Raw genomic sequence first — 112,124 nt, 5'->3', positions numbered from 1 at the left:
TGTTCGCCGGGATCTGGGCGTGCCCCTGCACCTGAGCGATCTGGGCTTGGCGAGCGGCAACGCCGTGCTGGTGTTTGCAGAGGTCGGTAGCGAGCCTGAGCCCGGTAGTGCCGACTATGTCTGGCATACAGCGGCCAACCCTGCAAAAGATCACTGCGCCGAATTGCGTCGCTAGCTCCGACACGGGCCGTCGAGGCAGGACGAGCGGGCAGGCCTAGGAGGCTTTCAATATGCCCGTGCTAACGGGCGTCTATATGCTTATGTAAATTTCGTATTTGTTTTTGAATTCTTATATCCATTATTTTCTCGTCACAGCTTGTTATGACAAGTAGAGATTAGAGACGAGAACATGGCCGAACTGCTTCCCCTGTCCCCCGTGCCGCTGTACAGCCAGCTCAAGGAGCTGCTGCGTGGGCGCATCCTCGACGGTACCTATCCGCCGCACAGCCGCATGCCTTCGGAGAGTGAGCTGGGCCAGGCGTTTGGCGTCAGCCGCATCACCGTGCGCCAGGCGCTGGGGGACCTGCAGAAGGAAGGGCTGATCTTCAAGATCCACGGCAAGGGCACCTTCGTCGCCAAGCCCAAGGCGTTCCAGAACGTCAGCACTCTGCAGGGCCTGGCCGAGTCCATGTCGCAGATGGGCTACGAGGTGATCAACCGCCTGCACAGCCTCAAGCATCTACCGGCCAGCGCTCGTGTCGCCGAGCGCCTGGGGCTGGAGGAGGGCGCGCCGGTGACCGAGATCAAGCGCGTACGCCTGGTCAATCGTGAGCCGGTATCGCTGGAAGTCACCTACGTGCCGCGCACCGTCGGCGAGAAGCTGGAGAAGGCCGATCTGGTGGCGCGCGACATCTTCCTGATCATCGAGAACGACTGCGGCATCGCCCTCGGCCATGCCGATCTGGCCATCGACGCGGTGCTGGCTGACGCCGACCTGACCCGCGCGCTGAACGTGGAGGAGGGCGCGCCGATCATGCGTATCGAGCGTCTGACCCACGCCGCCGACGGCACACCGTTGGACTTCGAATACCTCTATTACCGCGGTGACGCCTTCCAGTACCGCCTGCGCATCGACCGCCAGAAGGGCTCCCACGCATGAACACCATCGAACGCGAATACGACCTGGTGGTGATCGGCGGCGGCACCGCCGGCCCGATGGCGGCGATCAAGGCCAAGGAGGCCAACCGCGAGCTGCGCGTGCTGCTGCTGGACAAGGCCAACGTCAAGCGCAGCGGCGCCATCAGCATGGGCATGGACGGCCTGAACAACGCGGTGATCCCCGGCCACGCCACGCCGGAGCAGTACACCAAGGAAATCACCATCGCCAACGACGGCATCGTCAATCAGGCGGCGGTGTACGCCTACGCCACCAAGAGCTTCGAGACCATCGAGCAGCTCGACCGCTGGGGCGTGAAGTTCGAGAAGGACGAGACCGGCGACTACGCGGTGAAGAAGGTCCACCACATGGGCGCCTACGTGCTGCCGATGCCCGAGGGGCACGACATCAAGAAGGTGCTGTACCGCCAGCTCAAGCGCGCACGGGTGGAGATCACCAACCGGGTCATCGCTACCCGCCTGCTGACCGACGCCGAGGGCGCGGTGAACGGGGTGATGGGCTTCGATTGCCGCACGGCGGACTTCCACCTGATCCGCGCCAAGGCCGTGGTGCTCGCCTGCGGTGCCGCCGGGCGCCTGGGCCTGCCGGCCTCGGGCTACCTGATGGGCACCTACGAGAACCCGACCAATGCCGGCGACGGTTACGCCATGGCTTACCACGCTGGCGCCGAGCTGGCGAACCTGGAGTGCTTCCAGATCAACCCGCTGATCAAGGACTACAACGGCCCGGCCTGCGCCTACGTCACCGGCCCGCTGGGCGGCTACACCGCCAACAACAAGGGCGAGCGCTTCATCGAGTGCGACTACTGGTCCGGGCAGATGATGTGGGAGTTCCACCAGGAGCTGGAGGGCGGCAACGGCCCGGTGTTCCTCAAGCTCGACCACCTGGCCGAGGAAACCATCCAGAACATCGAGGAAATCCTGCACAGCAACGAGCGCCCCAGTCGCGGCCAGTTCCACGCCAACCGTGGCACCGACTACCGCACCGGCATGGTCGAGATGCACATCTCCGAGATCGGCTTCTGCTCTGGCCACAGTGCCTCGGGTGTGTGGGTCAACGAGAAGGCCGAGACCAGCGTGAAGGGCCTGTACTCGGCCGGCGACATGGCCGCCGTGCCGCACAACTACATGCTCGGCGCCTTCACCTATGGCTGGTTCGCCGGGGTCAACGCCGCCGAGTACATCGCCGGGCGTGACTTCACCGAGGTCGACGCGCAGCAGGTCGAGCGCGAGCAGGCGCGGGTCTATGCGCCGCTCAACCGTGAGCACGGCCTGCCGCCAGCCCAGGTCGAGTACAAGCTGCGGCGCATGGTCAACGACTACCTGCAGCCGCCCAAGGTGACCAAGAAAATGGAGATCGGCCTGACCCGTTTCGCCGATATCCAGCGCGACCTCGACCAACTCAAGGCCAACAACCCGCACGAGCTGATGCGCGCCCTGGAAGTCAGCGTGATCCGCGACTGCGCCGAGATGGCCGCACGCGCCTCGCTGTTCCGCGCCGAGAGCCGCTGGGGCCTGTACCACCACCGTGTCGACCACCCGCAGCGCAACGATGTCGAGTGGTTCGCCCACTGCCACCTGAAGAAGGGTGAGGTCGGCGAGATGACCAGTTTCAAGAAGCCGGTGGAGCCGTACCTGATCCCGCTGGATGACGAGGAGCAGCACGCCTATGAGCGCCTGCGGGTGCGTAGCGACGCCGCCTGACCACAACACCGCGTGCAAGGCCCCGAGCAGGGGCCACAGAAACGAGAGAGCCACAGGCTCCGAGGAACCGTGACATGGCCTACCAGCCCCAGGAAATCTTCTTTCGCAGCAATGCGCCGGTGACCATCGACGAGGACAAGTGCATCGCCCACAAGGGCTGCACCGTGTGCGTCGAGGTCTGCCCGATGGACCTGCTGGCGATCAACCCGGCGACGCAAAAGGCCTACATGGCCTTCGACGAGTGCTGGTATTGCATGCCCTGCGAGAAGGACTGTCCGACCGGCGCGGTTAAGGTGGAAATCCCTTATCTGCTGCGCTGAGTTCTTCCTTCTCCCCTCGGGAGAAGGTGCCCGAAGGGCGGATGAGGGAGGCCGAGTCGCCTGGAACACCCTCACCCCAACCCTCTCCCAAGGGGAGAGGGAGCGAAAACGCTACCCGGCCCACCGCCGGACGCCTGATGCACCAACCCCTCGTTTCCCACCAGCCGACCGACTGGCGGAGACGATTCCAATACTCATGATTCGAGGGGAAACACCCATGCGCTTGCGTACCACCCTGGCCGGCCTCGCCCTGGCCATCGCCACCGTTCACGCCCAGGCCGAGACCATCCGCGTCGCCATCGGCACCCAGGACACCACCATCAACTGCGCCACCGGCGGCCTGCTCATCCGCGAGCTAGGCCTGCTCGACAAGTACCTGCCGAAGGATGGCAAGTACCAGGACGTGAAGTACGAGATCGAGTGGAAGAACTTCACCAGCGGCGCGCCGCTGACCAACGAGATGGTCGCGGGCAAGCTGGACTTCGGCGCCATGGCCGACTTCCCCGGCTCGTTCAACGGCGTCGCCCACCTCGATGCCGGCAAGCGCAGCCTGTTCCTCAGTGTGCTGTCCGGCAGCACCCGTGGCAGCGGCAACGGCATCGTAGTGCCGGCGGCCTCCAGCGTGCAGTCGCTGGCCGAGCTGAAGGGCAAGACCATCTCCGTGCCATTCGCCTCCACCGCCCACGGCATGCTGCTGCGTGCCGTCGCCGCGCAAGGCTGGGACCCGCAGAAGGACGTGCGCATCATCGCCCAGGCCCCGGAAATCGCCGGCTCGGCCCTGCGCAGCAACCGCATCGAGGCGCATGCCGACTTCGTGCCGTTCGCCGAGCTGTTCCCCAACCGTGGCTTCGCCCGCAAGATCTACGACGGCTCGCAGGCCAACGCGCCGACCTTCCATGGCGCGCTGGTCGATGCCGAGTACGCCAAGAAGTACCCGGAAGTGGTCACCGCCTACCTGCGTGCCAGCATCGAGGCCGACCGCCTGTTCGCCGAACAGCCTGAGAAGTACAGCGAGCTGATCGAGAAGGTCACCGGCATCGAGGCCGAGGTGAACTACCTGTTCCACGGCCCGCTCGGCCTGCAGACCCGCGACCTGACCTGGAAGCCGGAGTACCGCAAGGCGCTGGCCACCTCCATCGACACCCTCAAGCTGCTGAAGAAGACCGACCGCGGCCTGGACGTGGACCAGTTCGTCGACGACCAGTACATCCGCGCCGCCTTCAAGCAGGCCGGTCGCGACTACGACAAGGCCCTGGCCGACTACCAGCCGTTGCCGCTCAAGGCCAACGACGCGCTGACCGGCAAGCCGATCACCGACGTCTCGCGCCTGGCGCAGATTTGGGTGCGTGGCGAGGACAAGGTGCGCCACTACAGCTCGCCGGAAGCCGCGCTCAAGGCCCTGGCCGCGCTGGAGCAGGAGGGCAAGGACATCCGCGCCATCTATGCCCAGGCCACCGACAGCGGCATCAAGCTGCTGGCCAACCAGGCCTGGTTCGTGCGCAACGGCAAGGGTGAGCTCTCCGCCTTCCTGCTCAAGGACCAGGCCGAGGCCTACGCCCAGCAGCACGGCGGCACCGCGCTGGACTTCGTCAGCGCCAACCAGCAGGCCGTCGCCAGTCTTTGATGGACGGACAGCTCCCTCTCCCTCCGGGAGAGGGTTGGGGTGAGGGCCGGTGTTGCCAGCTAAACCCTCACCCCCGGCCCCTCTCCCAAAGGGAGAGGGGAGGTCCATGACCTGGAGATTCTCATGAATCATTTATACCGCTGGCCCCTGCGTCTGGCCTCGCTGGCCTCCTGCCTGCTGTTCTGGCAGCTGGCTGCCACCACGCGCCTGGACCTGGGCCTGCTCACCTTCACTTATGTGCCCACGCCCAGCGCCGTGCTTGGCGCTGCCTGGCAGTTGCTGCACTCCAGCCAGCTGCTGGCGCACCTCGGCAGCAGCCTGGGCCGGGTATTCGCCGGCTACCTCAGCGCCGCCGTGATCGGCGTGCTGCTCGGCTTGGCCATCGGCCGCTCGAAATGGGCCGAGGACAGCCTGCTGCCGCCACTGGAAGTGCTGCGGCCGATTCCCGCGGTGGCCTGGATTCCCCTGGCCATCCTGATGTTCCCGTCGTCGGAACTGTCGATGGTGTTCATCACCTTCACCGGCGCGCTGTTCCCCATCCTGCTCAACACTATCCACGGCGTGGAGGGCGTCGATCCGCGCCTGATCGCCTCGGCGCGCAGCCTGGGGGCAGGGCGCCTGGCCATCCTGCGCGAGGTGATCCTGCCCGGCGCGGCGCCGAGCATTGTCACCGGCCTGGCCATCGGCATGGGCACCTCATGGTTCTGCCTGGTCACCGCCGAGATGATCTCCGGCCAGTTCGGCATCGGTTACTACACCTGGGAGTCCTACACCATCCAGAACTACCCGGACATCGTCGTCGGCATGCTGCTGATCGGCCTGCTCGGCATGGCCAGCAGCGGCCTGGTCAAGCGCCTCGGCGGCCTGGCCACGCCCTGGTACCGCAGCGGAGCACAGCGATGAGCGTCTACCAGAAAGCCCCCGAGCCCGGCCGCATCGACGGCCGCCAGCTGTCCATCCGCCTCGGCCAGGGCCGCGAGGCCTTCGAGGCGGTGCAGGCGTTGGACTTCGTCGTCGAGCCCGGCGAGTTCGTCTGCATCCTCGGCCCGTCCGGTTGCGGCAAGTCGACCCTGCTCGGCGCTCTGGCCGGCCACCTGCGGCCCGCCGGCGGCAGCCTGCTGGTGGACAACGCGCCGGTGGCCGGCCCCTCGCCGGAGCGCGGCATGGTGTTCCAGCACCACACCCTGCTGCCCTGGCGCAGCGTGCTGGACAACGTTGCCTTCGGCCTGAAGATGCAGGGCATAGGCCGCGCCGAGCGGCGTCGCCAGGCCGCCGAGATGCTGCGCCTGGTCGGCCTGCAGGACTTCGCTGCGCGCTGGCCCAACCAGCTCTCCGGCGGCATGCAGCAGCGCGCCGAGATCGCCCGCGTGCTGATCAACCGCCCACGCCTGCTGCTGATGGACGAGCCGTTCGGCGCACTGGATGCGCAGACCCGTGCGCGCATGCAGGAGCTGCTGCTGGATATCTGGACGCGCATCCGCACCACCGTGGTGTTCGTCACCCACGATATCGACGAGGCGCTGTTCCTCGCCGACCGCATCCTGGTGATGAGCCCGCGTCCGGGCCGCTTCATCGAGGACCTGCGTCTGGACTTCCCGCGCCCGCGCAACGCCAGCCTGCTGACCAGCCCCGGCTTCGTCCACCTCAAGCGCCACTGCCTGGACTTGCTGCGCCACGAGGACGGCCGCGAATTGCCGCGCCTCACGCCGCTGGGCCTGCCCACCACCGAACATCCGCCACTGCGAATCGCCCTATGACTGCTCTGATTACCGACAATCCGGACATCCTCGACCTGCAGCCGCGCCTGGCCGATGCCGACGCCGGCGTGCGCCGCATCGCCCTGATCGAGCTGGCCGACCTGGAAGACCCCGACGCCTTGCCCTGGCTGACCCAGGCCCTGGGCGATGACCCCGCCGCCGAGGTACGCGCAGAGGCCGCGCGTCTGCTGGAAGCCTGGGAGGAGCCCGAGGTAGTTGCAGCCCTGTGCGCCGCCCTGGCCGATGCCGCCGAGGAAGTGCGTGCCGCCTCTGCGCAGAGCCTCTCCGAGCTGAAGAGCGCCGAGGCGGGCAGGGTGATCCTGCCCTGGGCTGCCCATGGCGATGCCTTCGTCCGCGCCAGCGCTTTACGTGCTCTGCGCGAGCTGCGCCTGGCCGAGGCTGCGCCGCTGGCCCTGGGCGCGCTGCATGACAGCGATGCCTTCGTTCGTCGCGAGGCGGTCGGCATCCTCGGCTGGCTGAAGCAGACCGACGCGCTGCCGGCCCTGGCCAACCTGGCCAGCCGCGACCCGGACACCGAAGTGCGCCGCGCCGCCACCGGCGCCCTTGGCCTGGCCTGCGACACCAGCGTGCTGCCGGCCCTGCGCGCGGCCCTGCGTGATCGTGAATGGCAGGTGCGCGAGGAGGCCGCCACTACCCTGGGCAAGGTCGGCCAGACTGAGGCCGGCCCGGCGCTGGTCGAGGCCCTGGCCGATGGTTACTGGCAGGTGCGCCTGCGCGCCGCCCGAGCACTCGGCAAGCTGCGCTTCGCCAGTGCGCTGGAGGCGCTGGTGGAGCTGCTCGGCCACAGCATCAGCAACCTGCGCAAGGAAGCGGCCCTGGCCCTCGGCGAACTGGCCGATCCGGCCGCGCTGCCGGCCCTGCAGGCGGCGGAGAACGATGGCGACCCCGAAGTACGTAAGGCCGTGCGCATCGCCCTCGGCCAATTGCAGGGCGCCGCGCGATGAACGCGCCCAGCGCCTTGCGCAGCGCTGCCGGCCAGCTGCGCCTGGAGTGGCCGGACGGCCAGGTCAGCCAGCTCAGCCACGCCCGCCTGCGCGCCGCCTGCCCCTGCTCGCAGTGCCGCGCGGCGCGCCTGCACGGGCGTATCGATACGGCGCCGAGCGAGGTGCGCCTGCGCGCCATCAGCCAGCAGGGCTATGGCGTGCAGCTGGTGTTCAGCGATGGCCACGACAAGGGCATCTTTCCCTGGAGCTACCTGCGCGATATGGACTGAGCCATCGAGGGCAAGTGGCGAGAGCTGCGCGTGTTCACACGCGAGCCACTGGCCGAGGCTTGGAGGCAATCCCGAAATTCTGGAAGCTCATATATTCAATAAAGTTTGATAAATAAAATTATTTGTTATTTTTTAGTTATATGAGGCGAGCATAGAGTAGCCCTCAACGCGGCGATGCAGACCTTCTGCCAGCCCCGACTAGCCAACTAGAGGACTCGCTTATGCCGGCCGTTGAAATCACCCCAAACACCCGCCGCCCGCACGATCTGCGCAGCGTACTGGAAGTTTCCAGCGGCGAACTGCTGGCTCGCGCTCGGGCCCGAGGCGTGGAGCAGGGCAATGCCTATGCGGGCAGCCTCTATCCACCGGAGGCCTGGGCTTTGGCAGAGGCGGGTGCCGTGACCCTGGTGGACGTGCGTACTGCCGAGGAGCTGAAGTACGTCGGCCGCGTCGCCGGCAGCGCCCATGTGGCCTGGCAGACCGGCCCGGCGATGATCAAGAACCCGCGCTTCCTGCGCGAATTGGAAAATCGCGCCGCCCGCGACACCGTGCTGGTGTTGCTGTGCCGTAGCGGCAAGCGCTCCGCCGCTGCCGCCAAGGCTGCTACCGAGGCAGGCTTCACTCAGGTGTTCAATGTGCTGGAGGGCTTCGAGGGCGACCTGGATACCCAGCAGCAGCGCGGCGACTCTGGCGGCTGGCGCCACTGGGGCCTGCCGTGGCTGCAGGACTGACCCTGACCACCTCCCTCTGACCCTCGGGCAGGCCGCGATGGCGGTCGGCAAGGATTCCGTATGTCCAACAAGCTCTCCGCCGCTCCTTCCGATGGCCTCATCCAGACCCCGAGCGAGGTCGTATCGCGCCCGGTCAACTGGCAGCTCGATCAGATCGTCGAACAACTGCGCGCCGCCCGCGCCGAGTGGCGCAGCAGCACCGGCCGCGCCCGTGAGCTGGGCAGCCGCGAGCTGCCCTCGCGCCAGGCTCTGGAAGGCATCTTCGCCGACCTCTGCGGTGCGCTGTTCCCCATGCGCCTCGGCCCCAGCGACCTGCGCCAGGAGAGTGAGGACTTCTACGTCGGCCATACCCTGGATAGCGCGCTGAACAGCCTGCTCGGCCAGGTGCGCCTGGAGCTGCGCCACGCCGCCCGCCAACGCGGCGAACCGGAGGAGGGCAGCGATGCCGATGCGGTGCAGATCGTCCGCGACTTCGCCGCCGCGTTGCCCGGCCTGCGCCGCCTGCTCGACAGCGATGTGATCGCCGCCTATGCCGGCGACCCGGCCGCGCGCAGCGTCGACGAGGTGTTGCTGTGCTACCCCGGTATCCTCGCTGTGATCCACCACCGCCTGGCCCATCACCTGTACCGCGCCGGCCTCTCGCTGCTGGCGCGCATCGGCGCGGAGATCGCCCATTCTGCCACCGGCATCGACATTCACCCCGGTGCGCAGATCGGCCACAGCTTCTTCATCGACCACGGCACCGGCGTGGTGATCGGCGAGACGGCGGTGATCGGCAACCGGGTGCGCATCTACCAGGCCGTGACCCTCGGCGCCAAGCGCTTCACCGCCGACGAGAGCGGCCAGCTGCACAAGGGCCAGGCCCGCCATCCCCTGGTCGAAGACGATGTGGTGATCTACGCCGGGGCCACCATCCTCGGGCGCATCACCATCGGCAAAGGTTCCACCATCGGTGGGAACGTCTGGCTGACGCGCAGCGTGCCACCCGGCAGCAACGTCACCCAGGCGAGTTTGCAACACCAGGCAGGCAACGCCGGGTAAACCACGGCGGCCCTGCGGCCAACCCTACGCGTACGACTTCCACGGCTGCCGCCTCGGTGGCCGGCGGAGCCCTGCGCGGCATAAAACGACATTAGGAGTGAAGCATGTCTGACAATCAGGATGTACGGTTGGCGCTAGGCGACAATGCCGCCCGCCAACTGGCGAACGCGACCAAGACCGTACCGCAACTTTCCACCATCACCCCGCGCTGGCTGGTGCACCTGCTGCAATGGACGCCGGTGGAGGCGGGCATCTTCCGCCTGAACAAGGTGAAGAACCCGCTCAACGTGCAGGTCGCCTGTTCGCAGCGTGACGAGGCGGCGCTGCCGCAGACCTTCGTCGACTACGAAGACCAGCCGCGCGAGTACTTCCTCAACGCGGTGAGCACCATCCTCGACGTGCACACCCGCGTCTCCGACCTGTACAGCAGCCCGCATGATCAGATCCGCGAGCAGCTGCGCCTGACCATCGAGACGATCAAGGAGCGGCAGGAAAACGAGCTGATCAACAACCCGGAATACGGCCTGCTGGCCAGCGTCGATCCGACCCAGCGTATCTCCACTCTGACCGGTGCGCCGACCCCGGACGACCTCGACGAGCTGATCGCCAAGGTGTGGAAGGAGCCGGCCTTCTTCCTCGCCCACCCGCTGGCCATCACCGCCTTCGGCCGCGAGTGCACCCGCCGTGGCGTGCCGCCACCGACCATCAGCCTGTTCGGCTCGCAGTTCCTCACCTGGCGCGGCCTGCCGCTGATCCCGTCGGACAAGATTCCGTTCGACGAAAACGGCAAGACCAAGATTCTGCTGCTGCGCGTCGGTGACAAACGCCAGGGCGTGATCGGCCTGTACCAGCCGGGCGTGGCCGGCGAGCAGAGCCCGGGGCTGTCCGTGCGCTTCATGGGCATCAACCGCAACGCCATCGCCTCCTACCTGATCTCGCTGTACTGCTCGCTGGCGGTACTCACCGAAGATGCCCTGGCCGTGCTCGATGACGTGGAGGTCGGCAAGTACCATGACTATCCAGACACTTACAAATAACCCAGGGGCCAACAGCCCTGAAGCCGCGCCTGGCCTACCGGATATCGGCAGCCTGGCGCAACTGGCCAACGAGCTGTTCGCCAGCCTGCCTGGTGGCGGCACGCGCCCCGGTGCACCCAGCAGTGTGCCGAGCCTGAGCGCTCATGAGGCGCCGCTGCAGGCCACGCCGCCGGCCGGCACGGCGGACGGGCTCGATCTCGGTTCGCCCGAGGCCTATACCGCCGCCATTCCGCAGGTGTATCCGGGGGCGTCGATCCTGGCGCCGGCCGGTGGCGGCGCTCCGGCTTCGCCGTTCTACTTTGCCGGCGGTGGCAGCGCCTATCCGCAGGCTTCGCCGTCGGCGGCGTCCGCCACGGACAACCGCGTTGACGCGCAGCCGTTCGGCTTGCCCGGTGGCGATGAACTGGGGCGCATCGTGCAGTCGATCGTCGCGCGCCAGGAGCCGAGCCATGCTGCACCGGCCAGCTCGGCGGGGCAGTTCTACTTCCTCGACCAGGGTGGTGCGCCGCGTCTGGAGAAACAGCCGGAAGGCCGCGGCCAGCCGCAGCCGGCGGGCAGCTTCGACGTCAACGCGGTGCGTCGCGACTTCCCCATCCTGCAGGAACGGGTTAACGGCAAGCCGCTGGTGTGGTTCGACAACGCCGCCACTACGCAGAAGCCGCGCCAGGTGATCGAGCGCATCAGCTACTTCTACGAGCACGAGAACTCCAATATCCACCGCGCCGCGCATGAGCTGGCGGCGCGCGCCACCGATGCCTACGAGGGCGCGCGGAGCAAGGTACGGCGCTTTCTCGGCGCGCGTTCGGAGGAGGAGATCATCTTCGTGCGTGGTGCCACGGAAGGCATCAACCTGGTGGCCAACACCTTCGGTCGCAAGTTCATCGGCGCCGGCGACGAGATCATCGTCTCCCACCTGGAGCACCACGCCAACATCGTGCCCTGGCAACAGCTGGCCGCCGAAGTGGGCGCGAAGATCCGGGTGATTCCGGTGGACGACACGGGGCAGATCATTCTCGAGGAGTACGCCAAGCTGCTCTGCCCGCGCACCAAGCTGGTGTCCGTCACCCAGGTCTCCAACGCTTTGGGCACGGTAACGCCGGTGGCCGAGATCATCGGCCTGGCCCATGCGGTGGGCGCGCGGGTACTGGTGGACGGTGCCCAGTCGGTCTCGCACCTGCGGGTCAACGTGCAGGCGTTGGATGCCGATTTTCTGGTGTTCTCCGGGCACAAGATCTTCGGCCCTACCGGCATCGGCGTGGTCTACGGCAAGCGGGATCTGCTGGAGCAGCTACCGCCCTGGCAGGGCGGCGGCAACATGATCGCCGACGTGACCTTCGACAAGACGGTGTACCAGCCAGCCCCGGCGCGTTTCGAGGCCGGTACCGGCAACATCGCCGATGCCGTCGGCCTGGGGGCGGCGCTGGACTATGTCGAGCGCCTGGGGCTGGAGAACATCCAGCGCTACGAGCATGACCTGCTGCAGTACGCCACCCGTGGCCTGCAGGGTATTCCCGGCCTGCGCCTGATCGGCACCGCCGCACACAAGGCCAGCGTGCTGTCCTTCGTGCTCGACGGCTACCGCACCGAGGAAGTCGGTGCCGCCCTCAACCGCGAGGGCATCGCCGTACGCTCCGGCCACCACTGCGCGCAGCCGATCCTGCGCCGTTTCGGGGTCGAGGCCACGGTGCGACCGTCGCTGGCGTTCTACAACACGGTGGATGAAATCGATCTGCTGGTCAGCACGGTGCAGCGCCTGGCCAACCGGCGCTGAGGGAGGGAAAAGAAAAGCCCCGGTCGCAAGGCCGGGGCTTTCCATGATGCCGTTACGGCAGCCTGGCGATCACCTTGATCTCGAAGTCGAAACCGGACAGCCAGGTTACGCCGATAGCGGTGGCCGTCGGGTAGGGCGCTTCGCCCCAAAACTCGGCTGCCACCTCCCAGATGGTCTCGAATTTCGAATCGGGGTCGACCATGAAGATGGTGGTATCCACTACATCGGCGAAGCTACTGCCGGCTTCGGCCAGGATCGCATTGAGGTTGGCGAAGGCCAGGCGTACCTGTGCCGCCAGGTCCGGCTCGGCCGAGCCATCCTTGCGGCTGCCGACCTGGCCGGAGACGAACAGGAAGCCATTGGAACGAATCGCCGGCGAGTAGCGGTGCAGCTCGTAGAGGTCATGGCGGTCGGGCGGAAAGATCACGTCGCGGGTTGTCATCGGGGTCACCTCCATCGGTGGGTTAGCGATGGGAGCGACTCTAGGCGCGGGCGCCGGGGCGATAAACGAGCAACACTGTCCATCACTGTTTGTAGAATCCAAACAATCCCGCCCAATCCGGAGTCTCGATGGACCGTTTCGATGCGATGCAGGCATTCGCCCGCGTAGTGGAGACCGGCAGCTTTACCAAGGCCGCCGATACCCTGCATATGAGCAAGACCAGTGTTACCCAACTGGTGCAGCAGCTGGAGGCGCGCCTGCGCGTGCGGTTGCTCAACCGCACCACACGCAAGGTCAATGTCACCGCCGATGGCGCCGCTTACTACGAGCGGGTGATTCGCCTGCTGGCCGACATGGACGACGCCGAGACCAGCCTGTCCGACGCCTCCACCTCGCCGCGCGGGCGCCTGCGGGTGGACGTGCCCAGCCCCTTTGCCAGCACGATCCTGATCCCGGCGCTGCCGGCCTTCCATGCGCGCTACCCGGAGATCCAGCTCGACCTGGGCGTCAGCGACCGCTACGTCGACCTGATCGGCGACAACGTGGACTGCGTGGTGCGCGGCGGCGAGATCACCGACCAGTCGCTGGTGGCACGTCACGTAGGTGACCTGCGCATCGGAATCTACGCGGCGCCCGGTTACCTGGAGCGCGCCGGCGTGCCCGGGCATCCGAGCGAGCTGGCCGGGCACCAGATTGTCAGCTTCCTCGGCGCTCGTTCGCGCAAGGCCTTCACCGGGATGATGCAGCGCGGTGACGAGCGCATCGCCTTGCAGGGCCGCCCGGTGCTGGCGGTGGACGATGGCAACGCCTACCTCACGGCCGGCCTGGTCGGCCTAGGCATCCTCTGGCTACCGGAATACATGGCCAAGGCTCACCGCGCGAGCGGAGCGCTGCTGCCTCTGCTCGAGGATTGGCAGTTGGACAGTATGCCGCTCTACCTGGCGTACCCGCCCAACCGCCATGTGAGCGCCAAGCTGCGGGTGTTCATCGAGTGGGTGTTTGAGCTGATGCTGGAGCAGGCGCCGCCACGGCCCCGTGAAGGAACAGCCGCTCCAGCACGTTGACGGAGCTGGAGCTGGCTGCGCGGCCGCGCCGCTCGGCGTCGACCATGCCGTAGATGAGCGAGAGGAACAGTTCGGTGAATACTGCGGCGGTGATGTCGATGCGGAACACGCCCTGCTGCTGGCCACGCAGGAAGAAGGCATCCAGCGCATCGGTATAGGACTGCCAGCGAGCACCGGCCGCGGCCGGGTCGAGGGTGTCGGGGCGGTATTCGAACATCAGGAATACCAATAGCTCACGGTGCGTCAGGTGTTCGCCAATCAGGCGCCGCAATGCGTCGAGAGGCTCGGCATGCTGCAAATCGGCCTTTTCGATGGTCTGGTTGAGCACGGCCTCGCCATGGTTTATCAGCATCTCCACCAGGTTGTCGCGGGTACCGCAGAAGCGGTGCAGCGTGGCCTTGCTCACGCCGGCAGACTCGGCCAGCTCCTTCAATGTCGCGCGCGGACGATTGACGATGGCCACGGCCAGCGCCTTGAGGAGTCGTTCGTCGTTGTTCGTCAGGAGCATTGAAAGTCTCAGGCAGAAGTGATTTGGCGCATTTTGCAGAAAAAGCCATGCATCTCAAGTGGGGTTGGCAAATTTGCTCACAAAAGACTCTTGTGAGTCAATATTGACTCATTAAGGTTAAAAAAAGATCATTCGCGCCTTTCCAGAAAAGAGTGCGGGTGAGTCATGCGTGTATGGCGTGCAGTGGGAGTCATCGGTGCGGTGGCAGTGACCATCGTTCTTGCAGGGTGCGAGGGCGGCGAGCAGCAAGGCGCCCAGCAGGAAGTGGCGATGCCCGTCGAGGTCGTGGTGGTGGCTCCTGAGCCGCTGGTGCTGACCACCGAGCTGCCGGGGCGTATCGAGCCGATGCGGGTCGCCGAAGTGCGCGCACGCGTGGCGGGCATCGTGATGCAGAAGCGCTTTGAGGAAGGCGCCGATGTGAAGGTCGGCGACCTGCTTTTCCAGATCGATCCGGCTCCGCTCAAGGCTGCAGTGTCGCGTGCCGAGGGTGAGCTGGCGCGAGCGCAAGCCACGGCATACGAGACGCAGGCTCGACTGAAACGCTATGAGCCGCTGGTGAAGATCGAAGCGGTCAGCCAGCAGGACTTCGACACTGCCACGGCCGACATGCGCAGCGCCCAGGCGGCGGTACGCTCGGCACAGGCCGACCTGGAAACCGCGCGCCTGAACCTGGGTTATGCCTCGGTGAAGGCGCCGATCTCCGGCCGTATCGGCCGCGCACTGGTGACCGAAGGGGCGCTGGTGGGGCAGGGCGACACCACGCTCATGGCGCGCATCCAGCAGCTCGACCCGATCTATGCCGATTTCACCCAGCCGGTGGCGGAAGCATTGCGCCTGCGCGAGGCCCTCAAGGGCGGTCGACTTTCCGCGGGCGACAGCCAGGCGCTGAGCATCCGCATCGACGGTACCGATTACGAGCGTGGCGGCGAGCTGCTGTTCACCGATGTCTCGGTCGATCCGGGGACCGGCCAGGTTTCCCTGCGCGGCAAGTTCGACAACGCCGACGGCCTGCTGCTGCCGGGCATGTATGTGCGGGTGACCACGTCGCAGGGTAGCGACGCCCAGGCCATCCTGGTGCCGCAACGTGCGGTGCAGCGCTCTGCCGATGGCTCCGCCCAGGTGCTGGTGATCGGCGCCGAGGATCGCGTCGAGGCGCGCCCGATTCGTACCGGGGTCATGCAGGGTTCGCGCTGGCAGATCAGCCACGGGCTGGCCAGCGGTGATCGCGTCATCGTCGGCGGCATCACCGGCCTGCAGCCGGGCGCCAAGGTCGAGGTGCGATCCAACCAGGAGCAACAGGCGGCCCGCCAGTAAGGCCGGCAACGCCGCGAGGAATTTTCCATGTCTCTGTTCTTCATCAGGCGCCCCAACTTCGCGTGGGTGGTGGCGCTGTTCATTTCCCTGGCCGGCCTGCTGGTCATCCCGATGCTGCCGGTGGCGCAGTATCCCAATGTGGCGCCGCCGCAAATCACGGTCACCGCCACCTATCCCGGTGCCTCGGCACAGGTGCTGGTGGATTCGGTCACCAGCGTGATCGAGGAAGAACTCAACGGTGCCAAGGGGCTGCTCTACTTCGAGTCCGCCAGCAACTCCAACGGTATCGCCGAGGTGGTGGTCACCTTCCAGCCCGGCACCAACCCTGAGCTGGCCCAGGTGGACGTGCAGAACCGCCTGAAGAAGGCCGAGGCGCGCATGCCGCAGGCGGTGCTCAGCCAGGGCATCGAGGCGGAACAAACCAGTGCGGGCTTCCTGCTGATCTATGCCCTCAGCTACAAGGCGGGTGCCGAGCGCAGCGATACCACGGCCCTGGGCGACTACGCCGCGCGCAACATCAACAACGAGCTGCGGCGTGTGTCGGGTGTCGGCAAGCTGCAGTTCTTCTCCTCCGAAGCGGCCATGCGCGTATGGGTCGATCCGCAGAAGCTGGTCGGCTTCGGTCTCTCCATCGACGATGTGAGCAATGCCATTCGTGGCCAGAACGTGCAGGTGCCCGCAGGCAGCTTCGGCAGCGCACCGGGCAGCGTGCAGCAGGAACTGACCGCGACGCTGGCGGTGAAGGGCACCCTGGACGATCCGCAGGAGTTCGGCCGCATCGTGCTACGCGCCAATGCCGACGGTTCCACCGTGACGCTGGCCGACGTGTCACGCCTGGAGATCGGCAGCGAGAGCTACAACTTTGCCTCGCGCCTGGACGGCAAGCCGGCTGTGGCCGGGGCCATCCAGCTGTCACCGGGTGCCAACGCCATCCAGACCGCCGAGGCGGTCAAGCAGCGCCTGACCGAGCTGTCGGCAAACTTCCCGGACGACGTGGAGTTCTCGGTACCGTACGACACCTCGCGCTTCGTCGACGTGGCTATCGAGAAGGTCATCTACACCCTGGTCGAGGCCATGGTGCTGGTGTTCCTGGTGATGTTCCTGTTCCTGCAGAACGTGCGCTACACGCTGATCCCGGCCATCGTGGTGCCGGTGTGCCTGCTCGGCACGCTGACGGTGATGTACCAGCTGGGCTTCTCGGTGAACATGATGACCATGTTCGGCATGGTGCTGGCCATCGGCATTCTGGTGGACGACGCCATCGTGGTGGTGGAGAACGTCGAACGGATCATGGCCGAGGAGGGGCTGTCGCCAGCGGCGGCTACGGTCAAGGCGATGGGCCAGGTGTCCGGTGCCATCATTGGTATCACCCTGGTGCTGTCGGCGGTGTTCCTGCCGCTGGCCTTCATGGCCGGCTCGGTGGGCGTGATCTATCAGCAATTCTCCCTGTCGCTGGCGGTGTCGATCCTGTTCTCCGGCTTCCTGGCACTGACCTTCACCCCGGCGCTGTGCGCCACGTTGCTCAAGCCGATTCCCGAGGGGCACCACGAGAAGGGCGGCTTCTTCGGCGCCTTCAACCGCACCTTTGCCCGCCTGACCCAGCGCTACAGCCGGCTCAACGGCGCGCTGGTACGGCGTGCCGGTCGCTTCATGCTGGTGTATCTGGGCATCGTCGCGCTGCTCGCGTTCTGCTACCTGCGCCTGCCGGAGTCTTTCGTGCCGGTGGAGGATCAGGGCTATCTGATCGTCGATGTCCAGCTGCCGCCCGGTGCTACCCGTGCACGCACCGATGTCACCGGCGGTGAACTCGAGCGATTCCTTCAGTCCCGCGAGGCGGTGGCGTCGTCGTTCCTGGTGATGGGTTTCAGCTTCTCCGGCATGGGCGAGAACGCTGCGCTGGCATTCCCCACGCTCAAGGACTGGTCCGAGCGCAGTGCGGCGCAGTCGGCCGATGCCGAGACGGCGGCGGTCAACGAGCGCTTCGCCGGCAACAGCGATGGCAACATTATGGCGGTGACCCCGCCGCCCATCGACGGCCTGGGCAACTCCGGTGGTTTCTCGTTGCGCCTGCAGGACCGTGCCGGCCTCGGGCGTGAGGCGTTGCTGGCGGTCCGCGACCAGGTGCTGGGCCAGGCCAACGGCAACCCGAAGATTCTCTACGCCATGATGGAAGGGCTGGCCGAGGCGCCGCAGCTGCGTGTGGTGATCGACCGGGAGAAGGCCCGTACCCTCGGGGTGAGCTTCGAGAGCATCAGTAGCACGCTGTCGACCGCCTTCGGCTCCGCCGTGATCAACGACTTCGCCAATGCCGGCCGCCAGCAGCGTGTGGTGGTGCAGGCCGAGCAGGGCGCGCGTATGACTCCGGAGAGCGTGCTGCGCCTCTACGTGCCCAATACCGACGGCGCTCTGGTACCGCTCAGCTCGTTCGTCACCACCCGCTGGGAGGAGGGGCCGGTGCAGATCGCCCGTTACAACGGCTACCCGTCGATCAAGATCGCCGGTGATGCCATGCCCGGTGTCAGCACCGGGGATGCGATGGCCGAACTGGAGCGGATCGCCGGTGAGCTGCCGGAGGGCATCGGCTATGAATGGACTGGTCTTTCCTATCAGGAGAAGGTCGCCAGCGGCCAGGCTGTTGGGCTGTTCGCCCTGGCCATTCTGGTGGTGTTCCTGTTGTTGGTGGCGCTCTACGAGAGCTGGGCCATTCCGCTGACGGTGATGCTGATCGTGCCCATCGGTGCTCTGGGGGCGGTGCTGGCGGTGAGCGCTGTCGGCTTGCCCAACGATGTGTACTTCAAGGTCGGACTGATCACCATCATCGGCCTGGCCGCGAAGAACGCCATTCTGATCGTCGAGTTCGCCAAGGATCTGTGGGCTCAGGGCTATTCGTTGCGCGATGCGGCCATCGAGGCGGCGCGCCTGCGTTTCCGCCCGATCATCATGACCTCCATGGCCTTCATCCTCGGCGTGGTGCCATTGGTGGTCGCCACGGGAGCCGGGGCCGCGAGCCAACGCGCCATCGGCACCGGCGTGATCGGCGGCATGCTCAGCGCCACCCTGCTGGGGGTGATCTTCGTGCCCATCTTCTTCGTCTGGGTGCTGTCGCTGCTGAAGCGCCAGCCTGCGCCCACTCCACAACCCGTCGAGGCCGCGCAATGATCGCCATGCACAGACACGCCCTTGCCATCCCGTCGCTGCTGCTCGTGCTGAGCCTGGGCGGCTGTTCCCTGGCGCCGACCTATCAGCGTCCCGAGGCGCCGGTGGCCAAGCATTGGAGTGGCGGCGCCGGTGCTCGAGGGCAGGCCGTACGGGAACTTGACTGGCAGCATTTCATCGTCGATCCGGAGCTGAAGCGCCTGGTCGGTATAGCGCTGGCCAACAACCGGTCGCTGCGGCAGACCTTGCTCGATATCGAGCAGGCGCGTGCGCAGTACCGCATCCAGCGTGCTGACCGGCTACCAGAGCTCTCCGCGTCTGCCACCGGTAATCGTCAGAGACAGCCGGCGGATCTCTCCGGTACCGGCGCGTCGGCCGTCACCAGCAGCTACCAGGTGGGGCTCTCCCTGCCGGAGTACGAGCTGGACCTGTTCGGCCGCGTGAAGAGCCTGACCGACGCGGCGCTGGAGCAGTATCTGGCGACCGAGGCGGCGGCGCGTGGTGCGCAGATCGCACTGATCGCCGAGGTCAGCCAGGCCTACCTGACCTATGACGGCGCCCAGCGTCGTCTGGAGCTGACCCGTCAGACGCTGGCCAGTCGCGAAGATTCTCTCGGCCTGACCAGCCAGCGCCGCCGCGCCGGCACCGCCACGGCGCTGGACTATCAGGAGGCGCTGGGGCTGGTCGAGCAGTCGCGTGCCGAGCTGGAGGTCAATCAGCGGCAGCGGCAGCAGGCGCTCAACGCGCTGGTGCTGTTGCTCGGTACGCCGGATGCCGCAGAAGCGATACCCGCGACACCCGGGAGCGAGCTGCGGCTATTGCAGGACATCGCGGCCGGGGCGCCGTCGGAGTTGCTGGAGCGGCGCCCGGATATTCTCGCCGCCGAGCATCGTCTGAAGGCTCGTCATGCCGACATCGGCGCAGCCCGTGCGGCGTTCTTCCCACGCATCAGCCTGACCGGCAGCTACGGTAGCTCCAGTGCCGAGATGTCTGGCCTGTTCGAGGGCGGCTCGCGCTCCTGGAGCTTCATGCCGACCCTCTCGCTGCCGATCTTCGACGCCGGTCGTAACAGCGCCAACCTGGATCTGGCCGAGGTACGCCGCGACGCCGCCGTGGCCGAGTACGAGGGCAGCATCCAGACCGCCTTCCGCGAAGTGGCGGATGCGCTGGCCGCGACCGACACCCTGCGTCGTGAAGAAACGGCTCGACGCGCGCTGGCCGACACCAGCACCGAGACGCTGAAGCTGGCGCGGGCGCGCTACGAGGGTGGTGTGGATAGCCATCTGCGTTACCTGGACGCGCAACGCAGCAGCTTCGTCAACGAGTCGGCTCTGATCGAAACCGCTACCCAGCGACAGATCGCCCTGGTCGACCTGTTTCGCAGCCTGGGCGGTGGCTGGGACGTTGACGAGCGGGCCGAGCGCCGCTGAGACGAGGCCTGGGGGAAGTCCCGGGCCAGTTCTTGCTCCGAAGGTTCAGACCTTTGGTTTTGGGCGGCCCGATCCGCCCTTTTTTATGGCCCTGCGACTACCTCTCGGCCCTGGGCGGGTGCCGTCATGCACAGTGGGTGGTTCTCGGAGAACTGTCAGAATGGAGACGGCTTCTCATCTCGTTCGCCACTCATCTCTCAGGCGGTGTTTGAGTGCGCGGATTTCTTCATGTTTTTGCGGGAGGATGGCGAGCCTGAGCGGACGTATGTCCGATAGCCGAATGCCACTGGATGGAATCACCATGTCTCAAGCCCCGAATCTCGTTTCGCCTGCCATCGATCATGATCGCATCCAGGCATTGTTGAGCCTGGGATATGTCCAGGAGCACTTCCTGCGTTACGTCGAGGGCGGTGACAACTATGGTTGGATCAGTGTGGAGGATGAGCAGGGGTGCGAGGCGGAGCTGTACGTCGAATTCGAACCCGATCTGCTCCGCATCGCCATAGAGAACCTGACGGGACCTGCGCCTGACAACGGTTTTACCGACCACCGTCACTTCATCTTCAAGCTCGCGGCAGGCTCTGCTGGTGGTTGTGAGATCCTGTTCCAGCCCGTCGAGGTCGATGAACAGGGCCGCGACAAGCTGGACACCTTCCCCCTGGCGGACCAGCCTGTGGCGATTCAAGAAGCCGGCCTGGAGTGGCTGTCGGCCCTGGAGAGCTACCTGCGGACGCGTGACGAGGAGCTGACCCAGCTGAAGGCAGATTTGCCACCCGACATGATCCTGAACGTGCTCGGTAGCCTGGATTCCCTGAAGGAGCTGAAGGACGAGTTCGAGACCCTGGCCGCCTCGATGGGCTGCGACACCTATCGACTGGACGAGCAGTTCAGCGAACTGGAGCACGATGATCGCATGCCACGCTCCTACCGGATCTGCATGGATCGCACCGAGCCTTCCATGACCGAGCAGGACTGGGAGGGTATCGAGCAGCATACGGCTACGGCCTACTTCATCGTCCCACGCATCTACTCGGAGCGAACGCGCCTCTCGATCTCGATGGCCACCGCCAGTTGCCTGGCCCATCTGATCGACAAGCGCATGATCACGGCTGCCAAGATCGAAACCGCCGGCCTTGCCCATGGCCTCGAACGCTGGAGAACTCTTGTCGGTGAGATGGTGAATGCCATCGGGCAACAGGATCGGAAGACGATGCTGCTGGCGCTGTACAAGATGTTCGTGCGTAAGCCCATCTCCCACGAAAACAAGCTCTATACCTGCGGCATGCAGCACCTGGGGTTGCCTGACTTCGTCATCGTGCTGGATGAGGACGAAGGGGGTTCGGAGGGCGCGCAATGGGAGTCCGTCGCCCGCTTCGAGGCCGCCTTCCTGACGACTTTCGGCGTCGAGGGGGGAGGCGAGGTGCTGAAACCCTATCCAGGGCGCCCCGATTTCGGCTATGAGCTGGGCGACATCAAGCACAACCCTTTTGGCTACACGCAGGTCGGCTAGCCTTTCTGGTCTTCGATATGTTGTCGGTATCGATTGGGGGTAGTGCCTGCCCACTCACGGAACGCCTTCACGAAGTTCGATGCATCGTTGAAGCCCGCACGCTGAGCGATGATCGCGATGGGAAGGGCGGTACCTTGGAGCAACTGGGCTGCCGTTTCGAACCTGACTTCTCTGAGCAACTGGCGGTAGTTGCAGTCCAGCTCATCGAGCCGCCGGTTCAGCGTGCGCGTCGATAGATTGAGTCTCTGAGCTATTTCCTCGACCGAAGGCGGGGCATGCAATTCCTTGCGCAGAAGGATGCGTATCTGTTCTGGAAGCGAGATAGGTGCCCTGTTCTGGGCGGAGGCTTCTTCGCATCGTTGAATCGCAATCTTGAACTCCGTTGGGCAGGCGCCTGGCAGACGTTGGTCGAGAAGAGCACGAGGGATCAGGACTTGGCAGTATTCCTGGCCGAATCTAACTTTTTTTCCGAACAGTTGGTGGTACAGCTGAAGATCATCCGGGGCCGGGTAGTCGAACTCGACTTCCAGCTCCATCTCCGTAACCGAGCGTTCCATAGACAGGGAGGTTTGGTTCGCGATACCCATGAGCCAGGATTCCTGGTTGAAGTAGTAGCGCTCCTCCAGAGGAACCAGCTTGGACGCGATAATGGCGAGGTGCTTGGGGCGCTCCACCAGGCGCATATCAAGGGCACTACCCAAGAGCTTCTGGTGCTTGAGACCTACTTCGTACGCATGCCGTAGAGTCGGTGCAGAACCATACAGAGCACCGAGCTCAGCAAGATGCGATAGGCGAATTCTAGAACCGAAGACCAGCCCCAGTCGGGGGTTTCCGCTCAGGGCCAATCCCCGCGAGATGATCACCGCCAGCTGCCGATAGCTGAGTTTTGTGGCCGGGTGGCTGAAGTGCTCCAGCCGGAGCTCCGTGCCTTGCAGCAACTGATCCGCGCTTAGTCCCTGTTCAAGCAGAACCTCCATGAGTAGAGCCGGCAATGCGACTGGGACGAGCAGTTCGGTGACCGAGATGAATGAAGAACTGCCTGGTTCTTGCCGCATAGCACGCCTCTCTGTAATTGGCCGAATTCAACCATTAGATTGGCGGTTGGACAATATTGGGGGACTGCGAGCCCCCATAGCATCTGGCTCATAACAACAACATCGAGTCCAGATATGAGTCAGTTCGCCTACACGCGATCGGCGCTATGCCGTCTGCGTTCAGCTGGTCGCTCTATTCGACCAATCGATCCACCACTCGCCTGGAGGGATCGATAATGCCCATCGGCTACTCACTGAAGCCTACCGGCCCGGTAGACCGGCTCTACCGTTGGCTGTCAAAAGTATCTTCGAAGTACGCCGGTGGCGCAGATCAACTGCCCCCGCCTGAGGCGATGGAGGGATTCCTGAAGGCCCAGCGCCTGGCGTATGACGCCGTGCTTCACGTGGGCAAGCAGCTCAAGGTCGGCATGACCGAAAAGGAGGCTGCGGATCTTCTGGAAGGCTATCTGCGCGATCATGGTACAGAGCGCTATCTGCATCGAGCCTTCGCCTGGTTCGGTGACCACTCCCGCTTCGATGGTTACCAGGACTACGCCGACTACCACCCCAGCGACCGCCAGCTGGAGCCCGGCCATGTGGCGATCCTGGATGTCTCGCCGGTAGTCGACGGCTACATCGGTGACGTGGGCTACGCCATCTGCCTGACCCCCAATCCCAGCCTCGATAGCGCGAAGAAGTTCCTTCTCCAGCTGCGCGAGGATATCCCGAAGATGTTCGCCAGCCCGATGACGGCTGCCGAGATCTGGGCTGAGATCGACAAGCGCATTCATGCCTCCGGCTACGACAACGTTCACGCCAAATACCCGCACTGCGTGCTCGGTCACCGTGTTTTCCGGGTGAAGCAGAAGAAGGGCAAGCACTTGCGCATCGGTACCAAGTCGTTCGGCTGGTTCTCCCTGGAAACCAATCTCGCCTTCCTCAAGCTGGGCCTGTCAGCCGCACTCACCCCTGAGCACATCGGCAACAAGCTCGGGCTGTGGGCCATCGAGCCACATATTGGCTGGGATGGCGGGGGGGCGAAGTTCGAAGAGGTTCTGGTGGTAGAGCCGCACCGTTGCTACTGGCTCGATGATGAAGTGCCTCATGTGATTGAGGCTAGGGAGAAGTGCGTATGAAGTTGAAGACCACTCTAGGACTGCTGACGCTCGCAGTTGCCGGCGCAGCCTGGTGGCTTACCGCGCCGCCGGATTACATCAAGCCTGCTCCGGCCTATCAGATGGGTGAAGTTAGCGCGGATATGCAGGCTGCCAAGGTGGCTGATGACATCACCCCGACGGTCTCCGGGCTAGATGTACCAGGGCACGACGATGTTCTAGTTCAAGAGGGCACCGGCCAAGCCTTCATTACCGGTCGCGATGGTTGGTTCTGGCGTGTGGATATGAAAACCGGCCAGGCTGAGAGGTTTGCACAAACGCCGCTGGTACCGTCCGGCGCACGGTTCATGCCCAACGACAACAACCGCATCCTGTTCTGCAATTCGCACCTGTATGGCTTCACTCCCGAGCAGGAAGCCCCGGTCGGCATCTACGAGCTGAACATTGCAACTGAGGCCATCAAGCCGGTGGCGCTACGTGTTCCGCTTCCTCCGGAGCTTAATCCCGCGGCCGTCTTGGGGACAGTTCAGCCATTGGGTAAAGGTGTGCTCTCTGTTGCTGACATGAACGACAGCAACAGCCGTCCGGTGAAGTTCTGCAACGACATAGATATCAGCTTGGATGGTTCGCGCGTATACATGTCCGAGCCGTACGCATTCCCAGGCGCCGCCATGGGCGAAGCAGCTTTTGAGGAAGCGGTTAGCCTGGCCAACAACGGCCGTCTATGGATGTTCGACTTGGAGAAGCAGACATCGCAGTTGGTGGTGCAGGACCTGCATTTCGTTGACGGCATTCTGATTGATCGCGGCTCCGAAGATGCAAAGGGTATCGAGCGCTCTGTGGTGATCAGCGAGACAACCAAGTTTCGGATGCTGCGCCTGTTCGTTTCGGGCGAGAAAGCTGGAACTACAGAGACCCTGCAGGAAGCCATGCCCGGTATGCCTGACGGCTTAAGCCGAGATAAGCACGGAAGAATCTACGTCGCGCTCTATACGCCACGTACCAAGGTTGCAACCTGGCTGCACGCTAATCCTTGGATGAAGCCTCTCATCCTGCGTTTGCCTCACGGTCTTTTTACTCAGCAAAAGCAGACTGGGTTCGTGGTGCTCGACTCAAGCGGGAAGCGGGTTCTGTACTGGCTGATGCATGACGGAAGCAAGGTGCAATCCGTTTCAAAAGTGCTTCCTGAGCACGATGGCATCTACCTCGCCAGCTTCGCCAAGGACAACCACGGGGCTCACCGCATCGACTACCCACCGTCGCTTCGGGAGTGATCCCTAGGTGGTACCCAAAACAAGAACAAAAAGAGGAGACACTGCCATGCGCAGCAACATGAAACCGCTGGCGCTCGCCATCTGTGCGGCGACCGCCACCCCAGCTTTTGCAGTCACGTTCCAGTTCGGTGAGCTGGAGTGGCAATTCGACACCTCCCTCTCCGTTGGGGCCAGTTGGTCGACGCAGAGCGCCAAGTCCGAATTCATCGGTGCGAACAACGGAGGCGGGGCGGCCTCTGTGCTCAGCGATGACGGGCGCCTGAACTTCGAGAAAGGCAAAACCTTCTCGAAGATCTTCAAGGGCATCCATGACCTTGAGCTGAAGTACGGTGACACTGGTGCCTTCTTCCGCGGCAAGTACTGGTACGACTTCGAGCTGAAGGACGAGAGCCGTCCCTGGAAGGACATCAGCGACAGCAACCGCAAGGAAGGTGCCCAGTCCTCTGGGGCCCAACTGCTCGATGCGTTCGTGTACCACAACTACGAGATTGCCAATCAGCCTGGCTCGGCTCGCCTGGGTCGCCAGGTGATCAGCTGGGGGGAGAGTACCTTCATCGGTGGCGGCATCAACAGCGTCAACCCGGTCGACGTGGCGGCATTCCGCCGGCCAGGTGCTGAGATCAAAGAAGGCCTGATTCCGGTGAGCATGTTCTCCGTGTCGCAGAGCCTGACCGAGGATCTGTCTGTCGAGGCGTTCTATCAGCTCGACTGGGAGCAGACCGTAGTGGACAACTGCGGAACGTTCTTTGGTACCGACAACATTGCCGATGGCTGCAATGAGAACCCTGTGGGGCCGAATGTCACCGGCAACGCGCTGGCGGTGGCGGCCCTGGAGCCGTTCGGCATCAACCTCTCCAATGAAGGCATCGTCATTCCCCGGGCTGGTGATAACGATGCGCGCAACTCAGGCCAATGGGGCGCTGCGCTGCGTTGGTACGCAGTGCCGCTCGATACCGAGTTTGGCGCGTACTTCATGAACTACCACAGCCGTACGCCGTACTACAGCGTGATTGCCGGACCGAACATCGCGGACCTCGATTTCGCCCCGGGTGTCTGCTCCAGCCTGGGTATTCCGGCGGCGATGTGCAGCGGACTGATTGGCACTCCAACTGGCCAGTCGCTGGTCAGTGCGTATCGCTTGGGCACCAGCAAATACTACTTGGACTACCCGGAGGATATCCGCCTCTATGGCTTGAGCTTCTCGACCACCTTGCCGACGGGCACTGCCCTGTCAGGCGAGCTCAGTTACCGCCCTAACGCTCCCCTGCAGATCAACGGCGCCGATATGGTGACCGGCATGCTGGGCTCGACTGCACTGTCGCCCGTGAATGCTGCATTCACCCCCGGCAACAATGAGCGGGTACCGGGCTATCAGCGCAAGGAAGTCAGCCAGTTGCAGGTCACCGCAACGCACTTCTTTGATCGGGTGATGGGTGCCGAGCGCCTGACACTGGTTGGTGAGGCTGCCGTGGTGCACACGGGCGGTCTGGAGGGCGATGGCGGTCTGCGCTACGGCCGCGATGCCATCTATGGCACCGGTGCTCTGCCGGACAACAGCCTGTGCCGGACCAACACCAATACGACTCGTCCGGATGAGTGCAACAACAATGGCTACACCACCAGCACCGCCTGGGGTTACCGCGTTCGCGCCGTCTGGGACTACCGCAACGTGTTTGCCGGCGTGAGCCTGCGACCGAACCTGGCTTGGTCGCATGACGTGGAAGGCTACGGGCCGAGCACCAACCCCTTCAACGAGGGGGCCAAGGCTCTGAGCGTGGGTATCGACGCCGAGTACGACAAGACCTACAGCGCGAGCCTCTCGTACACCAACTTCTTCGACGGTGATTACAACACCCAGGTTGACCGCGACTTCCTCGCACTCAGCTTCGGCGTGAATTTCTAACGGTGATGACTATGCATACCTACAAGAATCTCATCAGTGGTTCGACCTTGCTGCTTTCCCTCTGGGCGACCGCAACCCTGGGCGCTGTGGGCGCCCAGGAGGCTGCTGTGCTCGGCCAGAGCCTGACTCCCGTCGGCGCCGAAAAATCGGGCAATGCTGATGGCTCCATTCCGGCCTGGACCGGTGGTCTCGCCAAAGATGCAGGTACTCTGGACGGCAGCGGTTTCATGACCGATCCGTACGCCAGCGACAAGCCGCTCTTCACCATCACTTCTGAGAACGCTGAGCAGTACCGCGACAAGCTGAGCGATGGGCAACTGGCTCTGCTCAAACGCTATCCGACCACCTTCCGCATGGCCGTCTACCCGACGCACCGCAGCGCGAAGTTCCCGGATAACTGGCTACAGAAGACTCGTGAGAACGCCACCACCACGACCGTTTCTGGCGGCGGTGCCACCCTGGCGAACTACCAGATGGGTGTGCCGTTCCCGATTGCACAGAACGGCCAGGAAGCGATCTGGAACCACATCGCTCGCTACATGGGCTCGACGCTGCAACGCAACATCGTCACCGCAGCTCCCCAGGCCAACGGCCAGTTCACGGCGAGCCTGCTGGACCAGTACGTGGCCATGCAGTGGGCCCTGAGCGATGCCGCGACTGCCAAGAACCCCAACATCATGTTCTATTACAAGTGGCGAACCCTCTCGCCGGCTCGCTTGGCCGGTGACGTACTGCTCGTCCACGAGACCCTCGACCAGGTTAAAGAGCCACGTATGGCTTGGGCCTATAACGCCGGTCAGCGCCGTGTTCGCCGTGCCCCGCAGATCTCCTACGACGGTCCCTCCACCACCGGTGACGGCCAGCACACCTCCGACAACTTCATGATGTACAACGGTGCCCCTGACCGCTACGACTGGAAGCTGGTCGGCAAGCAGGAGATGTACGTTCCGTACAACGCCTATCGTCTGGATGACCCCAAGCTGAAGTACGCGGACATCATCAAGCCCGGTCACCTCAACTCCGACTACACCCGCTACGAACTGCACCGTGTGTGGGTAGTCGAGGCCACCCTCAAGGAAGGCCAGCGCCATATCTACGCCAAGCGTCGCTTGTATCTCGATGAGGACACCTGGCAGGCACTCGTGGCCGATCACTACGACAGCCGCGGCCAGATCTGGCGTGTTGCTGAGGGCCACCTGCAGCAGGTCTATCAGCAGGAGCTGCCGCTGATCCTGGTAGAGACCTGCTATGACCTGCTGAACGGCCGTTACTTCGTGTCGGGCCTGCGCAACGAGATCACCAATGCGCCGAAGTACGGCATCGAGCTGTCCTCCGCTGATTTCACGCCTGCAGCGCTGCGTCGGTCAGGTGTTCGCTAATCCATGAACGCTACTGCCAACGGTTGATACCAGAGGCACTTTGGCCGTCGTTGACGGCCTTTTTTTCTGAGCCGAGAGCGTGTGGATGAAGAAAACAGTGGTTGCCCTGGGGGGGATATCGGCGAGCGTGGCCGTGTGGTGGGGACTGTCCTATTCCTCCAGCGACCACCGTGCGGTGCCGTCCCATACGGTTTTCAGCAATGTGACCATCGCAACGCCCGATGTGAGGCGCCTGGCTGATTTCTACAAGACCACCTTCGATGCCAGAGAGGTCGATGAGCGTTCCTGGTCGCCCGCCGGCGTTTCGGCGAGTTCCGTTGTGTTGCGAACGCCCGGTTATGGTGGTCGTGGGCCGACTCTGACGCTGATCCCGGCAGCGCAACTGGCTAACCCGCCGCCACGGGCGTCCGACAATGGCTATGCCCATCTCTGTTTCGAGAGTGATGACATGCGGGCCGTTGTCAGCCGCCTCGTGGCCGCAGGCGGATCGCTCAGCAGTGTGTTCGATGCCAACGATCGGGCTCCGGTGTTGTACGCGAAGGACCCGGACGGTAATGCGGTGGAAGTACACATTCCGCTTCCAAGTCCCATTACGCCGCGGACGATCTATCGAACCCTCGAGGCTCTGGTATACACGAGGCTCGAGTGGGGCGGGCCGGCGGAGGAACATCTGCGCTTCCTGCATGCGAACCACAACTCGCTGGACTGGGAGCAGGTGGTGGCTTTTTACCGCGAGGTGTTCGGCGTTGATGCCATTGGGGCGGAGCGTGATTACGATGGAGCGTTCATCGCCGAGCTCACGGGCATCCGCGGAGTAGCGGTGCGTGGGCGCCATATCGAAATGCCCGGCTACAGTGCCGGGGGGCCAACCGTAGAGGCATTTACCTATAACCTGCCCTCAGGGCGACGGGCACTGACATTCTCGGATGCTGGTGTGGTCGCCATTGGTTTCGTTACTGACGATCTGGACGCCATGCTTGCTCGAGTCTCGAGCGCAGGCGGAAAGCTTGTCTTCCGGGACGGAGGCGATGCTGTCACACAGGATCTCTATGGAAACCTGATCCAGTTCCGCAAGGCAGCCCAAGGGGAGCGGTAGTGAGCGTTAAAGTCCATCATCTCAATTGCGGGTCAATGTGCCCTGGTTGTCAGCGCCTGATCTCCGGTCGCGGTAGCTGGACAGTGCCAGGTGAACTGGTGAGTCACTGCCTGCTGATCGAGACGAGTGAATCTCTGATTCTTGTCGATACCGGCCTCGGACTGGCAGACATCCATGATCCTGTGCGGCGCTTGGGCAGAGGGTTCCTGTCACTCCTGCGCCCCCGCCTATCGATAGAGGAAGCGGCAATATCGCAGGTTCGAGGGTTGGGCTATGACCCCAGGGATGTTCGGCACATCGTGCCTACGCACCTGGATCTTGATCACGCGGGCGGGCTGAGTGATTTCCCCTGGGCCGATGTTCATGTCTTCGGTCCGGAGTTGCGCGCAGCAACCAATCCTTCACTTCTTGATCGGCAGCGCTACCGGCCTTTACAGTTCGGTCACCAGCCGCGCTGGGTCGAACATCAGGTACAGGGAGATCAATGGCTTGGATTCGAGAGCATCCGGGCCATTCCGGGGTTGAGTGCGGATGTTCTCATCGTGCCGTTGGTGGGGCATACGCGCGGACACAGCGGTGTAGCAGTGCAAGAAAACGGCAAATGGCTGCTGCATTGCGGAGATGCATATTTCCATCGCAGTCAGGTTGATCGCCCTGACGAGATGCCTGTTGGCCTAAGGGTCTTCGAGGCGATGGTTCAGACCAGGCGAAAGCCGAGGCTGGAGAACCAGCGACGCCTTCTGGAGCTGGCACATCAGCGCCGCGAGCAGGTCGAACTGTTCTGTGCCCACGACCCTGAAGAGTTTGCCCGGTATCGCCACGGATGACGTCTTGGGTCCCGTTTGCTAACGAGGATTTGTAGATTGAGGTCGTGGCCTCCAGCGGCCAGATGCAGCCGTTGGTGCTGCGACTGAGGGCCGAACCATCCGTCCGCGCCAACAAGCATCCAGCGGTACCTTGAGGTGCTCGCCTGGCGAGCGTGATGCAGAGCCTGCGGCCCCGCATTGCCGAGTTGCAGGGCCGCCTGGGCGGTAGCGGGCCATCCAGCTACCGTCGCCTCACATGCATCGAAGTCGCCGGCTACCAGTCACTCGCGTGCCATGCCAGTGACTGGATTCCTTGGATAACTCCATGGCGAGCGCGAGTACTTTTAGTCCGCTGTCTGTTCCGCGGCGCCATCGACGGCCGGGGCCTGTACGCGCTCTTTCGGCTTGGACTGAGCGCGTCGCGCTTCTCCGCGCTGCCGCCTAGCCTGTTGCTTCGCATGTAGCGCCTGAGCTGCCGTCACCACGCCAACTGCCTGACCGCTCAAGTCCAAGCGCGGCGCATTTTCCGTCATGCTTGACCAGTATCGGCTTCCCTTGCACCAGATAGCGATGCCCTGTTTGAGCTGTTCGCTGGTAATGCCAAGCAGCTCCAGATGCTGCTCGGCATCTTTGAGGATGCCCTCTTTGAGCGGAACCTTGGGGGCTGGATTGACCGGGAAGGCCAATGGAAAGTGCTTCTGGAGTCGCCAGATCGCTTCCACCGCCGGGTCTTGTTCACGAGGCTTTGTTTGCGGAGGGGACTTCCGCTTGCGCTGCTTCGTGCTATCAGTCTTTACCTGCTCTTTTTCAGCCCGCAGGCGGTCACGTAGCTCAGCTAGTTGCTCAAAACCCATCGTTCAGTTCGCAGCTTCATGGTTGATTCGGGATTGAAATGTTATCCCATGCAGCCTTTGGGAGCAGCCTAATCAGTCGTCGACACGACCCGCGGCCGTCGCCGCTCAATGGCAAGCCACGGATAGCCTCCGAATCGGCGGGTCTGGACTGATTGAAGTTCGGCCGAGAGCAGGTCCTCATCCTGCCTGGATAACAGGGCAACCCAGGCACAAGAGGTTCTTGCATAAATTCGATTGCCTCTCGACAATGCGATTAATTGCTATTTGCGACTCGGTAGTATGTATGTCGACGCTAGATCCTGTGGTTCTCCATCGCCTCTACAGCGAGCACAACAGTTGGCTGAAGGGTTGGTTGCGGGTTCGGCTGGGCAATGCGGCTGATGCGGCGGACCTCGCCCAGGATACGTTTGTTCGTGTGATGACGGCCCGCAACGATGTCCCCATTCGCGAACCGCGCGGGTACCTGAGCGCTATTGCGCGCTCCTTGCTGATCGACAAATCGCGCCGCCGAGCCATCGAGCAGGCGTATCTTTTTGCGTTGGCGCAGCGGCCCGAGCCGACTGAGGTCTCGCCGGAGATACGCCTGTCGATCATCGAAATGCTCGTTCAGGTCGATAGTCTTCTGGATGAGCTGGGAGGGAGAACGCGAGAGATCTTTCTCGCCGTGCAGCTTGAGGGCTTGACCTATGTAGCCGCTGCCGAGCGCTTCGAAGTATCAGTGACCACAATCAAGAACCATCTGATCCGCGCCATGACCCGCTGTCTGCTGTTGGTCGAAAGCGAATGAGCAGCCCGAACCTCCGCGTGCTGGAAGCCGCTGCCACCTGGTATGTACAGCTCAATGACGGTGTAGCGAACGAGGAGTGCCGCCAGGCCTGGACAGCGTGGCTGCACGCCAGCCCCGAGCATGCCGCTGCCTGGGAGCGGGTCGAGCGGTTGCAACAGCGATGGGCACGTATTCCTCAGCAGGCTGCAATTTCTGGTCTGGGGGCCGCGCAGGCTCAGCGTCGACAGGTACTGAAGATCCTCAGCTTGCTGCTCGTAGCAGGCAGCGGTACTTGGTTGGTCAGTGATCAGTTGCCTTATCGAGCGATGCTGGCCCGGCACCGCACCGGTGCGCGGGACCGCCGCTCGTTGCGCCTGGATGATGGGACGCAGCTGGAGTTGAACATCAGTACTGCTCTGGATGTTCGCTTTGATGCCTCCACGCGGCTGATTCAATTGCATCAGGGTGAGATTTTGCTTCAGACCGCCAAGGACCATGCTCAGCGCCCACTCATTGTGCAGACCAAAAACGGCAGTGTGCGTGCGCTGGGTACTCGCTTTACCGTCCGCCAACTGCCAGAGCAGACACATGTGAGTGTGTTGCAGTCGGCAGTCGAAGTGCGCTCGCAGCAGCTTCCGAAGCAGTCCCTGCGCATAGACGCGGGCCAGCAAGTGCGTTTCGACAGTGCGTCGATGAGTAGTGTCGAAGCGCTGCCCGCAAACTCCGATGCCTGGGTGCGAGGCATGCTGAGCGCCGATGACTGGCGGCTAGGCGACTTCCTCAATGAGCTCGGCCGCTATCGCCCCGGGGTGGTTCGGTGTGCGGCAGCGGTGCAACATCTGAAAATTTCTGGTGCGTTCCGTATCGATGACACCGATACGGTGCTGGAAAACCTGAGCAAGAGCCTTCCTGTGAGGGTGCGCTATCTGACTCGTTATTGGGTCAGCGTCGAGCCGGCCTAGGGCTTTTTCAAATTTCCTTCGGGCTGCCTTGCTGATTTGGATTCTCATCCGTCAATGACACAAGCCGCGATCACAGCGACTTCTGCCATCGCAACGGAAGGATCACCCAATGCTCCTGCGTCATCTCACACCTCCTCGTTCAATTGCTCAAGCTGTTCGCTTGGCACTTTTTGGTTTAGCCCTCGCCAGCGGGCCCGGCGTTGCACTGCTACCGGCCCAGGCCATGGCGCAAAGCCAGGTTTCATACCAGATACCGGCAGGGCCCCTGGGCCCCGCGCTGACTCAGTTCGGCGTGCAATCCGGTGTGACGATTTCATTCGATACCGAGCAGACTCGCCGACTCGCCACCGACGGTTTGAGAGGCTCTTACAGTATCGAAGAGGGGTTGCAACACCTGCTGGTGAATAGCGGTCTTCTGGCCCAGCGCCAGGCCAATGGTGGCTATGTGTTGATACCCGCCAGCAACGGCTCTGCACTGGAGCTTGGGGCGACGAATATTGATGATCGGGGGCTGGGCTCCCTGACCGAGGGCACAGGCTCCTATACCACCGCCAGTACCCGATCGGGGACCAAGCTCGTGCTATCACTGCGGGAGACACCGCAGTCGGTGACGGTGGTGACCCGCCAGCGCATGGACGACCAGAACCTGCAGAAACTCGAGGACGTCGCCACTTACCCCCCCGGTTTGACCCTGCGTAAAACCGGAGGCGAGCGGCCGGAGTTCTACTCGCGTGGCACCGCTATCGACACCATCATGATCGATGGCCTGCCAGTCGCGTACGACAGCGACACCCTGGGTACCTCGACACTGGCCATGTATGACCACGTGGAAGTGGTTCGCGGTGCGTCAGGGTTGATGGTTGGTGCTGGCAATCCTTCCGGAACGCTCAATCTGGTACGCAAGCGCCCGACATTGGAACCAAGGCTTTCCTTGTCCGGCAGTGTCGGCACATGGGACGACTATCGTGGCGAAGTCGATGTCAGCGGCAAGCTAAGCGGCAGCGGTGATCTGCGTGGCCGCGTAGTCGGCGCATACCAGGACCGAAACAGCTTCGTCGATGCGTACGAAAATAAGCGCCAGTTGTTCTACGGGGTCAGTGAATATGATCTGACTGACTCCACCACCCTTACGCTGGGCGCCTGGTACAACCGAGAAGACAACCCGGGGGCCGACTGGAACGGTTTGCCAGCTCGGCCCGATGGCAGTTTCTTCGACTTTTCGCGATCTGCTCGTACGGCCCCGGACTGGACCTATTGGGATAAAGAGAACCGCAGTGCTTTTGCCGAGATCGAACAGCGTTTCGACAACGACTGGAAGCTGCGCGTCAATGCGACATGGCTGCGGGGCGATATGGAGATGCTCGGTGGCAGCCTCTATACCGACGAGAACAGTGATTACCACCTGAACATTGGGCGCTACACCTACCAACATACCCAGAAAAGCGTCGATACCTACGCTTCCGGCCCTTTCAGCCTGTTCGGTGCGACGCACGAGCTCGTTGTCGGCGCCAGCTGGCGGAGGGACGAAACCAACGACGGACCTGGGGGCCCAGGCATCGATTCGGATGTAATTGTCGATCCGCAGCATTTCGACCCTAACGCCTACCCAAATCCCGAGATCGACAACAACTGGTCAAGGCATGGGCATGAGCAACAATCGAGCACATATGCCACCGTGCGCCTCAATCTGCGCGACGATCTGCGATTGATCCTCGGCTCGCGGCTGGACTGGTATGAGTATGAGCAGAGTACGCAGTCCGGTGCGTACAGCTTTGGTGACGACTACAAGGCTACCCGTGAATACACGCCATACGCCGGCGTTGTCTACGATCTGGACGATACATACTCGGTCTACACCAGCTGGACCCGAATCTTCAAACCCCAGGCCGCTCAGGATGCTGGTGGTAGCCTGCTGGAACCGGTGACCGGAACCAACTACGAAGCTGGAATCAAGGGCGAGTACTTTGGCGGCGCGCTCAATGCCAGTGCAGCCCTGTTCCAGTCAAGCAGCGGCTAACAGTTGGTAGATGGGGCTCCGTGGCTGAAAAGCTGGTCTCCCGCTATTCGACCTCGAAGGTATCGCTATACGGGTTGGCCGATGAGGTTCCCGGATGCAGCCGGGATTCGCTGGTGATCATCGACGTGACGTCATTCGAAGGTGTGCCGGAGAGTGATCTTTGCTTCGGGACGCGCCAGTTTAATTACGTCTGCTTTTTCCAAGCCGGACACATACTCAAACCACTTTCCCGCTTGGCAGCATGACTGCATTGTCAACGCTTGGATCAAAGCCAATGGCTGCGATCCGGCGAAGTCGATGACGCCCTGGAAATGGAAGAGAAAACTGAGGCTGCGGAGGTTGAGGCAAGACCGCTGCTAGCAGCCATCAAAACCGGGTACCTCCCTATGAGTAAGAAGAGCAGGAGATCAATGGTGAAGCCAATCTATCGTGGTGGCTGCCTTTGCGGAGCGGTTAGATTCGAGGCTGATGGCCCAGCGCTGAATCCGCATAATTGCTCATGCGAGTTCTGCCAGCGCCACACCGGATCGCTGACCGCTTCCTGGGTTGAGTTTTCAGCAACAGATGTCCGCTGGGTCGGATCAGGTGGGAGCCCTGCGGTATACCGTTCTTCAGACTTCTCAAGCCGTGCTTTCTGCCCTGAGTGCGGTAGCTCGCTCGGTGCGATAGATGATTCCCCCACAGTAGCTTTGCTGATCGGCACATTTGATGATCATCGCTTGCCAGAGCTGAAGCCGGATTACCACTCCTTCAAACCGGAGAAGCCTATATGGGGGTGACTCCTTAACGTTCAGCATGGCCCCATAGCCGATAGCTACATCTCGTAAAGGTCCGATACCAGGCTACAAGCGGGTGTTTTCGCCGGAGCGTTCTGCCGACGTCGAAAGTCAGCATCTCCGGACGAAGCCCTACCATTTTGAAACAATACCGCTCCTGAGGTTGATGCTCCACACTTGACCTGCTTTTGCTGTGGTGTTCGAATCCGCGCCGCTTCAGGTGTCCTGCGCCGCCGCGCGCAGGGTTAAACGGGAAGTCGGTGTAAGTCCGACGCTGCCCCCGCAACGGTAAACGAGCGATGCCCTCACGACGCCACTGTGCTTTCGAGCATGGGAAGGCGAGGCCATCATGACCCTCGTGAGCCCGGAGACCGGCCTGTCGCATCGTTTGGCAACCCGCGGTGGGCGGGCGTCGATGCCGGCCGCGGGTGCTCCGTGTGCCGTCGTATGCGCGTTTCCATCGGGATTGCCGTGCCTGTCTCTTGCGATGGAACTCCCAATGGCGCGCTTTCCCCTGTCTGTTCTCTCTCTGCGTCCGCTGCTGTGCGGCTCGCTCCTGGTCGCCGGCCCCGTGCTGGCCGAGACCTCTCCCGTAGCTTTACCCGCTCTGCAGGTACAGGCCGCCTCCGCAGAGGGCGAAATCACTCTGCGAACTCCCACCGAGGCCGGCTCGCGCCTGGACCTCCCAGCCCTGCTGACACCCGCCAGCACTACCAGTCTGAGCGGCACCGAGGTGCGGGAGCGCAACAACCGCAACATCCAGGACGCGGTGACCCGTACCCCAGGCATCAGCTTCATGGGTGAGCCGGGCAACGGCGGCACCGCGTTGTCGGCGCGTGGCTTCACCGGGCATGCCTCGACCATGCAGCTGTACGACGGCACCCGCCAGTACATCGGTGCCGGCACCGTGACCTTCCCGGTAGACACCTGGTCGGTGGAGCGCCTCGACGTGCTGCGCGGCCCGGCCTCGGTGCTGTACGGCGAAGGTGCCACCGGCGCGGTGATCAACGTGGTGCCGAAGAAGCCGTTCGCCGGCGAGGTGCGCAACCACCTGCGCCTGGGCTACGGCAGCGACGACCGTTCGCAGCTGGCGCTTGATAGTGGCGGAGGCCTGGTCGATGGTCTGAGCTACCGCTTTAACCTCAACCGCGAGGCCAGCAACGGTTGGGCCGACGATGGCGACTCCGACAGCCTGGCGCTGAGCGGCGCGCTGCGCTGGGATGCCAGTGACGCGCTGAGCTTCACCCTGTCCCACGACAACGCCACGCAGAACCCTTCGCGCTACTTCGGCACCCCGCTGGTCGACGGCCACTACCGCGAGAGCCTGCGCGACCACAACTACAACGTCGAAGATGCCGAGGTGCGCTACAACGACCAGATCACCCGCCTGGTGACCGACTGGCGTATCAGCGACGCGCTCAGCGCCAGCAACCAGATCTACTACATCAAGACCCAGCGCACCTGGCGCAACGCCGAGGCCTACCGCTGGCAGCCGGGCGACCTGGTGCAGCGCGGCGACTTCTGGCACATCAAGCACACCGAGGAGCAGATCGGCGACCGCCAGAGCTTCACCTTCGACCACCAGCTGTTCGGCCTCGACAGCCGCACTGTGGTCGGCGCCGACTACAACCTCATCCGCTTCGCCCGCCACCACGACTTCGACAATGTGTTCGGCGACGTGGTCCCGCTGGCCGGCTCGGGCGGCGGCAGTTACCAGAGCACCGACCAGTACCGCCCGCGCGAGCTGAACCAGGCGCGCCAGTTCTCCCTGTTCGCCGAGAACAACACCCAGCTCAGCGAGCGCTGGTCGCTGGTCACCGGCGTGCGCCGCGACCAGGTGCACCTCGACCGCACCGACCTCACCTCCGACAACCGCAGCGACCGCAGCCTGACCGGCGGCAACTGGCGCGCCGGCCTGGTGTTCGCGGTCACCCCGGAGCTTTCGCTGTACGGCCAGTACGCCACCAGCACCGAAGGCGTGAACAACCTGCTGACGCTCAACCCGAGCCAGCAGCAGTTCGACCTGACCGAAGCCAAGCAGACCGAGTTCGGCCTCAAGCAGGCGTTCTGGGATGGCCGTGGCGAATGGACTTTGGCCGCCTACCACATCGTCAAGGACAAGCTGCTCAGCCGCAGCTCGCCGACCGCGCCGACCCAGCAGATCGGCCAGCAGTCCTCAGACGGTATCGAGGCCTCGCTGGAGCTGGCGCTGCAGCAGGGCTGGCAGGTCTCGGCCAACGTCGCCTTCGTGCGCGCCGAGTACGATGATTTCTCCGAGGCGGTGGGCGGCGTGCTGGTCGACCGCAGCGGCAATCGCCCGACCAACGTGCCGCGGCGCACCGCCAACCTGTGGCTGAGCAAGGAACTCGGCAACGCCGTAGAGGCCGGCATCGGCGCGCGCTACGTCGACGCCCGTTACGCCGACAGTGCCAACAGCGCCGAGATACCTGGCTACACCGTGGTCGACGCCCATCTCAGCTGGCAGGTACTGGCGGACGTCAGCCTGGGCCTGGAGCTGAACAACCTGTTCGACCGCCAGTACGCCACCACCGCCAGCACCGATGGCGAGCAGTGGTACCTGGGCGCGCCGCGCTCGTTCTTCGTCAGCGCCGACTACCGCTTCTGAGGCCGCCGTCATGCTCGACCTGCGTGATCTCGACCTGCAGCTGGCCGATGCCGCCACGCGGCGCTGGCTGCTGCAGGACATCGCCCTGCGCGTGGCGCCTGGCGAGCGGGTCGGGCTGATCGGCCCCAACGGCAGCGGCAAGACCAGCCTGCTGCGCTGCGTGTATCGCTATCGTCGCCCCAGTCGGGGCGCCGTCGAACTGGAGGGCGAGTCGATCTGGGCGCGCTCGCCACGTTGGTGCGCGCAACGCATGGCCGTGCTGCTGCAGGAGTTTCCCGAAGACTTCGGCCTGCGCGTCGACGACCTGGTGGCCATGGGTCTGACCCCGCACAAGGGGCTGTTCCAGGCCGAGGACGCCAGCGACCGCGCGCTGATCGAGGCGACGCTGCAGCAGGTCGAACTGACCGGCTACGGCCAGCGTCGCTTCGCTGATCTGTCCGGTGGCGAGAAGCAGCGCGCGCTGCTGGCCCGTGCGCTGGTGCAGCGCCCGCGCCTGTTGATTCTCGACGAGCCGACCAACCACCTCGACCCGCGCCACCAGCACGCCCTGCTGCAACGCATCCGCGAGCTGGGCCTGGCGGTGCTGGCGAGCTTTCACGATCTCAACCTGGCGGCCGCCTTCTGCGACCGTCTCTATCTCCTGGATCACGGTCGCCTGCTGGCCAGCGGCACGCCCGATGAGGTGCTGTGCGCCGAGCATCTGCAGCGTGCCTTCGGCCTGGCCGCGCTGGTCGACCGTCATCCCGTCGCGGCCCACCCGCGCATCACCTGGATTGCCCCATGAAGACCCTGTTGCCCCTGTGCCTGGCGTTGCTCCTTCCCCTTACCAGCCATGCCGCCAGCGTGACCAGCTGCAACCGCGAACTGCACATTGAGCAGCCGCCGCAACGCGTGGTTAGCCACGACATCACGCTCACCGCGATGCTGCTGGAACTGGGCCTGCGCGACCGGCTGATCGGCTACAGCGGCATCAGCGGCTGGAAGACCCTGGAGCCCAGGTTCGCCGAGCAACTGGCCGGGCTGCCGGAACTGTCGCCGCGCTACGTGTCGCTGGAGAACCTGCTGCAGGCCCAGGCCGACTTCTTCTTCGCCGGCTGGAACTACGGCATGCGCGTCGGCGGTGAGGTGACTCCGGCCAGCCTCGCGCCGTTCGGCATCCCGGTGTACGAGCTGAGCGAGTCCTGCGGCTTCATCATGCCGGGACGCAGCGCGAGCCTGGATGACCTGTACGCCGACCTGCGCAACCTCGGCCGCATCTTCGCCGTCAAGGCGCGTGCCGAGGCGCTGGTGCAACGCACCCAGGCGCGGGTGGCGACGGTGCGTGCGCGCCTGCCGCAAGGTGAAGCGGCGCCGCGTATCTTCCTCTACGACAGCGGCGATGACCGCCCCTTCACCGCCGGCCGCCAGGCCATGCCGCAAGCGCTGATCGAGGCCGCCGGCGGCCGCAACGTGATGCAGGACGTCGACGCCAGCTGGACTGCGGTGAACTGGGAGGCAGTGGTGGAGCGCGATCCCGAGGTCATCGTGATCGTCGACTACGGCCCGCTGAGCGCCGCGCAAAAGCGCGACTTCCTGCTCGCCCACCCGGCGCTGCAGACGGTGACGGCGATCCGCGAGCGGCGCTTCGTGGTGCTGTCGTACCTCGAGGCCACGCCGAGCCTGGACAACGCCGGCGCCATCGAGAAGTTGGCCCGCGCTCTGCACCCGCAGGCTTTCTGATGCCCACGCTGGCCTACCGTCCGCTGCTGCTGTTGCTTGCCCTGGCGCTGCTGATTTCCTGCCTGCTGGCCCTGGGCTTCGGCGCCGCCACGCTGGAGCCGCGGCAGGTGCTCGGCATCCTCGCCGAGCGCCTGTTCGGCGTACGCCTGGACGGGGCCAGTTGGAGCGAGGGGCAGGCGCAGATCGTCTGGGTGATCCGCGCGCCGCGGGTGTTGCTCGGCGCTTTGGTCGGCGCCGGCCTGGCCCTGATCGGCTGCGCCCTGCAGGCGGCTACGCGCAACCCACTGGCCGACCCGCACCTGCTCGGGGTCAGCTCCGGCGCCGCCTTCGGTGCGGTGCTGGTGCTGCTCTACCTGGGCGAATTCGCTGGTGCCCTGAGCCTGCCGCTGGGCGCCTTCGTCGGCGCTCTGGCCAGCCTGTTGCTGGTGCTGGCCGTGGCGGGCCGGCTGCACAGCGAGCGCCTGCTGCTTGGCGGCGTGGCGGTGTCGTTCCTGCTGATGGCGCTGAGCAACCTGCTGCTGTTCATGAGCAACCCGCACGCGGCCAGCGCCGTGCTGTTCTGGATGCTCGGCGGACTGGGTTCGGCGCGCTGGGACAGCTTGTGGCTGCCGGCGCTGTGCCTGGGGCTGGCCATGCCGCTGCTGCTCGGTTTGGCGCGGGCGCTGAATGCGCTGCTGGCTGGCGAGCAGGCGGCGGTGTCGCTGGGCCTTGCGCCCAACCGCGTGCGCCTGCTGGTGTTCGTGGTCACTTCACTGCTCACCGGCGTGCTGGTAGCGCTGTCCGGCGCCATCGGTTTCGTCGGCCTGATGTTGCCGCACGTGGCACGGCGCCTGGTCGGCGCCGATCACCGTCGCCTGCTGCCGATCAGTGCGCTGCTCGGCGCGCTGTTCCTGGTCTGGGCGGACGTAGTCGCACGTTGCCTGATGGCGCCGCAGGACCTGCCCATCGGCATCGTGACCGCAGCCTGTGGCGGCCTATTCTTCATCCTGCTGCTGAGACGCAGACGGTAATGCCGCTACAGGGTGCTAATAGGGAGGCGAGCTGCCAGTCTGCTTGCTGAGTGACCGCGGGAGGGAGGCCGATATTGGCCAGGCGAATCTATTCAGAGGCCAACAGGCTCCGTTCCGATCTCGCGTTTCAGCGAATAGAGATTGATTTTCAGAGTGTGCGGCGCCATCTGCGTCAGTTTATCGCTTCACGCCGTGCCGACGGCCTCTTATGATAGCCATGGCAAGATAGTCAGGTAGAGCGTCTACCACCCCTCTCGTTACAAGGATGTTGCCGATGCAGTTTGCTCTCCCTCTATAGCCCTCTCTTGGTTAGCACGTTTGCCGGTCTTCTGGCATTAAGCTCTGTAAGCGTAGAGGTAATAAGTTTTACTGCTTGCAGAAGTTAGGGCTTCCACGAAATTTTAAATCGCTTAATGATGCATAAGCTGCGATGCACGGTAGATGTGGAAGTCAAGAGAATAAGCTCGACACTTACTGTCTGAAGGTGTCGCTATAAACGGTAATTTTAACTCCCGCTTGAGCGGTGCTTAAGTAAATATTGTGTGGGTGTGTATGTCCTCAAGCTGTCAAGCTCCTATTGTCTCCGAAAAAAGAATGCCAGGCCTCGATTTTCTCAGGGCTATCGCTGCTCTCTGGGTTTTTGTATTTCATTTTATGGAGCTTTCTCCTCAAGCCCTTAAGCCAGCTATAGATAGTTTCTATGTGATAGTTGGGTGGAATGGCGTTGATTTGTTCTTTGTTCTGAGTGGGTTCTTGATTGGATCTATTCTGAGTAGAGATAATGAAAACATTAAGTCTTTTGTTATTAGGCGTTTCTTTAGAATATATCCGGCGTATTTTGTGGTGTTGGTTCTTTGTATTCTTGTGAATAAGCCGTATTTTATTGAAAATAAGCTTCTTATTGCTAGCCATGTTTTCTTGTTCAATAATTTAATTCCAGCGTATGCTGGGGCTGTTAATGGGGTTTTATGGACTCTTGGCGCTGAATTTCAGTTTTATTTGCTGTCAGCTTTAATTTTGTTGGTGCCGAGGCGGAAGCTTTCTTGGCTTTCTCTTGTCTTTTTTATGGTTTTCGTAAGCTTGCTATATAGATACTTTGTTTTTGACTATGCAGCGCCCACGCAGCGATTTTTTCTCTCTACCCAGTTACCTGGGATGTTGGTTCTCTTTGGCCTGGGTTTTTTTGTTGTTCAGTTGAAAAAGTCTATAGGATTGTTTGTTTCTAGATACTTTGTGTTGTTTTTGGTGCTGGCGGTGGCTGCGTTGTTTTTATATTTTAATTGGTTGCGCCCTCATATTGGTGATTATTGGACTAACGAAAGCTCAATGATATATGGAAGATTGTTTTCCGGCGCGGCATTTTCAGTGATGGTTTTGGTTTTTTCGTGTACCCCTGATTGGTTCGGCAGTCTGCTGAAAAGAACAGGCATGGTTTTTGTGGGTGAGATTAGTTATGGGATATATCTCACTCATCTTTTTTGGTTTGATGTGGTGGCGCCCTATGGTGCTTTCTTTATGAAATTTGATTGGTTGATTTATGCGTCTGTTCTGCTGGGGTTGACAATTATATCTTCTTGTTTGATTTATTTTTTTATAGAGCGCCCGTTTATAAGATTTGGAGCGAGGCTCGCCAGCAAATATAGGGCGTCGCAGGGAAATGGTGCGATGTCTGAGGGTTTTGGTGCAGTGCAGTCGCTTAAGATGTAAGCGTGATTACCTATCTAAGAATAGTAAGCACCGTTTGGCACCTATGGATCGCCACCTGCAAGACCGTATAGCGCCGCAGTCCCGGCTCATCTGTCTATCATCTTTGATAGAGAAAATTCGGGAACGTTTGGAAGACGATAGTCTGGCTAGATGTTTGTCATCCAAGTCTTTCTTTTGTTAGCGGCGGGTCGGACCGATTGGCTGTACGGGTTATTTTCTTTTGGCTCTGTAATCCCTGTGGAGTGATGCACTTCTCTGGTTTGCGCTGAACATGCTCAGCGCTATTGAAGCATTCCTCATCGGGTCTCTTCATCAGGCCGTTTTTGATAAAGTCACCAATAGGCTTCATAACGCCAGTCTTACGGCTGCCACGGCGTCTCGACCCCATCCAGCTCGCGGTTGAGAAAAGTAGCCGCACTTATCAAGGCCAAATGGCTCAGCAGCGCTGGGCCGAGCGCAACTTCGTCGTGCTCAACCTGCGCACCGCCCATCTGCCCTATGCGCAAAACTACCGCCATGAACCGGCTCCGGCTCCCTGGCCGGATCAAGGGCCGGAAGGGCAGAGCAATGCCTACGAAACTCGATCCACTACCTTGACGGGATGCTGGCGGAGATCCTCGCCGACTTCGACCGCCTGGATGGCGAGCGCTACCTGATCATCACCGGCGATCATGGTCAGCGCCTGGGCGAGAACAGTTACTGGGGGCACAACGACCTGGTGCCGGAGGTCCATGACGTACCGGTGATCGTGGTTGCTCGAGACGCCCCGGTGGGCGCCCTGGCTGATTTTTTCCGCGGGCGCTGGATCAGCCACTACGAGGCGGGCAAGTGGTTGGCAGCCCGCCTGGGCACGAAGATCGACAATCCCAACCTGCGGCCGAACGAATACTTCGTGCACGACAAGCTGCTGTTCACCGACAACTTTATCCAACGTGTATGTGAGTCGCCTGCGGGGCTGATCCATCAACCGCCACAGCAGCTGAGCCTGTTGCTCGTAGACCCGGGCAAGGGGGCTTGCAACGGAAGTTGACTCGGCCGCCCTTGGCTTGACGTTCTTTTCACTTCCGCTTCACCAGTCATCGACGTTCGCACCCACACACTCCTGGGCGTTTTCCATTGCCTGGACACTCATATGCTCCTGCCCCGCAATGCGCCTATGCGCTATCTGTCTCTGCTACTTGTCTGCTGGCTTGCCGTCTTCACCGTTACCCGTGTTGCTTTGCTCGTCGCTCATGGCGCAGAGGCGGGAGGCTTCGCTCCCGACGTATTTGTTGGGGGCATGCTCTATGACCTGGGGTTCCTGGCCTATGCGGCGTTGCCGCTTGGCCTCTATCTGTTGCTGTGTCCTCCGGCATTGTGGCGCCATCCCGCTCACCGACTGTTTCTCGTCGGTCTGTTCGTCGCCAGTATCTTCCTGATGCTGTTTGTCGCCACAGCCGAGTGGCTGTTCTGGGACGAATTCGGCGTGCGCTTCAACTTCATCGCGGTGGACTATCTGGTGTATTCCGATGAGGTGCTCGACAACTTGCTTGAGTCCTATCCCATCGGGCTGTTGCTGAGCATTCTCGGAGTGTTTGCCGCGGTGCTGTGCCGGGCATTGCGCCGCCCTCTCCGAGTCGCTATCCGAGCACCCCTGCCCGGTTGGCCGCGCCGCGGGTTGATGTTGGCAGGGTTGGTCTTCGCCATCGTTCTGTCTGTCATCCTGCTCAACCAAGACAGTCCGCGCGGCCTGGGTGGCAACAGCTATCGCCACGAACTGGCGAGCAACGGCCCATATCAGTTCTTCGCTGCCTTCCGTAACAACGAGCTGGACTACCGACAGTTCTATGGCCAATTGCCGGATGCCACGTTGGCCCCGGTGCTGCGCCGAGAGCTCGGCGAGTCGACGGCGACCTTCGTTGGCAGCGATCCGCTGGATGTGCGCCGCTGGATCGACAATCCGGGTGTGCCGCGCAAGCTGAATGTGGTTCTGGTGACCATCGAGAGCCTGTCGGCCAAATACCTGGGAAGCTTCGGCGATTCGCGCGGGCTGACTCCTAATCTCGATGCGCTGCGGCGGCAGAGCCTGTTCTTCAATGACTTCTATGCCACCGGCACCCGCACAGACCGAGGTCTGGAGGCCATCACCCTGGCGATACCGCCGACTCCCGGCCGCTCCATCGTCAAGCGCATTGGCCGCGAGGGCGGCTATGCCAGCCTTGGTCAGCAGCTGTCGGCCAGAGGCTACGACAGCGTGTTCGTCTACGGCGGGCGCGGCTATTTCGACAACATGAATGCGTTCTTTTCAGGCAACGGCTATCGGGTGGTGGATCAAAGCAGCGTCGACGAGGCCGACATTCATTTCAAGAATGCCTGGGGCATGGCAGACGAGGACCTCTATACCCAGGCCATGAAAATCGCCGATGCAGATCATGCAACCGGCAAGCCGTTCTTCCTACAGCTGATGACAACCTCCAACCATCGTCCCTACACGTATCCACCCGGGCGCATCGACATAGCCTCCGGTGATGGCCGCGAGGGGGCGGTGAAGTACACCGACTGGGCCATCGGTCGCTTCCTGGAGGCGGCGCGGCAAAAGCCCTGGTTCGACGATACCCTGTTCGTCTTCGTCGCCGACCACTGTGCTGGCAGCGCCGGCATGGAGGACCTGCCGGTGGCCAACTACCACATCCCGCTTTTCCTCTACGCGCCGAAGTGGCTGGAGGCCCGGGAGGATTCTCAGCTCGCCAGCCAGATCGACCTGGCTCCGACCTTGCTCGGTCTGCTCAACCTGGACTATCAGTCGACCTTCTTCGGTCGCGATCTGCTCAAGCCCAGTGCCGCCCCGCCACGGGTCCTGATCGGCAACTACCAGCACCTGGGGTTGTTCGATGGTCAGAACCTGGCGATCCTCAGCCCTCGTGGTCACATGCGCCGACATGACGACGCGCTAGGTGCCAGCCACGAATATCGGGTGGATAACCGTGATCCTCTGTTGCAACGCGACATTGCCTATTATCAGGCGGCCAGCCATGACTTCCAGAAGCGCCTGCTGACCTGGAAGGGCGAGGAGCGGCCATGAGCGCGTCTCCCACCTTCGACAGGCGATTGTGGTATGGCCTGCCATTGGCGATGCTCGCCGCATTGCTGGTGTTCGAGCCGAGCAGGCTCGACTTCGCCATCTCCAATCTGTTCTACGTTCAGGGCCAGGGCTTCATCGGTCGGCACAACGACTTTCTTGAGGATGTGCTGCACGATCGTGCCAAGCAGCTGGTGATCGCTGTAGGCGTACTGGCCATCATCGGTTTCCTGCTGAGTCTTTTACCTACTCGATTGCGCCCGCTGCGGCGTACCTTGGGCTATCTGGTTCTGGCCATGGCGCTATCCACCAGCTTCGTCACGCCCCTGAAGAAAATCACTCAGATGCACTGCCCCTGGAGTCTGGAGGAGTACGGGGGCGTGGAGCATTTCTCGCCATTGCTCGGCCCGCGTGCCGTGTCGGTAGAAAAGCCCGGCAATTGCTGGCCAGGCGGTCATGCGGCGGCAGGCTTTGCACTGTTCGCGCTGTTCTTCGCACTGCGAGATCGTTGTCCGCGCAGTGCCAAGGTGGCACTGGTCACGGCGATGACCCTGGGAACGTTGTTTTCTCTGGTGCGCATGCTGCAGGGAGCACATTTCCTTTCCCACAACCTGTGGACGGCTGCTCTGTGCTGGCTGATTGGCCTGGGGTTATACGATCTCATGCTCTACCAGCCGGCCTCGTCGCCGGTCTCTGACCCCGTGGCGGATCCCAGCTGATCTTGATAGGCGCAGACGAGTGGGGGAGCGCGCCCTGGACGGGCGCAGCACCAGCACGGTTCTCAGGCAATTGAGCCTCCGCAGCGCAAGAACCTTTCATACCTCTGTTCCGTTAGCGCTTTGTCTGGCGGTGCGCCCAGGCTGCGAAGTGCGAATAGCTACGGACGGGCCTGCCGCGACTTCTGCTCGACACGCTGCACGAACTTCTGCAGGTCGACGATGGCGCGGCGATGAGTTCCGGCCCCGACAATTCCGCTTTCATCCCGGCTCTCGACCTTGAACACCAGCACCTTGCCGTCGATAGCGGTGAGTTCGACCGTCGCCGTCACCTTGATCCCGGCAGGTGTGGCCGCTACGTGGCTGATATCAACGTGGGTGCTTACCGTGCGCTGCCCGGCCGTAAGATACGGGCGCATGTCGACGAAGCCAGGCCAACTCGACTCCACCTGTGGAGCCGTGTGAGGTCATGCCACGACGAGCGTATCGGTATGGCTAAGGCCTATCGACGGCGAGGGCGGCGACACAGTACTCATAGACGTCCAACTCTCATGCTTACAGGCCAGGTGATTGGCCGGCGAGCCGTACGCTCGCCCCACAGGTTGGCAATATCTGCGGCGAAGCCTTGAAGCAGCTCGTCGCGCCCAGAGTCTCTGGCATTGCGTACTGACGACCAGGTTGAGATATAGCCGAGAAGGTCCTCGAGGCTCCACTCCAGGTGGATGGCAATCAGAGGGCTTCCAATCTCGTCGAAGGGAAACTCGATGGTTGCATAGCCGCTATCTACCAGTTGGCGCTCGGGAGGCCAGTACGGACCGATCTCATGCCAGTAGAAGCGTTCGAAGCGAGCCCCCAGATCACCTTCCAGGCGCAGCACCCCGTAACTGATCAGCGCCAGAATCGCATCCGGCGTGGCCACTCGGCGTACTTCACCATAGAACCTGGGCAGGTCGAACCAGTGTGCCGCCTGTGCTGCGGTAACGAGGCTCGCACTGTTATTCGGGAGCGGCAGTTCTTCGGCGGGGGCGCAGTGGTAGGTGACGTTCTGCTTTGGCGTCGCATGGTTGATCTGGTCTTCGCTGGGATCGATACCAGACACCCGGCGGAAATTCTCGGCAAGCTGGACGGTGAGCTGGCCGGTGCCGCATCCGACATCGAGGGCTTGAACTGTATCGGGTGCGATGGAGGCCAGGAACGCAGCGACTGCTGGAGGGTACTCCGGCCGGTATCGTGCGTACGCCGAGCCACCCTGATCGAACCAGTTCTTCGTTTCTGCGAGAGTGCTATGCATGGCTGACACTGCCCGCTTTCAGGCTTTGCTTGATGCTGGTCAGGCGCTGAGCGAAGCCCCGCTGTTCCAAGGCTTTGGCCGCGTTCTCCAGCACGTGACGCAGTGGATAGCCGATTTCTTGCTCCAGGTGCTCGATGGCCTCGAACGTCGCTGACCAGTGAGTGTTCAACTTGGTCACCAGCTTCTTGCCGGCTGGCGTCAGTTGAACCACTGTCTGCCGGCCATCCTCTCCACGTTGGCGGGATACGATTGCGTCAGTCTCCATTTGGCTGATGGTCTGGCTGATGGCTCCCTGGGTCAGGTGGGTTCGCGAGGTGATCTCGGTAACCGTCTGGGCGCCAGACCGAATCGCACGCAGCACCGGGGTGTACCGCGCTCGGTACTTCAGTCCCATCTGCTGATAGTGTTCCTCGGCTCCCGACTCCACCAGCTCCGACACGTAACGCAGTAGCTCGCCCAGTCCGGGCTCAATTTTTCTACTCATGGCAGGCATCTCCAACTCTCGGTTCCAAACTACATTAGCGCTAATGTAAATGGCAAGCCTGGCTACCAGGCAGGAAGCGGCTGCGTTGGTGGCTGGAACTCGTGTTCAGAGGGGCTCGGCATGGGAGACCGACCGATATGTAGCTTTGCCCTAGGCGGCCAGCAGCTCTCGTTGCTACCGGTAGGGGGACAGTTGCTGGCCGGTCGTAACGGCTGACGTCCTTGACATCGACGTGCTGGGACATCTGATTGGCGCAGTCGGACATGCCGGCACGCTTGCCTACGGGCACACTCGTGATCACGACCTTTTACCTCGGCTAATTCGCCGATGCACAGGAGATGTCCATGTCCCGAGGCGCCCCCATTCCCCGTCATTCCGACAACGATTACTCCCACGAGCAGGCCAGAGTGCGCCGCGACTTTGTCGAGGCACAAACCGGTGCCCTGCTGGATGCGGTTGGCAAATACGCCATCGATCCAGAGGTTACGCGCGGCAATATCGAGAACTTCATAGGCGCCGTGCAGATGCCACTGGGACTGGCCGGCCCTCTGCGGATAGAGGGCGAACATGCGCGTGGCGACTTCTATGTGCCGATGGCCACCACCGAAGGCACTCTATTGGCCAGTTACAGCCGAGGCATGCGTGCCATCAGCGCGTCGGGTGGAGTGAAGACCACCGTGGTCAAGCATTCCATGCAGCGTGCACCGGTCTTCATGTTTGATGATGCATTGCAGGCTCGGGAGTTCGGCGCCTGGCTGGTCCGCGAGTTCGAGACGATCAAGGCGGTGAGCGAAACCACTACCCGTAGCGGCAAGCTGTTCGAGATCGAGCAGTATCCGGTGGCCAACATGCTTTACACGCGCTTCTGCTACACCACGGGTGATGCCGCCGGGCAGAACATGACCAGCAAGGCGACGTATGCTGCGTGTGAGTGGATCAAAGCGAATCATCCATTACAGCCGCGTTACATCCTTTCCGGGGCCATCGATACCGACAAGAAGCATTCGGCGATGAACATGATCCAGACCCGCGGCAAGCGGGTAATCGCCGAATTCACTCTCAGGCGTGACATCGCTCACGATCTGCTTCGTGTGGACCCCGTCAACCTCTACCGCTACCGGCAGATAGCCGCGGTAGGCGCGTTTCAGGCCGGCTCGGCATACAGTGGTGCGCATTCGGCAAACGGCTTGGCCGCGGTGTATATCTCCACCGGGCAGGACGCGGCGAACGTGGCTGAATCTCACGGCGGCATCACCTATGGGCAGCTGCTGGATAACGGGGACTACTACTGGTCGGTGACCTTGCCCGCAGTGATCTGCGCAACCCATGGAGGTGGCACGAGTCTGCCGACCCAGCGCGAGTGCCTGGAGCTGCTGGGGTGCTATGGCGCAGGAAAGGCGGACAAGCTGGCGGAGATCATCGCGGCGGTGGTGCTGGCAGGTGACGTGTCCCTGACATCGGCAATACTTGCTGGGGACTGGGTCAGCAGCCACGAGGCTCTGGGGCGCAATCGCTGAGGTGCCGGCCATCAGATTGATGGCTAGCATAGAGGAACCCGTGAGCGTATTGCGCGCTCACGGGGGGCGGCTCCGTGGCTAGAAGTCCTGCGCGGTCGGGCGCAGCACGATTTCGTTGATGTCCACGTCCGCAGGTTGCTCGATGGCGTAGGCGATGGCCTTGGCGACCGAGGCAGCAGGAATGGCCTGCTTGTAGAAGTCGAGAACGACCTCCGCGCTGGCCTTGTGGCCGCTGCCGAACTTGAGTTCGGAGTCGACCGCACCCGGTTCGATGGTGGTGGTGCGGATCTTGCCGCCCACTTCATGGCGCAGGCCGTCGGAGATCGCCCGTACCGCGTACTTGGTGCCGCTGTACACCGAGCCACCCGGGCTGAAGACCTTGATGCCGGCAACCGACGAGACGTTGATGAAATGGCCGAAGCCCTGCTGCTCGAACAACGGCAGGGCGGCGGCGATGCCATAGAGCACGCCCTTGATGTTGATGTCGATCATGTTGTCCCACTCGTCGATGCGGCGTTCGGAGATGGGAGAGATGGCCATCAGGCCGGCGTTGTTGATCATGACGTCGACTCGCCCGAAGGCTTCGACGGCATGCGCGATCAATGCTTCCAGATCGTTGCGACGGGTGACATCGACGGCGAGGGCACTGGCCTGTCCGCCACTATTGCGAATGTCCTGCACGATGGCGTTCATGCGTTCCAGGCGACGTGCGCCGAGCACGACCGCGGCGCCGAGGCTGGCCAGGTGGCGGGCGGTGGCCTCGCCAAGGCCACTGCTGGCACCTGTGATAACGACGACTTTGCCTTCGATTCCGTTGCTCATCTCTCGAACCTCTCGGGTTGCGTGGTGGGGGGTGATGCGCAGTGTGTGCTTGCTCTTCGTCTCAGAAAATTGAAGAGTTAGGATTTAAGAATTCCAAATAGTGGAACCAAGACATGCTCAATCGCATGGAAATGACCCGGATCTTCCTGGCTGCAGCGGATGCGGCGACCTTTCGCGAGGCTGCGCACCAGCTCGGTACGTCCCCGCAAAAGGTGACCCGCGCGATCCAGGAGTTCGAGCGTGTGCTCGGCGAGCCGTTGTTCCATCGCAGCACCCGGCAGACCCACATCACGGCCTTCGGTGCCGAGGTGGCACGCCAGGCGCGCGATGCGCTGGAGAGCTTCGATCAACTGTTCATCGCGAACGGGCGGCAGCGCGCCGACACCGTGGCCGGGCGGGTAGGCGTCACGGCGCCGCGGGCCATCGGCAGACGCTATCTGGCGGGTTATGTGGCCACGCTGATGAGGCTGCATCCGGGGCTGAGCATCGAGCTCTGCCTGGATGACGAACTGACGGACGCGGTGGCTTCGCGTATCGATATCGGTATCCGGATTGGGGCCGTGCGAGACAGGCGCTACATCGCCAGAACGGCCGGTGGCGTGCCGGTGCGGGTCGTGGTGGCTCCGTCCCTTGTCGAGGCTGTCGGGGTGCCGACTGATCTTGATGAGTTGAAGCGCCTACCGCTGTCCACACTTATCGACCGCAACAGTGGTCGGCCGTGGCCGTGGATGTTCCGGGGCGAGACGAACTTCATTCCGGCCACATCCACCCTGACCTGCGATGACGCCGAGACCGAGCTGGAGATGACGCTGGCCGGGATGGTCTTTGCACAGGTTCCGCATTACCTGGCCGCGCCTTATCTGGCCAGCGGGCAACTGGTCGAGGTGCTGGTGGAACAGGCGCCATCGCCGTTCGAGCTGATCGTCTATCGCACCCAGTCCGGCCCGGTGCCCAGACGCGTGCGGGTGGTGTTCGATCATCTGCTGGCGAGCTTCTCCGCGCCGGAGTTCTTTCCCTTCGAACAGTGATCGTCTTTGCCCTGCGCCACAGGCTAATCTGCTGGCCACTGAAGGGCTCAACACTAGGTGGTACGGGTGGACAGGTTTCAGGAAATGAAGGTGCTGCTGGCGGTGACCGAAGCGGAGAGTTTCGCCGGTGGCGCCAGGCTGCTGGGCATGTCGCCGCCCAGCGTGACGCGGGCCATCGCCGCCCTGGAGGCACGCCTCGGTACCCTGTTGCTGGCGCGCAACACGCGCAGCCTGCGCCTCACCGAGGCCGGACGCCGTTACGTGGAGGACTGCCGGCGTATCCTGCTGGAGCTGGAGGAAGCGGAGGAGCTCGCCGCGGGTGGCGGCGTGCGCCCACGTGGCCGGCTGACGGTGACGGCGCCAGTCATGTTCGGTGAGCTGTTCCTGGTGCCGCTGATTGCCGAGTACCTTGATGCGCAACCTGACGTGGAGATCAACGCACTGCTGGTCGACCGTCTGGTGAACATGGTCGAGGAGGGCGTGGACGTGGCCGTGCGTATCGGCCGCCTGCCCGAGGGGGATCACCCGGCGCTACAGGTCGGGCAGATTCGCCCGGTGGTGTGTGCGTCTCCCGCGTTCCTCGACCGTGTTGGGCGCCCCACTCATCCTGAAGAGCTGCGTGAGATGCCGGTGGTGATGTCCTCCGCCAGCACGCTGCTCACCCAGTGGCAATTCGCCGGGGCGGAGGGCACCTTCGCGTTCACGCCGTCCCCACGCTTGCTGGTCAGCTCCAACCAGGCGGCGATCAACGCGGCACGCCTGGGCTGGGGCTTCACCCGGGTGCTGTCGTATCAGGTTGCCGAGGCAGTGGCGCGTGGGGAACTGGAGACAGTGCTCGATGCTTACGCCACGGAGGCGATACCGGTGCACATCGTCCACCAGGGTGGGCGGAGGGTCTCCGCCAAAGTGCGGACCTTCGTCGATCACTGCGCCGCGCGCTTTCAGGCCGATCCGGCATTGCGAGCGGCGGGGGCGCAGACAAGGGCATGAGCCGCCATCGCGAGATGCAGGTGTTCCAGGCGGTGGCGCAGGCCGGCAGCCTGGCTGCGGCGGCGCGAGATCTGACACTGTCACAAGCCACGGTGATGCGTACCGTCGCGTCATTGGAGGCGCGGCTGGACAACGCACTGTTATCGCGTGGGCCGCGTGGCGTGAGCTTGACCCCCGCGGGTGAGCGTTTTGCCGAGAGCTGCCAGCGCATCCTGGCGGGGCTGGAGACGGCGGAGCGATCCGTGGCAGGCCTGCATTCCTCTTCCGCCGGGCAACTGAACCTGGCCCTGCCGTTGTTGATGGAGCACCAGGTGCTGGTCCCCATCGCGCTCGACTACCTGGCAGCCTTCCCTGAGGTACATCTGGTCACCCAGGCCCGCGAGAGTGTGCCAAGGCTGCTGGAGGAGGGTATCGACGTGGCCCTGGTGGTCGGTCATCTGCCGGACTCTTCCGGCTTCGCCGTGCCGGTGGGGCAGGTGCAGCAGGTGGTTTGTGCGGCGCCGGCTTACCTGCAGCGTTGGGGACGGCCCGGCAGCCCTGCGGCATTGCATGCTGAGCGCACCATCGTCGTTTCGTCGACCGGTCATACCGGCGACTGGCTCTTCGCCAATGGCACGTTGCGGGTTGCGCCACGCCTGATCTGCAGCACGACACAGGCGGCCATCCGCGCTGCCTCCGCCGGACTGGGGCTGACCCGTTGCCTGGCTTACGAGGCCTACGAGGAGCTGCGCAGCGACCGGCTCGAGGTCGTGCTGGAGGATTTCGCACCCGCGCCGTTGCCGGTGCAGTTGCTTTACCGAGAGGGACGACGTGCTGCAGGGCGCGTGCGCAGCTTTCTCGACTTTGCCGTACCGCGGCTGCGTGCTCACCCGGCTTTCGCCAACTGATTCCGCGCGCCGCAGTCGTCGATAGGCCTGGCGTTATTGCAGAAACTGAAATGGTGGATTGTCAAACCTGGTGATTCTGCTCGTGGCTGCAAGGGCGCAGCATGGCTCCATCGTCGTGAAAGCCCAGTGGGTCGACTCGCGACGAACCCAATCGACCCTTGCCATGGAGCCACCGTCATGTCTCGCCCCGCCATCAAACTGTACCGTCACCCGCTGTCTGGCCACGCCCACCGCGTGGAGCTGTTGCTGTCGCTGCTCGATCTGCCTACCGAGCTGGTGTCCGTCGACCTGGCCAACGGTGCGCACAAGCACGCCGACTTTCTCGCCCTCAACCCTTTCGGTCAGGTGCCGGTGATCGACGATGCCGGCACCGTACTGAGTGACTCCAATGCCATCTTGGTTTACCTGGCCAAGCGCTATGGCAATGGCCGCTGGCTGCCGGAAGATCCGCTTGCCGCGGCCCGTGTGCAGCGCTGGCTGTCGGTGGCCGCCGGCCAGGTGGCCTACGGCCCAGCGGCGGCGCGCCTGATCACCGTGTTCGGTGCTTCGTTCAATGCCGAGGAGGTGATCAACCGTGCCCATGGGTTGTTCACGGTGATGGAGGGCGAGCTCAGTGCCGTACCGTTCCTGGCCGGCGCGGCGCCGACCATCGCCGATGTAGCCAACTACGCCTATATCGCCCATGCACCTGAAGGCAACGTGTCGCTGCAGGCATACCCTAACGTGCGTGCCTGGCTGGCCCGCATCGAGGCTTTGCCTGGCTTCGTGCCCATGCAGCGTACCGCCGCCGGCCTGCAGGCAGCCTGAGACATCGTTTCTCTTCACTGCCGGGCTTGCCCGGCAGCATCCTTTTCAGAGGACAGACCATGGACCAGCTTCCCAGCCACCGCCGCTCGCCCTGGCATGCCGGCGAAAGAATCATGCAGGAGAAGATCGGTGTGTCCGAGCGCATGGAAGTGCTCGGGCAGAAGGTCATTCGCGACTATATGCCTGACCAGCACCGCGAGTTCTACCACCAGTTGCCGTTCATGATCGCCGGTGCGGTGGATGCCGAGGGTCGGCCCTGGGCCACGCTGATCGAGGGTGAGGAGGGTTTCGTCACCTCGTCGGATCCGCGCCGCCTGGCATTCGATCTCGCCGCCATGCCCCTGGACTCGCTGGACCCGGCCACATCAGGGCTGCACGCTGGTGCAGCCGTTGGTCTGCTCGGCATCGAGCTGCATACGCGGAGGCGCAACCGCATCAACGGCGCGCTCGTCCAGGCTTCGGTCGAGCACCTGGAGGTGAGTGTCGAGCATTCGTTCGGAAACTGCCCTCAGTACATCCAGCTCCGTGGCTACCGCCGCGCGCCCGAGGGCCGGGGCACCCTGCGCCAGGATGCGACGATGCTGGACGAGCGCACGGTGACGATGATCCGCGATGCCGACACGTTCTTCGTCGCCAGCTATGTGGAGCACGAGGATGGCCAGCGCTCGGTGGACGTCTCCCACCGGGGCGGACGTGCCGGTTTCGTACGGGTGGAGGGCAATCGCCTGACCATCCCGGACTATGCCGGCAACCTGCACTTCAACACCTTGGGCAATTTCACCGTCAACCCGCGCGCCGGTCTGCTGTTCGTCGACTTCAACTCAGGCGGCGTGCTGCAGCTCTACGGCCGCCCGGAGGTGGTTCTGGACAGCCCGCTGATCACCGCCTTCGAGGGCGCCGAGCGGCTGTGGACCTTCGATGTGGAGCAGGTGGTGCTGCGCCCCGCAGCCCTGTCGTTGCGCTGGGCGTTTGACGAATACGCACCGACTAGCCTGATGACCGGTACCTGGGCCGAGGCGGATGAACGTCTGCGCGAGCGCGAACGGCGCCAGCAGTGGCAGCACTGGCGCGTGCTTGAGCAACGACAGGAGAGCCGCGACATCCGCTCGCTGCTGTTGGCGCCGGAGGATGGCGGGGCAGTGAGCTTCGCGCCGGGCCAGCACCTGCCCGTGCGCATCACCACCGCGCAGGGCGAAGTGCTTGTGCGCACTTACAGCTTGTCCAGTGCACCGTCTGACGGCTTCTTGCGGATCAGCGTCAAGGCGCAGGGCAAGGGGTCGCGCCATCTGCATGAACAGGTGCGGGTTGGCGATCTGCTGGAGGTGCGCCAGCCACTCGGTGGTTTCACCCTGAAGACCGACAGCTCTCGGCCGGTGGTGTTGATTGGGGCGGGTGTCGGCATCACGCCGTTGCTGTCCATGCTGCGTGAGCTGGTTGCCGCCAATGCAGGTCAGGCGCCAGGCCGACGCATCCATTTCTTCCAGGGCGCCAGGGCGCTGCATGATCTGCCGTTCCAGGCCGAGTTGCAGGCGCTGGTGCAGGGCGCTGCTGGCAGGCTGCACGTGCATCGTGCGCTCAGTGCGCCGGGTGAAGAGGCCATGCAGGGGCGCGACTACGAGTCCCAGGGGCGTCTTGAGCTGGCGCAGGTGCAGGCCGCTCTGCCGTTCGATGACTACGACTTCTATCTGTGCGGCCCGGCGGCGTTTACCCAGTCGCTGTACGACGGTCTGCGCGGGTTGAACATCGCCGATGGGCGCATCCATGCCGAAGCGTTCGGTCCTTCCACCCTGCGCCGTCAGGGTGATGGTCAGGCGGCAGTGCTGGTCCAGCCACCGGCCGCTACCGAACCGGTACCGGTGTACTTCTCGGGCTCGGCCAAGGAAGCTCGCTGGACACCGCAGAGTGGCAGCCTGCTGGAGCTTGCAGAGGCCCGAGGGTTGACCCCCGAGTTCAGTTGCCGGGGTGGTTCCTGCGGCACCTGCAAGACTCGGCTGGTCAGCGGCCAGGTGCATTACCCGAACCCGCCCGCGGAGCTACCGGAGGCGGACGCGGTGCTGATCTGCTGCGCCGTGCCGGCTGCCAGCGAGACAGGCATCCAGCCCCTGGTGCTCGATCTCTGAGGAGGTGTGACATGGCTGCCGAGCAGACGGTGGTCTGGGTAGACCAGAGCCCAGGTTTTGCCTCCGAGAGGGTGAGCGGGCTGGATTTCACATCACCTTGCGATGGAATCGAGCGGGAGGCCGGATACTTGTTGCCCCAACTGCTGTTTCCCGTGGAGCGCTCCGCTGGCAGCTCGGTTAGATGGGCATGGGCAGCTTCGCTGTGGTGGCGAGGTGATTGGTGAGTATCTGCGTCACAAGCCAGCGGGCAGGGTGATCGGCTGCGCGCGGACGGGGATTGAATAGGCAGTCCGGCTTTCGATCAGGCAACAAAAAACCCGCCGAAGCGGGTTTTTTCAAGACCATTCCAACACCCTGTCAGGAGCCTCCGAGGCCATGGTCGATCATCCTTGATCCTGAGTACATCCTGCACTCAGTTGATGGAGTGAGATTAAGGGCAGCAGAGAAGCGTTAATAGGAGATATCGTAGCCAGGGCGTGTAAGCCTTTCGCTATAAGTCGTCGGACTTGTGACGCGCTAGTTCCGATACTCGCTGAATCTGGCTGCGTTGGGCTCCAGGGAAAGCGCGAGTCCGTTGGCTAGGTAGGAGACCGTACGATAGAAGCCTGCGAGCATCATGATTTCCAGTATCTGGCTCGAATCGAAGTGCTTGCCGAGACTCGCGAACTCTTCCGCGTTCAGTGTCGCTCGATCATGGAGGGCGTCGATGGCCTCGAGTAGCGCGGCTTCGTCGTCTCTCCATTGCTCGGGGCGCAATGGCACTGCCAGAGTGCCTGCGATCTCGTCCCGATCAAGCCCGGCAGCCTGGCCGAATACCCGAACATGTACGCCCCACTCATATTCACATCCTGTTCGTGCGCAGACTCTATTGATTGCCAGCTCTCGCTGGCGAAGCGTCAGCGGGCTGCTCTCGTCGAGCAACGATCCTCCCCTGAACTTGCGCCATGCGCGATCACTGCTCGCGACGGTGGTGAACAGGAGTAGCGGCGGGACGCCCGGGCCCATGAGCTTGTCGAAGATCGCCTGTGTTTCGCCGGGGTAGGGTGGGGTGAGTGGATCGATTCTAGCCATGCTATTCTCCGCTATTAAATTAGTAGCAATTCATTCTTGCTACAAAATCAGTAGCGAAACAAGGCGAATTGGCATGGCTGATGACACGCAGCAACCCCCGTTGATGATGGATGGCCGCCGTCCCATCATGGTGCTCCTGGATCTGCTCGGTCAGAAGTGGGCCTTGCGGATCCTCTGGGAGCTCAGGAGTGGAGGGCTCAGCTCAAGAGCCCTGCGCGCGGCTGCGGGAGACATCTCGCCCACCGTGCTGCAGGCAAGGGTCAATGAGCTGCGCAATGCGGGTCTGATCTCGCTCGGCAGTGAGGGCTATTCGCTGACCGAACTGGGTATGGAACTTCAGGGCGCATTTCTTCCCCTGTACCAGTTCGCCGATCGATGGGCGGAAGCATCCAGGCAAGCTGCATCTTGAGCATGAACTCTGGTGGAGCAACGCGGATCGACCTGTGGCCTGGAAGGCTGCGCCAGCCATCGCGCTCGCCGCCGGAGGAGGGATTCAGGCCGACCCTGTCGCCTCTCCGACCATCCCCCGCTCCTCATCACGCAGAGTCAGTACTGAAACGCCGGAGGCGGTAACGGCGACGGTGTGCTCGAACTGGGCGGAAAGGGCTCCGTCCCGAGTGACGACCGTCCAGCCGTCATCCTCGGTTCTCACGCCTCCTGTCCCCTGATTGAGCATGGGCTCAATGGTGAACACCATGCCCTCGCGCAGCAGGAGCCCTGTTCCTGGCCTGCCGAAATGCAGTATCTGAGGCTCCTCGTGCATCTCGCGGCCGATACCATGGCCGCAGTACTCCCGCACTATCGAATAGCCATTTCGCTTGGCATGGCGTTCGATGGCCGAGCCGATGTCACCGAGCCGTGCGCCAGGGCGAACCATTCGAATGCCCTTCCACATCGCCTCGTAGGTGACCTGGACCAGTTGCCTGGCCGCCGCATCTACCTGGCCTATGAGATAGGTCTTGCTGGAGTCCGCGATATAGCCGTTCTTCTCCAGCGTGATGTCGAGGTTGACGATATCGCCGTTGCGAAGCACGGCTTCCGCCGATGGAACGCCGTGGCAGACCACCTGATTCACTGAGGCGTTGAGGGCAAATTTATATCCATACTGACCCTTGCTGGCGGGGCGTGCCTGAAGGTCATGGACGATGAAACGCTCGACCAGCGTGTCGACCTGAAGCGTCGACATCCCCTCGAGAGGGGTTCGATCCAGCAGCCGGAAGACGGAAGACAGCAGTCGTCCGGATTCGGCCATCAGCGCCAGTTCCTCGGGGCGCTTGATCATGCCTCTTCCACGCTTGCCGGCTGGACCGATACACCTGCGGCAGTGAGTTCACGCAGGATGATCTCATTGAAACTGAGTGTCGGGCTGGTCTCGCACAGCATACCGATCCTGATCCAGTAGGCGGCCTGAGCGTTGATCGAGCGGCAGGACACCTTGGTCGCCCTGCGCAGCTGATCGTGTAGTTCATCTTCTATGTTGAGAATGCCCATCGAGAATGCCTCATGTGTTCCATATATGAATTATATATAAATCATATTGTTTGTGCGTCAAGGCCTACAAACGACGGAGAGGGTGAGCGGCTTCCTGTGTCAGATAGCCAAAAAGGGGGGCAAGAGATCGCCGATGGTCAGATTGGCCGGCTCGTAAGGGGAGGGCTTGACAGCTCTGGGATACTGGAAGGAGTGCCGTCGACGATGCGGCATTTCCGCTATGACCGAGAGGAAGGTGTTCCATGCACAACGAAGAGCTCAAGGCGTTGTTCGACCAGCAGGCGGCCGGCTATGACAAGCAATGGGCTGGGATGGCGCCCATCCGGGACGGCTTGTATTTCATGCTGGGTTCACTTTTCGCCGATCTGCCGGCAACTGCCCGGATACTCTGCGTCGGCGCTGGTACCGGTGCGGAGATAGCTCACCTGGCCGAACGATTCCCAGGCTGGCATTTCACCGCGGTCGATCCTTCGGGCGCGATGCTCGATGTCTGTCGCCAGCGGGCGGAGCAAGGGGGCTTCCTGTCGCGCTGCCGTTTTCATAAGGGCTATCTCGAAACCCTTCCCTCCGGGCCCGGTTACGACGGAGCCACCTGCTTTCTGGTGTCTCAATTCCAGCTCGACCCCGATGCCCGAACGGCGTTCTTCCATGAGATTGGGCTCCGACTCAAGCCGCGTGGGATTCTGGCGAACGCCGATCTTGCGTCCGACACCGGTTCGCCAGCCTATGAAGCGCTGTTACGTAGCTGGATGACACTGATGTCCTCGGCTGGCGTAAAGCCGGAGATGCTGGGAAAAGCCAGAGCCGCCTATGCAAGGGATGTGGCCATCCTGCCACCGGTGCAGGTGGCCGGGCTCATCGAGGCTGCTGGTTTCGAGGCGCCGGTGCAGTTCTATCAGGCCGGGTTGATGCACGGCTGGTCGTGCGAGCGCAAAGAGTGAGGATCGTCTGGACGGTGGATGCCACCTCTATCTGAGGGTGCTTTCTCAGGAGTCCACACGACGGAAAACCACCAGCGTTGCGGTGTTTCGCTGGCAGATGGCGCCGTCTTGATTGATGGCAAGGTTCTCCACGATGACGATCCCCCGATCCGGCTTCGACTTCGATGGCGTTATGTTCTTGATCGTGCTGATGACGTGGAGAGTATCTCCAGGCCTGACGATGCTGAGCCACTCTACATTGCAACCTGCCCCGATTATTCCGTCGGCTAGCGGGACGCTCTCAGCGAACAGGCGCATGATCACGGCCGATGTATGCCACCCGCTGGCAGCCAGCCCGCTGAAGAACGACTGCTTGGCTGCTTCAGGGTCAACATGGAATGGCTGCGGGTCGAATTCACCGGCAAAGGAGATGACTCGTTCGGTCGTCATCTCGTAATGCCGGCTTGAAAACGTGTCACCCACCGACAGGTCTTCCAGGTACAGCTTTCTTTGAGGTTGGGTCTGCGACACAGCAGTTCTCCTGATGGAAGGGGGCTCCGGTGGTTCTACTTTCGTGGAAAACATCCAGCCCGGCCGTATCTATCCGAGGGCGTGATGATGGGGTATCGAACGCCATGATTGCGGGTAGAGAGTGATGCATTGCACCTGTGCGGACTACCCCATGCGCGCTACGCCAATGACCTGTCAGGTCATTGGCGTAGGCAGGTGATATCACTAGTTTCCTTTATCCAGCCCGTTGACTGTGACTTCCCTGGGGGAGAAAGGAATATGAGCAACGCCTTGTCCGTATACGCCCTGTGCGTGGTCATACTGTTCCTGAAGATGTTCGCCATTTCCTGCTACCAGGGTTACTTCCGTCTCCGGTTCCAGGCCTTCACTAACGCTGAAGATGCCGCGGTATTCAATCGCCCGGAAAGTCAGCAGGAGCTTCCGGCGGTCCGTCGCGGCGCCAAGGCCTGGGCCAACGATCTGGAGAACATCCCTGTCTTCTTTGCACTGGGCGGGCTGGCTGTGGCCTTGGACGCCTCCGCGATCGCTACGATCTGGTTGAGCGGCATATTCACAACGGCCAGGGTTCTGCACTCGGCCACCTACCTGGCTCGCATCCAGCCTTGGCGGACGATCAGCTACGGCATAGGCGTGTTCAGCCTGCTTGGACTGGCCGGCAACATCGTCATGGTCGTGACGGCTGCGTGGGTTCCATGATCGGTGGAACCTGATGGCAATTCGGAGACCGACTCGCTACCAAGAGCGAGATCGGCTCTTTGGTCGCTATCTGTGCAGCTCGTACGCGCACATGTTGACCGTCGTGGCCAGGTTCAACGACTCGATGGCGCCGCAGCCGGCAATGGTGAACGGCTGGGCGCCGAGTGCGCTGAGCTGCTCGCGCGGCACGCCACGAGCCTCGTTGCCGAACAGGTAACAGTCGAAGCTCTTGAAGCTGGCGGCTTGCAGGCTTTCGCCCTGCATATCCAAGCAGGCGATGCGCGGGAAACGCTCGGCCAGGGAGTCCAGCTGCACATCCAGCTCCAGAGGTACATGGAAGATCGCCCCCATGCTCGAGCGCACCACCTTGGGGTTGTACGGGTCGACGCTACCGGGACTGAGCAGGCAACGGAAGCCACCGAACCAGGCCAGGGTGCGCAGGATGGTGCCGAGGTTGCCCGGGTCCTGGATCTCGTGCAGGTAGATGACGCGCTCGCCGGCGACCACCGGCACCGCACCCTGCGGCATCGGTACCACCGCGACGATACCCTGCGGCGTCTTGGTGTCGGACACCTGAGCCATCTGCCGCTCGCTGATCACATGGGTGTTGAACGGGCTCTGCCAGTGCTCGTGGGCGGCGGTCACATACAACTGACTGCGCTGCAGCAGCGGGTTGTGCACGGCGGCCTTCTGCAGCTCCAGCACCAGGTGCTCACCCTCCACCAGAAAGTGGCCGAACTCGGCGCGATACTTCTTCTGCTGCAGCTTCTTGATGTCGTCGAGTTTCATCAGTGGCTCGCCAGCAGCGACTTGGCCACCGCCTCGGCGACCTTGATGCCGTCCACGCCGGCCGAGAGGATGCCGCCGGCATAACCGGCACCCTCGCCGGCCGGATACAGGCCCTTGAGATTGAGGCTCTGCAGGCTCTCGTTGTCACGGGTGATGCGCACCGGCGACGAAGTACGGGTCTCGATACCGGTGAGGATCGCGTCGTCGCGGTCGAAACCACGGATCTGCTTGCCGAAGGCCGGCAGCGCCTCGCGGATGGCCTCGATGGCGTACTCCGGCAGCGACGGCGCCAGGTCGCCCAGGCGTACGCCGGGCTTGTAGGAAGGCTCGACCTCGCCGAATTCGCTCGATGGCGTGCCGCGAATGAAGTCGCCAACCAGCTGCGCCGGGGCGCAGTAGTCACGACCACCCAGCTCATAGGCACGCGACTCCAGGCGTTCCTGGAATTCCACGCCGGCCAGCGGCCCGCCAGGGAAGTCCTGCTCAGGGTTGATACCGACGACGATGCCGGCGTTGGCGTTGCGCTCGTTTCGCGAGTACTGGCTCATGCCGTTGGTGACCACGCGCTCCGGCTCAGAGGTGGCCGCCACCACGGTACCGCCCGGGCACATGCAGAAGCTGTACACGGCACGGCCGTTCTTGGCGTGGTGCACCAGCTTGTAGTCGGCGGCGCCCAGCTCAGGGTGACCGGCGTATTTGCCCAGGCGCGCCTGGTCGATCATCGACTGCGGGTGCTCGATGCGGAAGCCCACGGCGAAGGGCTTGGCCTCGATGAACACGTTCTGCCGATGCAGCATGCGGAACGTGTCGCGCGAGCTGTGGCCCAGCGCCAGCACCACGTGACGGCTGCGAATGGTCTCGCCATTGGCCAGCACCACGCCTTCCAATTGACCATCATCGATCACCAGATCGGTGACCTTGCTCTCGAAGCGCACCTCGCCGCCCAGGGCGATGATCTCCTCGCGCATGGCCGCCACCACGCCGGTGAGGCGGAAGGTGCCGATGTGCGGTTTGCTGACGTACATGATCTCGTCCGGCGCGCCGGCGCGGACGAACTCGTGCATCACCTTGCGCGCGTAGAACTTGGGGTCCTTGATCTGGCTGTACAACTTGCCGTCGGAGAACAGACCGGCACCGCCTTCGCCGAACTGCACGTTGGATTCGGGGGTCAGGACCTTCTTGCGCCACAGCGCCCAGGTGTCCTTGGTGCGGGCGCGCACATCCTTGCCGCGCTCCAGCACGATCGGCTTGAAACCCATCTGCGCCAGCAGTAACGCGGCGAACAGGCCGCAGGGGCCGAAACCCACCACCAGCGGCCGCTCGCCGAGGTCGGCCGGCGCCTGGCCAACCGGGTAGTAGTGGGTGTCCGGCGCCGGGCGGATATGGTGATCGTCGGCGAAGCGCGCCAGGATCGCCGCCTCGTCACGCACTTCCAGGTCGATGATGTAGATGAACAGAATGACGCTGTTCTTCTTGCGCGCATCGTAGCTGCGCTTGAAAACGGTGAAGTTCAGCAGGTCGGCGTCGGCGATACCCAGGCGTCTGACGATGGCCTGGCGCAGTTCATCAGCGGAGTGATCGAGGGGCAGAGACAGTTCGTTGATGCGAATCATGGCGGTAATCCTGGCCGGTCGACCCGGCAAAGGAAGCAAAGAAGAGGGGTAAGGTGCCAATTGTAGCCGCGCCCACCCGGCCCTGTCAGGCCGCCAGCTGGGCCGCACGCCCCGTGGATTTAACCTGCGGCGCACTATCGGCTTATAATTGCCGCCACTTTGCGGCTCGCTGCCCACGCACCGGCCCGCACCCCACCTGATTTTCCGTGCCTGGCCCCTCATGAAACGCTCCAAAAGCAGCAGCCGCTGGCTGAACGAACACGTCAACGATCCTTACGTCAAACGCGCGCAGAAGGACGGCTACCGCTCGCGTGCCAGCTACAAGCTGCTCGAACTGAACGAGAAGGACAAGCTGATCCGCCCCGGCATGCTGGTCATGGACCTGGGCTCGGCCCCAGGCGGCTGGTCGCAGGTGGCCGGCAAGATCGTCGGTGAGAACGGCCGCGTGATCGCCAGCGATATCCTGCCGATGGACCCGTTGGACAACGTCGACTTCATCCAGGGCGACTTCACCGAGGATGCCGTGTTCCAGCAGATCCTCGCCAAGCTCGACAGCCGTCAGCCCGACCTGATCATCTCCGACATCGCGCCGAACATCAGCGGCGTGGCCGTGGCTGACCAGGCCGCCTCAATGTACCTGGTCGAGCTGACCCTCGACATGGTCCGCCAGGTGCTCAAGCCCGGGGGCAACTATGCGGTCAAGGTGTTCCAGGGCGAGGGCTCCGAAGCCTTCCTCAAGGACGTACGCAGCTCGTTCGAGAAAGTGATGATCCGCAAACCCGAAGCCTCGCGCCCACGCTCGCGAGAGGTCTATCTGGTTGGGAAGGGCTTCAAAGAGTAGGTCGCGTACCGTCCTCAGTTCAATACGTCATGCAGCACTTCCTGGATCACACCGGTGGCGATGGCCACCAGCAGTAGGTCAGTTCCGGCTTGCTGCCATTCGTAGCCGTCGTAGTGAGGGAGGCGACCTAGCAACCGACTGTCGAGCTTCCTGGCGATGCCGGGCGGCAGTGGTTTTCCTCGTGCAAGGTTCTTCTGGATGCCCGGTGGCAGCGCCGTTCCGGGATTCCAGTAGTCGCGGCTGTCATCGAGAATGACGCGTACACCGCCGATATCGATCTCAGGACCGCTCTGCCAACTGCTGCTGCCACTACCTTGGTGCTGTTGTGCCCCATGCTTGTTGCCTTTGCCGTGGCCGGGTTCGGCCAGCAAGGCTGGAGCCGCGCTGGCCAGCGCCGCGCTGAGAAAGATGGACAGTAAGGTATGGGGCTTGAACATCGGCGGCACTCCTTCAAAGCGCTGGTGGCCAGCTTGGCTATTGCCTGTCAGACCGCGGGTACTGCCAGAGAGTCAGCTGTCGATGCCATTTTTCGCTGGCCGAGCATGGGGCACGGTTCGGTACATGAGCATCCGCTTTGGGGTGAAGTGGATGCTCGCCGTCACCGCTAGATGAAGGCTTGGCGCGATACGCCGCGCGGCAGGCGGTTTCGACCTGGGAGGCGCTCCAGGCGCTGCTGCCATTCGGTACGGGCGGTCATGACGGAAGCTGGCTTCGGCTCGGCTACCTCGACGGCGGCAACCACAGCCTTGGTGGCTTTTGCTGCGGCGCGCAGCTCGGCGAGGGTGGGTGTCTTGCGCGCGGGCTCTGCAGACTTTTTCTCGACGGTGCGCAAGCAGAGCTTGCACGAAACCTGGGCCAGTTCCTGGGAGCCGTTCAGACTCGATCCCGCTCGCCCGCAGGCAACATTCTCCGGTGAAGTGAGGTAGTGAATGACCAACGTGTTGTCTCCTGCATTTTCGGGGCGCGGGATTCTACACAGTCACTCCACAACGAACAGCAAAATTACCCGTATCCAAGCCATACCGGCCTTTCCTCTCCGAACAATGGCACAGGAGCTTCGTGGCCGGGACCTTTGGCACCGGTGCTTTTCCTAACGGGCTCTGCATTTCTGAGGCGCTCCAGCGCGGAGCTCTCACGGTTTATCCCACCTGGTTTCTTCCCGCCCCAACCTGGGCGGCAGAGGATAAATAAGTTACATCTGGAGGCTTGACCTTAAAGTTAAGTTAAACGTTACGGTCTTCGCGCCCGACCTCTCCAGCCCACGATCTGGGGTGGCGCAGACACGAGTTCCCCGGGCGGGACTCTTCAAAACGCGGAGAACGAACAGACATGAAACTCAGCAACGTTGCGGTACTGGCAGGTGTGCTCCTGAATGCCGTGGTCCTTTCTTCATGGGCCGCGGGCATGCCCGCGCCTGGGCAGGCAGGCATCGCTACTACCCGCATCGCGGGTCAGGACATCCCCGTGGTGGCCGGCGGGCTGTACGAACGCTACCACTCCAACCCGCCGCTTTCAGTCATCGCGGCCGAAGCGCCGGATATCGACCTGAGCTGGTTCGAGGGGCTCCACAAGACCAAGGTTGACATGGGCTTCGAGTCCTACTCGCCGAACTTCTACTACAGGAACAGCCGGGTCACGGCGGTCTTCACGGCGGACCTGGACAGGCTGAAGCAGTTGATGCCTGCCGAGGTGCTGGAGCAGGTCCAGCCGCTCCAGGTATGGCCAGGCAGAGGACTGGTTGCCTTGACCGCTTACGCCTACGAGTACTGCGACAACGACAGCTACAACGAGATCGCGCTGTCCATCGTCACCAACAAACCAGGAAAGTCCAACCTTGGGCCCATCTCCCTGGTTGGCCAATCGATGTCGAAGGACTTCTGGGGCTATGTGCTCAAGCTGCCGGTCAACACCGAGCTTGCCAGGGTCCGGGGTGTGGTTGGATATAACCTGCCCAAGTGGCTGACCGGTATCAACCTCAGGGAAACCGACAAGTCGGTGGTCTTCGAGATCCTCGACAGCCAGACCGGGAAAGTCGACGTCACCCTGGAGACCGATAAGCTGGGCGATCTCTCCAGCGAGGTCGATCTGATCACCAACAGCTTCACCAATATTGGTCACAGCGGTGAGCTGAACTATGGCTACGCTATTTCTCGCCAGATGCGCCATGCCTCCAGTACCAGCGAGGACACGGTCAAGCTGACCCTGGGCGACGGCAGCCTGTCGACCTACATCAAGTCGTTGGATCTGGGTGAGATGATGAAGTACGAATACGTGCCCGAGTTCCAGAGCGCCCTGTATGCACCTGCCCCATTGGCATCGATGCCGGACGGTGATTGATCCCGCATCTCTGGGCGTTTCCCCGGCTCGATGGGCCGTTCCGAGGCCAGGGGGCTAGGCCCCTTGGTTCTCTTTTTGGGTTTGCGGCTAATGGGGGAGGAGCCAAATCAGAGCAGTAGCTCCAGGTTCTGTGCCAGCAAAGCGGACCCGGTTCGCAACGGCTCCGGCTCGCCAGTGGGGCGAAAGCCACTGGCGGCGTAGAGGCGCGTCGCCGGGCTATCGCCGGTGGTGACGCCCAGGCGGATGCGATGCACGCCGACGCCCGAGGCCCATGCGAGTGTTGCCGCCCAGTAGCGCACGGCCTGCTCCCTTTCCCCGCGAAGCGGGGGCAACCCACATCTGGAATACATCGGCCCGCCCGGGCTCGGAGGCTGCAAGCTTGCCCCAGACCAGGCCGCAGAGTTCGTCTCTGTCGAAGGCGAACAGGAGTCGGTCCCTTCCCGACGAGCTGGCGGCTTCGACCCGGGATGCCCAGGCCTCGTCGGGTCTACCCACTTCTGCGTCGTAGGTGCTGCCGAAAGCGTCTGGCGAGTCGCGAAGCGCGCGCAGCCGGATCTGGCGGTATTCCCGCCACTCATGGGCAGCTACCGAGCGGATCGAAATCATGCAATCTCCTGGCAGGCGTCACCGAGGCGGCAGGCTAGCCTGCCAATGGGGCTTGGGGCAACGCAGTGACGTACCGTCAACGAGCATCCACGACCGGTATTGCGCCTGCAGGCGACGGGGCATGCTACTTCCTGCCGGTTGAGGGCAGCAGGATCGTCAGTATCCCGAGCAGTGGAAGGTAGGAGCACAGCAGGAACACCTGTTCGATGCCATGGATATCTGCCAGGTACCCGAGCAGAGCCCCACCTATGCCGCCGAAGCCGAACATCAGGCCGAAGAACACGCCGGCGATCATGCCCACGTTGCCCGGCACCAGCTCCTGCGCGAAGACGACGATGGCGGAGAAGGCCGAAGCCAGGATGAAGCCGATGATCATGCTCAGCACGCCGGTCCAGAACAGATCCACATAGGGCAGGGCCAGGGTGAACGGTGCTGCGCCGAGTATGGAGAACCAGATCACCGCCTTGCGCCCGATCCTGTCGCCGATCGGGCCGCCGAAGAAGGTACCGGCCGCTACTGCACCCAGGAACAGGAACAGGTAGAGCTGGGAGCTGGCCACCGACAGGTCGAACTTCTCGATCAGGTAGAAGGTGAAATAGCTGGTCAGGCCGGCCATGTAGAAGTACTTGGAGAACACCAGCACTGCCAGGATCACCAGCGCCATCGTTACCCGACGCCTGGATAGCCCGTGCGTGGCTACTCCGCCCTGCTTGAGGCGGAAGAGATTCAGGTGGTTGCGATACCAGCGGCTCAGCCCGTAGAGCACCAGAATTGAGAATGCCGCGAACAGCCCGAACCAGGCCACATGGCCCTGGCCATAGGGAATGATGATGGCCGCGGCGAGCAGCGGGCCGAAGGCGCTGCCGGCGTTGCCTCCGACCTGGAAAGTGGACTGTGCCAGTCCGTAGCGGCCGCCAGAGGCCAGGCGCGCGATGCGCGATGCCTCCGGATGGAAGGTCGACGAACCGATGCCGACCAGTGCCGAGGCCCCCAGGATAGCCGGGAAGGAGCCGACGAAGGCCAGCAGCAGGATGCCGACCAGTGTGCAGAGAGAGCCAGCAGGCAGCAGCCAGGGATTCGGATGACGATCGGTGTGGTAGCCGACCCAGGGCTGGAGTAGGGAGGCAGTGAGTTGGAACGTCAGGGTGATCAGGCCGATCTGGGTGAAGGTCAGGCCATAGTTGGCTTTGAGCACCGGGTAAATGGACGGCAGTACCGCCTGAATCAGATCGTTGATCAGGTGGGCCAGCGCACAGGCACCGATTACACGCAGGACCAGCGGGCTGGCTTGATTGGTCGTGGAGGAGGCCAGGGTTGAGGCGGTCGAGCTGACAGACATCGCGGATTTTCCAGGCAGGAGTGGCACGGTTGCCCGCAGTCGAGTTGCGGGACGTGGCTATCCTAGAGTCTGGTAAAATCGCCTGTCTCGCGAAATTCGGGCAAAACCTGTCGTAAAAAGGGCGTCATGACCAAGCCACTGAACGAAATTCTGCTCAGGATTGATGAGGCCGCCTGGAGCGTCATCAGCAGTGCCACAGACTATCCAGCGGACTGGTCGATCGAGCCCCATGCCCACAAGAAGCATCAGCTGATCTATGCCATTCAGGGAGTGATGGTCGTTCACTCGGCGATGAGCCAGTGGACCGTGCCGCCCAGCCGAGGCATCTGGATGCCTAGCGGGCAGGTGCACTCGATTCGCTGTGTGGGTCCGGTGAAGATGCGCAGCGTATTCGTGAGCACGGATGCCGCCCCGGATATGCCTGTCGAGTGCAGAGCGGTCAGCATCTCTCCTCTGCTGCGCGAGCTGATCCAGACCTCCATCGCCATCACCGAACCTTATGGGTCAGATACCCGGTCGGCGAGGGTAATGGGGCTGATTCTGGACGAGCTCAAGGTTCTCCCGACCCTGCCCCTGCACTTGCCCCAACCAGCCGACCCGCGGATTCAGGTCATCTGCGCCACGCTTCAGCAGGACCCCGGCGATGGGTCGACGCTGGCGGACTGGAGCGGTCGACTGAGCCTCGACGAGAAGACGATCCAGCGGTTGTTTCAGAAGGGTAGCGGAATGACCTTCGGCCAGTGGCGCCAGCAGGCGCGGTTGCTGCTGGCGCTGGAGCGCATCGCCATGGGGGAGAAAGTCATCAACGTGGCCGGGGAGCTGGGTTATGAGAGCCCGAGCGCCTTCAGCACCATGTTCAAGAAGCAGTTCGGAACGACCCCCAGCCAGTTCTTCAAGTGACGCCTTCGTTCCGCAGGGCGGATCGGACTCAAGCCTGTGCGCTCATAGACCGCTCGTAGGCTTTGGTCATCGTCTGCCAGGTGTGGGCATCTGCGGGAATCAGGTGTTCGATGCGCAACGATTCCACGGTGATGTCGAGTGGCATGCCAAACGTGGTGAAGGTCGAGAGGAACTTCAGTTCGCCCTGAACGGAGCGGACGCGTGTGAGCACGACCGGTGATGAGTCGATGTCTACCGATTGGCCAGACGGGCAGGGAAGACCTTGCAGTCGATGGGCGAGATCGGCATTGGCGTTCGCTTCCCTGGAGGCCCTTTGCCAGGCAACCATCCGAACTTCCGCCGCATTGATCAGGTGGTCGCCCAATCCTCCTGGCGCGAGTAGCGTGGCCAGCAGGTTGAAGCCCGATTCGCTTCCCTCGGGCAACCCGAGTATCCCGAAAAGCACGCTGGCGCTGGCGTTCGCCCCGAGGATGTCCCAGTTGCTGGCGAGGACGATTGCCGGTGCGGGATTGTGGGCATGCAGGATGTGATTGATTGCGCCATGCACCATCTCCATTGGCTGCGCGTCCAGCGAGGAAGCCACATAGCGAGGGGCGAAACCCGCAGCGAGGAATACCTCGTTGCACCGCTCCAGTGGTACGTCGAGCGCCGACAGGATGGCATGCAGGGTGCTGGGACCCACCTTGGCGCGCCCCGTCTCGACACAGCTGAGGTGACGTTGCGAAATGCCGGCGATGAGCGAAAGGTCGAGCTGGCTAAGCCCCGCCTGGTGGCGCAGGCGGCGAAGGTGCTCTCCTGCCGATATGGTGGTGGAACCGGTACGATGAAAGTAGCGACTGCTCATGCGTCAACTCTGGCTGCCCATGCGAAGCGGCGTCGATGACCTGACAGGTCATTGAGCGGCGGAAGACCATACCACTACCTTGCCGACATGACTTGCCAGGAGATGGACATGAGCGGTTCACGCATCGCGTTCGCTGTACTGCTGCCCTTTTCGCTCTACACCTGCTGGACTTTGGTCGTTGCGGACCAGACGCTCCTCGCGTTCGGTATCCAGTTGATGTCCCGGCCCGACACGGCGCAGGTAGTCATCGACCTCTACCTGATGGCTGCGCTTGCCAGTGTGTGGATGTACCGGGATGCCCGCGCCAGGGGCCTCGCTGCGTCGAAGGTCCTCCCTTACATGCTGATCACGGTGGTTTTCGTGTCGATCGGCCCGCTGCTGTACATCGTCATCAACGGGTTATCTGCGGAAGCGAGTAGCGAGTAGCGAGTAGCGAGTAGTCTGATCCAGACGGTCCTCGCATCAGAAACGGGCGAACCGCTGCCGGTACTGCGCAGGCGTCAGCTCGGTCAGCTCCTTGAACATTCGCCTCAGGTTCGAGTCGCTGCTGAAGCCCAGGTCATCGCTGATGGTCTTGATCGGGGCCGAGGTCAGGGTCAGGCGCTCGCTGACCTGCCCGAGCTTGATGCGGCGCGCATAGCTGGCGACCGCCGTGCCCGTTTCTTCCCGAACCTTGCGGGCTAGCGTGCGCTCGGTCATGCCCATCTCATCTGCCAGGGCTCGCACGGTGATTCGTTCGGCCGGCAGTGCCTGCACCAGGTCATGCAGCCGCCGCAGCAGTTGAGTGGGTTGTTCGATGAGGCCGATTGCCCGGAAGGCATCGTGCGATCGAGTAGGGCGCGGTAGCACCATTATCCGATTGAGATCGTTGAAGACTGTCGTGCTGACCTCTCGCTCGACCAGCGCTTGAGCGAGTGGCAGGTAGCCGCTGACGCCACTGGCGGTACCCGTGGCGTCATTGAGGATGCAGTTCTGCTCGTATTGCCAATGCACCCTGGGGTAGCGCTGGAGAAGAGTGTCTGCCAGCCACCAGGTCGCCGTCGCGCTCTGGCCGTCTAGGCGGCCGCTGGCGGCCGCCAGGGCGACTCCTGTGCAGTAGCTCCACACGCGGCAGCGCCTGCCGAGCCTGGTCACGGCCTCGAGGAGCGGGGCGCTGTCACGCAGGGTTGCTTCGACCTGCTGCTGGGACTCCGCCCAGAAACCGGGTATCAGGACTGCCGTCAGCGAGAGATCAGCGAGGCCATGGCTGGCCGTCATCACCAAGCCGTGGGCGCATTGGACCGGCCCGCTTCGCTCGGCCACGAAGTGCATGTCGAACAGCGCTTGTCCGGTGCGTCGGTTGGCGGCATGGAGCATGTCCGAGAAGGCCAGCAATCCTGCCGGCATGCAGCCGGGGTAAAGCAGGAGACCGATTCTTAGGGGAGTGGGCATGGCTGTAAATGAATGGATTGTGTCATGTTCTGCCATTATGGGCGACGTTGCGTCCCGGCACCATGAGCTCACACCGAGGAGGGCTCATGATGAACATTCAGCAGATCCGCAACTCCACGATCATCATCGAATCAGGCAGGCACCGAGTGCTGGTCGATCCGATGCTGGCGCGCAAGGGGGCACTCCCATCGCTGCGCATTTTCTCGGGGAGGCAGAGAAACCCCACCGTCGAGTTGCCGGAGTCGGCGAACGAGGCGCTCGAGGCCGTTACCCATTGCCTGATCACTCACTGCCAGAAAGGACACTTCGATCATCTGGATCGAGCGGGTGCACGCTGGTTGCGAGAGCGACAGACCCCGGTAATCTGCACACCGCATGACGCACCTCATCTGGTCAGGCTGGGCCTGAACGTGCAGCCATTGCCGGCGGATCACGAGAGACCAACCCCTTTCCTGGGAGGCCGGATCCGTACGGTGCGCTGCACCCATGGCGAGGGTCTGGTCGGGCGCCTGATGGAGCATGGCGTCGGCTACTTGATCGAGCTTCCTGGCGAGCCCAGCCTGTACCTGGCTGGCGATACGGTGCTGACACGGACCGTCCGCGACTTCGTGCTGCAGCATCAGCCGCGGGTGAGTGTGGTGCCCGCTGGCGGGGCACGCTTCGATGTGGGGGATGACATCATCATGGGCCTGGAGGATGTCCTTGAGTTTTCCCGCTTCTGCTCGGGCATCGTCATCGCCAATCATCTGGAAGCCATCAATCACTGTCCCGTCACCCGCGAAGGACTGACGAGTGCTGCGGTCGACGCCGGCATCGCTCATCGGCTGCTGATTCCGGCCGATGGTCAGGTTCTGGCGCTGGCGTAGCCGTCGTCGCCAGGGCTGTGGCTGTCCAGGCCCCGGGTTCAATCCGGGGATGCTGGTGATGCCTCGTCGTCCGTGACTTCCTGCCAGCTGCTGTCAGGGTCGAACCGGGTCATCGCCAGAGCCTGTTTGCCGCCTTCCGGACCGAGGTCCTTCTCGAACACCTCGCCATCGTGGCTGATCATGAAGCTCATCACTCCTGAGTTGCCGTAGGCGGAGGGCCAGGCGATCAGGGCAAAGCCCCGGCTCATGTTGTCGCCCAGGCGATATCCGTAGGCGCCTCCCGGCGCCGAAGGCCCCTGGGCATCGAGGATGCGGTAGTGGTAGCCATGCCAGTCACCATCCGGCAGCTCATCGCCGAACAGCGGACCCAGCGGGCTTGGCTCTTCACCAGGTTGTTCGGCCCAGTACAGGCCGTCGTGCTTGCCCTCGCTGCTGACGAATTTCTGCGCGTACTCCAGGGCGCCGTCACCGTCCCGGTCGACTTCGGCGTAGTCCATCTGCGCATCATGATAGGCGCGCACGGCCTGCAGAGTGGCCAGCTCGTTGCGACCGATGCGGCGTAGTCGAATGGTTTCACCACCGGCACGGGTATCGAAGAACCAGCCGTTGCGGCCTTGCACTATCGGCAGAGGCAGCTCCCAGGCGCTGTTGCCCACCACCAGACGCGCCCGGTCACGAGCCTCGGCGCGGATCTCGTGTTTCTCTCGATAGAGGGAGAGAAAGGCCTCGACGTCATCTCGCTCTATGCCGTCCAGAGGAATGTAATCCCGCCAGTTCTCGCCGAGCAGTGCCGCCATGCGCCTGGCATTGGCGTGGTCGGTACCGAGGGCGATGACGAAGGCCTCGGCGGCCTGGTCAGGGGTGGAGAAGGCCTGCTGTGCCTGAGCGGGCAAGGCGATTGTGGTGAGGAGTGACAGGATGAGAGCTGCTTTCATGACGGAACTCCTTCAGCGCCGCCGGGCGCCTCCGCGGGATGAGGACATGGCCGGGCGACTTACCGCCCGGCCGCTGGCTCGGGCCGACTGTGGCCGGCTGGCTGCCGTGCGGCTGATCTGGCCGCGCTCCTGGTAGGCACGATCCCGACTGGGGGAGCGAGCCCCGGCGAAGGCGTTGTCGCGTGCGCTGCGAGAGGTGGAGTACTGCTGGCGGGCCTGCTGGCGGCTCTGGGCGGTGTTGCGCTCACGGGATTGGGCACGCTGGCGTAGCTGATCGGAGCTGCGCATCTCGCGATTGGCGCTCTGCGCCCGCTCCAGAGCCTGGCGGTTGTTTGTGGCAGGGCTCTCGAAACCTCGCTGCTGCAGGCTCTGACGGGCCCGCTCGCGGTTGGCGGTGCGTGCCGTATCACGGCCGCGTAACGCGTTGCGTTGCTCGCCGTTGGCCAGGCGCTGGCCGTACTGCTCGCGGCTGGCGCGATCACGATAGGGCACTCCATCGCGGTTGACTGCGTTGTGCTTCCAGGTGCTCTGATTGACGTCGAGTCGACGATTGTCGTTGATGTTGTTGTAGCGGTTCACATCGATGTCTATGTCGCCGTGCCCCCAGTTGCAGTCGCCCCATAGCGAGTCGATGATCGCCACCCCGGCGGCGAAGCCGATGCCGGTGGCGATTGCCGTGCCGAAGTAGTAGCCCGGGGGTGGTGGGTAGTAAACCGGCGGATAGGAGGGATAGGGCCAGGTGCCATACACCACCGTGGGGTTGTAGCTTGGTACGTAGACCACCTGCGGGTCGGCCGACTCGATGATGATGGTCTGCTGGTTGCTGCCGCCAGTGCTGGTTGCCTGAGCAGGCGCGGGTGCCTGCTCGCTGACCTTCTGCTGCTCGTTGGATTTGAGATTGCCGGCCGCTTTGGCCTGTCGCCTCAGGCGTTGTACCGAGTCCATGATTGCGTCGGGCTGCGCCAGGAAGGCGTCGCCCACCCGTTGCACCCAGGCAGGGTCCTGTCCCAGGGTGATCAGCACCGCGGGGAAGGCGACCAGCGACTGCACGCTAGGGTCCCAGGACTGGTCGGAGACCTGGCGCACTGCGTCGTCGCCCGTTGCATCAGGATGATTGGTGGACCAGGTCACCGCGTCGGCCACGTCGCCTGGATAGGTGGATGCCATCAATACCTGTGCCAGTAGTGCGTCGGGATATAGGGCCAGGGGCGCCAGCATCTGGTCGAGCTCTTCGGTAGTGAATACCGGATCGCTCGCCACATTCGCCTTAGCCGGATCCTCGGCAAGGACCGTGACGGGGGCTGAGGCCAGCACCAGCAGCAGGGCGAGGAGGCCGAGGCCTAGGTCGATTCGCATGATGATTCTCCTTGCGCGAGCGCGCGAGCGGAGGTCGGTGTAACGAGGTGGCCGTTCTAGTGCGCCGGCCGTTGGCGTTTCGAGGACGAATGCTCGTTCTTGGCTGTTTTCTCAGTCGCCTAGAACCCGCGCCATGTCGGCGAGAGGCTGCTGGCGCATCGTCGCCAATGGTCGCCGAGTGATGCGATATCCCGCCCGGTGATCGAGGCCGTCAGCGAGTCGTTGGTGTTCATGGATCAGAAACGCTCTTCGACCATGCGGAAGGGGTAGGGCGCCGCCTTGTAGCGGCCGATCTTGCCGCGCTTGGGCAGCTCTATCTTCTGGTCCTTGGTGATGTCGTCGTAGGGCACCTGCGCCAGCAGATGGCTGATGATATTCAGACGTACCCGTCGCTTGTCCTCGGAGCGAGCCATGTACCAGGGTGCCCAGGAGGAATCGGACGCGGCGAACATGTCGTCGCGGGCGCGGGTGTAGTCGTCCCAGCGAGTGAAGGACTTGAGGTCCATGGGCGACAGCTTCCAGATCTTGCGCCCGTCGTGAATGCGTTCTTCCAGACGGCGCTGCTGCTCCTGGGCACTGACTTCCAGCCAGTACTTGATAAGGATGACACCGGACTCGACGATCATCTTCTCGAACAACGGCACGACGTTGAGAAACTTGTGCGCCTGCTCTTCGGAGCAGAATCCCATTACCCGTTCGACCCCCGCGCGGTTGTACCAGCTGCGGTCGAAGATCACGATCTCGCCAGCTGCCGGCATGTGCTGCAGGTAGCGTTGGCCGTACATCTGCGTCTTCTCCCGCTCGGTGGGCGCCGGGAGCGCCACGACGCGGAATACCCGCGGGCTGACCCGCTCGGTAATGGCCTTGATAGTGCCGCCCTTGCCGGCGCCATCACGCCCCTCGAATATCACGCAGACCTTCAGCCCCTTGGCAACCACCCACTGCTGGAGCTTGACCAGCTCGACGTGCAGGCGCTTTAGCTCCTGCTCGTATTCCTTGCGACCCAGTTTTTCCTCGACCTTTTCCTTCTTCTTGGCCATGTCCCGTGCTCCGTCAGTGGAAAGGGAAGATGTAGTTCATCCAGGCCGCCATGCGCAGGAGAATCTTGCGCATGATGGCAACGTGGTGGAAGTGCTCGGAGTACAGCGCGGCCTGTCCATAGGCGCCGCCCGGCATCAGGTCCCGATATTCGGCGAATTCCGGGTCGGTCACTTCGAGCATTACCGGCACCCGTCCCGGCGGAGGCGAGCCGGTGAAGCCTATAAGGTTGCCGCTCGGCTGCACCTGGCCTTCAGCGATTACCGGCAGGACCATCCTCACCTTGGCCTCGAACACTTCTCCGGGGATGCCGTCGAAGGCGATCTCGGCCTCGTCGCCAATGCTCAGGCGCAACTGGCTGTTCTGCCGCATCCAGGCCACATAGGCATAGTCCTCCTGGGGGATGAACACCATGGCCGGGCGCAACGGCATCTTCACTGCATAGATGCCTGGGCGCAGTGAAACCTGGGTGACATAGCCGTTGGAGGGGGCCCGTACAGTGGTGTTGTCCAGTTCGAACTGGGCGATGTTGAGTTGCGCCTGCAGGTCCTGCACGTTCGCCGAGGTGATGTCCACGTCGCGCCGGTTGCCGACATTGCGACGTGCCAGTTCGCTGGCCCGCGCCAGGTCTGCGCGCGCCGAAACCAGCTGAGCCTTCAGCGACTTGACCCGATTCTCGAAGGGCGTCGGGTCTATGCGGAATAGCACATCACCCTTTTTCAGCATCTGGTGACCCTTGACCGGCACCTCGATCACCTGCCCGCTGACCGCGGGCACGATCGGTGTGCTGACGAAGTAGCTGCGCGATACCTCGGAGTAAGGATGGTTGTAATTCATCAGGAAGATCAGTGCGCCGATGAGGACTATGCCGCCAAGTACGGCGGTGGGCACGGTCCACTTGTTCAGCGGAATCTTGAATATCTTGAAGATCGCCACGCAGATGGCGGTGTAGGTGAGAATAAGCAATAGATCCATGGCTCAGCCCTCCTGCCGCGGCTGCTCTGCCGGCGTCACCAGCAGGGCTTCGGGCGGTGTGGCGGCCTCGGCTGCCTCCAGCGAGGCCAGGCGCGCCTGCAGCTCTTCGAGTTGCTTCTCTAGAGTCAGCACGCGTGCATCGTCCACGGGGGCCGGTACGTTGGTCGAGAAGCCCCAGCCCCGGTCGGCGCGGTACAGGGTTGCCCAGATCCACAGGAAGGGCCAGATGGCATGCAGGGTGAACAGACTGACCCACCCCGCGACATGAATGGCATCCTGCTGCGGATGCTTGCGATGAACCGCGATTTCATACGGGATATCGTGAATCGCAATAACGCCGTAGAACAGCACGACTCCAACAAAAATCAGAATTCCCAAAGCGACATAGTCCAGCATTCCAGCCTCCATGACACGTGCCTGCCTCAAGCAACGTAGCAGTGGAAGCGAGGCGGTGCCATTTACCTGAGAAGTTGATGGTCCGGCCCCCTCGGGATGCGCGTCAGCGGGCCGACACGGGTCGCTTGGAAAGGCGGATTCGTGTGCCGATACGACGTTGTTTGGTGGGGCGAGCGTCGCCCTCTGGCCGGTTTCTGTCGATTGACTCAAGCAGGCAGCTGATGCTCATGGGTGCGCCCCTGACATCAATCGCCCAAAAAAAGCCGCCCATGAGGGCGGCAGGGTCTCCAGCAGATTTCGATGACAGGAGTGCTGGAGGCAATGTGGCGTTCGAAGGCCCCGTCAGCGAATGCCGATGGCGCGCAGGGCGGCGGGGGTGAAGTCGCCGGTCTTGGCCTTGAGGCCGAACTGGTAGGCGTTGTTCACCTTGTTGAACATGTAGTTCGCCAGGTAGCGGCCGGAGATCAGGTCGTAGGTCAGCTCGCCCGCGGAGATCTGCGTCTGCTCGTCGTACAGCGGCAGGATGTGGTTCTCCGAGACGCGCCACAGGTTGCCACGGGCGTCGTAGTGGTCGGCCTCGACGATGGTCCAGCTGTCTTCGTCGATGAACAGGTGGCGCTTGGAATAGACATGGCGCTGGCCTTCCTTCAGCGTGCCGATGATTTCCCAGACCCGGTGCAGCTCGTAGCGGGTCTTGTCCTGGTTGAGGTGGCCCGGGGTGATCAGTTCGTCGTAGCTGTTGGCCGGGTCAGCCAGGCGGAAGCTGTTGTAGGGCACGTACATCTCGCGCTTGCCGACCAGTTGCCAGTCATATCGATCCGGCGAGCCATTGAACATGTCGGTCTGGTCGGTGGTACGCAGGTTGCCCGGACCGGGGCTGTCATAGGCGACCTGTGGTGCACGGCGTACCCTGCGCTGACCGGAGTTGTACTGCCAGGCCATGCGCGGTTCCTTCACCTGGTTGAGGGTCTCGTGGACCAGCAGCACGCCGCCCACGTCGCGCGCCGGTGCGATGTTCTCGGAGGTGAAGTAGTAGAGGATGTTCTTCGACTTGCTTGGGTCGTAGTCCAGCAGTTCCTCGCTGTAGGCCAGGCGGTCGCGCTCGGTCTTCCACGAGTAGTCGCCGCCCGGAGTGGTCATGAAGGCCGTGGTCTCGCGGGTGAAGCTGCCGCCGCGGTAGCGGGTGATGTGGTTCCACAGCACTTCCAGGCCGTTCTGTGGAATGGGGAAGGCCAGTGGGCTGGCGTATTTCTCCAGGCCGTTGCCGCCTTCCACCGTCTGCGTGGTGGTGGCGTTGCGGTGCGCCACTTCGTAGGCCTTCTGCGGCCAGGCGACACTGCGATGGGTGGGGTACACGGGAATCTTGTAGGTGCTGGCGTAGCGGGCGAACAGCGCCTGCTGCCCCGGACTCAGGTGCTCCCGGTACTGATCGAGGTTCTGCGCGGTGATGGTGAACAGCGGCGCTTCGCTGGCGAAGGGGTCGGCGCGGAAGCCATTGGTGACCTTGCCGGCATCCTTGGGCAGGCCGCCGGTCCATTCGGGAATGCTGCCGGCGGCGTTGCCGGCGCGCTCGGCGCCAACCGGAGTGAGATCGGCGCCCAGCTTGGCGGCCTGCGCCGCGTCCACGGCGGCATGGGCGGTGTTGAGCAGTAGCGGCAGGCACAGCGACAGCGCGCAGCGCGAGAAGAGGGTGGGTCGGTTCATGTGGTGCATCCTCAGAACGTCACGCCGATGCTGGCGCTGATGAAGTCGCGGTCACCGTTGGTGGTGTAGTCGCCGCCGAAGTAGTCGGTGTAACTGATGCTGGCTTCGTAATTGGACAGGTATTTGGCGCTGAGACCGATGCTCACGGCCTTGCTGCCCTCGGTGAAGGTCGGGCCGTAGCCGTCCACGTCATGCGACCAAGCCAGGCTCGGGCTGAGGTCCAGGCCGCCGATCACGCCGTTGTAGGTGAGGCCGGCGCGCAGGCGATAACCCCAGGAGTTGCGGGTGAAGAAGCCGTCGTCGTTGCAGTACTCCGGGCGGCCGCTGAGCAGCGTGCTGCACAGGTCGTTGCCGTCGTTGTCGAAGTATTCGCCTGGGCCGAAGTGGCTCGCCCGGCCGAAGCGGTACTCACCGTAGTCACCCTCGTTGATGCCGTTGAGGTGGGTGAAGCCGACCTCGCCGATCAGGTTCAGGCGACTGGCGCCGAGCACCTGGTCGAAGGTCTGCACCACGCTCATCTGCCCCTGGGTCATGGGCACACGGGTGTAGCCGTGGATCTCGTCGCCGGGGATGCCCGAGTTCGGGATCACGCTCGGCACTACCGGGGCCAGGCGCAGGGTGGCGTAGGTCAGGTCGTCGATGGCCAGCGGCATGTTCGGCCTGTAGCTCAGCTCGCCTTCCACCGACGCGGTGCCGATGGTGGTGTTGAAGCTCAGGCCGTACAGGCGAATGTCTTCCGGGTATTCGAGGAAGTACTGGGCGTATGCCGCACCGAAGCCCGGCGCGGTGAACGGGTTGGGGGCGCTGCTGATCACCGAACTGCCCACCGGGGTGCGGCTGTGGTAGTTCAGGTAGTAGGCGCTGATTTCCGTATCGTTCAGCTCGGGAACGAACCAGCGCAGGGCGACGCCGAACTGGCCGCTGTCGCGTGCATCGCGATCGCCACCGCGAGGCAGATAGATGGTATTGCCATTGAGGCCACTGTTGTCGGACTGACCGGGTTCGATGTCCGCGCCGCGCACCACGTAGCGGTCGTCGCAGCCGTCGGCGACGATGTCCGAGCTGGCAAAGAAGGTGCCGCAGTTGTCGGCGACGGTCTGGTCCCACTCCAGCTGGTAGAAGGTTTCCAGGCTGACGTCTTCGGCCAGCGCCTGCTGCAGGTAGATCATGTTGACCGGCAGTAGGCCCTCCTTCAGCTCCGAGCCCGGGCGACGCAGGGCGTTGGCGTCCAGCGGGTTGATGCTGTTGATGCCGCCGCTGATGAAGGTACTGCCGCCCCAGCTCACCACCTGCTTGCCGACGCGCACCGAACCGGGCAGTTCGGCGAGGTCGTAGTTGTGGTAGGCGAAGGCATCGAGCAGCTCCACGCCGGACGACTGGGCGCCGCGTTTGCGGTTGTCGTCGCGGATGTCGTAGAGCAGGCGGCTTTCGTCCTTCAGCTCGAAGTCATACCAGTACTTGCCGCGCAGGAACACGCCGGAGTTGCGGTACTTCAGCTCGAGGTCGTGGATGCCCTTGAAGATCTTCGAGAAGGTCTCGCCCTTCTTGAAGTTCAGCCGTGAGTCGTCGGAGGTGCGCGAGTCACCCTTGCCGCCGTTGCCCTGGGCGATGAAGTCCGGGTCCGGCGCGCGCACCGCCCAGCTGGCACCGATGGAAAGCGCCGAGTCGAGCTGACCTTCCACTTCGCCGATGTTGAAGTTCACTGCTTGAGCGCCGGCCATGTAGCCCGCCGTCGCCATTGCCAGAACGGCTGCGCCGGGTATGCCGGGCCGCTTGATGGTTCGTTTCACGTCTCTTCACCTTTTCTTGTTTTCGATGAGGGCGGCAGCGAGCGCTGTTCCCGGCATCCCTAGGCTCTGGGCTCAAGGGCATATGTATTATTTATGTACATATGTATGAATTGAGCTCAATAAGACGCTATACATGTGTGGTTGACATGTAAATCTGTACGATTTTTGTGCATGCGTGATGCGGCCATGCCCGAAAGGGCACGGCTCGGCGGGGGAAGAGGGAGGATGGTGGCTGGCGGCCCTTGCGGCGCGCCAGCGCGGGGTCAGCCGGGCAGGGCGCCGGTGTAGCGGGCGCGGTGGCGAACCAGCGGCTGCTGGTTGTACTGCTCGCTGGCGTGGGCGATCCAGCCGATCAGGCGGGCGACGGCGGCGAGCGCCAGTTCCTGGCCGCCCAGGTTGAGTTTGCGGCCGACGAAGCTGACCAGCAGGATGAACTCCACCGGCCGCTGCACCAGTTCCTCGGCCACCTTCATGGCCTTGAGCAGGCGCAGGTACTCCGGGTCGTCGGCGAACATGCTGTCCAGCGTGGCCTTGAGGCTGAGGGCGCGCGGGTCGGCGACGCTGTGCACGTTGGCGCAGAAGCCGGGGATGTCGCCGCCCTGGCTGTAGTGCTGGAGGATCGGTTCGGCCGGGTCCTTGGCGTTGCAGATGTCGTCCAGCAGGTGGCTGACCGTCTCGTTGCGGCCGTAGGCGATGCGCCGGCCACGGGCCGTGGCCAGGCCAGTGATGGCAGCGTAGTAGGGCGTGACGCCGGTGTTCGCTGCGGCGCGCACGCTGTAGGTGGAGTGGTCCAGCTCATGGTCGATGCTCAGGATCAGCATGCGCCGGATCAGGTCGGCGAAGCGCTGGTCCATGCCGCAGGAGGCTGCGATGAATTCGTGCAGCGGGCGCGGGTCCGGCGCGGTGGCGCCGACCACCAGCGCGGCGAACCAGCGCACCACGTCGGCACCGGTACGCGCATAGCCCTCGGGCGAGAGGTCGAAGGCCTTGGGGTTCTCCCGCTCCACTAGCGGGAACAGGGCGATGGCCTTCTCGATCACCGTGGTGTGGCCGAACAGCTCCAGCAGTTGCGGCACGCCGGGCGGCATGTGCGGCAGCGAATCGCCGAAGGCTCCTGGCACCTGCCAGAACATCTCCGCCACTTCCTCCACCGAGGCCTTCTCCACCAGCTCGTGGATGTCTCGGCCGCGGTAGTACAGGCCGTCCTCGGTGAGCAGGGTCAGCGAGCTGTGCGAGTCCGGATTGCCGCGCTTGCTCGTCGTGGCGTCGCCGCCCTTGCTGCCCTTGACCAGGCGCTGGATGTCGGCCGCCCAGTAGCGGCGCTTGCGCGAGCCCTCGATCTTCACCGAGCGGATGTTCTTGCGCCCCACGTAGGCATACAGGGTCGGCAGGTTGACGCCGAGCAGCCCGGCGGCTTCCTCGGCGGAGAGGTACAGCTCATCTTGGTTGGGCATGGCGGCCTTCATGTGGACGTTTTGAGTACAGATTTACCGATGTTAGTCGACTGTTTACATTCCTGTAAATCATTGGTGGAAAGCGTCTATGTAGGCGCTTTCAGCTCGTGCTCCACTTCCATGTCAGAGGCTTTTCCATGAAATCGCTGTGTCTTGCCGTGTCCGTGTTGCCTGCCGCTCTGTTGCCCCATGTCGCCCAGGCGGATTCCGCCCCGGGGCTGCAGTCCATCGGCCTGGGGCTGTCCTACTCGCAGAGCCCCTATGCGGGGGCGGATAGCTCCGTGTCGCCGGTGCCGCTGGTGCGTTACCAGGGCGAGCGCCTGTTCCTGCAGGGGCTGACCGGCGGTGTGCACCTGATCGAGCGCGATGGTTTCGGCCTGGATGCAATCGTCTCAGGGCGCTTCGATGGCATCGATGCCGACGACTTCGGCCGCGCCGAGCTGGCCGAGAACGGTATCGATCGCGATCTCCTGGAGGATCGTGACGACGGCATCGACCTTGGCCTGCGCGCCAGCTGGGAGTTTGCCTTCGGCGAGCTGCAGGCCACGGCCGATGTCAGTGGCGCCAGCGAGGGTTACGAGCTGGCCCTGGAGTATGGCTATCCGATGGACGTGGCCGGGGCGAAGGTGACGCCGGCACTGAAGGTCAGCTATCTGTCGGACAAGCTGGCCGACTATTACTACGGCACCCTGAGCGATGAGGAGGCGCGCGGCGTGGCACGCTATCGTCCGGGCAGCGCGGTGGTGCAGGAGCTGGCGCTGGGAGTGTCCAGGCCGGCTGGCGAACGCTGGCTGCTAATCGGTGAGGCCAGCTACCGGCACCTGCCGGGTCGTCTTACCGACAGCCCGCTGGCGGAGGGCGATGCCGGTCAGCTCGGGGTGAAGGTCGGCATTTCCTGGTTGTTCGATTGAATTGATGTACAAAAAAAATACAGATTTACGTTTAAAAAATCAATGTGTACTTTGCGTCCATCGTGCACCTGTGGCGGTATCTCGACCGGCTGAAGGCTGCACTCCTACCTGATTCTTTTAACAACAAGGACAACAGAATGGCTTGGGTTGGATTCGCGATGGTCTCGGTGTTCATGTTGCTGATCATGACGCGGCGCTTGTCGGCCATCGTCGCGCTGATCCTGGTGCCGGTGGCGTTCGCGCTGGCGCTGGGCCTTGGTTCGCAGATGGGCGAAATGGTGCTGGACGGTGTCATCAAGGTCACGCCGACGGCGATGATGCTGATGTTCGCGCTGCTGTACTTCGCGGTGATGTTCGACGCCGGCCTGTTCGAGCCGGCGGTGAGGCGCATCATCCGCTGGGTCGGCAATGATCCGCTGCGCATCACCCTCGGCACCGCCGCGCTGTCTACCGTCATCTCGCTGGATGGCGATGGCGCGACCACCGTGTTGGTGGTGGTCACCGCCTTCCTGCCGGTTTACCTGCGCCTGGGCATGAACCCGCTGATCCTGGCAGTGATGCTGCTGCTGACCAATACAGTGATCAACATCGTGCCCTGGGGTGGACCAACCGCACGGGCCGCCAGTGCGCTGCACGTGGATGCCATGGATGTGTTCGTCGGCCTGATTCCGGCCATGCTGATCGGCCTGGTCTACGCCTTTGCCGCAGCCTGGTGGCTGGGCCAGCGCGAGCGCCGGCGCCTCGGCTGGGTGCCGGGGCAGGCCGACACGGCGGCGCCCGAACTGGAGCGCAAGGCCAGGGACAGCCACCGCCCGCACCTGTTCTGGGTCAACCTGGCGCTGACCCTGGGCCTGGTGGCGAGCATGGGCATGGGGCTCGGTCCGCTGCCGGTGCTGATGATGATCGCGCTGGCCCTGGCCCTGGTGATCAACTACCCGCGCCTGGCGGAGCAGAAGGAGCGCATCGCCGCGCACTCGGAGAACGTACTCAACGTGGTGGCGCTGATCTTCGCCGCCGGCGCCTTCACCGGCATTCTCACCGGCTCGGGTATGGTCGACGCTATGTCCCAGGCCTTCCTCGACGTGGTGCCGGAGAACTCCGGGCCGTACATGAGCGTGATCACCTCGCTGGCGGCGATTCCCTTCACTTTCTTCATGTCCAACGACGCCTTCTTCTACGGCATCCTGCCGATCCTCAATGGCGCCGCCGGGCAATACGGCGTGGACCCGCTGCACATCGCCCGCGCCTCGGTGCTGGGCCAGCCGGTGCATGCGCTGAGCCCGCTGATCGCCGCGCCCTACCTGCTGGCCGGGTTACTCAAGCGCGACATGGGTGAGCTGCAGCGCTATGGCCTGGCCTGGGCGCTGGGCTGCTCGGTGGTGCTGATCCTGTCGGCGCTGGCGACCGGCGCGATCATCTAGCGAGCCCCGACTCCAGGAATGACCACGCCTCCGATCATCACGATCAGGGGGAAGGGCAGCGGCTTGCCGCAAGAACAGTGGCGCTCGGTGCAACTGGGCCGCGCAGCAGGAGGTGAGAGAGACGGCATGAACACACAACTCCCACGCAAGGTGCTGGTGACCCAGCGCTTCTTCGACCCCGAGAGCATCGCCTACCTGCAGGGCCAGGGCTGCGAGGTGAGCATCGCAGAGCTGGCCCAGGGGCAGGGCGATGGTGACCTCGACGAGGCGCAACTGCTGGCGCTGCTGGCCGATGCCGATGCCTGGATCGTCGGCCACGCCTGGGTCACGGCGCAGCTGCTGGAGCAGTTGCCGCGCCTGCAGGTGATTGCCCGGCGTGGCGTCGGCTATGAGCGGGTGAGCGTCGATGCCGTACAGGCCAGCGGCAAGGTCGCGACCATCGCGGTCGGCGGCAACGATGCCAGCGTCGCCGACCACGCCATCGCCATGATGCTGGCCCTGGGACGTCTGGGTGAAGCCAAGGCGCGCATGCTCCAGGGCGACTGGGGCATTGCCCTCGGCCGCGACCTGTATCGCAAGACGGTGGGCATCGTCGGCCTGGGGCGCATCGGCCGTGGCGTGGTCAAGCGCCTGGCCGGCTTCGAGGCGAAGGTACTAGCCTATTCGCCGAACCCGGACTGGAGCTACGGCCGCGAGGCCGGCGTGCAGTACGTCGACCTCGACACCCTGCTGGCCGAGAGCGACTACGTGAGCCTGCACGCGCCGTTGAACGAGGACACGCGCCTGCTCATCGACGCCCCAGCACTCAACCGCATGAAGCCCAGCGCCGTGCTGATCAATACCGCCCGTGGCGGCCTGGTCGATGACCGCGCGCTGCTCGAGGCACTGCTCGATGGCGCCATCGCCGGCGCCGGCCTGGACGTGTTTCTCAGCGAGACCGATCCAACCTACCGCGCCACCACCGAGGCGCTGCTCGCCTTGCCGAACGTGGTGGCCACTCCGCACAGCGGTGCCTCGACCCATGAAGGGTTGCAGCGCACCAACCTGATCGCCGCGCAGTGCGTAGTCGCAGTGCTGAATGGCGACACGCCGCCAGCGTCCTGCGTTATCGCCGACGGACGCGGCGCACTTCCAACCGAGGAATGACCATGGAAAAAAGTATAAAAGTGCTCGTCCCCACCGGCTGCATCGGCTCCGGGGTACGACTGGACCTCTTCGAGCGGGCCCTGCTGGAAAAGCCGGACGTGATCGCGATGGACGGCGGTTCGACCGACTCCGGCCCGCACTACCTCGGCACCGGCAGCACCAAGGGCTCAGCAGCCGTGCTGCGGGACGAGCTGCGTGTCTACATGAAGGCCCGCGCCGAGTTGGGCATTCCACTGATCGTCGGCAGCAGCGGCACCTGCGGCTCCGACTCGGGCGTCGATCTGCTGCGCAGCGTCTGCCTGGAGGTGGCCGCCGAGCTGGGGCAGAACGTCAAGGTCGCCGCCATCTATGGTGAGCAGCAACACGCCACGGTGGTGCAGGCGCTGGCCGATGGCCGCGTGCTGCCGCTCAACCCCGTGCGCCCGATCGACGAGACGCTGGTCGAGCGCTGCTCGCACATCGTCGCGGTGATGGGGGTAGAGCCGTTCATCCATGCGCTGGAGCAGGGTGCGGACATCATCGTCGCCGGGCGTGCCACCGATACTGCCGTGCTGGCCTGCCTGCCGATCATGCGCGGCGCACCGGCCGGGCCATCCTGGCACGCAGGCAAGACCATGGAGTGCGGCGCGCAGTGCACCACCACACCGCTCGATGCGATGGTCATGGCCGAAATCGACGCCTCCGGTTTCACCATCACCGCCATCGGCCCGCAGGCGCGCCTGACCCCGCAATCGGTGATGGCGCACATGCTCTACGAGAACAGCAACCCCAACCTGCTGACCGAGCCGGGTGGTGCGCTCAACGTCGAAGCAGCGCGCTACCACGCGCTGGACGAGCGCCGCGTGCGTGTCGAGGGTTCCGTGTGGGAGCCGCACGAACGCTACACCGTCAAGCTCGAAGGTGCGGCCCCGGCTGGCCATCAGTCGGTGCTGCTCAGTGTGGTGCGGGGGCCGGAGTACATCGCCCGCTTCGACGAGTGGCTGCAGATGCTGGACGGCGCCATGCGCAAGCGCATCGAGAAGAATCTTGGCATCGGCCCGGCGCAGTACGACCTGCAGTTCCGCGCCATCGGCAAGAACTCCGCCCTCGGTGATCTGGAGCCGCAAGCCAGCGCCCCGACGGAAATCGGCGTGCTGGCCATCGCCACCTGCCCGGACGCATCGCACACCCAGGACATCCTGGCCCTGCTCAACCCGTACATGCTGCATTTCCCGCTACCCGACGACAAAGACCTGCCGACCCACGCCTTCCCGCTGTCGCCGGCCTCGATGGATCGCGGTCTGGTCTACGAATTCGTCCTCAACCACGTGATGGTAATCGGCAACCCGCTGGCGCCGTACCGTTTCGACTTCACCGTTACAGGAGCCTGACCATGATCCAGTCTCAGGGATACGAAATCCGCTCGAAAAGCGCCGGCCCATTCTGGCTGACCTTCGACATCTTCTGCGCCGACGGCGAAACCTACAGCCGCCTCTGCGCCGAGCCGCTGCTGGGCGCCGAGTCGATGGCGGCGATTTTCCACAGCGACGCTAGCCAGGTTCGCACCTTCCACCTGGCCCCGCTCAACGTCATCAAGATCAGCCTGCCGCGCCCGGTGGTACAGGGCTCGCTGGCCGACCGCGACATGCACGGCGCGCAGTGGGGCTATGTGCTGGCCGAGGAACTTGCCCGCACGGCGGCCTGATCGTCCTCGTGTCGCCAAGGCCGCCACCCGCGGCCATGGCGACAGCGGGTAGACGCCCGCGATTCCCAACGACCCGTGCGAGAGCCGTGATGAACCGCCCCCGAACGCTCTACGACAAGCACATCGATGCCCACACCGTCTGCACCCTCGACGACCACGGCCATGTGCTGCTGTACATCGACCGCCAGGTCGCCAACGAATACACCAGCCCGCAGGCCTTCAGCGGCCTGCGCGAAGCCGGACGCACCGTGTGGCGCCCGGCCGCCACGCTGTGCGTGGTCGATCATGTGAACCCCACTACGCCTGAGCGCATCGCCACCATGCCGGATGCCGGTGGCGCGCGGCAGGTCTCCTACTTCGAGCAGAACTGCCGCGATTTCGGCCTGGAGCTGTTCGATGTGCTGGACAAGCGCCAGGGCATCGAGCACGTGGTGGCGCCGGAGCAGGGCTTCATCCTGCCCGGCATGATGGTTGCCGCCGGCGACAGCCACACCACCACCTACGGCGCGCTGGGCGCCTTCGGCTTCGGCATCGGCACCTCGGAAATCGAGCATCTGCTGGCCACCCAGACCCTGGTCTACAAGAAGCTGCGCAGCATGCGCGTGACGGTGCGTGGCGAGCTGGGCGCCGGGGTGACGTCCAAGGACATCATCATGGCGTTGATCCAGCGCATCGGCGCGGCCGGCGCCACCGGCTACGCCATCGAGTTCTGCGGCGAGACCATCGAGGCGCTGAGCGTCGAGGCGCGCATGACCATCTGCAACATGGCGGTGGAGGCCGGCGCCCGCGGCGCCTTCATGGCCCCCGACGACAAGGTCTTCGCCTACCTCAAGGACAAGCCGCGCGTGCCGCATGGCCTGCTCTGGGAGCAAGCCATGGCCAGCTGGCGCGAGCTGCGCAGCGACCCCGGCGCGCACTACGACGCGGAGGTAGAACTGGACGCCGCCGCGCTGCAGCCGATGGTCACCTGGGGCACCAGCCCGGACCAGGCGGCACCCATCGGCGCGTGCGTGCCGGATCCGCAGGAGGAGGGCGACCCGATCCGCCGCCAGGACCTGCAGCGCGCCCTGCGCTACATGGGTCTGCAGCCCGGCGAACGGCTGGCGGCGATCCGCATCAGCCACGCCTTCATCGGCTCCTGTACCAATGCGCGCATCGAGGACCTGCGCGACGCCGCACGAGTCGTGCGCGGGCGCAGCGTGGCCAGCCATGTGCGGGCGATGATCGTGCCCGGCTCGACCCTGGTGCGCGAACAGGCCGAAGCCGAAGGGCTGGCGCAGATCTTCCGCCAGGCCGGCTTCGAGTGGCGCCAGTCCGGCTGCTCGATGTGCCTGGCGATGAACGATGACGTGCTGGCGCCGGGCGACCGCTGCGCGTCCAGCACCAACCGCAATTTCGAGGGCCGCCAGGGCGCTGGTGCGCGGACCCACCTGATGAGTCCGGCGATGGTTGTGGCCGCCGCCATCAGCGGCCATCTCACCGATGTCCGCAGCCTGCCCCTGGAGAGCTGAGATGCAGCCATTCACCCATGTCAGCGGCATTGCCGCGCCGATGCTCGCGGCCAACGTCGACACCGACGTGATCATGCCCAAGCAGTTCCTCAAGGGCATCGATCGCAATGGTCTGGATCGTGGCCTGTTCTTCAATCTGCGCTTCCTCGAGAACGGCAGCGCCAACCTCGACTTCGTGCTCAACCAAACACCGTGGAATCGTGCCAGCTTCCTGGTGGTCGGGCCAAACTTCGGCTGCGGCTCCAGCCGCGAGCACGCGGTGTGGGGCCTGAAGCAGCTGGGCTTTCGCGCGCTGATCGGCACCAGCTTCGCCGGCATCTTCTTCGACAACTGCCAGCGCAACGGCGTGTTGCTGATCCAGCTGCGAGAGGCGGAGTTGCAGCACCTCGGGCGCATCGTCAGCGACCCGGCCAACGCGGCGATCAGCGTCGATCTGCAGGCGCAGCAGGTGCTGCTCGGCGACGGCGCGATCATCCATTTCGACATCGACCCGCTGCGCAAGCAGGCCCTGCTGCTGGGGCTGGACGCCATCGGCAGCACCCTGCGGCGCACCGAGCAGATCCGCGCATTCGAGGCGTCGCACCTGCGCGCCAATCCCTGGCTGGCCTGAGCCGGCATACTGGAGAATCTTCATGTCCGAACCCACATTGGCGCGGCGCCTGGCCAGCTATGCCTGCAATCTATCCATCGATGATCTGCCCGAAACGGTAACCGCCTGCGTACGCCGGCGCTTCGTCGACAGCCTGGCCTGCATCCTCGGCGCCTATGGCGCGAAACCGGTGGAGGCGGCCATCGCTGTGGCCACGCAGGTGCACCAGCCGGCGTCCAGCGTATTCGGCACCGACCTGCGTACCACGCCGGAACTGGCTGCCTTCACCAACGGCATCATGGTCCGCTTCCTCGACTATAACGACGGCTACATGGGCCTCGAGCCCGGCCACCCCAGCGACAGCATTCCCGCCTGCCTGGCCCTGGCCGAGGCCGAAGCTGCCACGGGCAGCGAGCTGATCGTGGCCATCGTCATCGCCTACGAAATCCAGATGCGCCTGCAGGATGCCGCCAGCCTGAACAAGCGCGGCTGGGACCACGTCAACTACATCAACGTGGCGATGGCTGCCGCGGCTGCGCGACTGATGCGGCTGGACGAGGAGCAGGCCGAGCAGGCGATCAACATCGCCCTCTGCGCGCACCTTACGATGCGTCAGGTACGTTCGGGCTCGCTGTCCGACTGGAAGGGCTGCGCGGCGGCGAACGCGGCGCGCAATGCCATCTTCGCCGCCAACCTGGCGCGCCACGGGATGACCGGGCCGGCGCCGGTGTTCGAGGGCGACATGGGCTTCTTCCGCCAGGTGACGGGTGAGTTCGGTCTGGATGTCGAGCGCTTCGGCAATCGGGCCAACGGCGACTTCGCCATCCTGCGCTCGCTGACCAAAACCTTCCCCACCAATGGCGAACTGCACACGGCGGTATGGGCTGGCATCGACCTGCGCGCGCGGGTCGCCGACCTCGACGCAATCGAGACCATCCACATCGAAACCTCGGAGTTCAACCGCCGGGTGCTCGCCGACCCGGAGAAGTGGCGGCCGCGCACGCGCGAAACCGCCGATCACAGCCTGCCCTACAACGTCGCGCGGGCGCTGATGGATGGCGACATCACCCTGGATTCCTACGCGCCGGAGCAGATCGCCGACCCGCGCGCCATCGCCCTGATGAGCCGCACCACTGTCAGCGAAGACCCGTCGCTGACGAGACTGTTTCCACGGCACCTGGCCAATCGGGTGACGGTGAAGCTGGCCACGGGCGAGATGGTCACCTGCGAAAGAATCAGTGGCCCCGGCTCACTGGAGACGCCGATGGAGGATGTGGATTTCGAGCGCAAGTTTCGCCGGATGGCATCCCCACATCTGGGGCGACTCGCTCAGGATGCAGTGCTGGACTTCGTGTCCCGCCTGGAGTCCCGAGCGGACTATCGGACGTTGTTCGTCGCAATGCGCCCGCAAGATGATCGTGACTGACCGGGGCTGGGTTCGACCCCCGGTGAGCCTTGGTCAGTGGCGGCTCAGTGGCGGGGAAGGGCCTTCTCGTAGCGAACGTCCCGCTCATCCACGCGGCAGGCGAACGACCAGCCCAGATGAAGGTAGAAGCCGTTCGCCCTGATGTGCGCGTGGCCATCGGTCACCAGCCAGATCCTGTCGTGATGGCGGAACAGCGCCTTCTCCGCTTCGTTCAGTAGCAGGCGACCCAGCCCCCTGCCCTCGAACTCGGGGCGAACGAACAGGGCGAATACCTCACCCGCGTCGGTATCTACCATGGCGAAGCCAGCGGCGGTACCGCCGAGTTCCGCTATCCAGGCGGAGGTACCGGAGCGCACGGCCTCCGCCAGCGTGGCTGCAGTGATGCCCAGGTCGCTCAGTTGCTGCATCGACAGATGGTTCTGAATGACGCTCGTGCGGATGTCGAACAGGGTGTCGATGTCGGCTTCGGTCGCCGCTCTCAGCGATGCGCTCATTTGTTTCTCCATGTTATCGAGAGGCGCGCCCGTGCCGGCGAAGCGGTCAGGTCTGCGCTGGCGTTACCTGGCCGCGAGTCCAGGGATGGTGCGGCTCGGGTGTCCGTTGCGATTGCCTCCAGGGCCTCCGCCGGGGGAGACACTATAGGGGGCGTATAAGCTAGTTCCTAAAGGTTATTTGTTTTAGTTTTTTTATATCTCCTAGCTTTGCCCTTACCGGATCACCGGACATTCAACTCAACCCTGAAGTTGTCCGTGATCCGGCCCGCCATGATGGCCGACACGTGCCCACGAGGTCTGCCATGCCCACGCGCTTCATGTCCTTTTCGATCATCCCGTCGTGCGCTCCGAGCGTTCGCTACGGGCGAGTCTGGACCAGCCGCTTGCCAGGTGATCTGGCACTCCGAGACCTCGCCTGAAGGGGAAACGCGCCCCCGATACCGCAAGGCGGGGAGCCTTGTTCGATGAACTCTACGAGGGACTTTGCAATGAAGTTGAAAACTCTGATCGGCGCTGGTGCACTGCTGCTTGGCTGGCTGCTGCAAGTGGGACCTGCGAGCGCTGCGAGCGATGTACTGGTGACGACCGACTGGCTGGAAAACAACCTGAGCAATCCGAAAGTGCGGGTGGTCGAGGTGAGTGTCGTGCCGGGTGTGTACGAGCGCGGGCACATCCCGGGGGCGGTGAATTTCGTCTGGCATTCCGACCTGGTAGACCCGGTGCGGCGTGATATCGCCAGCCAGGAAAACTTCCAGGCGCTGCTGCGCAAGGCAGGAGTCTCCTCCGACACCACCACGGTGCTGTACGGCGACAGCAACAACTGGTTCGCCGCTTGGGGAGCCTGGGTCTTCGACGTCTATGGCGTGGAGAACGTGAAGCTGCTGGATGGCGGACGGGTCAAGTGGGAGGCCGAGAAACGTCCGCTGGACAACCGTGCGAAGGTGCCGGCTGCCGGTAATGTCGTGGTGAAGGCGGCGAACAAGGATCTGCGAGCCTTCCTGCCGGACGTGGTTGCCGCCGCGGAGAAGCGCAGCGATGTGCAGCTGGTGGACATTCGCTCCGCGGATGAGTACAGCGGCAAGGTGTTCGCGCCCCAGGGGGTGCAGGAGCTGTCGGTTCGCGCCGGTCATGTTCCCGGTGCGGTCAACGTGCCGTGGGGCCAGGCCGTGGCCGCCGACGGTACCTTCAAGTCAGCCGATGAGCTGAAGAAGGTCTACGGCGCGGTGGGTATCGACGGCAGCAAGCCGATCATCACCTACTGCCGTATCGGTGAGCGCTCCAGCCACACCTGGTTCGCACTGAAGAAGATCCTCGGATACGACGTGCGCAACTACGACGGCTCCTGGACCGAGTATGGCAATGCCGTCGGCGTCCCAGTGGTCAACGTGGCCGGTACCGTGTGGGGCGGCAAGTAGCTGCGGGTCGATCCGGGTGGATGTCCGAAGGGGTATCCACCGTTCAGGCGGGGCGCCCAACGCCCCGACGCTTGTGCCCAATGGACGTCGTTGGACGAGCCATCTGTTCAGGAATCTTCCATGTCTCTGACTCCCGTGCATTCGCCGGCGCCGCTCGCTCTGGGCGTGTCGCTGGCGGTGGCAGCAGCTCTGCTGGCGAGTATCTGGTGGTTGTCCGGTGCGGACAGCGAGAGCCAGGCGCTCAGCTTGTCGCTTATAGGTGGCACCTTGTTTGGCTTCCTGTTGCAGCGCTCGCGTTTCTGCTTCTTCTGCGTCACCCGCGACTTCATCGAACAACGCAAGCCCGATGGCCTGCTCGGCATACTCGCCGCGCTCGCCGTGGGTAGCCTGGGGTATCACGCGGTGTTCGGAGCGTTTCTGCCCGATCCGCTGGTGGGGCGGTTGCCCCCGGATGCACATGTCGGTCCTCTGAGCTGGGTGTTGGGTCTGGCCGCCACGCTGTTCGGTATCGGCATGGCGATCTCCGGCTCCTGCATCAGCGCCCATCTGTATCGGCTGGGGGAGGGCGCATTCGCCTCGCTGTTCGCACTGGCTGGTGCGCTGATCGGCTTTGCTCTCGGTTTCATGATCTGGAACCCGCTTTACCTGGCGAGCATTCAGTCCGCCCCCGTCGTCTGGATGCCGGCCTGGCATGGTTATGGTGTGTCCTTCCTGCTGCAGTCCGTGGTCCTTGGGGCGTTGGCTTGGTGGCTACTCGGCCATCGGCGGCAGGTAACCGCTGATCAGCCTGCCGCGAGCGGGTTGCGGCAGCTGTTGTTCGGTCGGCGCTGGCCGACCTGGGTGGGTGGCGTGCTGATCGGCTTCCTCGCCACGCTGGCCTACCTTCGCGTGGGGCCGCTGGGCGTGACCGCGGAGCTGGGGAGCGTGGCGCGTACCGCTGCCGATGGAATCGGGCTGCTACCCGAGCGCCTGGATGGACTGGATGGGTTCGCCGGCTGCGCCACCGTGGTGAAGGATGCACTGCTGTCGAACAACGGACTGTTCGTGCTGGGGCTCGTGGCGGCCTCCTTCGCCAGCGCACTGGTCGCCGGAGATTTCCAGCCCCGACGCCCTGCCGCCAGCGAGCTGCTGCGCAACCTGGTGGGTGGGGTGCTCCTGGGCTTCGGCAGCATGCTGGCACTAGGCTGTACCGTTGGCACGCTCTTGTCCGGCGTAATGGCCGGGGCGCTCTCGGGATGGTTCTTCGGCCTTTTCTGTTTGGCAGGTATCGGCCTGGGTCTGGTGGTCAGGCGCTTCTGGCCATAACGGGCGAGAGGAGCAGATACGCCGCTAGCGTTCTCCCGAACACCGAAAAGCGGGACTAGCACCTTCGACCAATGGCCGAATGGTGCTCGATGTGGTGGCATAGTCCCGCTCTTGGGGGGCGAGGTATGCCAGGTGGTGGTGCGAACATGACTAGAACGACTCCGGTTTTCGGACTGATCTTCGGCCTCGGTTGCCTTCCGGCAGGCGCTTCCGACAACGGTGTGTTGAGCCTGCCCAGCCAGGTCATTCTCGGCAGCGCGGCCGACAGCGAGGATCTGCGCCAGCCTCTGGCTCGCACCACGCTGATCGGTGGTGAGCTGCAACCGCAGAGTCTGGGGGCGAATCTGTCCGAGCCGTTGCAGCGGGTGCCCGGCCTGCTCGCGCTGAACCGACAGAATTACGCCCAGGACCTGCAGATTTCGTCGCGCGGGTTCGGCGCCCGTGCCGGCTTCGGTGTACGCGGTGTGCGCCTGGTTCAGGACGGCATTCCGCTGACCATGCCCGACGGCCAGGGGCAACCCGCCCTGTTCGATCTGGACGGGCTCGATCGCCTCGAAGTGTTGCGGGGGCCGCTCAGCAGCCTTTACGGCAACGCCTCCGGAGGCATCATTCAGGGCTTCAGTGCTCCCGCTGCGGCAGAGCCGACCCTGAACAGCCGCAGCGCCGTGGGGAGCGACGGGCTATGGCGCTCGCGCCTGCGATACGGCCAGCAATACGATGTGCTCAATATCAGCGCCAATCTCGCCCGGCTGGAAACCGATGGCTATCGCGATCACAGCGAGACCCGTCGCGACACTGGCAACCTGCGCCTGGGCTGGGACATCGATCCGGACTCCAGCCTGACGCTGCTGTTCAATCATCTCGACCAGCCTCAGACACAGGACCCGCTTGGGCTGACCGAGGCTCAATGGCGTGACGATCCGCGCCAGTCCGTGGCGGCTTCCAGTACCTTCGATACGCGCAAGAGCGTGCGGCACGATCAGTTGGGCATGAACTATCAACGGCAGCTCAATGAGCGCGACAAGCTCACGCTCATGGCCTACGGCGGTCAGCGGTACGTGCAGCAGTACCAGGCGTTCGCCGGCGCCGACCCCTATGCCGCCGGTGGTGTGGTGGAGCTGGAGCGTGATTTTGGCGGCAGCGAATTGGGATGGGTTCGGGAGTCCGAGGCGTTCGGGTTGCCCGTGGAGATCGCGTTAGGTCTGGTCTACGACTATCAGGGCGAACGTCGCCGTGGCTTCGTCAACGAGCGTGGGCGCAAGGGGCAACTGAAGCGCGATGAATTCAATGCCGTGGATAGCCAGGAAGCCTATGCAATCAGCACCTGGCAGCTGGCCGAGGCATGGAGCCTGACTGCCGGGCTGCGCCACAGTCGTATCCACTTCGACTCCGAAGATGATTTTCTCACCGATGGCCGGGACGACAGCGGCTCGGTGCGCTATCAGCGCAGCAACCCGGCGTTCGGACTGAGCTGGCAGTGGGCGCCCGAACTGAGTGTCTATGCGTCGGTCGGGCAGGGTTTCGAAACCCCGACTTTCCAGGAGCTGGCCTATCGCCCGCAAAGCAGCGGCCTCAACCTGGCGTTGAAGCCGAGCCTCTCACGCAATGCGGAGGTCGGCGCGAAGTGGCGCCACGATTCCGGGTGGGCCGACATTGCGCTGTTCGAGAGCCGGGTACGCAACGAGATCGTGCCTGGCGAGAGCCAGGTCGGCACGGACCGCAGTACCTACGCCAATGCGGGGCGCTCGCGGCGGCGCGGTCTGGAGCTGTCCGTGGAGCAGGAGCTGGGCATGGGGCTGCGTGCCTATCTGGCGTATACCTACCTGCAGGCGCGTTTCGACAGTTATCTCGGCTCCGGTACCGGCTCCGGTGGCATCGACCTGTCGGGCAATGATCTTCCTGGTGTTCCACGGCATAGCGGATTTGCCGAGCTGGCCTGGATCCCCGCGGAGGTTGGCTTTGCCACCGCACTCGAGGTACAGGGCATGAGCAGCCGTTTCGCGGATGACAGGAACACGGCCGAGGCCCCGGGCTTCGTCGCCGTCAACTGGCGCGCCAGCTATCGGTACAGCCTCGAAGGTCTCGATCTGGAGCCATTCCTACGGATCGACAACCTGGGGGATCGTGCCTATGTCGGTTCGCTGATCGTGAATGCTTCGGGGGCACGCTACTACGAGCCTGCACCGGGACGACAGTGGCTGGCCGGGCTCGCTCTTGAGTATCGCTGGCAGTAGGACACTTCTCGTTCCCGACGAACAGTCCTCATTCCGCTGGAATGGATGCTTGCCCTCTGCGCTCCAACATCATGAGGCATACATGCAGGAGCGTATCTATGAGTGTGGAACCACATGAGCTTGCGGCGTGGGACCAATATGCATCTTCCGCATTGATTGCCCTCGTTTCTGTGGAGGCCTCTTCCGCTATCAGAGAGGCAACGCATGCACTGCCCGTGCTGAGCCAGCCCTTGTCGCCACACGCGTTGTCGGGGTTGGCGGCAGAGATCGCCGATGAACTTCTCGCCCAGCGCCGGCTGCGAGCCGGACGATCGGAATGAAGGAGAGCGCCATGGAACATCCGAACCATGTTGTCGAAGCGTTGCGGGACAAGAGAAACGCCGCCCAGGCGGAACTGGAGCGGTACCTGCTGGAGCAGTTTCCCATCGACGCCCCTGAGAAGGAGCTGGGAGTAGCCATGCGGGCACGGGCGGTGACGGAAATCGAAGAAGAGATGCGCCACCACGTGCTGGCGGCCCAGGCCCGAGCTTGAGCTCCTAACGTCAGTCCGGCGAGTTCAGCGGGTCGCCCTCGTTCGATCGGCTACGGGGTTGTTCCCCGGAGATGTCTTCGTCTGGCCGTTCGTTATCGGCAGGCGGCTCATGCGTGGTTGCTGTGGATGGGGTGTCGGTCTGGTCATTGGGGCGACGGCTGTTCATGGCGCTCTCGCTGGTGATAGAGGATGTCTCCATCTTGGAGCGGAGGCAGACGGCGCTTGTTCAACCATGATGCCGGCCGGTAAGGCCTCGCCATTTTCGCATGGCCAGGATGGCTCCCATTTTGTCAAATCAATAGTGTTTACTTGATTGGTTCGCCACCGATAGGTTAGCGGCATCCGTTGCTGATTCGCCACTACCTTATGAGGTCGACATGCCCGATCGCCAGACGCTGATAGATACCGTGGAGGCCGCTTACGCCGCCTTCGCTGCCCGTCATCCGCAAGGTCTTCTGCGTCTCTGTACCGACGACTGCCATTGGCAGGCGCCAGGCCTGCCAGCGTTCATGCCGTGGGCCGGCGAGCATCACGGCCATGCTGGCGTGCTCGAGTTCGTTGGAATTCTCGACCAGTGCCTCGACTTTCTCACGTTCGAAGTCCGCTCGTTTGTCGTCGATGTCGAGCAGCACCAGGTCATGGCTCTCGGCGTGGCGCGCTGCCGGGTCAGGGAGACCGGGCGTCTTTACGTCAACCATTGGGCTCACCTGTTCACCCTGCACGATGGGTTGATCGCGGCCTTTCGCGAGTATCCCGACACTGCGGCGCAACTGGCTGCGATCCACCCGGCCCTGCAGAACGCCGCCTCTCCAGAGGAAAACCACCATGACTGACTCCCAGACCTCGGGCCTGCAGGCCCTGCGTGCGCTCATCCGTGGCGAACTACCCGCTCCCTCCATCGGCCAGACCATGGGGCTGACCGCGGTGGAGGTGGAGTCGGGCCGGATCACGCTGGAAGCGCGCCCCGACGGGCGCCACCTCAATCCGGCCGGCGCAGTACATGGCGGATTCGCCGCTACCTGCCTGGACGGCGCTGCGGCCCTGGCACTGTTCTCGACACTGGAGACCAGCACCGCCCACTCCACCGTGGATCTCAACGTCAAGTACGTGCGTCCCCTCAACGCCGGCGAAATCTATCGGGTGGAGGGTTGGGTCGTGGAGCGCACGCGCAGTCTGGCGATCTGCGACGCGCAGGTCGTGGACGCCGCCGGCAAGCTCTGCGCCAAGGCCACCACCACCTTCGTCATCCGAGGCTAGGGCGATGAAGGAACTGATCGTGCGTGGCGCCGGACAGCTGGCGTGGGTCGAGACGGCTTCTCCCTCGCTATCCGACGCGCGCAGCGCACTGGTGCGCCCCATCGCGTCGGCATCCTGCGATCTTGACCGGCGCCTGATCGCTGGCGTCACTCCCTTCAAGCCGCCCTTTGCCCTGGGGCACGAATGCGTGGCCGAGGTGCTGGAAGTGGGCGACGAGGTAACCACCGTCCGCCGCGGCGACCTGGTGTCGGTGCCCTGGAAGATTGCCTGCGGCGAATGCCGCCAGTGCCGCGCCGGCCGGGCGACAGCCTGTACGGCGGTACCGCGGCATGCGGCCTATGGTGTACCCGCAGGCGGTCACTGGGGCGGGTTGTTCTCCGAGGTGGTTCATGTGCCGTTCGCCGATGCCATGCTGGTACCGCTGCCGCCTGGCCTGAACCCCCTGGCAGTGGCTAGCGCCAGCGACAACCTGACCGATGCCTGGGTCGCCGCCAGTCGCCCCATCGCTGTGCGCGAAGAGGCGCGGGTGCTGGTGGTCGGCGGCACGGAAAGTCTCGGCGTACTGGCCGTGCAGATGGCGGCCGCCGCCGGTGCGGCCAGTGTCGATTACCTGGACGACAACGATTACCGCCGCGACCTGGCTTCGCGCAGTGGTGCCAACATCGAACTGGCGCCGGTGCTCGACGAACGCTACGACGTGGTCATTTCCGCCACGCGCGACCCGCACGCGTTGCACCGCGGACTTCTCGCGCTGGCGCCCGGTGGGCATTGCTCGTGCATCGGCATCATCTTCGAAGACCCGAAGATTCCCCTGTTCGGCATGTACCTGCGCGACGTCACGTTATCGGTAGGAGCCTGCAACGTGCGCCCGCACATTCCCAAGGTATTCGATCTGGTCGGCAGCGGACGCTGCGACCCGTTGCTGGTGAGCCCGACGGTAGTGTCCTGCGAGGAGGCGACCGAGGCGCTGGTGCAGCCGCTGGCCAAGTGCATCATGGTGCGTGAGCGTGTCACGTGACGGTATCAGTTGAGGCGCTCGGCCAGGGACAGCATTATCTTCATCCAGGCCTCCTGCCCAGCGGCATCGGTGGCGGCGAAGGCGTCACGCAGGCACCGGCGCTCCAGCTCGGTGGCGGCCTGCTCCAGCACCTGTCCCTGCTCCGTGAGCGCCAGCAGCTTGAAGCGATGGCGCTCCGGCTGGCGGCTGTAGCAGACCAGCTCGCGCTCGAACAGATGCGTCAGCGGCCTGTGCGTCGCCTGCTTGCTCACCCCCAGTGTGGCAGCCAGCTCGCCGACGTTGATTTCGTCGGCGCGCGCGATGACGTACAGGATGCGGTGATGGACGCGAGAAAGCCCCTGGGTCTCGAGAAAGCGATCGGCTTCGACCGTCAGCCCGCGAAAACCGAAGTGCAGCAGCTCGAGGGAATGATCCAGTGGGTCCAGCGACCTCATGCGGACGGAAGCCGTGTTGATCTTCTTCTCTATGACCATGGTGCTCTCGCCCGACTGAACTGCGGCGAAGCCTAAGCCCTTCCGCCCGCCCGGAACAACCCGAACAACCCCCATCACGAGTCGACAGACATGCAACTCATCCATGCGCCTGCATCCCCCTTCGCCCGTAAAGTCCGTGTGCTGGCCAGCGAGACTGGCCTACTCCCCCGAATCGAACTGGTCGACACCGCCGTGCTGCCGGTCACGCTCAACGAGCGGGTCAACGCCCTCAATCCACTTGGCAAGATTCCGGTGCTGCTGACCGATGATGGCGAAGCGCTGTTCGACAGCCGCGTGATCTGCGAGTACCTCGACAGCCTGCACGACCAGCCTCGGCTGTTCCCGATAGAGCCGACCATGCGCTGGCGCACCTTGCGCCTGGCCGCCCTGGCGGACGGACTGATGGAAGCTGCGCTGCTGGTGCGCTACGAGCGGGCCGTGCGCCCGGTGGAGCTGCAGTGGAATGAATGGGCCGAGGGCCAGCTGGGCAAGGTGCGCCGTGCCCTGTTGGCGCTCGAAGCGCATGTCGAGGAACTGCAGGGCCCCCTGCATATTGCACAGATAGCCGTGGCGTGTGCGCTGGGATACCTGGATTTTCGATTCGCCGAGCTGGATTGGCGGAAGGGCCTGCCTGGGCTAGCCAGCTTCCAGGCATCGTTCGCGGCTCGTGCTTCGATGGTCGAGAGCACACCGGCCTGAGTGGAACACGCAGCGGCACTGCGCTCCGATGCCTGGTCTGGGTAGGTAGCACTGTCCAACCCCCGTCTTTCCCGGAGCGCCAGCTCCGGGGGCTTACCGTCGTCGGCGCAACGGTGCCGTGGGCTGCACCTGGGTGGACTTCTGGCCTGCCAATCTGCTTCGGCGAGTGGCCATTCGACTTTCAATTGCTAAGCATTCTCACTTATATTCGCCGCCCCGATCCCTTTCTTCATGCGGCGCCCTCGTGTCCCACGCCAGCCCCAAGCCATCCCTGGTCGCGGTTCTGGCTCGTCACTACGACGAGCTGGTGGACTCGGTGCGCCGTCGCTTTGGTGATCGTCACGGCGCTCAGGAGGTTGTCCATGACGTGTGCGTGCAACTGCTCGAGGCTCCGGAGAAGGACGGGGTCCGCCTGCCGCTGGCCCTGTTGCGCAAGATCACCCACGATCGCGCCGTCAGCCATTACCGGAGTGAACGCAGGAGACAGGCATGGATCGAGGAGGGTGCGGACATTCCATCGGTTGCCTGCGATTCGCCGAGCCCGGAGCTTCATCATGAGAGCGCCGACGAGGTCGAGCGCCTGAGCGCGGCTATCGAGGCCCTGCCGCCACGCTGCCAGCAGGTATTCGTCATGCACAAGATTCACGAGCTCACTCAGAAAGAGGTCGCGGTGCAGATGGGCATATCGCTGAAGGCGGTGGAGAAACACCTCAGGCTTGGCATGGCGCAGTGCCGAAAGCTGCTTGGCTATCAGGCGCTCTAGCCATGAACCAGCGCGAGCCTCAGGAGGATGCATTCACTCCGGCAGATGACGCCATCGCTCGCCATCGCGAGGAGCTAAAGAAACGGTTTCCCATGCCATCTCCCAGCAAACCTGAGCCCCGCAGCCGGACCAGACTGGGTGTGGCGATGGCGATGTTGGGCTTTGCCTGCGGGCTGATCTGGCTCGACCCCGCCTATCGGACGGAGCACTTCAGCAGTGTCATCGGCAAACACGAGAGCATCCAGCTGGCGGACGGCAGCCACGTCACGCTGGACGCCGCGAGCCGCATCAGGGTCAGTTGGCACCTGCGCTCCAGGCAGGTAGAGCTGCAGCAGGGACAGGCCCTGTTCAGCGTGGCCCCGGCGGTATACCGGCCGTTCCTGACCATTGCGGGGGCGACCCGGATCACGGTGGTGGGCACCCGCTATAACGTCAATCGCAGTCAGCAGGATGTTCGGGTCACGGTCGAAGAGGGCAGGGTGGATGTCGGTGGCAGCGAAGCCGACGTTCGCCTGCACGCCGGCGACCAGATCCTCGTGCGCAACGGTCGGCTCGGCATGCCGGTGCGGATAGATGCCTCGGCTTCGAGCGCCTGGACCAATGGGCGCCTGGTGTTCGATCGAACGCCCCTGCGCGAAGTGCTCGAGGTGGTACAGCGCCATCGGTCGGGCAGCGTGATCATTCAGGATCAGAGCCTGAACGAGCTACCGGTTTCGGGCGCCTTCGACAGTGATCGCCTGGACGGCATGTTGACCCTGCTGCCGAAGATTCTGCCGGTGGAGCTGAGTAGGGACGCCGATGGCACGTTGTATCTGAATCGGCGCGCATCCAGAAAATAAATTCGAATCAGGGGGTAGGGTTTTCTCCTTGTGGCGGCGGCTGACTCCAGGAAACCAACAATTTTCCGGAGACCTACGCGTGAGAATTCCTAAGTGGCGCCACACCCTTCTGGCCAGCAGTCTGCTGCTCGCTCTGTCGTTGACGGCTCAGGCGGCCAGCGAAGTCGACTTCGATCTACCGGCGGCGCCACTCGAGCAGTCCCTGGGCGCACTGGCCGCCCAGTCAAACGTGCAGATCCTGTTCTCCAGCGATATCGCCGCCGGCAAGCGTACGCCAGCGCTGCACGGTCGCTACACCACGGTGGCGGCCCTGAAGCAGTTGCTCGACCGTAGTGGCCTCACGGTGCAGCAACAGGATGAGCACACCTATATCGTGGTGCCTGAAAACGCCGCCGTGGTTCCCGTGACGACTGGCGATCCCGCGCTTCCGATCGAAATAGCGCCGCTGATGGTCACCGGGGAAAAGATCAATCGCACCCTGATGCAAACCCAGACCAGCGTGGTGGTGAATACCGCCGAAGACCTGCGGGAGCACGGCGACAATACCATCGAGCATGTGTTTGCCCGCACCCCGGGTGTATATGCCGTGGCCGGCAACGAGAACTGGGGTATCCGGGGTGTTCCGGTCTCGGGTTTCGACGACCAGGGACCGGCGACCCTCAACGGAGCGGTGTCGGTATATGTCGACGGTGCGCAGCAGCCCAACCGTGCGCTGACGCTTAGCCCGATGTCGATGTGGGATGTCGAGCAGGTGGAGGTACTGCTTGGCCCGCAGTCCACCACCCAGGGGCGCAACTCCCTGGCAGGCGCGGTGGTGATTCAGACGCGCAATCCGACCTTCGAGCCGAGCCTGTCGGCGCAGACCCGCGTCGGCAACTATGGGGAAAGCGGCGCTGCAGTGGCGGGTGGCGGCTCCCTCGTGGACGGTGTCATGGCCGGGCGGGTGGCGGTGGAGTATGAGGATGGCGACGGCTACATCGACAACATCACCACCGGCGGTGATGCCAATCCTCATCGCAACAAGAATGCCCGTGGCAAGCTGCTGATCCTGCCCAGTGACGATCTCGACGTGCTCCTCACCTATGCGTTCCACGAGAGCCATCAGGGCGACAACTCGATCCTGCGCCAGGGCGACAAGGTGCGCTATTACAAGGTGGCTTCCGACACCAGGGCCTTCGATGCGCTCAAGCAGAACACCGGCAGCGCCAAGGTCGATTACCGCCTGGGCGATGCCTGGACGCTTACCAGCCTGACCACTGCTACCCAGTCCGACTACTCGGCTCTGCTGGATTTCGATCAGTCTGCCGAGGCCAACGAAGAGGCTCGCCGCAGCCAGGAAACCCACATGTTCAGCCAGGAAGTGCGTCTGGCATACGAGGGGGACAGCCTGCGGGGGTTCGCCGGGGTGTATTACGGTCGCACCAGTAACGCCTATCACGACGAACTGGCGTTCGACGGCTCTCTGATCGGGACGATCCAGGGCTATACCCGGATCCACAACAAGGCGCTGTTCGGGGAGCTGAACTGGAGCTTCGCCCCCGACTGGACCCTGATCACCGGGCTGCGTTACGACCACGAGACGAACGACACCGATGTCGAGGAGGACTTCCTGTCCGGCCCAGGGCGGGTGGAGAAGACCTTCGACGCCCTGCTGCCCAAGCTGGGCGTGGACTACAACTTCGCCGATGGGCAGTACCTGGGGTTCATGGTGCAGAAGGGCTACCGCGGAGGCGGCGTCAACGTTCGGGCAGGCGGCGGCCACGCCGACTACGATCCGGAGTACACCACCAACTACGAGCTTTCCTATCGTGGCGCCTGGCTGGATGACAGCCTGCGTGCTCGGGCCAATCTCTACTACACCGACTGGAAGGATCAGCAGGTCAGCCTGCTCGACAACACCGGTGACTACTTCCAGGTGTACAACGCCGCCAGCAGCACCATTCGCGGCCTGGAGGTGTTTGTCGAGCACGATCTGACCCGCCGATTCACCGTGAATGCTGGCGCAGCCTACACGGACGGGCGCTATGGCGACTTCGAAACCCGTGATGGCGACCTCAGCGGCGAGTCCTTCGTCTACGCGCCCAAGTACAAGGTCTCGGTAGGCGGCCGCTATCGCTTCGACAATGGCCTGGCCGTCACCAGTGATGTGGTCTACCAGGAGGGCAGCCCGACGGCGTATGAGTTCGATGCCGATGGTGACGTGATCCATACGCGTCGTAGCGACGACCACGTGCTGGTCAATCTCAATGCCGAGTACGAGCTGGTCGAGGGGCTTGCCGTGTCCGGCTACGTGAAGAACCTGTTCGACAAGGAGTTCGTCACCAACAACCGGGGTGGCGACATCATCGATGTCGGCGCGCCTCGTACGGTCGGGCTGGTGGTGCGCTACGACCTGTAGCGCTAGATGGGGCAGATGGCGCAGCCTGTAGTAGTGTGCGCCATCTGCCTCGCCGGAGAGCAGCACCAGGCAGACTGCGTTGCCGGTACCTGGCACCGGTGTTATGGTCTGCCCGCTCATGCCGCCCTGACCGGGGACGACCTCGGTCCTGTATTTCTTCCAGTAGGGACGACCCTTCACTTCCAAGGAAGTCGTAGTGGTGACGTCTCGCATCTCCCCTCCGCACCGCCATTCCGTAGGAGCCTGGTCTTTCGGGCCCCAGATGGATGGTTTCTCGCTCGTTCGCTTGTCGACCGCCTGCTGCTGCGGGCCTGCACGAATTCGCCACGGATATCTGGCCACGGACCGGGGGATGATGTGATGGGCACTGTCAACGATCTCGCCCAGCACTTGCCGCTGATGGCGTTTCTGCTCGGGGTGGCGGGGCTGTGTGCGCTCATGCTGAGCGTCTCGCACCTGCTGGGCAGCAGGTCCTGGGGGCGTAGCAAGAACGAGCCATTCGAGTCGGGCATGCTGCCGGTCGGAGATGCCCGCCTGCGTTTCTCGGTGAAGTTCTACCTGGTCGCGATACTCTTCGTCATCTTCGAGATCGAGGCGCTCTTCCTGCTGGCCTGGGCCGTTTCCGTCCGCGAGAGTGGCTGGGTCGGGTTCGCCGGCGCGGCGCTGTTCATGGCCGTTCTCTTCGTCGGGCTGATCTATGAGGCGTCCGTTGGCGCCCTGGACTGGTCGGGAAGACAGCGCAGAAGATAGGCGGGCAGCCGCTTGCTGACCGAATGGTCATGTAAACGTCATGCGGTGGTGGTAATTTGCCACCACTCAACGGCTGGAAATTGACGTAGTGATCCGCCGGTTCTTCTCCTCGCTCGGCTTTCTGCAGTTTCTCCTTCTCTCCCTTTGCGCGGTCACCCTGGTGTTCCTGTGGGGGCTGTACTTCCAGCAGAAAGCCGCTTCGCAGCAACAGGCCCTGGCTGCCAAGGCTGCCGAGCATCTCAATCTCGCCACCATCACTGCGGAAAACCTCAGCCAGTTGGTGGACCGGGCTCAGGCCATAGGCCGTGCCGCTCAGGTCGACCTGCGTGGCCAGGGGACAAGGCACTGGAATCTGGTGCGTATGCTCGCCGAGGATCCGGTACTCAAACGGATGAGCCTGTATGCGCGCGATGGCCAGGTGCTTTCCGCCAGCCACAGCGACGAGCCTTCGCAACTGCCGGCCGTGTGGTTGCAACAGCTTGGAAGACACATCGAGCGATACGGATTCAAACCCTACCTGCCACACCTGACCCAGGGCGTGGAGGAAGCGGCCCAGCTGAACTGGCGCCTGCCATTCCTGCTGCCATTGGCGGATGCGGCGACGGGCGAGCTGGACTGTGTGCTGCTGGTGCAGCTCGATATCGGCTACCTGGCGGTGCTGTTCCAGAACATCGACCTGGGTATCAGCGGCCTGATGCGCCTGCTCGACAGCACCGGGCAAGAGCGCTTGCGCATCAGCAGCAGTGGCGTGGTGCTCGCGGGCACGGCGCTCGGGCCGGACATTCCGGACACCGCAGAGGTGAGCGGCCGATTCAGCCAGTTTGCCGCGGATGGGGAGTACCAGAGCCTCTACCGTCGCGTGGTGCAGCGGGGTTTCAGTGTGACGGTCAGCCAGCGGGAGAGGGAGATCCTGGCCCCTTCGCAACTCACCTACGCACGCCAGTTGTGGCTGAACCTGAGCATGACCCTGCTGGTCCTCGGAGGGCTCCTCTGGACCTGGCGGACACTGGGCAAGCGCCAGGAAGCGTTCACGGCCCTGGAGCAGGCACAACAGGTGAATCAGGAGCTGATCCACCGCCTGGAAGAGGAGCATCGGCGCAGTAGCCATGCGGCGGCCACGGACCATCTCAGCGGCCTGCACAATCGTCGTCAGTTCATGGAGGTGGCGGCGCGGGCATTGGCCGAGCAGCGTGGTCGCCGTCGTCTGATGGCCATCCTGTTCATCGACATGGACCGCTTCAAGTCGATCAACGATTCCCTCGGCCACAAGGTGGGCGACATGCTGCTGCAGGCCGTGGCCGGTCGCATCAGCCGGGCACTGGAGCCAGGAGACGAGGCGGCCCGTTTCGGCGGCGACGAGTTCGTCGTGTTGCTGGCCGGTGACCGCAGCGAGGAGCAGATCGATGTCTGGGTGAGGGAGCTGGTGAAGAAGCTCTCGACTATCTATTCACTGGACGAGCATGAGCTGAACACCAGTCCGAGTGTCGGCGTGAGCATCTGCCCTCGCGACGGCCAGGCGCTGGACGAGCTGATCCGCTGTGCCGATGCCGCCATGTACTCGGCCAAGCAGGCGGGGCGCGGTCAATATCGTTTCTTCGACCCCTCGTTGAACGTGGTGGATATCGAAGAGTTCGCCCTGGAGCAGGCTTTCGGTAGCGCCCTGAAGGAGCGCCAGTTCGTCCTTCACTACCAGCCGCAGACCCGCCTCGATTCCATGCAGGTGGATGGCTACGAGGCGCTGGTGCGCTGGCATCACCCGGAGTTCGGTTTGCTCTATCCGGATCGCTTCATCTCCCTGGCCGAGCGTAGCGGCTTCATCATCGCCCTCGGCTGGGAGGTGTTGCGCCTGGCCTGCGAGGAACTGGCACGCTGGCAGGCGCTGGAGGTTCAGGCCGGACTGGCGGTCAACGTATCGCCGCTGCAGCTGCGCCAGGCGGATTTCAGTGATCACCTGCTCGATGAGCTTGAACGCCATGGCGTCGACCCTCGGCGCCTGGAGCTGGAGATCACCGAGACCACGGTACTGGACCACGAAGGCCTTGCCATCGAGCATCTGCGCCGGCTGCGCGACGTCGGCATCAAGATCAGCCTCGATGATTTCGGCCAGGGCTACGCCGGCTTCTCGCACCTGCAGTCACTGCCGCTCACGCGGCTCAAGATAGACCGCTCGCTGATAGCCCAGCTGTCCAACAGCCATGACGACAGCCCCATCGTCTCGTCCACCATCATTCTCGCCAAGCGCCTGGGGCTGGAAGTAGTGGCGGAGGGCGTCGAGACTCGCGAGCAGGTGGTGTATTTACGCTTGGCGGGGTGCGACTTTGCCCAGGGCTACCATTTCAGTCGGCCGCTGACGGCGGCGCAGTTGGGCGAGTACCCTCCCTTCCTCCATTCGGTGGCAGTCGCATGCGAGCAATGAGCGTTCTGGCCGGGCTGACACTGGCCCTGATACTGACGGGCACGGCACATGCTCAGTGTACGCAGCACAGCCTGCGCATCGCGGTAATTCCGAAGAAGAACATGGGTACGCTGATGCAGGAGTATCAACCGCTGCTAGAGCGCCTCCGCAGTGTGCTGGGCATGCCGGCGGAGATCGTGCCGGCCTCTTCCTACGAAAGTGTGGTCGACGCTATCGTCTCCGGCGGAGTGGACGTTGCCTGGCTCGGGCCTGCCTCCTATGCACTGGCCTACCAGCGCGACCCGCGCATCGAGCCGTTCGCCAGCCTGACCATCAACAACGGCTACTTCACGCCGGCAGGCCACCACTATCAGGCACTTTTGCTGGCGCGCAGTGACATGCCCGACCTGGCGGCGCTGCGTGGCAAGCGCGGCGCGCTGAGCGATCCTGCCAGTACCTCGGGCAGCGTGGTGCCCAACGCCGAGTTCTCGGCTCAGGTGGGCATGCCACTGGCGCAGTTCTTCGGTTCGGTGGTGTACACTGGCTCGCACGACAAGTCGCTGGATGCGCTGCTGGAGGAGAGGGTGGACGCGGCGTTCGTCGCCAGCGTGCGTGCCGATGCCTACCTCAACAGTGGTCGCATCGGTCGGAAAACCTTCAATGTGCTGTGGCGCTCGGAGCGTATCTACTACGATCCCTATGTCTTCAGCGGTAGCCTCTGTCCCGAACTCAAGGCGCGGATCCGTAGTGCCATGCTCGAGAACCAGGATGGCCTTGCCGCCTTCCTTGCCTCGCAGGATGCTTCGGGCATCGCTCCCGTCAGCCACGCCGAGTACGCCCCGCTACTGCCCATGATCCAGAACAGGCAGGGGCATTAGCAGGGTGGATATCTATCGGGCTCAGCGCTGCTTGATGAGGCGGTAGGTGACTTCGTCCAGGCTGCTCAGCCCGCGCTGGACGAACTTCCAGTTCTCGCCCATCACATCGGTGCGCTCCAGCACCTGCACATGCCAGGTTCGGCCAAAACGTTCGAGCACCTCGGCATCGGTAACGGCAAAGGGCGGTCCCTGCATGGCCGATTGCTCGTAGTCGAGCGTGACCAGCAGACCCAGGCTGGAGGCCGGTAGCAGCCTCTCCAGCGCCTCCACATAGCGCACACGCATTTCCGGCGGCAGAGCGATCAGCGCAGCCCGGTCGTAGAAGGCCTTGCAGGTGACGGCATCGGCGGGAGTCAGGGCGAAGAAGTCGCCGCACCATATCTCCAGGGCGTCGACCCGATAAATCCGGAAGTCCCTGTGCTGGACAATTTCCGGGACCAGGTGGCGTTCCTCGAAGAAGTCGCGCACGGCCTGTTCGACCAGCTCGACGCCGATGACCTGCAGGCCCTGCCCGAGCAGCCAATCCATATCCAGGCTCTTGCCACAGAGCGGCACCAGGATTGTCGAGCCTGTTTCCAGGCCCAGGGAGGGCCAGTGTCGCGTCAGGTATGCGTTGGCTTCTCCCTGGTGAAAGCCAATCTGGTTGTTGCGCCATCGTTCTTGCCAAAATGCTTCCAGCATGGTGTCCCCGACTGTGCTGAAGATTGATCTGCCTATCTTCCCATCTGCAGTGCATGTCGGGCGATACCGGCCAATGCCGGTACCGCGCTCCATGGGTGGGTGCTACCACAGGGCAATGCTGTAGCTCAGGATCAGGCGATTCTCATCCAGGTCGCTGCCGAAGTTCGTCGTACGGACAGTCGCGTTACGCCATTTGATGCCGAGGTTCTTCAGCGGCCCTTCCTGGATCACGTAGGCGATATCGGTATCGCGCTCCCATTCGCTGCCGCGCGGCTTGCCGGCCCCAAGGTCGATGTTGTGGCCGCTGAGATAGCGGGTCATGAAGGTCAAGCCGGGAATGCCTAGGCCAGCGAAGTTGTAGTCATAGCGGGCCTGCCAGGAGGTCTCGTCCTTGCTGGCGAAGTCACCGATCTGCACGAAGTTGACCAGGTAGGCATCGGTACCGTTGACGTAGGCGAAGCCGGTATCGCCACTCATCCGCTGGTAGCCCAGGCCCAGGGCGTGGTTGCCGATACCGTAGGTGAACAGGGCTCCCAGGGCCTGGTTGTCGACATTGCTGCCACCATCGTCACTGGAGTGAGCGAAACGGATATCGCTCTTCAGAGACTGGCCATCGCCCAGGCGCAGCACATGGTTGAGCGTCAGGTAATGCTGGCGATAGAGGTTGTCCAGGGCGCCATAGCTGTAGCCGGTGCTGAGGCTGTCGCTCCAGGCATAGTTGAGGCTGGCGAAATCGAAGGCGTCGCTGCTGGCGTGCCGCGTGCGGATATTCTTCACACCCACCGCGGTGGTGATGGCCATGTCTTCAAGGTCGCTGGAGTCGCGCTGGTTGACCTGGGTGAGGCGGCCTGCGTCCAGGTTGAGCCCTTCTATCTCCCGCATGTTCAGATGGCCGCCCCGGAATGTCTGTGGCAGCAGACGCGAGTCGTTCGGCATCAGTACGGGAAGCTTCGGTATCAGGGTGCCGACCTTGAGGATGCTATTGGAGGCCCGCAGCTTGGCGGTCACACCCAGGTCCGAGTACTCGTCCTGTGCGCGTCTCGGTGCCTCGCGGTCCCTCTGCAACAGACCTGTTCCCGAGCGGTCGGGACTGGAGTCGAGCTTGAGTCCGAGCAGGCCGATGGCGTCCACGCCGACACCGATTGTGCCGTCGGTGAAGCCCGATTCGTAGCGCAGCAGGAATCCCTGCGCCCATTCTTCGGCCTTGGCCTGCGTGGCGCCTTCCTGTCTGAAGTCGCGATTGAAGTAGAAATTGCGCAGTTCCAGGCTGGCCTTGCTCTCGTCGAGAAAGGCTGCTTGGGCTGGTGCGCCGAAGCCGATACCAGCGATAGCGGAGGCCAGTAGCAGTTGAGGGAAGTGACGTGCTGGAGAGTGCATGGTGAAGCCCTTTTGTTGTTATTGGAGGTACAGCAACCCCGCACGGGCTGTTGGGCAGCCCGTGAGAGATGGGGATGGGGACTAGTCGCGTTGGACGGCGAGTGCGACGCCCTGGCCGCCGCCGATACACAGTGTGGCGAGACCCTTGCGGGCGCCACGACGCTGCATTTCATGCAGCAGGGTGACCAGGATGCGGCAGCCGGAGGCGCCTATGGGGTGGCCCAGCGCGATGGCGCCCCCATTGACGTTGACCTTGGCGCTGTCCCAGTGCAGCTCGCGACCAACGGCCAGGGCCTGGGCGGCAAAGGCTTCGTTGGCCTCGATGAGATCCACCTCTTCCAGCTGCCAGCCAGCCTTGTCGAGCACCTTGCAGGTGGCGAAGACCGGGCCGATGCCCATGATTGCCGGGTCGACCCCTGCACCGGCGGCCGCGACGATGCGGGCCAGCACCGGGAGGTTCAGTTCAGCTGCCTTCTCCCTGCTCATCAGCAGGACGGCGGCGGCGCCATCGTTCAGCGTCGAGGCGTTGCCGGCCGTTACCGTGCCGTCGGTCTTGAATGCCGCTCGCAGCTTGCCCAGCGTGTCCTGCGTGGTGCTAGGGCGGGGCTGCTCGTCACGGTCGAAGATGACGGCTTCGCCCCTGGCCTGGGGAACGTGCACGGGGGCAATCTCGGCGTCGAAGCGACCGTTGTCGATGGCGGCACAGGCGCGTTGCTGGGATGTCGCGGCGAAGGTGTCCTGCTCGTCGCGGCCGATGCCGTACTGTTCGGCCAGGTTCTCGGCAGTGATGCCCATGTGGTAGTCGTTGAAAGCGTCCCACAGGCCATCCCTGATCATCGTGTCGACGAGCGGCTGGTGGCCCATACGCAGCCCGGTACGGGCCTGCGGGATGACATAGGGCGCCAGGCTCATGTTCTCCTGGCCACCGGCGATGATCACCTCGGCGTCGCCACAGGCAATCGCCTGGTAGCCGAGCTGTACCGCCTTGAGACCCGAGCCACAGACCTTGTTGAGGGTCAGCGCGGGTACGGTGTGCGGTAATCCTGCTCTGATGGCGGTCTGCCGGGCCGTGTTCTGCCCGGCACCTGCGGTGAGTACATGGCCTAGGATCACCTCGTCGACCAGTGCACCGTCTAGTGTTGCCTGAGCCAGCAGGTGGCGGACCACCGTGGCGCCGAGGTCCACGGCAGGAACCCGACTCAGGCTGCCCTGGAAAGAGCCGATGGCTGTGCGGGTGGCGGCGACAATCACAACATCACGCATAGAAACTCCGGGTGCCGATCCACCCCGGCGGGCTAGATCGTGAAGAAAAAGACACGGCCCCCAGCATCGGGGCCGCGTGTCGCTCAATCGTCAGAACTGCTCGGCCGCCAGGCCGAACAGAGGCTCGCTGCCGGCGCGGATGGCGGCCTCCAGACCGAGGATGCGAGGCAGCAGGCGCTGGAAGTAGAAGTCCGCCGTTGCCAGCTTCGCGCCGTAGAA

At 63.4% G+C, this 112,124-nt stretch carries 109 protein-coding genes and 1 riboswitch (1 of these 110 running past the window's edge); of the genes, 73 read left to right on the top strand and 36 right to left on the bottom strand.

Annotated features, from left to right (window positions below; all coding sequences use genetic code 11):
* The 13 genes from IB234_RS12470 to IB234_RS12410 form a co-directional block, all read left to right on the top strand.
* A protein-coding gene (locus IB234_RS12470) for a ChaN family lipoprotein (RefSeq protein WP_192318041.1) crosses the window boundary here: on the top strand, window positions 1–175 show its final stretch. 710 nt of this gene lie to the left of the window's left edge; 175 of the gene's 885 nt are visible here — the last part of the coding sequence; its start codon lies off the left edge, out of view; the stop codon is at window positions 173–175.
* 174 nt (window positions 176–349) lie between these two features.
* Window positions 350–1,099 (top strand): GntR family transcriptional regulator, encoded by a 750-nt coding sequence (locus IB234_RS12465; RefSeq protein ID WP_192318039.1) that lies wholly within the window; start codon window positions 350–352, stop codon window positions 1,097–1,099.
* A complete protein-coding gene (locus IB234_RS12460; RefSeq protein WP_192318037.1) occupies window positions 1,096–2,820 on the top strand; it encodes a fumarate reductase/succinate dehydrogenase flavoprotein subunit in 1,725 nt (574 codons plus the stop codon). The genes IB234_RS12465 and IB234_RS12460 overlap by 4 nt, the downstream gene beginning before the upstream one ends.
* 74 nt (window positions 2,821–2,894) lie before the next feature.
* Window positions 2,895–3,140 (top strand): ferredoxin family protein, encoded by a 246-nt coding sequence (locus IB234_RS12455; RefSeq protein WP_043310664.1) that lies wholly within the window; start codon window positions 2,895–2,897, stop codon window positions 3,138–3,140.
* Between the two features lie 217 nt (window positions 3,141–3,357).
* Window positions 3,358–4,764: an ABC transporter substrate-binding protein gene (locus IB234_RS12450; RefSeq protein WP_192318035.1), complete on the top strand. Its 1,407-nt coding sequence runs from the start codon at window positions 3,358–3,360 to the stop codon at window positions 4,762–4,764.
* A 123-nt stretch (window positions 4,765–4,887) separates the two neighbouring features.
* A complete protein-coding gene (locus IB234_RS12445) occupies window positions 4,888–5,667 on the top strand; it encodes an ABC transporter permease (protein ID WP_192318033.1) in 780 nt (259 codons plus the stop codon).
* The gene (locus IB234_RS12440) at window positions 5,664–6,521 is read left to right on the top strand and encodes an ABC transporter ATP-binding protein (RefSeq protein WP_192318031.1); all 858 of its coding nucleotides are present in this window, start codon (window positions 5,664–5,666) and stop codon (window positions 6,519–6,521) included. Before IB234_RS12445 ends, IB234_RS12440 begins: the two co-directional genes overlap by 4 nt.
* A complete protein-coding gene (locus tag IB234_RS12435) occupies window positions 6,518–7,486 on the top strand; it encodes a HEAT repeat domain-containing protein (protein ID WP_192318029.1) in 969 nt (322 codons plus the stop codon). Before IB234_RS12440 ends, IB234_RS12435 begins: the two co-directional genes overlap by 4 nt.
* Window positions 7,483–7,755 (top strand): DUF971 domain-containing protein, encoded by a 273-nt coding sequence (locus IB234_RS12430; RefSeq protein ID WP_192318027.1) that lies wholly within the window; start codon window positions 7,483–7,485, stop codon window positions 7,753–7,755. The genes IB234_RS12435 and IB234_RS12430 overlap by 4 nt, the downstream gene beginning before the upstream one ends.
* Window positions 7,756–7,976: 221 nt before the next feature.
* The gene (locus IB234_RS12425) at window positions 7,977–8,486 is read left to right on the top strand and encodes a rhodanese-like domain-containing protein (protein WP_192318024.1); all 510 of its coding nucleotides are present in this window, start codon (window positions 7,977–7,979) and stop codon (window positions 8,484–8,486) included.
* Window positions 8,487–8,546: 60 nt separating this feature from the next.
* A complete protein-coding gene (epsC, locus tag IB234_RS12420; RefSeq protein ID WP_192318022.1) occupies window positions 8,547–9,527 on the top strand; it encodes a serine O-acetyltransferase EpsC in 981 nt (326 codons plus the stop codon).
* Between the two features lie 104 nt (window positions 9,528–9,631).
* Complete coding sequence (locus IB234_RS12415) at window positions 9,632–10,564, top strand: family 2A encapsulin nanocompartment shell protein (RefSeq protein WP_192318020.1); 933 nt, start codon at window positions 9,632–9,634, stop codon at window positions 10,562–10,564.
* A complete protein-coding gene (locus tag IB234_RS12410) occupies window positions 10,539–12,335 on the top strand; it encodes a family 2A encapsulin nanocompartment cargo protein cysteine desulfurase (RefSeq protein ID WP_192318018.1) in 1,797 nt (598 codons plus the stop codon). The genes IB234_RS12415 and IB234_RS12410 overlap by 26 nt, the downstream gene beginning before the upstream one ends.
* 52 nt (window positions 12,336–12,387) lie before the next feature.
* Here IB234_RS12410 and IB234_RS12405 read toward each other — a convergent pair whose 3' ends face one another.
* Entirely contained in the window at window positions 12,388–12,777 is a 390-nt protein-coding gene (locus IB234_RS12405; RefSeq protein ID WP_192318016.1) for a RidA family protein, read from the bottom strand.
* A gap of 128 nt (window positions 12,778–12,905) precedes the next feature.
* On the opposite strand from IB234_RS12405, the gene IB234_RS12400 reads away from it, so the two are divergent.
* Window positions 12,906–13,841: a LysR family transcriptional regulator gene (locus IB234_RS12400; protein WP_192318014.1), complete on the top strand. Its 936-nt coding sequence runs from the start codon at window positions 12,906–12,908 to the stop codon at window positions 13,839–13,841.
* On the opposite strand, the gene IB234_RS12395 is transcribed toward IB234_RS12400, so the two are convergent.
* On the bottom strand, window positions 13,762–14,349 hold the full coding sequence (locus tag IB234_RS12395; protein ID WP_192318012.1) for a TetR/AcrR family transcriptional regulator: 588 nt from the start codon (window positions 14,347–14,349) through the stop codon (window positions 13,762–13,764). The two genes, IB234_RS12400 and IB234_RS12395, sit on opposite strands and share 80 nt — an antisense overlap.
* A 165-nt stretch (window positions 14,350–14,514) precedes the next feature.
* On the opposite strand from IB234_RS12395, the gene IB234_RS12390 reads away from it, so the two are divergent.
* The 4 genes from IB234_RS12390 (at window position 14,515) to IB234_RS12375 (ending at window position 21,759) form a co-directional block, all read left to right on the top strand.
* Window positions 14,515–15,663 carry a MexC family multidrug efflux RND transporter periplasmic adaptor subunit gene (locus IB234_RS12390; protein WP_192318010.1) on the top strand — a complete coding sequence of 383 codons (1,149 nt, stop codon included), beginning with the start codon at window positions 14,515–14,517 and terminating at the stop codon, window positions 15,661–15,663.
* A gap of 27 nt (window positions 15,664–15,690) precedes the next feature.
* Window positions 15,691–18,822 (top strand): efflux RND transporter permease subunit, encoded by a 3,132-nt coding sequence (locus tag IB234_RS12385; RefSeq protein ID WP_192318008.1) that lies wholly within the window; start codon window positions 15,691–15,693, stop codon window positions 18,820–18,822.
* A gap of 5 nt (window positions 18,823–18,827) precedes the next feature.
* The gene (locus IB234_RS12380) at window positions 18,828–20,249 is read left to right on the top strand and encodes an efflux transporter outer membrane subunit (protein ID WP_192318006.1); all 1,422 of its coding nucleotides are present in this window, start codon (window positions 18,828–18,830) and stop codon (window positions 20,247–20,249) included.
* A gap of 301 nt (window positions 20,250–20,550) precedes the next feature.
* Window positions 20,551–21,759: a hypothetical protein gene (locus tag IB234_RS12375; protein ID WP_192318004.1), complete on the top strand. Its 1,209-nt coding sequence runs from the start codon at window positions 20,551–20,553 to the stop codon at window positions 21,757–21,759.
* Here the strand turns inward: IB234_RS12375 and IB234_RS12370 are convergent.
* Entirely contained in the window at window positions 21,756–22,814 is a 1,059-nt protein-coding gene (locus tag IB234_RS12370) for an AraC family transcriptional regulator (RefSeq protein ID WP_192318002.1), read from the bottom strand. The genes IB234_RS12375 and IB234_RS12370 overlap by 4 nt on opposite strands.
* Window positions 22,815–23,146: 332 nt before the next feature.
* On the opposite strand from IB234_RS12370, the gene IB234_RS12365 reads away from it, so the two are divergent.
* The 6 genes from IB234_RS12365 to IB234_RS12340 all read left to right on the top strand — a co-directional run bounded on the left by IB234_RS12365 (window position 23,147) and on the right by IB234_RS12340 (window position 30,387).
* Complete coding sequence (locus tag IB234_RS12365; protein ID WP_225580565.1) at window positions 23,147–23,929, top strand: M24 family metallopeptidase; 783 nt, start codon at window positions 23,147–23,149, stop codon at window positions 23,927–23,929.
* Entirely contained in the window at window positions 23,926–25,182 is a 1,257-nt protein-coding gene (locus tag IB234_RS12360; protein WP_192317998.1) for an SMP-30/gluconolactonase/LRE family protein, read from the top strand. Before IB234_RS12365 ends, IB234_RS12360 begins: the two co-directional genes overlap by 4 nt.
* A 46-nt stretch (window positions 25,183–25,228) precedes the next feature.
* A complete protein-coding gene (locus IB234_RS12355; protein ID WP_192317996.1) occupies window positions 25,229–27,085 on the top strand; it encodes a DUF1302 domain-containing protein in 1,857 nt (618 codons plus the stop codon).
* Window positions 27,086–27,096: 11 nt separating this feature from the next.
* The gene (locus IB234_RS12350; protein ID WP_192317994.1) at window positions 27,097–28,464 is read left to right on the top strand and encodes a DUF1329 domain-containing protein; all 1,368 of its coding nucleotides are present in this window, start codon (window positions 27,097–27,099) and stop codon (window positions 28,462–28,464) included.
* 85 nt (window positions 28,465–28,549) lie between these two features.
* A complete protein-coding gene (locus IB234_RS12345; RefSeq protein ID WP_192317991.1) occupies window positions 28,550–29,560 on the top strand; it encodes a VOC family protein in 1,011 nt (336 codons plus the stop codon).
* A gap of 98 nt (window positions 29,561–29,658) precedes the next feature.
* Window positions 29,659–30,387, top strand: coding sequence for an MBL fold metallo-hydrolase (locus IB234_RS12340; protein ID WP_318652008.1), 729 nt, complete (start codon window positions 29,659–29,661; stop codon window positions 30,385–30,387).
* 323 nt (window positions 30,388–30,710) lie between these two features.
* Here IB234_RS12340 and IB234_RS12335 read toward each other — a convergent pair whose 3' ends face one another.
* On the bottom strand, window positions 30,711–31,220 hold the full coding sequence (locus tag IB234_RS12335; protein WP_192317989.1) for a ProQ/FINO family protein: 510 nt from the start codon (window positions 31,218–31,220) through the stop codon (window positions 30,711–30,713).
* A 283-nt stretch (window positions 31,221–31,503) separates the two neighbouring features.
* Here IB234_RS12335 and IB234_RS12330 point away from each other — a divergent pair, with 283 nt between their 5' ends.
* The 10 genes from IB234_RS12330 (at window position 31,504) to IB234_RS12285 (ending at window position 42,803) form a co-directional block, all read left to right on the top strand.
* Window positions 31,504–32,007 (top strand): sigma-70 family RNA polymerase sigma factor, encoded by a 504-nt coding sequence (locus IB234_RS12330; RefSeq protein WP_192317987.1) that lies wholly within the window; start codon window positions 31,504–31,506, stop codon window positions 32,005–32,007.
* The gene (locus IB234_RS12325; protein WP_192317984.1) at window positions 32,004–32,948 is read left to right on the top strand and encodes a FecR domain-containing protein; all 945 of its coding nucleotides are present in this window, start codon (window positions 32,004–32,006) and stop codon (window positions 32,946–32,948) included. Before IB234_RS12330 ends, IB234_RS12325 begins: the two co-directional genes overlap by 4 nt.
* 109 nt (window positions 32,949–33,057) lie before the next feature.
* A complete protein-coding gene (locus IB234_RS12320; protein WP_192317982.1) occupies window positions 33,058–34,965 on the top strand; it encodes a TonB-dependent siderophore receptor in 1,908 nt (635 codons plus the stop codon).
* 20 nt (window positions 34,966–34,985) lie between these two features.
* Entirely contained in the window at window positions 34,986–35,210 is a 225-nt protein-coding gene (locus IB234_RS12315) for a hypothetical protein (protein WP_192317980.1), read from the top strand.
* A 66-nt stretch (window positions 35,211–35,276) separates the two neighbouring features.
* Entirely contained in the window at window positions 35,277–35,744 is a 468-nt protein-coding gene (locus tag IB234_RS12310) for a GFA family protein (RefSeq protein WP_412547922.1), read from the top strand.
* 198 nt (window positions 35,745–35,942) lie between these two features.
* Window positions 35,943–36,136, top strand: a riboswitch (cobalamin riboswitch).
* 104 nt (window positions 36,137–36,240) lie between these two features.
* Entirely contained in the window at window positions 36,241–38,367 is a 2,127-nt protein-coding gene (locus IB234_RS12305) for a TonB-dependent receptor (protein WP_192317978.1), read from the top strand.
* A gap of 10 nt (window positions 38,368–38,377) precedes the next feature.
* Window positions 38,378–39,151: an ABC transporter ATP-binding protein gene (locus tag IB234_RS12300; RefSeq protein WP_192317976.1), complete on the top strand. Its 774-nt coding sequence runs from the start codon at window positions 38,378–38,380 to the stop codon at window positions 39,149–39,151.
* Complete coding sequence (locus IB234_RS12295) at window positions 39,148–40,086, top strand: ABC transporter substrate-binding protein (RefSeq protein WP_192317974.1); 939 nt, start codon at window positions 39,148–39,150, stop codon at window positions 40,084–40,086. The genes IB234_RS12300 and IB234_RS12295 overlap by 4 nt, the downstream gene beginning before the upstream one ends.
* Window positions 40,086–41,096 (top strand): FecCD family ABC transporter permease, encoded by a 1,011-nt coding sequence (locus tag IB234_RS12290; protein WP_192317972.1) that lies wholly within the window; start codon window positions 40,086–40,088, stop codon window positions 41,094–41,096. Before IB234_RS12295 ends, IB234_RS12290 begins: the two co-directional genes overlap by 1 nt.
* Window positions 41,097–41,690: 594 nt before the next feature.
* Complete coding sequence (locus tag IB234_RS12285) at window positions 41,691–42,803, top strand: acyltransferase family protein (protein WP_192317970.1); 1,113 nt, start codon at window positions 41,691–41,693, stop codon at window positions 42,801–42,803.
* Window positions 42,804–43,162: 359 nt separating this feature from the next.
* On the opposite strand, the gene IB234_RS23965 is transcribed toward IB234_RS12285, so the two are convergent.
* On the bottom strand, window positions 43,163–43,321 hold the full coding sequence (locus tag IB234_RS23965) for a hypothetical protein (RefSeq protein WP_225580564.1): 159 nt from the start codon (window positions 43,319–43,321) through the stop codon (window positions 43,163–43,165).
* Between the two features lie 83 nt (window positions 43,322–43,404).
* Between IB234_RS23965 and IB234_RS12280 the strand changes: the two genes are divergently transcribed.
* From IB234_RS12280 to IB234_RS12270, 3 genes are all read left to right on the top strand, one after another.
* Window positions 43,405–43,833 (top strand): hypothetical protein, encoded by a 429-nt coding sequence (locus tag IB234_RS12280; protein ID WP_225580563.1) that lies wholly within the window; start codon window positions 43,405–43,407, stop codon window positions 43,831–43,833.
* Between the two features lie 102 nt (window positions 43,834–43,935).
* On the top strand, window positions 43,936–45,864 hold the full coding sequence (locus tag IB234_RS12275; protein WP_192317968.1) for an LTA synthase family protein: 1,929 nt from the start codon (window positions 43,936–43,938) through the stop codon (window positions 45,862–45,864).
* A complete protein-coding gene (locus tag IB234_RS12270; RefSeq protein ID WP_192317966.1) occupies window positions 45,861–46,580 on the top strand; it encodes a phosphatase PAP2 family protein in 720 nt (239 codons plus the stop codon). The genes IB234_RS12275 and IB234_RS12270 overlap by 4 nt, the downstream gene beginning before the upstream one ends.
* A gap of 158 nt (window positions 46,581–46,738) precedes the next feature.
* Here the strand turns inward: IB234_RS12270 and IB234_RS12265 are convergent, their stop codons facing one another.
* The 3 genes from IB234_RS12265 to IB234_RS12255 form a co-directional block, all read right to left on the bottom strand.
* Window positions 46,739–46,996 (bottom strand): thioesterase family protein, encoded by a 258-nt coding sequence (locus tag IB234_RS12265; RefSeq protein WP_225580562.1) that lies wholly within the window; start codon window positions 46,994–46,996, stop codon window positions 46,739–46,741.
* A gap of 113 nt (window positions 46,997–47,109) precedes the next feature.
* Window positions 47,110–47,868, bottom strand: coding sequence for a class I SAM-dependent methyltransferase (locus IB234_RS12260; protein WP_192317964.1), 759 nt, complete (start codon window positions 47,866–47,868; stop codon window positions 47,110–47,112).
* Window positions 47,861–48,352: a MarR family winged helix-turn-helix transcriptional regulator gene (locus IB234_RS12255; protein WP_192317961.1), complete on the bottom strand. Its 492-nt coding sequence runs from the start codon at window positions 48,350–48,352 to the stop codon at window positions 47,861–47,863. The genes IB234_RS12260 and IB234_RS12255 overlap by 8 nt, the downstream gene beginning before the upstream one ends.
* Window positions 48,353–48,696: 344 nt before the next feature.
* On the opposite strand from IB234_RS12255, the gene IB234_RS12250 reads away from it, so the two are divergent.
* Window positions 48,697–49,869: a hydroxymethylglutaryl-CoA reductase gene (locus tag IB234_RS12250; protein ID WP_192317959.1), complete on the top strand. Its 1,173-nt coding sequence runs from the start codon at window positions 48,697–48,699 to the stop codon at window positions 49,867–49,869.
* A 78-nt stretch (window positions 49,870–49,947) separates the two neighbouring features.
* Here IB234_RS12250 and IB234_RS12245 read toward each other — a convergent pair whose 3' ends face one another.
* Window positions 49,948–50,691 (bottom strand): SDR family oxidoreductase, encoded by a 744-nt coding sequence (locus IB234_RS12245; RefSeq protein ID WP_192317957.1) that lies wholly within the window; start codon window positions 50,689–50,691, stop codon window positions 49,948–49,950.
* A 113-nt stretch (window positions 50,692–50,804) separates the two neighbouring features.
* Here IB234_RS12245 and IB234_RS12240 point away from each other — a divergent pair, with 113 nt between their 5' ends.
* The 5 genes from IB234_RS12240 (at window position 50,805) to IB234_RS12220 (ending at window position 56,523) form a co-directional block, all read left to right on the top strand.
* On the top strand, window positions 50,805–51,719 hold the full coding sequence (locus tag IB234_RS12240; protein ID WP_192317955.1) for a LysR family transcriptional regulator: 915 nt from the start codon (window positions 50,805–50,807) through the stop codon (window positions 51,717–51,719).
* Window positions 51,720–51,785: 66 nt separating this feature from the next.
* The gene (locus IB234_RS12235; RefSeq protein WP_192317953.1) at window positions 51,786–52,709 is read left to right on the top strand and encodes a LysR family transcriptional regulator; all 924 of its coding nucleotides are present in this window, start codon (window positions 51,786–51,788) and stop codon (window positions 52,707–52,709) included.
* Window positions 52,706–53,596 carry a LysR family transcriptional regulator gene (locus tag IB234_RS12230; protein WP_192317951.1) on the top strand — a complete coding sequence of 297 codons (891 nt, stop codon included), beginning with the start codon at window positions 52,706–52,708 and terminating at the stop codon, window positions 53,594–53,596. The genes IB234_RS12235 and IB234_RS12230 overlap by 4 nt, the downstream gene beginning before the upstream one ends.
* 177 nt (window positions 53,597–53,773) lie before the next feature.
* Window positions 53,774–54,403 carry a glutathione S-transferase family protein gene (locus IB234_RS12225; protein WP_192317949.1) on the top strand — a complete coding sequence of 210 codons (630 nt, stop codon included), beginning with the start codon at window positions 53,774–53,776 and terminating at the stop codon, window positions 54,401–54,403.
* A 59-nt stretch (window positions 54,404–54,462) separates the two neighbouring features.
* Entirely contained in the window at window positions 54,463–56,523 is a 2,061-nt protein-coding gene (locus IB234_RS12220; protein ID WP_192317947.1) for a pyridoxamine 5'-phosphate oxidase family protein, read from the top strand.
* Between the two features lie 516 nt (window positions 56,524–57,039).
* On the opposite strand, the gene IB234_RS12215 is transcribed toward IB234_RS12220, so the two are convergent.
* A complete protein-coding gene (locus IB234_RS12215; RefSeq protein ID WP_192317945.1) occupies window positions 57,040–57,594 on the bottom strand; it encodes a carboxymuconolactone decarboxylase family protein in 555 nt (184 codons plus the stop codon).
* Window positions 57,595–57,667: 73 nt separating this feature from the next.
* On the opposite strand from IB234_RS12215, the gene IB234_RS12210 reads away from it, so the two are divergent.
* Window positions 57,668–58,003 carry a winged helix-turn-helix transcriptional regulator gene (locus tag IB234_RS12210; RefSeq protein WP_225580560.1) on the top strand — a complete coding sequence of 112 codons (336 nt, stop codon included), beginning with the start codon at window positions 57,668–57,670 and terminating at the stop codon, window positions 58,001–58,003.
* Between the two features lie 84 nt (window positions 58,004–58,087).
* Here the strand turns inward: IB234_RS12210 and map are convergent, their stop codons facing one another.
* The gene (gene map, locus IB234_RS12205; protein WP_192317943.1) at window positions 58,088–58,876 is read right to left on the bottom strand and encodes a type I methionyl aminopeptidase; all 789 of its coding nucleotides are present in this window, start codon (window positions 58,874–58,876) and stop codon (window positions 58,088–58,090) included.
* Complete coding sequence (locus IB234_RS12200) at window positions 58,873–59,085, bottom strand: ParD-like family protein (protein WP_192317941.1); 213 nt, start codon at window positions 59,083–59,085, stop codon at window positions 58,873–58,875. Before IB234_RS12200 ends, map begins: the two co-directional genes overlap by 4 nt.
* Window positions 59,086–59,327: 242 nt before the next feature.
* On the opposite strand from IB234_RS12200, the gene IB234_RS12195 reads away from it, so the two are divergent.
* On the top strand, window positions 59,328–60,026 hold the full coding sequence (locus IB234_RS12195; RefSeq protein WP_192317939.1) for a class I SAM-dependent methyltransferase: 699 nt from the start codon (window positions 59,328–59,330) through the stop codon (window positions 60,024–60,026).
* Window positions 60,027–60,071: 45 nt separating this feature from the next.
* Here IB234_RS12195 and IB234_RS12190 read toward each other — a convergent pair whose 3' ends face one another.
* Window positions 60,072–60,536, bottom strand: a complete 465-nt coding sequence (locus tag IB234_RS12190; RefSeq protein ID WP_318652007.1) for a MaoC family dehydratase — start codon at window positions 60,534–60,536, stop codon at window positions 60,072–60,074.
* 258 nt (window positions 60,537–60,794) lie between these two features.
* On the opposite strand from IB234_RS12190, the gene IB234_RS12185 reads away from it, so the two are divergent.
* Entirely contained in the window at window positions 60,795–61,232 is a 438-nt protein-coding gene (locus IB234_RS12185) for an MAPEG family protein (protein ID WP_192317935.1), read from the top strand.
* Window positions 61,233–61,298: 66 nt separating this feature from the next.
* On the opposite strand, the gene IB234_RS12180 is transcribed toward IB234_RS12185, so the two are convergent.
* Window positions 61,299–62,021, bottom strand: coding sequence for a TrmH family RNA methyltransferase (locus IB234_RS12180; protein ID WP_192317932.1), 723 nt, complete (start codon window positions 62,019–62,021; stop codon window positions 61,299–61,301).
* Window positions 62,021–63,634, bottom strand: coding sequence for an NAD(P)/FAD-dependent oxidoreductase (locus tag IB234_RS12175; RefSeq protein WP_192317930.1), 1,614 nt, complete (start codon window positions 63,632–63,634; stop codon window positions 62,021–62,023). The genes IB234_RS12180 and IB234_RS12175 overlap by 1 nt, the downstream gene beginning before the upstream one ends.
* 220 nt (window positions 63,635–63,854) lie before the next feature.
* Here IB234_RS12175 and rlmE point away from each other — a divergent pair, with 220 nt between their 5' ends.
* Window positions 63,855–64,475: a 23S rRNA (uridine(2552)-2'-O)-methyltransferase RlmE gene (gene rlmE / locus IB234_RS12170; protein WP_192317928.1), complete on the top strand. Its 621-nt coding sequence runs from the start codon at window positions 63,855–63,857 to the stop codon at window positions 64,473–64,475.
* A gap of 14 nt (window positions 64,476–64,489) precedes the next feature.
* Here the strand turns inward: rlmE and IB234_RS12165 are convergent, their stop codons facing one another.
* Window positions 64,490–64,912 (bottom strand): anti-virulence regulator CigR family protein, encoded by a 423-nt coding sequence (locus IB234_RS12165; protein ID WP_192317925.1) that lies wholly within the window; start codon window positions 64,910–64,912, stop codon window positions 64,490–64,492.
* Window positions 64,913–65,079: 167 nt separating this feature from the next.
* Window positions 65,080–65,412 (bottom strand): hypothetical protein, encoded by a 333-nt coding sequence (locus IB234_RS12160; RefSeq protein WP_192317923.1) that lies wholly within the window; start codon window positions 65,410–65,412, stop codon window positions 65,080–65,082.
* A gap of 392 nt (window positions 65,413–65,804) precedes the next feature.
* Between IB234_RS12160 and IB234_RS12155 the strand changes: the two genes are divergently transcribed.
* Entirely contained in the window at window positions 65,805–66,812 is a 1,008-nt protein-coding gene (locus tag IB234_RS12155; protein ID WP_192317921.1) for an acetoacetate decarboxylase (ADC), read from the top strand.
* Window positions 66,813–66,919: 107 nt separating this feature from the next.
* Here the strand turns inward: IB234_RS12155 and IB234_RS23960 are convergent, their stop codons facing one another.
* The 3 genes from IB234_RS23960 to IB234_RS12145 all read right to left on the bottom strand — a co-directional run bounded on the left by IB234_RS23960 (window position 66,920) and on the right by IB234_RS12145 (window position 68,757).
* Window positions 66,920–67,066, bottom strand: coding sequence for a hypothetical protein (locus tag IB234_RS23960; protein ID WP_225580621.1), 147 nt, complete (start codon window positions 67,064–67,066; stop codon window positions 66,920–66,922).
* Window positions 67,029–67,418, bottom strand: a complete 390-nt coding sequence (locus IB234_RS12150) for a GNAT family N-acetyltransferase (RefSeq protein ID WP_225580559.1) — start codon at window positions 67,416–67,418, stop codon at window positions 67,029–67,031. The genes IB234_RS23960 and IB234_RS12150 overlap by 38 nt, the downstream gene beginning before the upstream one ends.
* Before the next feature lie 124 nt (window positions 67,419–67,542).
* Window positions 67,543–68,757, bottom strand: coding sequence for an MFS transporter (locus IB234_RS12145; protein WP_192317919.1), 1,215 nt, complete (start codon window positions 68,755–68,757; stop codon window positions 67,543–67,545).
* A 126-nt stretch (window positions 68,758–68,883) separates the two neighbouring features.
* Here IB234_RS12145 and IB234_RS12140 point away from each other — a divergent pair, with 126 nt between their 5' ends.
* The gene (locus IB234_RS12140; protein WP_192317917.1) at window positions 68,884–69,657 is read left to right on the top strand and encodes an AraC family transcriptional regulator; all 774 of its coding nucleotides are present in this window, start codon (window positions 68,884–68,886) and stop codon (window positions 69,655–69,657) included.
* Window positions 69,658–69,685: 28 nt separating this feature from the next.
* On the opposite strand, the gene IB234_RS12135 is transcribed toward IB234_RS12140, so the two are convergent.
* On the bottom strand, window positions 69,686–70,501 hold the full coding sequence (locus tag IB234_RS12135) for a helix-turn-helix domain-containing protein (protein WP_192317915.1): 816 nt from the start codon (window positions 70,499–70,501) through the stop codon (window positions 69,686–69,688).
* Window positions 70,502–70,609: 108 nt separating this feature from the next.
* Here IB234_RS12135 and IB234_RS12130 point away from each other — a divergent pair, with 108 nt between their 5' ends.
* Window positions 70,610–70,927, top strand: coding sequence for a DUF2834 domain-containing protein (locus IB234_RS12130; RefSeq protein ID WP_192317913.1), 318 nt, complete (start codon window positions 70,610–70,612; stop codon window positions 70,925–70,927).
* A 36-nt stretch (window positions 70,928–70,963) separates the two neighbouring features.
* On the opposite strand, the gene IB234_RS12125 is transcribed toward IB234_RS12130, so the two are convergent.
* The gene (locus IB234_RS12125; protein WP_192317911.1) at window positions 70,964–71,932 is read right to left on the bottom strand and encodes a GlxA family transcriptional regulator; all 969 of its coding nucleotides are present in this window, start codon (window positions 71,930–71,932) and stop codon (window positions 70,964–70,966) included.
* 89 nt (window positions 71,933–72,021) lie between these two features.
* On the opposite strand from IB234_RS12125, the gene IB234_RS12120 reads away from it, so the two are divergent.
* Entirely contained in the window at window positions 72,022–72,798 is a 777-nt protein-coding gene (locus IB234_RS12120) for an MBL fold metallo-hydrolase (protein ID WP_192317908.1), read from the top strand.
* Between the two features lie 38 nt (window positions 72,799–72,836).
* Here the strand turns inward: IB234_RS12120 and IB234_RS12115 are convergent, their stop codons facing one another.
* The 8 genes from IB234_RS12115 to IB234_RS12080 form a co-directional block, all read right to left on the bottom strand.
* Window positions 72,837–73,733, bottom strand: a complete 897-nt coding sequence (locus IB234_RS12115) for a DUF2950 domain-containing protein (RefSeq protein ID WP_192317906.1) — start codon at window positions 73,731–73,733, stop codon at window positions 72,837–72,839.
* A 12-nt stretch (window positions 73,734–73,745) separates the two neighbouring features.
* Window positions 73,746–75,089, bottom strand: a complete 1,344-nt coding sequence (locus IB234_RS12110) for a DUF3300 domain-containing protein (RefSeq protein ID WP_192317904.1) — start codon at window positions 75,087–75,089, stop codon at window positions 73,746–73,748.
* A 236-nt stretch (window positions 75,090–75,325) separates the two neighbouring features.
* The gene (gene ppk2 / locus IB234_RS12105; protein ID WP_192317903.1) at window positions 75,326–76,129 is read right to left on the bottom strand and encodes a polyphosphate kinase 2; all 804 of its coding nucleotides are present in this window, start codon (window positions 76,127–76,129) and stop codon (window positions 75,326–75,328) included.
* A 13-nt stretch (window positions 76,130–76,142) separates the two neighbouring features.
* Entirely contained in the window at window positions 76,143–77,102 is a 960-nt protein-coding gene (locus IB234_RS12100) for an HlyD family secretion protein (protein ID WP_192317902.1), read from the bottom strand.
* Between the two features lie 3 nt (window positions 77,103–77,105).
* Entirely contained in the window at window positions 77,106–77,498 is a 393-nt protein-coding gene (locus IB234_RS12095) for a DUF3302 domain-containing protein (RefSeq protein ID WP_192317901.1), read from the bottom strand.
* Window positions 77,499–77,840: 342 nt separating this feature from the next.
* Complete coding sequence (locus IB234_RS12090) at window positions 77,841–79,202, bottom strand: DUF1329 domain-containing protein (protein WP_192317900.1); 1,362 nt, start codon at window positions 79,200–79,202, stop codon at window positions 77,841–77,843.
* An 11-nt stretch (window positions 79,203–79,213) separates the two neighbouring features.
* A complete protein-coding gene (locus tag IB234_RS12085) occupies window positions 79,214–80,992 on the bottom strand; it encodes a DUF1302 domain-containing protein (RefSeq protein ID WP_412547920.1) in 1,779 nt (592 codons plus the stop codon).
* A gap of 263 nt (window positions 80,993–81,255) precedes the next feature.
* Entirely contained in the window at window positions 81,256–82,446 is a 1,191-nt protein-coding gene (locus tag IB234_RS12080; protein ID WP_192317899.1) for a citrate synthase, read from the bottom strand.
* 137 nt (window positions 82,447–82,583) lie between these two features.
* Here IB234_RS12080 and IB234_RS12075 point away from each other — a divergent pair, with 137 nt between their 5' ends.
* The 8 genes from IB234_RS12075 to IB234_RS12040 all read left to right on the top strand — a co-directional run bounded on the left by IB234_RS12075 (window position 82,584) and on the right by IB234_RS12040 (window position 91,134).
* Window positions 82,584–83,357, top strand: coding sequence for a MipA/OmpV family protein (locus IB234_RS12075; protein WP_192317898.1), 774 nt, complete (start codon window positions 82,584–82,586; stop codon window positions 83,355–83,357).
* A gap of 137 nt (window positions 83,358–83,494) precedes the next feature.
* Window positions 83,495–84,778: a CitMHS family transporter gene (locus IB234_RS12070; RefSeq protein WP_192317897.1), complete on the top strand. Its 1,284-nt coding sequence runs from the start codon at window positions 83,495–83,497 to the stop codon at window positions 84,776–84,778.
* Window positions 84,779–84,904: 126 nt separating this feature from the next.
* Complete coding sequence (locus IB234_RS12065; protein WP_192317896.1) at window positions 84,905–85,924, top strand: phosphoglycerate dehydrogenase; 1,020 nt, start codon at window positions 84,905–84,907, stop codon at window positions 85,922–85,924.
* Window positions 85,925–85,926: 2 nt separating this feature from the next.
* Window positions 85,927–87,294: an acyclic terpene utilization AtuA family protein gene (locus IB234_RS12060; RefSeq protein WP_192317895.1), complete on the top strand. Its 1,368-nt coding sequence runs from the start codon at window positions 85,927–85,929 to the stop codon at window positions 87,292–87,294.
* 2 nt (window positions 87,295–87,296) lie between these two features.
* Window positions 87,297–87,608 carry a DUF4387 family protein gene (locus IB234_RS12055; protein WP_192317894.1) on the top strand — a complete coding sequence of 104 codons (312 nt, stop codon included), beginning with the start codon at window positions 87,297–87,299 and terminating at the stop codon, window positions 87,606–87,608.
* 89 nt (window positions 87,609–87,697) lie between these two features.
* Window positions 87,698–89,119: a 3-isopropylmalate dehydratase large subunit gene (leuC, locus tag IB234_RS12050; protein WP_192317892.1), complete on the top strand. Its 1,422-nt coding sequence runs from the start codon at window positions 87,698–87,700 to the stop codon at window positions 89,117–89,119.
* Window position 89,120: 1 nt separating this feature from the next.
* The gene (gene leuD / locus IB234_RS12045) at window positions 89,121–89,729 is read left to right on the top strand and encodes a 3-isopropylmalate dehydratase small subunit (protein WP_192317890.1); all 609 of its coding nucleotides are present in this window, start codon (window positions 89,121–89,123) and stop codon (window positions 89,727–89,729) included.
* Window positions 89,730–89,751: 22 nt separating this feature from the next.
* Window positions 89,752–91,134 (top strand): MmgE/PrpD family protein, encoded by a 1,383-nt coding sequence (locus tag IB234_RS12040; protein ID WP_192317888.1) that lies wholly within the window; start codon window positions 89,752–89,754, stop codon window positions 91,132–91,134.
* A gap of 44 nt (window positions 91,135–91,178) precedes the next feature.
* Here IB234_RS12040 and IB234_RS12035 read toward each other — a convergent pair whose 3' ends face one another.
* Window positions 91,179–91,628 (bottom strand): GNAT family N-acetyltransferase, encoded by a 450-nt coding sequence (locus IB234_RS12035; RefSeq protein ID WP_192317886.1) that lies wholly within the window; start codon window positions 91,626–91,628, stop codon window positions 91,179–91,181.
* 488 nt (window positions 91,629–92,116) lie between these two features.
* Between IB234_RS12035 and IB234_RS12030 the strand changes: the two genes are divergently transcribed.
* From IB234_RS12030 to IB234_RS12000, 7 genes are all read left to right on the top strand, one after another.
* On the top strand, window positions 92,117–93,043 hold the full coding sequence (locus IB234_RS12030) for a sulfurtransferase (RefSeq protein WP_192317884.1): 927 nt from the start codon (window positions 92,117–92,119) through the stop codon (window positions 93,041–93,043).
* Between the two features lie 120 nt (window positions 93,044–93,163).
* A complete protein-coding gene (locus IB234_RS12025; RefSeq protein ID WP_192317882.1) occupies window positions 93,164–94,348 on the top strand; it encodes a YeeE/YedE family protein in 1,185 nt (394 codons plus the stop codon).
* A gap of 146 nt (window positions 94,349–94,494) precedes the next feature.
* Complete coding sequence (locus tag IB234_RS12020) at window positions 94,495–96,582, top strand: TonB-dependent receptor family protein (protein ID WP_192317880.1); 2,088 nt, start codon at window positions 94,495–94,497, stop codon at window positions 96,580–96,582.
* A gap of 331 nt (window positions 96,583–96,913) precedes the next feature.
* Window positions 96,914–97,114 carry a hypothetical protein gene (locus tag IB234_RS12015; RefSeq protein WP_192317877.1) on the top strand — a complete coding sequence of 67 codons (201 nt, stop codon included), beginning with the start codon at window positions 96,914–96,916 and terminating at the stop codon, window positions 97,112–97,114.
* Between the two features lie 377 nt (window positions 97,115–97,491).
* A complete protein-coding gene (locus tag IB234_RS12010) occupies window positions 97,492–97,947 on the top strand; it encodes a nuclear transport factor 2 family protein (RefSeq protein ID WP_192317875.1) in 456 nt (151 codons plus the stop codon).
* On the top strand, window positions 97,940–98,371 hold the full coding sequence (locus IB234_RS12005; protein ID WP_192317873.1) for a PaaI family thioesterase: 432 nt from the start codon (window positions 97,940–97,942) through the stop codon (window positions 98,369–98,371). Before IB234_RS12010 ends, IB234_RS12005 begins: the two co-directional genes overlap by 8 nt.
* 4 nt (window positions 98,372–98,375) lie before the next feature.
* A complete protein-coding gene (locus IB234_RS12000; protein WP_192317870.1) occupies window positions 98,376–99,389 on the top strand; it encodes a zinc-dependent alcohol dehydrogenase in 1,014 nt (337 codons plus the stop codon).
* A 5-nt stretch (window positions 99,390–99,394) separates the two neighbouring features.
* Here the strand turns inward: IB234_RS12000 and IB234_RS11995 are convergent, their stop codons facing one another.
* Window positions 99,395–99,862 carry a MarR family winged helix-turn-helix transcriptional regulator gene (locus tag IB234_RS11995; protein ID WP_192317868.1) on the bottom strand — a complete coding sequence of 156 codons (468 nt, stop codon included), beginning with the start codon at window positions 99,860–99,862 and terminating at the stop codon, window positions 99,395–99,397.
* Between the two features lie 90 nt (window positions 99,863–99,952).
* On the opposite strand from IB234_RS11995, the gene IB234_RS11990 reads away from it, so the two are divergent.
* The 7 genes from IB234_RS11990 (at window position 99,953) to IB234_RS11960 (ending at window position 108,584) form a co-directional block, all read left to right on the top strand.
* A complete protein-coding gene (locus tag IB234_RS11990; RefSeq protein ID WP_192317866.1) occupies window positions 99,953–100,561 on the top strand; it encodes a glutathione S-transferase N-terminal domain-containing protein in 609 nt (202 codons plus the stop codon).
* 244 nt (window positions 100,562–100,805) lie between these two features.
* Entirely contained in the window at window positions 100,806–101,324 is a 519-nt protein-coding gene (locus IB234_RS11985) for an RNA polymerase sigma factor (RefSeq protein WP_192317864.1), read from the top strand.
* Window positions 101,325–101,326: 2 nt separating this feature from the next.
* Complete coding sequence (locus IB234_RS11980; RefSeq protein ID WP_192317862.1) at window positions 101,327–102,163, top strand: FecR family protein; 837 nt, start codon at window positions 101,327–101,329, stop codon at window positions 102,161–102,163.
* 79 nt (window positions 102,164–102,242) lie between these two features.
* Window positions 102,243–104,561, top strand: a complete 2,319-nt coding sequence (locus IB234_RS11975) for a TonB-dependent receptor domain-containing protein (RefSeq protein WP_192317860.1) — start codon at window positions 102,243–102,245, stop codon at window positions 104,559–104,561.
* Between the two features lie 360 nt (window positions 104,562–104,921).
* A complete protein-coding gene (locus IB234_RS11970) occupies window positions 104,922–105,311 on the top strand; it encodes an NADH-quinone oxidoreductase subunit A (protein ID WP_192317858.1) in 390 nt (129 codons plus the stop codon).
* Window positions 105,312–105,399: 88 nt separating this feature from the next.
* On the top strand, window positions 105,400–107,727 hold the full coding sequence (locus tag IB234_RS11965; protein WP_192317856.1) for a putative bifunctional diguanylate cyclase/phosphodiesterase: 2,328 nt from the start codon (window positions 105,400–105,402) through the stop codon (window positions 107,725–107,727).
* Window positions 107,724–108,584, top strand: a complete 861-nt coding sequence (locus IB234_RS11960; RefSeq protein WP_225580558.1) for a phosphate/phosphite/phosphonate ABC transporter substrate-binding protein — start codon at window positions 107,724–107,726, stop codon at window positions 108,582–108,584. The genes IB234_RS11965 and IB234_RS11960 overlap by 4 nt, the downstream gene beginning before the upstream one ends.
* 21 nt (window positions 108,585–108,605) lie before the next feature.
* On the opposite strand, the gene IB234_RS11955 is transcribed toward IB234_RS11960, so the two are convergent.
* From IB234_RS11955 to IB234_RS11940, 4 genes are all read right to left on the bottom strand, one after another.
* Complete coding sequence (locus IB234_RS11955; RefSeq protein WP_192317852.1) at window positions 108,606–109,265, bottom strand: thiopurine S-methyltransferase; 660 nt, start codon at window positions 109,263–109,265, stop codon at window positions 108,606–108,608.
* A gap of 102 nt (window positions 109,266–109,367) precedes the next feature.
* The gene (locus IB234_RS11950) at window positions 109,368–110,642 is read right to left on the bottom strand and encodes an OprD family porin (RefSeq protein ID WP_192317850.1); all 1,275 of its coding nucleotides are present in this window, start codon (window positions 110,640–110,642) and stop codon (window positions 109,368–109,370) included.
* Window positions 110,643–110,723: 81 nt separating this feature from the next.
* The gene (locus IB234_RS11945; RefSeq protein WP_192317848.1) at window positions 110,724–111,905 is read right to left on the bottom strand and encodes an acetyl-CoA C-acetyltransferase; all 1,182 of its coding nucleotides are present in this window, start codon (window positions 111,903–111,905) and stop codon (window positions 110,724–110,726) included.
* Between the two features lie 90 nt (window positions 111,906–111,995).
* Window positions 111,996–112,124 (bottom strand): acyl-CoA dehydrogenase C-terminal domain-containing protein (locus IB234_RS11940; protein ID WP_192317846.1); only part of this gene is annotated, 129 nt, incomplete at its 5' end.

It is taken from the genome of Pseudomonas sp. PDM16, assembly GCF_014851865.1.
In the GTDB taxonomy this organism is placed as follows: Bacteria; Pseudomonadota; Gammaproteobacteria; order Pseudomonadales; family Pseudomonadaceae; genus Aquipseudomonas.
Note: the sequence above shows the minus strand (reverse complement) of the source record. Positions and strands in the feature narration are given on the sequence as shown.

Excerpts from the sequence above, each read along its gene's own strand:
- IB234_RS12350 (WP_192317994.1), top strand. The coding sequence starts at position 27,097 with ATGCATACCTACAAGAATCTCATCAGTGGTTCGACCTTGCTGCTTTCC.
- leuD (WP_192317890.1), top strand. The coding sequence starts at position 89,121 with ATGCAGCCATTCACCCATGTCAGCGGCATTGCCGCGCCGATGCTCGCG.
- IB234_RS12010 (WP_192317875.1), top strand. The coding sequence starts at position 97,492 with ATGCCCGATCGCCAGACGCTGATAGATACCGTGGAGGCCGCTTACGCC.
- IB234_RS11945 (WP_192317848.1), bottom strand. The coding sequence starts at position 111,905 with ATGCGTGATGTTGTGATTGTCGCCGCCACCCGCACAGCCATCGGCTCT.
- IB234_RS12375 (WP_192318004.1), top strand. The coding sequence starts at position 20,551 with ATGTCTCAAGCCCCGAATCTCGTTTCGCCTGCCATCGATCATGATCGC.
- IB234_RS12145 (WP_192317919.1), bottom strand. The coding sequence starts at position 68,757 with ATGTCTGTCAGCTCGACCGCCTCAACCCTGGCCTCCTCCACGACCAAT.
- IB234_RS12115 (WP_192317906.1), bottom strand. The coding sequence starts at position 73,733 with ATGAAAGCAGCTCTCATCCTGTCACTCCTCACCACAATCGCCTTGCCC.
- IB234_RS12445 (WP_192318033.1), top strand. The coding sequence starts at position 4,888 with ATGAATCATTTATACCGCTGGCCCCTGCGTCTGGCCTCGCTGGCCTCC.
- IB234_RS12150 (WP_225580559.1), bottom strand. The coding sequence starts at position 67,418 with ATGATTTCGATCCGCTCGGTAGCTGCCCATGAGTGGCGGGAATACCGC.
- IB234_RS12355 (WP_192317996.1), top strand. The coding sequence starts at position 25,229 with ATGCGCAGCAACATGAAACCGCTGGCGCTCGCCATCTGTGCGGCGACC.
- IB234_RS12065 (WP_192317896.1), top strand. The coding sequence starts at position 84,905 with ATGAACACACAACTCCCACGCAAGGTGCTGGTGACCCAGCGCTTCTTC.
- epsC (WP_192318022.1), top strand. The coding sequence starts at position 8,547 with ATGTCCAACAAGCTCTCCGCCGCTCCTTCCGATGGCCTCATCCAGACC.
- IB234_RS12465 (WP_192318039.1), top strand. The coding sequence starts at position 350 with ATGGCCGAACTGCTTCCCCTGTCCCCCGTGCCGCTGTACAGCCAGCTC.
- IB234_RS12405 (WP_192318016.1), bottom strand. The coding sequence starts at position 12,777 with ATGACAACCCGCGACGTGATCTTTCCGCCCGACCGCCATGACCTCTAC.
- IB234_RS12135 (WP_192317915.1), bottom strand. The coding sequence starts at position 70,501 with ATGAGCAGTCGCTACTTTCATCGTACCGGTTCCACCACCATATCGGCA.
- IB234_RS12230 (WP_192317951.1), top strand. The coding sequence starts at position 52,706 with ATGAGCCGCCATCGCGAGATGCAGGTGTTCCAGGCGGTGGCGCAGGCC.
- IB234_RS12130 (WP_192317913.1), top strand. The coding sequence starts at position 70,610 with ATGAGCGGTTCACGCATCGCGTTCGCTGTACTGCTGCCCTTTTCGCTC.
- IB234_RS12035 (WP_192317886.1), bottom strand. The coding sequence starts at position 91,628 with ATGAGCGCATCGCTGAGAGCGGCGACCGAAGCCGACATCGACACCCTG.
- IB234_RS12215 (WP_192317945.1), bottom strand. The coding sequence starts at position 57,594 with ATGGCTAGAATCGATCCACTCACCCCACCCTACCCCGGCGAAACACAG.
- IB234_RS12385 (WP_192318008.1), top strand. The coding sequence starts at position 15,691 with ATGTCTCTGTTCTTCATCAGGCGCCCCAACTTCGCGTGGGTGGTGGCG.
- IB234_RS12165 (WP_192317925.1), bottom strand. The coding sequence starts at position 64,912 with ATGTTCAAGCCCCATACCTTACTGTCCATCTTTCTCAGCGCGGCGCTG.
- IB234_RS12255 (WP_192317961.1), bottom strand. The coding sequence starts at position 48,352 with ATGAGTAGAAAAATTGAGCCCGGACTGGGCGAGCTACTGCGTTACGTG.
- IB234_RS12265 (WP_225580562.1), bottom strand. The coding sequence starts at position 46,996 with ATGCGCCCGTATCTTACGGCCGGGCAGCGCACGGTAAGCACCCACGTT.
- rlmE (WP_192317928.1), top strand. The coding sequence starts at position 63,855 with ATGAAACGCTCCAAAAGCAGCAGCCGCTGGCTGAACGAACACGTCAAC.
- IB234_RS11955 (WP_192317852.1), bottom strand. The coding sequence starts at position 109,265 with ATGCTGGAAGCATTTTGGCAAGAACGATGGCGCAACAACCAGATTGGC.
- IB234_RS12320 (WP_192317982.1), top strand. The coding sequence starts at position 33,058 with ATGCTCCTGCGTCATCTCACACCTCCTCGTTCAATTGCTCAAGCTGTT.
- IB234_RS12440 (WP_192318031.1), top strand. The coding sequence starts at position 5,664 with ATGAGCGTCTACCAGAAAGCCCCCGAGCCCGGCCGCATCGACGGCCGC.
- IB234_RS12210 (WP_225580560.1), top strand. The coding sequence starts at position 57,668 with ATGGCTGATGACACGCAGCAACCCCCGTTGATGATGGATGGCCGCCGT.
- IB234_RS12280 (WP_225580563.1), top strand. The coding sequence starts at position 43,405 with ATGCTGGCGGAGATCCTCGCCGACTTCGACCGCCTGGATGGCGAGCGC.
- IB234_RS12310 (WP_412547922.1), top strand. The coding sequence starts at position 35,277 with ATGGAAGAGAAAACTGAGGCTGCGGAGGTTGAGGCAAGACCGCTGCTA.
- IB234_RS12430 (WP_192318027.1), top strand. The coding sequence starts at position 7,483 with ATGAACGCGCCCAGCGCCTTGCGCAGCGCTGCCGGCCAGCTGCGCCTG.
- IB234_RS12080 (WP_192317899.1), bottom strand. The coding sequence starts at position 82,446 with ATGCCCAACCAAGATGAGCTGTACCTCTCCGCCGAGGAAGCCGCCGGG.
- IB234_RS12020 (WP_192317880.1), top strand. The coding sequence starts at position 94,495 with ATGACTAGAACGACTCCGGTTTTCGGACTGATCTTCGGCCTCGGTTGC.
- IB234_RS11950 (WP_192317850.1), bottom strand. The coding sequence starts at position 110,642 with ATGCACTCTCCAGCACGTCACTTCCCTCAACTGCTACTGGCCTCCGCT.
- IB234_RS12250 (WP_192317959.1), top strand. The coding sequence starts at position 48,697 with ATGTCCCGAGGCGCCCCCATTCCCCGTCATTCCGACAACGATTACTCC.
- IB234_RS12275 (WP_192317968.1), top strand. The coding sequence starts at position 43,936 with ATGCTCCTGCCCCGCAATGCGCCTATGCGCTATCTGTCTCTGCTACTT.
- IB234_RS12180 (WP_192317932.1), bottom strand. The coding sequence starts at position 62,021 with ATGAAACTCGACGACATCAAGAAGCTGCAGCAGAAGAAGTATCGCGCC.
- ppk2 (WP_192317903.1), bottom strand. The coding sequence starts at position 76,129 with ATGGCCAAGAAGAAGGAAAAGGTCGAGGAAAAACTGGGTCGCAAGGAA.
- IB234_RS12075 (WP_192317898.1), top strand. The coding sequence starts at position 82,584 with ATGAAATCGCTGTGTCTTGCCGTGTCCGTGTTGCCTGCCGCTCTGTTG.
- IB234_RS12120 (WP_192317908.1), top strand. The coding sequence starts at position 72,022 with ATGAACATTCAGCAGATCCGCAACTCCACGATCATCATCGAATCAGGC.
- IB234_RS12400 (WP_192318014.1), top strand. The coding sequence starts at position 12,906 with ATGGACCGTTTCGATGCGATGCAGGCATTCGCCCGCGTAGTGGAGACC.
- IB234_RS12200 (WP_192317941.1), bottom strand. The coding sequence starts at position 59,085 with ATGGGCATTCTCAACATAGAAGATGAACTACACGATCAGCTGCGCAGG.
- IB234_RS12455 (WP_043310664.1), top strand. The coding sequence starts at position 2,895 with ATGGCCTACCAGCCCCAGGAAATCTTCTTTCGCAGCAATGCGCCGGTG.
- IB234_RS12070 (WP_192317897.1), top strand. The coding sequence starts at position 83,495 with ATGGCTTGGGTTGGATTCGCGATGGTCTCGGTGTTCATGTTGCTGATC.
- IB234_RS11980 (WP_192317862.1), top strand. The coding sequence starts at position 101,327 with ATGAACCAGCGCGAGCCTCAGGAGGATGCATTCACTCCGGCAGATGAC.
- IB234_RS12155 (WP_192317921.1), top strand. The coding sequence starts at position 65,805 with ATGAAACTCAGCAACGTTGCGGTACTGGCAGGTGTGCTCCTGAATGCC.
- IB234_RS12345 (WP_192317991.1), top strand. The coding sequence starts at position 28,550 with ATGAAGAAAACAGTGGTTGCCCTGGGGGGGATATCGGCGAGCGTGGCC.
- IB234_RS12090 (WP_192317900.1), bottom strand. The coding sequence starts at position 79,202 with ATGAACCGACCCACCCTCTTCTCGCGCTGCGCGCTGTCGCTGTGCCTG.
- IB234_RS12415 (WP_192318020.1), top strand. The coding sequence starts at position 9,632 with ATGTCTGACAATCAGGATGTACGGTTGGCGCTAGGCGACAATGCCGCC.
- IB234_RS12260 (WP_192317964.1), bottom strand. The coding sequence starts at position 47,868 with ATGCATAGCACTCTCGCAGAAACGAAGAACTGGTTCGATCAGGGTGGC.
- IB234_RS12185 (WP_192317935.1), top strand. The coding sequence starts at position 60,795 with ATGAGCAACGCCTTGTCCGTATACGCCCTGTGCGTGGTCATACTGTTC.
- IB234_RS12125 (WP_192317911.1), bottom strand. The coding sequence starts at position 71,932 with ATGCCCACTCCCCTAAGAATCGGTCTCCTGCTTTACCCCGGCTGCATG.
- IB234_RS23965 (WP_225580564.1), bottom strand. The coding sequence starts at position 43,321 with ATGGCGGTAGTTTTGCGCATAGGGCAGATGGGCGGTGCGCAGGTTGAG.
- IB234_RS12450 (WP_192318035.1), top strand. The coding sequence starts at position 3,358 with ATGCGCTTGCGTACCACCCTGGCCGGCCTCGCCCTGGCCATCGCCACC.
- IB234_RS12140 (WP_192317917.1), top strand. The coding sequence starts at position 68,884 with ATGACCAAGCCACTGAACGAAATTCTGCTCAGGATTGATGAGGCCGCC.
- IB234_RS12005 (WP_192317873.1), top strand. The coding sequence starts at position 97,940 with ATGACTGACTCCCAGACCTCGGGCCTGCAGGCCCTGCGTGCGCTCATC.
- IB234_RS12240 (WP_192317955.1), top strand. The coding sequence starts at position 50,805 with ATGCTCAATCGCATGGAAATGACCCGGATCTTCCTGGCTGCAGCGGAT.
- IB234_RS12245 (WP_192317957.1), bottom strand. The coding sequence starts at position 50,691 with ATGAGCAACGGAATCGAAGGCAAAGTCGTCGTTATCACAGGTGCCAGC.
- IB234_RS12110 (WP_192317904.1), bottom strand. The coding sequence starts at position 75,089 with ATGCGAATCGACCTAGGCCTCGGCCTCCTCGCCCTGCTGCTGGTGCTG.
- IB234_RS12370 (WP_192318002.1), bottom strand. The coding sequence starts at position 22,814 with ATGCGGCAAGAACCAGGCAGTTCTTCATTCATCTCGGTCACCGAACTG.
- IB234_RS12335 (WP_192317989.1), bottom strand. The coding sequence starts at position 31,220 with ATGGGTTTTGAGCAACTAGCTGAGCTACGTGACCGCCTGCGGGCTGAA.
- IB234_RS12225 (WP_192317949.1), top strand. The coding sequence starts at position 53,774 with ATGTCTCGCCCCGCCATCAAACTGTACCGTCACCCGCTGTCTGGCCAC.
- leuC (WP_192317892.1), top strand. The coding sequence starts at position 87,698 with ATGAACCGCCCCCGAACGCTCTACGACAAGCACATCGATGCCCACACC.
- IB234_RS12395 (WP_192318012.1), bottom strand. The coding sequence starts at position 14,349 with ATGCTCCTGACGAACAACGACGAACGACTCCTCAAGGCGCTGGCCGTG.
- IB234_RS12025 (WP_192317882.1), top strand. The coding sequence starts at position 93,164 with ATGTCTCTGACTCCCGTGCATTCGCCGGCGCCGCTCGCTCTGGGCGTG.
- IB234_RS12330 (WP_192317987.1), top strand. The coding sequence starts at position 31,504 with ATGTCGACGCTAGATCCTGTGGTTCTCCATCGCCTCTACAGCGAGCAC.
- IB234_RS12285 (WP_192317970.1), top strand. The coding sequence starts at position 41,691 with ATGCCAGGCCTCGATTTTCTCAGGGCTATCGCTGCTCTCTGGGTTTTT.
- IB234_RS12060 (WP_192317895.1), top strand. The coding sequence starts at position 85,927 with ATGGAAAAAAGTATAAAAGTGCTCGTCCCCACCGGCTGCATCGGCTCC.
- IB234_RS12325 (WP_192317984.1), top strand. The coding sequence starts at position 32,004 with ATGAGCAGCCCGAACCTCCGCGTGCTGGAAGCCGCTGCCACCTGGTAT.
- IB234_RS12390 (WP_192318010.1), top strand. The coding sequence starts at position 14,515 with ATGCGTGTATGGCGTGCAGTGGGAGTCATCGGTGCGGTGGCAGTGACC.
- IB234_RS12435 (WP_192318029.1), top strand. The coding sequence starts at position 6,518 with ATGACTGCTCTGATTACCGACAATCCGGACATCCTCGACCTGCAGCCG.
- IB234_RS12295 (WP_192317974.1), top strand. The coding sequence starts at position 39,148 with ATGAAGACCCTGTTGCCCCTGTGCCTGGCGTTGCTCCTTCCCCTTACC.
- IB234_RS12300 (WP_192317976.1), top strand. The coding sequence starts at position 38,378 with ATGCTCGACCTGCGTGATCTCGACCTGCAGCTGGCCGATGCCGCCACG.
- IB234_RS12365 (WP_225580565.1), top strand. The coding sequence starts at position 23,147 with ATGGAGGGATTCCTGAAGGCCCAGCGCCTGGCGTATGACGCCGTGCTT.
- IB234_RS12030 (WP_192317884.1), top strand. The coding sequence starts at position 92,117 with ATGAAGTTGAAAACTCTGATCGGCGCTGGTGCACTGCTGCTTGGCTGG.
- IB234_RS12055 (WP_192317894.1), top strand. The coding sequence starts at position 87,297 with ATGATCCAGTCTCAGGGATACGAAATCCGCTCGAAAAGCGCCGGCCCA.
- IB234_RS11995 (WP_192317868.1), bottom strand. The coding sequence starts at position 99,862 with ATGGTCATAGAGAAGAAGATCAACACGGCTTCCGTCCGCATGAGGTCG.
- IB234_RS12305 (WP_192317978.1), top strand. The coding sequence starts at position 36,241 with ATGGCGCGCTTTCCCCTGTCTGTTCTCTCTCTGCGTCCGCTGCTGTGC.
- IB234_RS12040 (WP_192317888.1), top strand. The coding sequence starts at position 89,752 with ATGTCCGAACCCACATTGGCGCGGCGCCTGGCCAGCTATGCCTGCAAT.
- map (WP_192317943.1), bottom strand. The coding sequence starts at position 58,876 with ATGATCAAGCGCCCCGAGGAACTGGCGCTGATGGCCGAATCCGGACGA.
- IB234_RS12425 (WP_192318024.1), top strand. The coding sequence starts at position 7,977 with ATGCCGGCCGTTGAAATCACCCCAAACACCCGCCGCCCGCACGATCTG.
- IB234_RS11960 (WP_225580558.1), top strand. The coding sequence starts at position 107,724 with ATGAGCGTTCTGGCCGGGCTGACACTGGCCCTGATACTGACGGGCACG.
- IB234_RS12380 (WP_192318006.1), top strand. The coding sequence starts at position 18,828 with ATGCACAGACACGCCCTTGCCATCCCGTCGCTGCTGCTCGTGCTGAGC.
- IB234_RS12360 (WP_192317998.1), top strand. The coding sequence starts at position 23,926 with ATGAAGTTGAAGACCACTCTAGGACTGCTGACGCTCGCAGTTGCCGGC.
- IB234_RS12095 (WP_192317901.1), bottom strand. The coding sequence starts at position 77,498 with ATGCTGGACTATGTCGCTTTGGGAATTCTGATTTTTGTTGGAGTCGTG.
- IB234_RS12220 (WP_192317947.1), top strand. The coding sequence starts at position 54,463 with ATGGACCAGCTTCCCAGCCACCGCCGCTCGCCCTGGCATGCCGGCGAA.
- IB234_RS12410 (WP_192318018.1), top strand. The coding sequence starts at position 10,539 with ATGACTATCCAGACACTTACAAATAACCCAGGGGCCAACAGCCCTGAA.
- IB234_RS12175 (WP_192317930.1), bottom strand. The coding sequence starts at position 63,634 with ATGATTCGCATCAACGAACTGTCTCTGCCCCTCGATCACTCCGCTGAT.
- IB234_RS12195 (WP_192317939.1), top strand. The coding sequence starts at position 59,328 with ATGCACAACGAAGAGCTCAAGGCGTTGTTCGACCAGCAGGCGGCCGGC.
- IB234_RS12290 (WP_192317972.1), top strand. The coding sequence starts at position 40,086 with ATGCCCACGCTGGCCTACCGTCCGCTGCTGCTGTTGCTTGCCCTGGCG.
- IB234_RS12015 (WP_192317877.1), top strand. The coding sequence starts at position 96,914 with ATGGAACATCCGAACCATGTTGTCGAAGCGTTGCGGGACAAGAGAAAC.
- IB234_RS12000 (WP_192317870.1), top strand. The coding sequence starts at position 98,376 with ATGAAGGAACTGATCGTGCGTGGCGCCGGACAGCTGGCGTGGGTCGAG.
- IB234_RS12270 (WP_192317966.1), top strand. The coding sequence starts at position 45,861 with ATGAGCGCGTCTCCCACCTTCGACAGGCGATTGTGGTATGGCCTGCCA.
- IB234_RS12100 (WP_192317902.1), bottom strand. The coding sequence starts at position 77,102 with ATGGATCTATTGCTTATTCTCACCTACACCGCCATCTGCGTGGCGATC.
- IB234_RS11990 (WP_192317866.1), top strand. The coding sequence starts at position 99,953 with ATGCAACTCATCCATGCGCCTGCATCCCCCTTCGCCCGTAAAGTCCGT.
- IB234_RS12460 (WP_192318037.1), top strand. The coding sequence starts at position 1,096 with ATGAACACCATCGAACGCGAATACGACCTGGTGGTGATCGGCGGCGGC.
- IB234_RS11970 (WP_192317858.1), top strand. The coding sequence starts at position 104,922 with ATGGGCACTGTCAACGATCTCGCCCAGCACTTGCCGCTGATGGCGTTT.